Below are 107,756 nucleotides of genomic sequence, written 5' to 3'. Positions count from 1 at the left end.
CGCAGAAGGTGCAGAACTTGTCGCAGCCCTCCTGCACGGTGAGGAAGGCGGTGACGCCGGTCGGGTTGCGTTCCACTGGCAGGGCGTCGAATTTCTCGTCGGCGGCGAAGTCGGCCGCCAGCCGCTCACCGCGCTTTCGATGCGTGCGTGCGATCAGTTCGGGCAGTTGGTGATAGGCCTGCGGCCCGACGACCAGATCCACCGCCTGCTGGCGGATCATGATCTGCTCGCCCTCAGCCTGGGCCACGCAGCCGGCGACCACGACCGTCATCGACGCGCCGGCCTCGGCGCGGGCCTGCTTCATCTGCTTGATGTAGCCAAGCTCGGAATAGACCTTTTCGGTGGCCTTTTCCCGGATATGGCAGGTGTTCAGCACCACCAGATCGGCACCCTCAGGCTCGTCCGTCATCCCATAGCCCAGCGGCGCAAGGACGTCGGCCATGCGCTCGCTGTCATAGACGTTCATCTGACAGCCGTACGTCTTGATGTAGAGGCGCTTGGTTGGAGCGGACATGGCCGGGTTTATGGGGCTGTGGATAGGTTGGCGCAAGGCGCACAACAGCGCGCACGCTCGTCGTCACAACGTCGCAACCGAATCCGGAAATCGTCCAAGATCAGCCCAAAACCCCGCCAAGGCGGAGCGCGGCTGCCCTATTGGTCATCAAGGGGCATGCCGTAAAGCTCAAGGCGGTGATCCACCAGCTTGTAGCCGAGCTTGTGGGCGATCGCCTCTTGCAGGGCCTCGATTTCCTCATCCACAAACTCGACGACGCGGCCGGTCTTCATGTCGATCAGGTGATCGTGGTGGACCTCGGTCGCCTCTTCATAGCGCGAACGACCGTCGCGGAAATCATGGCGCGCGATGATGCCGGCCTCTTCGAACAGCCGCACGGTCCGGTAAACCGTGGCGATGGAAATGTGCGGATCGACCTCGTGGGAGCGGCGATAGAGTTCTTCCACATCGGGGTGGTCGTGGGCAGCCGACAACACCCGCGCGATCACGCGGCGTTGCTCGGTCATGCGCATGCCCTTCTCGATGCAGAGATTTTCAATGCGATCCACGAACGGGGCTCCTCGGACTTTCAGACGACCTAAGGATAGGGCTACAGCGCCGCGCGGCCAAGGTCGAGACGCATCACGAGCGCATCGGCCAAACCTTGTGGACCGCGATCATAGTACCCGCGCCGCAATCCCGCACGCGTGAACCCTGCAGTCTCGTAGAGGCCGATGGCCGCGAGATTGTCGTCGGCGACTTCAAGAAACATCGCTTCGGCGCCCGCAATGCGGGCCGCGCCGGCCGCCGCCTCGACCAGGCCGCGCGCCACGCCGCGGCGACGCGCGGCCGGCGACACCGCCAAGGTCAGGATTTCCGCCTCGCCAGCGATGGCCCGGCAAAGGATGAAGGCGACCGGCCCGGCGTCCTCGGCCACCAGGGCGAACGCCCCAGGGCTTCCCATCAGTTCGGCAATCTCCGCGGCCGACCACGGATGGTCAAAAGCCAGGGCGTGGACCTCGGCGAGCGCGCCAACCTCGTCGCCCCGGGCGCCGCGCAGCTTCACGCCTCGAGCGTCTTTCCGCCCGGCAGCTTGGCGTCCGGCGCGCGAAGATAGAGCGGGCGCGGAGGGACCGGCGATCGCAGCGCCGCCAGGCGCGCCACCGCCACCGGGTCGGTGACGTCGGCCTCGATGACCCGAACCCCTGGCCGAAACCCGGCCAGCAGGGCCGCGCCGGTGCCGATCAAGGTGTCGGGCGCGAATTCGGCCACGCGCGCCGCTGCGGTCTCGATCGGCAGGGCGTCCGGCGCACTGACCGGGGCGCCATCGGAGAAGGCCTGCAGATAGACTTGGCCGCGCTTGGCGTCGAGCACGGCGACAACGTTCCCACTCTCAGTGTCAGCCAAGGCTTCCAAGGCGCCGATCCCGACCGCCGGGATGGAAAGCGCGGAAGCCAGGCCCTTGGCGAAGGCCAATCCGACCCGCAAACCGGTGAACGACCCGGGGCCGACGGTGACGCCAATCCGCTCAAGCTTGTCGAAGCCCAGTCCAGCCTCGGCCATGGCCTCCTGGACCAACGGCGCGAGACGTTCCTGATGGCCACGGCTCATCGGCTCGACACGGCGCGCCAAGACCTGCTCGCCGTCCACCACCGCAACCGAGCAGGCGAACAGGCAGGTGTCGATGGCGAGCACGATCATCGCGTGTTCGCCGCTGATATTCGAGAAAACCCCACCCCTGGGGCGCCTAGAGCGTCTGCTCGACGCGCGTCACCTCGGGCACGTAGTGCTTGAGCATGTTCTCGACGCCGGCCTTCAACGTCGCCGACGACGACGGGCAGCCCGAGCAGGCGCCGCGCATATGCAGCCAGACCACCCCGGTGTCGGGCTCGAAGCGATTGAACAGGATATCGCCGCCGTCCTGCGCCACAGCGGGGCGGATGCGGGTGTCCAGTAATTCCTTGATCTCGGCGACCACCTGGGCGGTCTCGCCCTCATAGACCAGATCGTCGTGGCCGCCGGCCTCGCCGCCGCTTTCCTCGAACAGAGGCCGGCCCGACGTGAAGTGATCCATGATCGCCGCCAGGATCGGCGCCTTCAGGTGCGGCCAATCATGATGAGCGTCCTTGCCGACCGTCAGGAAGTCGGCCCCGAAGAACACCCGGGTGACGCCTTCGATATCGAACAGGTCGCTCGCAAGCGGCGAGACCTGAGCCTCTTCCATGGTCCGGAAGTCGCGCGAACCCTCAGCGAGGAGTTCGCGGCCGGGAAGGAACTTCAGAACCTCGGGGTTCGGCGTGACTTCAGTCTGGATGAACATGGATGTGATGTGGCGCTTTGCCGGCCAAATCGCAAGTTTCGCGATGTCGCTAGGCGAGGTCGGCGATCTCTTCATCGGTCAGATCGCCCGGCACGACGGTCACCGGCACCTTGCGACTCCCCCATTTGACCCCGTCCTTGGCGATGGAGGCGACCAACGGGCCGGGGCCCCTGCCCCCGACCGCGGCGGCCAACACCAGGATCTTGATCGACGGATCGGCGGAAATCACCTCGCGCAGGGCCGCGCGGGTGCTGTCGGCGTGCATAATGATGAATTCTGGCGGAGCGCCGGTTTCGGCCACCACATACTCGGCCATTTTCTGCAGGATCGCCTCGGCCTCCTCACGGGCCTGGCGCTCGATCTCGTCGCGCACGCCGCTCCAATGCTCGAACACCGCCGGCTCGATCACCCGCAACAGGGCCACGTGCCCCTGGGTCGAGCGCGCCCGGCGACAGGCGAACCGCAGGGCGGCCTGAAACTCTGGGCTGTCGTCGGCGATAACGAGGAACTTACGTGGGCTCATGGGATGACGGTGAGGTCTGACGGAAGCGAAGGCAACACTGAACCACCATGGTCATCCTCCGGGCTCGCGAAGCGAGATCCGGGGGACCCAATCGGCCTATCGAGTTCTGTAACTCAGCTTGGGTCCCCCGGATCGTCTTTCAGACGACCGGAGGATGACGATTGAACGTGGGTTTAGGCGCCCCAATACCCGACGATCTTGCGGACCTCGGCCAGCGTGGGCGCGGCGGCTTCACGGGCGCGCTCGGCGCCGGCGGCCAGCACCCGGTCGATCTCGGCCGGATCGGCCATCAAACGGCGCATCTCAGCGCCGACCGGGCCAAGCTTTTCGACCGCGAGATCGGCAAGCTTCGGCTTGAAGGCGCCAAAGCCCTGGCCGGCGAACTCGGTCAGCACTTCGGCTGAAGTGCGCCCTTCCAGCGCGGCGTAGATGCCGAGCAGGTTCAGGGCCTCCGGCCGCTCTTTCAGTTCATCGAGCGTCTCGGGCAGCGGCTCAGGGTCGGTCCTGGCCTTGCGGACCTTCTGGGAGATGGCGTCCGCGTCATCCAGCAGGTTGAGCCGCGAATTGTCCGACGGGTCGGACTTGCTCATCTTGGCCGAGCCGTCGCGCAGCGACATCACCCGCGCGCCGGGACCCTGGGTCATGGCGTCGGGCAATGGGAAGAAGCCCGGAACCTCGAAGTCGTGGTTGAACTTGGCCGCCACGTCGCGTGTCAGCTCAAGATGCTGGCGCTGGTCCTCGCCCACCGGAACCTGGGTCGCTTTGTAGAGCAGGATGTCGGCGGCCTGGAGCACCGGATAGGTGTAGAGGCCGACGCTCGAGCGCTCCTTGTGCTTGCCCGACTTCTCCTTGAACTGGGTCATCCGGTCGAGCCAGCCGAGGCGGGCGACGCAGTTGAAGATCCAGGCCAGTTCGGCGTGGGCGGTCACGGCGGACTGCGGGAAGATGGTGGCGACCTTCGGATCAAGGCCGGCGGCCAGATAGGCGGCGGCGATCTCGCGCACCTGGGAAGCCAGCAGCTTCGGGTCCTGCCACACGGTGATCGCGTGCATGTCGGCCACGAAGATGAAGGTCTCCACCTCGTGCTGCAGGCGGGCGAACTTCACCAGCGCGCCGAGATAGTTGCCAAGGTGCAGGGCGCCCGAAGGTTGGACGCCGGACAGCACGCGTTGCGGGCCCGTGTAGGCGGGGGGAGCTTGGTCGGTCATGATGATGTCAGGCTTTTGAAAAGAGGACGTGCAGGCGCGCGTCGGCGCAGCCGGTGGGCGGGATCAGGCGCTGCGCCATCGCCAAGTTTGCGTTCCGTAAGCCATGACCATTGCGAATAAGGCCTTCGCGGAAAAACGGCAAGCCCGTCAGAGGTCCGGCGAGACCGCGACATCGCCCGGACGGCGGCGAAGGGCCGCGCGGATTTCGGTGGGGGTGACACCCCTGAACCCGAGCAGCAGCACGCCATAGGCCAGCACGCCGAGCGCGCTGACCGACAGTACGGCGATCTCCTTGGCCCCCAGGCCGAGGAAGCGCAGGTCATGCAACGGGGCCTCGATGAAGGCTCGGTTGTGGGACGCAAAGGCCATCAGCAGTCCGAACGCCGTGCTGGCCGCAATGATGCGGGCGATCCGGTTCCAGGCCACCTTGGTGGGCGTGTAATCACCTCGCTTGGCGAGCAACAGAGACATCTGCAGGACGTTCAACCAGGCGGCCGCGCTGGTCGCCGCAGCGATGCCTTGGATGCCGATCACCTGGAACAGGGCCAGGCCAAGCACGATGTTCACCACCACCGAGATGATCCCGAAGCGCATCGGCGCGCGGGTGTCGGCGCGGGCGAAGAACGCCGGCTGCAGCACGCGGGTCAGCACGAAGGCCGGGACGCCCCAACCGTATTGCAGCAGGATCTGACCGGTCTGACGCGCGTCCTCCACGGTGAAGGCGCCGCGGGTGAATAGCCCGTCGATCAGGAAGAACGGCATGGCCGCCAGCGCCGCGCCGGCAGGCGCCGTCAGGGCCAGCGAGAAGATGATCGCCTGGTCGGTGGCGGCTTGAGCGTCGGCATGGTCCTTGGCCTGGATGGCGCTGGACAGCCGGGGCAGCAGGGCGACGCTCACCGCCACGCCAATCAGGCCGAGCGGCAGCTGGTATAGACGCGCGGCGACCTCGGTCCAGGCCCGCCCGCCGGGCACCTGGGAGGCCAGGATGCCGGAAATGAAGATGTTGATCTGCACGGCGCTGGCGGCGATCGCCCCGGGGATGGCCAGGGCGATCAGCGCCTTGATCTCAGGACTGAGCTTGGGAAGGCGGAGCATGATCTTCGCCCCGGCCCGCCGAGCGCCCCACCACAGCAGGCCGGCCTGCAGCACGCCGGCTATGGGAATGGCGACAGAGGCGGCGAAGGCGGCCCGGATGGGGTCAGTCTGCGGAATGACCGCAGCCAGCATGACCAGGTTGAGGATGGTCGGGAAAATGCCGGTGACGATGAACCGCCGGTGGGCGTTCAGGACGCCCGAGAGCAGCGCGCCAATCGCCATGCACGGCAGATAGGGCATGCTGATCTGGGTCAGCAGGATCGCCAGCTTGAACTTGGCCGGATCGGAAGCGTAGCCCGGATTGATGACGTACATCAGCCATGGCATGGCCAGCTGGGCGGCGATGGTCAGGCCGATCGTGGCCGCGGCCAGGGTCGCCAGGGCGTCAGAGGCGATGCGGTCGGCCTCCGCCTGCCCGTCCCCGACCAGGGTCTTGGTGTAGGCCGGGATGAAGGCCGAGGAAAACGCGCCCTCGGCGAAGATCCGGCGAAACAGGTTCGGGAAAGCCAGGGCGGTGTAGTAGGCGTCGGCCGCGATGGTGGCGCTGGCCCCGAGCCGGGCGGTGAGCACCAGATCCCGCGCCAGCCCCATGAACCGACTGATGAGCGTCAGGCCCGACAGCACCATGGAGGAGCGGATCAGGCCGCTCTTGGCGGGCGAGGATGCGGATGCGGTCACGCGGTTTGTGTGCGCTGAGCCCTAGGGCAGGGTCAAGAGCGACAAGAGCCCGCGCGCCCTATCGGGCGACGCTCGCTCTGGCCTTCTGCAGATTGGCCCGAGAGCGCGGCGGCGCGGCCTCGGCTTCGTTCAGCGAGGCCATCAGATCAGCCTTCAGCGCCGCCATCCGCTTGGCGTCGGTCAGCTTTCCCCCGTTCGGCTCAGTGACATAGAAGGCGTCGACAGCCCGCTCGCCATAGCCATCGATATGCGCCGACAGAATCGAGAGCCCGGCGTCCGATATATTGTTGGCCAGCGCCGCCAGCAGGCCTGGCCGGTCGCGACCCGACGCCTCCACCACCGTGGAGACTTCCGAGGCGTCGTTGTCGAGCATGACGGTGGGCGTGATCGAGAAGGCCGCGGCGCGACCAAAGTCCGTCACCCGGCGCGGTTCACCCTTGGTCGCCTCGCCCCGCCCAGCCGCTTCGAGGGCCTCGGCCAAACGGCTGAGCGTGCGTGGATTGTCCGCCCCATAGGCGGCGCCGGCGCCGTCCTGGACATAGAATACATCCAGCGCCTCGCCCTGGCCGGAGGTGAACACACGGGCCCCGACCACGTTGGCGCCGGCCGCTGTGATGGCGGTGACCAGATTGACGAACAATCGCTGGCGGTCGGGCGCGGCGACCACCACTTCCGAAGCGTTCAGGCCGCTGCGAATCTGGCCTTGGGCCGCCGCGCCCCCGGCCTGCTCGGCGCGCCGCGCCAGGGCCGCGTGGACAAGGATTTCCTCATCGGAGAACGAGGTGAAATAGGCGTCCTCCATGGTCTGGACCCAATCGACCGTCGTCGGGTCGGCGGCGATCAACCGCACCCGGGCGTCATAGGCCGCGTTCTCGTGATAGCGGCGGATGGCGGCGGCGGCGTCCGAGCCGCGGCCGCCGCGGAACACCGCTTCGGTCGCGCCGTAGAGCTCGCGCATCAGCTGGCCCTTCCAGCCGTTCCAGACCCCCGGCCCGACCGCGCGGATATCGGCGACGGTCAGCACCAGCAGCAGGCGCAGCCGCTCGGGCGTCTCCACGATGCGGGCGAAATCGACCACGGTGCGCGGGTCGGAGATGTCGCGCTTCTGGGCGTAGTCGATCTTCACCAGGTGATGCTCGACCAGCCAGGCCACCATCTCGATGCGCTTGCGGTCCAGGCCCAGGCGCTCGCAGGCCTGGCGGGCGGCGCGGGCGCCGGCCTTTTCCTGCCCGCCGACCCCGCCCTTGCCGGTGTCGTGCAGCAGCATCGCCAGGAACAGCGCCTCGCGGTCGTCGATCAGCGGCATGACCGCGGTCGACAGCGGATGGTCCTCGGCGAAGCGCCCGTTGGCGATGTCGGCGATCACCCCGATGGCCCGTAGGGTGTGCTCGTCCACCGTATAGGAGTGGTACATGTTGAACTGCATCTGAGCGACGATGCGGCCCCACTCGGGCACGAAGCGCCCCAGTACGTCGGCCTCGTTCATCATCGACAGGGTCCGCTGCGGATCGCGGCCGTGAGCGAGGATGTCCAGGAACACCTTGGCCGCCGCCGGGTCCCGCCGCACCTTCGAACCGATCAGGCCCGAACAGCGGCTGGCGGCGGTGAAGGCGTCGGGATGCAGGTCGAGGTCGCGCTGATCGGCCAGCCGAAACAGCCGCAGCATGTTGATCGGATCGGCCTCGAAAATCTCAGGCCCATCGATGTTCAAGCGCCCGCCTTCTTCGTGGAAGCCGGGGTCGAGTTTCTTGCGCTTGGTCTTGCCGTGGCCAGGAATGAGCCGCGAGAGCCCCTTCGGCTCCTGCTTGATCTGCTCGGCCTCGAGCTTGGCGGCGAACACGCGGGTCAGCGCGCCTACCTCCTTGGCGATCAGGAAGTAGCGCCGCATGAAACGCTCGACGGCCGGCGCGTCGCCGCGATCGCCATAGCCCATCCGGCGGGCGATCTCGGGCTGCAGGTCAAAGGTCAGGCGCTCTTCAGGCCGGCCGGTGGCGAAGTGCAGATGGCACCGCACCGCCCACAGGAAATCGAACGCCTTGATGAAGGCCGCGACCTCACGCCGGTTGAACATGTCGAGCTGGACGAAACCGTCCACCTGGCTGACCGGATGCAGATACTGGGCGATCCAGAACAGGGTGTTGAGGTCCCGCAGCCCGCCCTTGCCCTCTTTCACATTGGGCTCGACCATGTAGCGGCTGGCCCCTGCCCGCTCCTGGCGGACATCGCGCTCCTTCAGCTTGGCGGCGACGAACTGGGCGGCGGTGCCCTTCACCACCTCGGCGCGGAAGCGGCGGATCAGTTCGTCGGCCAGTTGCTTGTCGCCGGTGAGCTGACGCGCCTCCAGGATCGAGGTGCGGATAGTGTAGTCTTCGCGCGAAAGCTTGATGCACTCCTCGACCGTGCGCGAGGCGTGGCCAACTTTGAAGCCCAGGTCCCATAGGGCGTAGAGCATGTACTCAATCACGCTCTCGGTGTGGGCGGTCGGCTTGTAGGGGCGCAGGAACAGCAGATCGAGATCGGAGAACGGCGCCAGGGCGCCGCGCCCGTAGCCACCGACCGCCAGCAACGCCAGGCGCTCGCCTTCGGTGGGGTTGCGCGCCCGGAACACGTGGACCGTGGTGAAGTCGTAGAGGGCGGTGACCACCTCGTCGGTGACGCCCGACAGCAGTCGCGCGGTCTCGATGCCGCCAGCACCGTTTTCCAGCCGCTCCTTGGCGATCATCCGGCCACGGAACAGAGCCTGCTTCAGAATTTCCAGCGCGCGGCGGCGTTGCTCGGCCTCGTCGCCGACGGCGTCGAGGGCGGCGGCGGAAAGCTGGGCGCGCAGACGGACCCCGTCGACGACATATTCCAGGCGTGTGGGGCGAAGGCGTGGGGGCATGGCTTGGATATAGTCTCGGCGGCTTCGTCTGCCGAGGGCAAAGAAAAACACAGTTCAATACCTGTCGGTCGCGCACGGCGGCGAAATGACGCGGAATCGATCATCTGCCGGTAGGTCGTCGAGCTCCTTACCCATCCTTAACCGCGAAGGTTCAGGAGGACGTCGCAAGATGTTGATGCGTGAGTGTTGCGCGGTTGTGGAGCGAGTGATGACTGGGAACGGCTTGGACGGACGCCTGGAATTCATGCAGGTGACCGCGGAGACCCGCAAAACCCTGCGTTCGGCGCAACCGCTGATCTCAGAGAACCTGCCGGCCGCGCTCGATCACTTCTACGCCCAAGTCCGAAAGACCCCCGAGACGCGGACCCACTTCCGCGACGACGGCCACATCACCAAGGCCCACAACGCCCAGCTCCGCCATTGGCAGGGCATCGCGTCCGGCGAGTTCTCGGCCGACTACGCCAAGGCCGTCCAGACCATCGGCGGCATTCACGCCCGCATCGGACTGGAGCCGCGCTGGTACATCGGCGGCTACGCCCTGGTGCTGGAGCAACTGATCCGCTCGGTCATGACTGAGCGCTCGCCTGGCGTGTTCGGGGGCAAGGCGAAGAACGCCGAGACCGCCGACATCATCACCGCGCTCATCAAGGGCGCCATGCTCGACATGAGCCTGGTGCTCGACGCCTATTTCGAAGCCGCCGAAGCCGAGCGCCATAAGGCCGAGGCCGAACGCGCCGCCGCCGCCGCTGAACAGGCGCGCGTGGTCCAAACCCTGGCCCAAGCGCTTTCGGGCCTGGCGAAGGGCGACCTGACCGCGCGCATCGAGCGAGAACTGACCGGCGACTACGCCCAGCTCCGCGACGACTTCAACGGTGCGGTCGGCGAACTGCACGGCACAATCGCCGCGGTGGTGCGGGCGGTGTCCTCCATGACTTCCACGGTCGGCCAACTGAAGACGTCCGGCGACGACCTCGCGCGCCGCACCGAAAACCAAGCCGCCTCGCTGGAACAGACCGCCGCCGCCGTCGATGAGATCACCGTGACCGTCCGCCGCTCAGCTGAAACCGCGCGGCAAACCTCGGGCGCCGTCGCCGACGCCCGTCAGGAAGCCGAACAGAGCGCCCCCGTGGTCGAGGCCGCGATCGCCGCCATGGGCCAGATCGAAGGCTCCTCCAACAAGATCAGCCAGATCATCGGGGTGATCGACGAGATCGCCTTCCAGACCAACCTGCTGGCCCTGAACGCCGGGGTCGAGGCCGCCCGCGCTGGCGAAGCCGGCCGTGGCTTTGCGGTCGTCGCCTCCGAGGTCCGGGCCCTGGCCCAGCGCGCCGCGGACGCGGCCCGTGAGATCAAGGGTCTGATCACCGACTCCAGCAGCCAGGTCGCCCAAGGCGTCGAACTCGTGGGCCAGACCGGGCAGGCGCTGAACCGCATCGTCGGACGGGTTAGCGAAGTCCACGGGCTGGTCGGCGACATCTCCACCTCGACCCAGGAACAGGCCATCGGTCTTGGCCAGGTGAACACCGCGGTCAACGAAATGGACCGCGTCACCCAGCAGAACGCCGGCATGGTGCTGGAAACCGCCAACGCCGCGGCGGACCTCGCCCGCCAGGCCGAAACCCTCACCGACCTGATCGGTCGCTTCCGCTTGGCCGAGGGCGCCATCGCTCGGCGTCGGGCGGCTTAACGCCACCCCTAAAGATCGTCATGGCCGGCCTCTTGAGCCGGCCATCCATAGACTCCGCGGTCGGAGATCTATCTGGACGGTTCGTGTTTATGGATCACCGGGACAAGCCCGGTGATGACGATACGTGCGTAGATAACCGCTCAGACCCCGGCCTTCGCCATCAGGGCGGCCAACCGCTCCTGCCCCGTCCAGACCGCCGCCGCCCAGCCGCAGGCCTGGGCGGCTTGCACATTGGCGGCCTTGTCGTCGATGAAGAACAGCTCGCTGGGCGCAAAGCCGGTGCGCGCCTCGATCTCGCGATAGAACTCCAAGGCCGGCTTGGCGTGGCCGAGCGCGGCGGCGTAGTGGATCGCGTCGAAACGGTCCTTCAGCGCCATCTTGGTCCAGAGATAATCGGCGCGCTCGTGCTCCTGCACGGTCGCCAGGTGAAGTTCGATCCCGCGCGCACGAACCGCCGCCAACTGCTCCAGCAGGTCGTGATCGAGATGACCATCCTGCTCGAACCAGTAGTTGGCCAAGGCCTGGGAGGTGACGTGCGGGGCGATCTGCGCCAGCACCGGACCGAGCCGGTCGTGCAGGCGAGCGCGGCCATGAATTATGTCGCCGAAGTGCGGCGCGAAGAACGCGTCCTGAAGGGCCTGTGGCGAGAGCCCGAGGTCGGCTTCCATATTCGCCGACCAACCCTTCGGATCGGCGTGGGTGACGATCACCCCGTCGACATCGACCATCAGGGCCTTCAGGGCCTTCAGGGCCACTAGAGCATTTCCTTCAGGCGATAGAGCGCGGCCATCGCCTCGCGCGGGCTCATGCTGTCGGCGTCGAGCGCGCGCAGCGCCTCCTCGACCTGGCTTGACCCCTTGTGCTCGGGCTCGGCGACCGAGGCGGCGAACAGCGGCAGGCCGTCGAGATGGGCCGGCGCGCCGGCCTCCCGCTCCAGCCGGTCCAGCACCTCGCGGGCGCGCACCACCACGGCGGGCGGAACCCCGGCCAGCTTGGCCACCTGCACGCCGTAGGAGCGGTCGGCGGGGCCGGGCCCGGCCTCATGCAGGAAGATCAGGTCGCCGTTCCACTCCTTGGCCTTGAGCGACAGGTTGGCGACGTGGGCCAGCCGATCCTCGAGCACGGCGAGCTCGTGATAGTGGGTGGCGAACAGGCCCCGGCAGCGGTTCGTCTCGTGCAGCGCCTCGGCGCAGGCCCAGGCGATGGCCAGGCCGTCATAGGTCGCCGTGCCCCGCCCGATCTCATCGAGGATCACCAGCGAGCGCGGCGTCGCCTGGGTAAGGATGGCGGCGGTCTCGACCATTTCGGCCATGAAGGTCGAGCGACCCCGCGCCAGATCATCCCCCGCCCCAACGCGGCTGAACAGCCGGTCGACCACGCCGAGACGCAATGACTTGGCCGGGACATAGCAGCCGGCCTGGGCCAGCACCGCCAGCAGGGCGTTCTGACGCAGGAAGGTCGACTTACCGGCCATGTTCGGGCCAGTGACGATCGAGAGCCGCGCGCCGGCTACGCCCGCGCCATCGAGGCGGCAATCATTGGGGGTGAAGGGATCGCCGGCCCGCTTGACCGCGGCCTCGACCACCGGATGGCGCGCGGCCTGCGCTTCAAAGGCGGTGGAGCGGTCGATCACCGGCCGGCTGGCGCCCACATCGTCGGCCCATTCGGCCAGGCCGGCGGCGACGTCGAGGCGCGATGCGCCCTCGGCCGCGGCCTGGATCGCGGTCGCGACGCCAATCGCGGCCTCGCGCCAGGCTTCGAAGGTGGCGACCTCCATGGCCAGGGCCCGCTCGGCCGCCTGGGCGATGCGGGCGTCCAGCTCGGCCAGCTCCACGGTGGTGAAACGCACCTGATTGGCCAGGGTCTGGCGGTGGATGAAGGCGCCATTGAGCGGAGGCGTCATGAGCGGCTCGGCCGCCTTGGCGGAGGTCTCGACGAAATAACCCAGCACCGCATTGTGCTTGATCTTCAGCGCCACGCCGCTTTCAGCGACCAACCGGGCCTCGAGCTGCAGGATCACTTTGCGGCTGTCGTCACGCAGGGCGCGGGCCTGATCCAGCTCCGCACGGACGCCGGCGGCGACATAGCCGCCGTCACGAGCTTGGGCCGGCAGGTCCTGTCCCAAGCCCTCAGCCAACATGCGGCGGAACTCGGCCAGGCCGGGATCGCCGAGCGGGTGAAGCCCGGCCAGCGCGCCGGCGATCTCGCCCGGCGGCGGCGGATCGAGCGGCGCAGGATGGGAGAACAGCTGCGACAGAGTTTCGCCGCCAGCCAGGCCGTCGCGTAGGCAGCCGAGGTCGCGCGGACCGCCACGGCCCAGCGCCAGGCGCGACAAGGCGCGGGCCATGTCGCCCATGCCGCGCAAGGTTTCGCGCAGCTTCTGACGTAGCGGCCGGCGCTCGCAGAACCACTCCACCGCGTCGAGCCGCGCATTGATGGCGGCCGGATCGAGCAGCGGCCGCGCCAGTCGCGCCGACAGCAGCCGCGCGCCGGGCGCGGTGATGGTGCGGTCGATGGCGCCCAGCAGCGAGCCGTCACGCGAGCCCGAAGTGCTTTTCTCGATCTCCAGGCTGGAGCGGGTGGCGGGGTCGATCGACATCACGTCGGCCTCACCCGCCCGGCGCGGCGCCGTCAGGGCCGGCAGTCGCCCGGCCTGGGTGGTTTCCAGGTGCGCGGCGATCAGGCCCAGGGCCGAAATTTCAGCGCCGGTGAGTTCGCCGAAACCGTCGAGTGTCTCGACCCCGTAGAGCCGCTTCAGACGCGCCTCCGACGCCGAAGGCTCGGCCAGGGCCGAAGCCATGGGCTGGATCAATCCGCTGACGGTCTTGAAGGTCTCGGACAGGGTCTCGTCGGCGAACAGCCGGTCAGGCACCAGCGTCTCGGAGGGGCCAAGCGCGGCCAAGGCCGAGGCCAGGCCGTCGCGCGACAGCGCCATGCACTCGACCTCGCCAGTCGATAGCTCGACGGTGGCGACAGCGGCCGCGCCGGCCCGCACGGCCACGGCCGCCAGGCGGTTGGAGCCTCGGGCGTCCAGCAGGCCGTCTTCGGTCAGGGTGCCCGGCGTCACCACCCGGACGACGTCGCGACGCACCACCGACTTGTAACCGCGCTTCTTGGCCTCGGCCGGGTCTTCCATCTGCTCGCAGAGCGCGACCTTGAAGCCTGCGCGAACCAGCTTGGCCAGATAGGCTTCGGCCGCATGCACCGGCACGCCGCACATCGGGATCGGCGCCCCGCCGTGGTTGCCCCGCGCGGTCAGGGTGATGCTGAGCGCCGCCGCCGCCTTCTCGGCGTCCTCGAAGAACAGCTCGTAGAAATCTCCCATGCGGAAGAACACCAGCGCGTCGGGCTGGCGGGCCTTGGCCTCGAAAAACTGGGCCATGACCGGCGTGGCGCCGGCGGGATCGGGGAGCGTGGGAGACGGGGCGTTCATGAGTGGGCCGAAGCTAACGGCGCCCGCGCCCGGCGTCAGCCCCCATTGGAGCCGCAGCCCCTTGAACAGCGCCTTCCGGCGCCCAAGTATCGATTCAGGAGCGTCCGTTGCAGCACGTCATCTTCCCCGCCGGACCAGGCGACGCCGAGGATCTCGCGCGCGTGCACATCCAGTCGTGGCGAGAGACCTATCAAGGCCTGCTGCCGGACTCGTTCCTCAGCCGCATGACAGTCCCGGTCTATGCGCGCCGCTTCGCCGCCAGCCTGATCAGGCCAGGTGAAAAGGAAGCCACCCTGATCGCCGCCGACCGCTCAGGGCTGGTGGGCTACGCCGCAGGCGGCCCGTCCCGGTCCAAGCGGGCGGGCGAGGCCGAGGTCACCACGCTCTATGTGCTGCGCACCGCGCAGGGCTACGGACTGGGGCGGCGATTGCTGTGCGACATCGCCCGCGTCTTCGCGGCGAACGAAGCCACCTCGCTGATGCTCTCGGTCCTGCGTGACAACATCCCGGCCCGCGGGTTTTACGAACATCTGGGCGGCCAGGCCGAGGCCCCTCGGCGCGAGCCCGGCCCCGGCGGCGTCACCTACGAGGTCAGCTATCGCTGGCCCGACATCCGGGTGCTGACCAAGACCGCCTGACGCGGTCTCGCCTCTTCAGGGATTGAGCGTGCTGGCGATCAGGGCCCGGGCCATCCGTCGCATCACCCGCTCGGCGACCTCGCGCGACAGCCCCTGATCGTCCCGCAGGCGCCGCCATGCGTCGAAGCTGAGCGCCAGGTCGAGCGCCGAGGCCAGGTCCACATCGTCGGGCAACAGGCCATCGAGGTGGCCAAGCAGTAGGGCCCGCTGAGCGACGATGAACAACCGGTGGGTTTCCTGCAGTTCCGAAGACCGCGCCCGGTGCATGTCGGCGAAGGCCTTGGGCCGCGCCATTTCTTCGAAGATCTGCGCGCGGCGCCCGACCAGGAGATCGAGCCGCTCGGCCAGAGCACCGGTGACGGGCTCGGCCAGGATCGGGGCCAGCCGCTCGGCCATGGTCCTCTGGAGACCCCGGTAGAGGCCGTCGACGTCGCTGAACAGGCGAAAGACTGTCCGCACCCCGACGCCGGCCTTGGCCGCCACGGCTTCGGCGGAGGGCTGGGTCTCGCCCTCCTGCAACAGGTCGATCATCGCCTCAAGGATGCGGGCGCGACTGGCGACCGTGCGGGCGCGGCGGCCATCGACGGGCGGGGCGAGCGTTTCAGCGTCCAGGTGCGCGGTCATCGCCCTCTGGATAGCCCGTGGCGCAGGCCAACGCATGCGATTTGACGCGAGCCTCAATATAATGGCACTTATCATGCCAATATATTCCCTCGGAGGATGCGATGGCTGCCAATCGGACGCGGCGTTTAGCTTGGCTGGCGGGCGGGGCTTGCCTCGTGGCGATCCTCGGCGGGCTCTATCTGACGCGGGGCGAGATCGCCCTGGCCGTCACGACCCGCGTCGCCGACAAGGCGATGGCGACCAACCTGACGAAGGAACTGCCTGACGGGCTGCATGCCGTGGTCTGCGGCTCCGGATCACCGCTCGCCGACACGACCCGGGCGGGGCCGTGCCTGACGGTGGTCGCCGGGCGCCGGGTGTTCGTCGTCGACGCCGGCGAAGGATCGGCCGAGGTCCTCAACAGCGTCGGCCTGTCGCCCGGCCTGGTCGAGGCGGTGTTCCTGACCCACTTCCACTCCGACCACATCGACGGCCTGGGCGCCCTGGCGATGCAGCGGTGGGTGTCCGGCGCAGCGCTGGCGCCCCTTCCCCTCCATGGCCCACCCGGCGTGGAGAGCATCGCGGCGGGTTTCAACGAAGCTTATCGCCAGGATTCCACCTACCGTGTCGCCCATCATGGAGCCGAAACCGTTCCGCCAAGCGGCTTTGGCCTGACCGCGCAGCCGTTCGCCGAGCCCGGTCCTGATGGAAAAGTGGTCTTCGAAGACGGCGGGGTGAAGATCACCGCCTTCGCGGTCGACCACAGCCCGGTCCACCCGGCCGTAGGTTATCGCTTCGACTACAAGGGTCGCAGCCTCGTGGTCTCCGGCGACACGGCGAAGAACGCGGCGGTGGAGAAGAACGCGCGCGGCGCCGACCTGCTCGTGCATGAGGCGCTCTCGCCGCGGCTGGTCGCCATCCTGCGCGAGGCTGCGCAAAAGGCCGATCGGCCCAATGTCGCCAAGCTGATGGCCGACATCCCCGACTATCACGCGACTCCGCAGGACGCCGCGCGAACGGCGCAGACCGCAAAGGTCGGGGCGTTGATGCTGACGCACATGGTTCCGCCGCTGCGGATGCGGGCGCTAGAGGGACCGTTCCTCGGGAACGCCCGCCGCATCTTCGATGGGCCGCTTTGGGTGGCGCGCGACGGCGACGTGGTGTCCCTGCCGGCCGGCGGCAAAGACATCGACCTCAAGCGCTAGCGGCGCGACGAAGCGATCGCCGGCGCGTTAGGCGCCGGTGACGTCTTCCCAGAAGCGCTTGGCCTTGCCGATGAAGTTGGCCGACTTCGGATGCTGCTGTTCGCCGCAGATGTCGGAGAACTCGCGCATCAGCTCCTTTTGACGCGCGGTCAGCTTGGTCGGGGTCTCGACGAACAGTTCAACCACCAGGTCGCCACGTTCACGCGAGCGCAGAGAAGGCATGCCACGGCCCTTCAGGCGGACCGTACGGCCGGTCTGGGAGCCTTCCGGCACCTTGACCTCGATCTTGCAGTTTCCGTCGCAGTCATCGCCGCCCATCAGGCACGGCGCCTCGATGTCGCCGCCCAAGGCCGCGACCGCCATCGGCACCGGCACGGTGCAGAGCAGGTCCAGACCTTCGCGGTCGAAGAGGTCGTGCGGCCTCACCGACAGGAAAATGTAGAGGTCGCCACGCGGTCCGCCGCGCGCGCCAGCGTCGCCTTCGCCGGCCAGCCGGATCCGGGCTCCGTCGTCGACACCGGCCGGGATGCGGACCTGGAGCGTGCGCTCCTTCCGCAGTTGGCCGTGGCCGTGGCATTCCTGGCAGGGATCGAGCACCAGACGGCCCGAGCCGCCGCAGCGCGGGCAAGCCCGCTCGATCGAGAAGAACCCTTGGCTGGCCCGCACGCGGCCAGCGCCGCCGCAGCTTCCGCAGACCGTAGGGCTGGTTCCGGGCTTAGCGCCCGAACCATCGCAGCTTTCGCAGTTGATCGAGGCCGGGACCGTGATCTCCACCTCGGAGCCGGCATAGGCCTGCTCAAGGGTGATCTCGAGGTCATAACGCAGGTCCTGGCCACGGGCCGGTCCGCTGCGCTGGCGGCCGCGACCACCGAACATGTCGCCGAAGACGTCGCCGAACACCTCGCTGAAGATGTCGTTCACGTCGTGGAACTGGCCGTTGCCACCACCACCGCCGCCCGAACCGTTCACGCCCGCATGACCAAACCGGTCATAGGCGGCCCGCTTCTGGGGGTCGGAGAGGATCGAATAGGCCTCGTTGATTTCCTTGAACCGCCCCTCGGCTTCCTCGCAACCGCCATTGCGGTCGGGGTGATGCTCCATGGCCAGCTTTCGGAATGAAGCTTTCAGCGCGCCGTCGTCAGCGCTCCGCTCCACGCCGAGGATCTCGTAATAATCCCGCATGCTATGTTCAGGCGTTCAAAATTGATCTGAGTATTGAGGTGGGATGATCCCCGCCCAACCGCAAGGCTTGCGCCAGTCGAAGTCGAGCGGAGATTTCCATTTCGGTCGCGCCGCCCATGGCGGCCTTCTCGCAAGAGTTGCCAGAGACCGCCATCGGGCGAAACGTCACGCCGATTTCTTCTTGTCGTCGTCGTCGTCGCCGACTTCCTCGAACTCGGCGTCGACCACGTCATCGTCGGCGCCAGCCGTTTCCGGCTGGTCGTCGGTTCCGCCCTGCTGAGCGGCGTACATCGCCTCGCCGAGCTTCATCGAAGCCTGGATCAGCGTCTGGGTCTTGGCCGAGATCGCGTCGGAGTCTTCGCCTTCAAGAGCCGACTTCAGATCGGCCAAGCCGGTCTCGATGGCTTCCTTGTCGGCGCCAGCGACCTTGTCGCCGTGTTCGGCCAGGGCCTTCTCGGTCGAGTGGACGATGGCTTCGCCTTGGTTCTTGGCTTCAACCAGGGCCTTGCGCTTTTCGTCGTCGGCTTTGTTGGCCTCGGCTTCCTGCACCATCTTGTCGATGTCGGCGTCCGACAGACCGCCATTGGCCTGGATGCGGATCGACTGCTCCTTGGCCGTAGCCTTGTCGCGGGCCGACACGTTCACGATGCCGTTGGCGTCGATGTCGAAGGTGACCTCGACCTGCGGCACGCCGCGCGGAGCCGGCGGAATGCCGACCAGATCGAACTGACCCAGCATCTTGTTGTCGTGCGCCATCGGGCGTTCGCCTTGGAACACGCGGATGGTCACGGCCGACTGGTTGTCGTCAGCGGTCGAGAAGGTCTGCGAACGCTTGGTCGGGATGGTGGTGTTGCGTTCGATCAGCGGAGTGAACACCCCGCCCAGGGTCTCGATGCCGAGCGTCAGCGGCGTGACGTCGAGCAGCAGCACGTCCTTGACGTCGCCTTGCAGAACGCCGGCCTGCACCGCAGCGCCCAGCGCCACGACTTCGTCCGGGTTCACGCCCTTGTGGGGCTCACGACCGAAGAACTCCTTCACGGTGTCCACGACCTTGGGCATGCGGGTCATACCGCCGACCAGGATCACTTCGTCGATGTCGGACTTCTTCAGACCCGCATCCTTCAGCGCCTGCTCGCAGGGGCCGACGGTGCGCGCGATCAGGTCCTCCACCAGGGCTTCGAGCTTGGCGCGCGAAAGCTTGATATTGAGGTGCAGCGGACCCGAGGCGTTCATCGAGATGAAGGGCAGGTTCACTTCGTACTGGGGAACCGACGAGAGTTCCTTCTTGGCCTTCTCGCCTTCTTCCTTCAGTCGCTGAAGGGCCAGCTTGTCGTTCCGCAGATCGACGCTGGTCTCCTTCTTGAACTCATCGGCGAGGTACTCGACGATGCGCATGTCGAAGTCTTCACCGCCGAGGAAGGTGTCGCCGTTGGTCGCCTTCACCTCGAAGACGCCGTCGCCGATCTCCAGGATCGAGACGTCGAAGGTGCCGCCGCCCAGGTCGTAGACGACGATCTTCTTGCCGTCGTTCTTGTCCAGGCCGTAGGCGAGCGCCGCAGCGGTCGGCTCGTTGATGATGCGCAGGACTTCCAGGCCGGCGATCTTGCCGGCGTCCTTGGTCGCCTGACGCTGGGCGTCGTTGAAGTAGGCCGGAACCGTGATGACGGCCTTCTCGACCTTTTCGCCGAGATGCTGCTCAGCAGCTTCCTTCATCTTCTGCAGGATGAAGGCCGAGATCTGCTGGGGCGAATAGTCCTTGCCGTGGGCTTTCACCCAGGCGTCGCCGTTCGGACCCTTTACGATCTCGTAGGGCACCATGTGCCGATCCTTCTCGACCACCGGGTCGGAGAAGCTGCGGCCGATAAGGCGCTTGATGGCGAACAGGGTGTTGGACGGGTTGGTGACAGCCTGGCGCTTGGCCGGCTGGCCGACGAGGCGTTCGCCGTCGTCGAGGATGGCGACAACCGACGGCGTGGTCCGAACGCCTTCGGCGTTCTCGATCACTTTCGGCTGCTTGCCGTCCATGATGGCCACGCACGAATTGGTCGTGCCCAGGTCGATGCCGATGATCTTGCTCATATCGAGTCTTGCTCGCTCCTGAATGGCGGACGCCGGTTGAAGGGCCTTCGAGTGAAGCACCCCGTTTCTTATCGACGTCCCCGGTTCGAATAAGGGCTCGGCCGGTTAACCCACGGGGAAACCGGCGTCGAGTCGCGATATGGGATCACCTGCGGTCCCTGCAAGGGCGCAATGCCCCTATATCTTGCAGGGTCTTCACCCTAGACCTCCCGGCCAAGCTTCTAAAATCCTTGCATAAGCTTGGGTGTCATAGGGCGCAGCCCCACCCCCAGCAGCCAAGTAGGCGTGCTGAACGACCATCGCCTGCTGCTCGATATTGAGTTGCGAAAAATTTCGCCCATCGGCCAGATCGTAGGCATAGGCCGCCTGTCCGTCCCCCGCCTTCAGCTTGGCCAGGGGCAGAAACACCCCCGTCTGAGCCTGCCAGACATGGGTCAATTCGTGGATCAGCACCGAGCGCAGCCATAGCGGGGCGTCGGCGAAATCGGCCATAGCGGAGGTTGAGGGCCAGATGATCAGCCGCCCGTTTGGGACGAAAGGTCGCGGCCAGAAAGGCAGGCTGAAGAGCTTGACCCTGCTGGCGTCCAGCTCGTCGCCGAAGACATCGGCGCACGCCGCACGCTCTCCTGGCGTCAAGGACCGCCACCTCATGGGCGCCATGCGCGGATCGTGAGCAGAGTGGGCCATTGCGCCTATATGAGACCCGATGACCCTTTCGACGACCACAGGATTTCGACTGCTGCCCGGCCGCCTGTCGCCGCAGGCCCAGAGCGAGTTGTTGGCGCAGGTGCTGGCGCGGGTCGAACAAGCGCCCCTGGTCCATCAGGTGACGCCCGGCGGAAAGCCGATGAGCGTGGCCATGACCAGCCTTGGATCCCTGGGTTGGACCACCGACGCCGCCGGCTACCGCTATGAGCCGCGTCATCCGGTCACCGGCCAGGCGTGGCCCGACATTCCACAGGTCCTGCTCGACCTCTGGGCCGAGCTCGCCGATCCTGACGTTCCACCCGACGCCTGCCTGATCAATTTTTATAACGCCGAGGCCAAGATGGGCCTGCATCAGGACCGGGACGAGGCCGACCTCAAGTTTCCGGTGCTGTCGGTTTCACTGGGCGACACCGCCGTCTTCCGCATAGGCGGCGTCAAGCGGTCCGATCCCACCCGATCGATAAAGCTGGCGTCTGGCGACGTCTGCCTGCTGGCGGGCGAGGCGCGGCTATTCCACCACGGCGTCGATCGCATCCTGGCAGGATCCTCGCGGCTGCTCCCGAGCGGCGGCCGCATCAATCTGACCTTGCGCCGGGCGGCGCCGGCCACAGCCTAGCGAAACTCAGTAGGGCGGCTGTTCCGGCGGCGGGGTGAGGCCGTCGATCAGGTCGCCGACTCGGTCTTCATCGGCCGAGGGGACTGCGGGAGCTTTAGGTGCAGGCGTGACCGGCGGCGCGACGGGAACCGGCGTCACCGGCGCAAGCTCTTCGACCTTCTCCTCCGGCTTTTCCTCGACCTTCGGGGGCTCTGGCTCCAGTTCCGACGGCGTGAGCACTAGGTTGTCCAGCGGCTGGGCGTCAGTAGCCTGCAAGGCCGGGCCGCCGGTGGCGCTTTCGCCTGGCAACCGCGCCCGCTCCGGAGCGCCTCGAACGCCGAGCACGAACCCGCCGACAGCGCAGATGGCGAGGATGACGGCGACGACCCGCAGGACGCTTCGAGGCATGGTCCACATGCTGGCGAACCTAGTGTGGGTTTGGACAAACGAAAACTGGATTTCCACCGTCGCCGCTAGGCGTTTCCGAAAACACCTGCCCCAACGTCCGGCTTGGTAAACGCCTCTTAACCCTCGGGCGTCCAAACATGGGATTTGCAGAACTGGGGATCGGGCGATGGCGCGAGTGGCGCGGAAAACGGGTATTGAGCTGGGGCTGCACATTGCGAGCCTCGCCTGGACCCATCCGGCTACAGCGCGGCTGCGCGGCGGGATCATCGCGGCGGCCGGCATCGCCCTGGCTATAGCGCTTGCGACCTACAACGCCTCCGACCCCAGCCTGAACGCCGCCTCGGCGCTGTCGCCTTCCAACCTGCTCGGCGCACCCGGCGCAACCGCGGCCGATGTCGGCATCCAATCCCTGGGGCTCGCGGCAGGCGTCGCGGCCCTGCTGATGGTCGTGTTCGGCCTGGGCCGGGCGACCACGCCCCAGCCTGACCAGAACCGTAAGAAGCTGCGCATCCGCGCCCTGGTCGGAACGCTGGGCGTCCTGGCCCTGGCCGGCCTGCTGGCCGCGCCGCCCGCCCCGGCGGCTTGGCCGCTGGCCAAGGGGCTTGGCGGCTTCTGGGGCGACGGGGTGTTGCACGGCCTGGCCGGCGTCTTTTCCTACGCTCACATTCCGGGCGGCGGCATCTTCGCCGCGACCCTGCTGGCGATCGCTGCGGCGGCCGGCATCGGCTACGCCATCGGCGTGCGCCGCGCCGAACTGCAGGCCAGCATCGACTGGGTCAAGGCGACCTTGCGCCAACAGGCTTCCACCCCGGCGCCAGCGCCGGCCGCCAAACCTACCCGGGCCTCGGTCGCTCGCCGCGCCAAGGCCGCCGAAGCTGCGCCCGTCGCGGCTCGCGCTGCGCCCGAACCGGCGGCCTACGTCCCGCCCGCCGCCTTGGACGACGAGGACGAAAGCTCGCCCAGCGTGGCGATCAAGGCGCCCAAGCCGGCGCCTAAGGAATCCAGCCGCGAGCAGCGCGAGGCCCAGACCACCTTCGACTTCGTCAAGACCAGCGGCTTCGCCCTGCCCGAGCTGGCCATGCTGTCCAAGCCCAAGCCGCGCGCCTCGCAGTTCGACGAAGGCGCCCTGCGCCAGAACGCCCAGTTGCTGGAAAGCGTGCTGGCCGAGTTCGGCGTGCGCGGGAACATCGACCAGATCCGCCCCGGCCCCGTGGTCACCCTCTATGAGCTGGTGCCGGCCGCCGGCGTAAAATCCGCCCGGGTCGTGGCGCTGTCGGACGACATCGCACGCTCGATGTCGGTCGCCGCCTGCCGCGTCTCGGTGGTTCCGGGCCGTAACGCCATCGGTATCGAGCTGCCGAACGCCCGGCGCGAGACGGTCTATCTGCGCGACCTGCTGGCCAGTTCAGAATACGAGCGTTCCACCCAGGCCCTGCCCATGGCGCTGGGCGAAAACATCGGCGGCGAGCCCTATATCGCCGACCTGTCGAAGATGCCTCACCTGCTGATCGCCGGCACCACCGGCTCCGGCAAGTCGGTGGGCGTCAACGCCATGATCCTGTCGATCCTCTACCGCCTGCCGCCAGAGCAGTGCCGGTTCATCATGATCGACCCGAAAATGCTGGAACTGAGCGTCTATGACGGCATCCCGCACCTGCTGGCGCCGGTCGTCACCGACCCGAAGAAGGCCATCGTCGCGCTAAAGTGGACCGTCCGCGAGATGGAAGACCGCTACCGCCTGATGTCGAAGATCGGTGTACGGAACGTGGCCTCCTACAACGAGCGCGCCAAGGAGGCCGCCGCCAAGGGCGAGCACTTCGAGCGCACCGTCCAGACCGGTTTCGATGAAAGCGGCCGGCCGATCTATGAGAGCGAGCGTATCGATCCCAAGCCCATGCCCTATCTGGTCGTGGTGATCGACGAAGTGGCCGACCTGATGCTGGTGGCGGGCAAGGATGTCGAAGGCGCGGTGCAGCGTCTGGCCCAGATGGCGCGGGCGGCCGGCATCCATTTGGTCATGGCGACCCAGCGACCGTCCGTGGACGTCATCACCGGCACCATCAAAGCCAACTTCCCGACCCGGATCAGCTTCCAGGTCACCTCCAAGATCGACAGCCGCACCATCCTGGGCGAGCAGGGCGCCGAACAACTGCTGGGCCAGGGCGACATGCTCTACATGGCCGGCGGCGGCCGGATCACCCGCCTGCACGGCCCGTTCGTCTCCGACGAGGAAGTCGAGGCGGTGGCCAAGTTCCTGCGCACCCAGGGCGAGCCGCAATACCTCGAGGACGTCACCGCCGGCGGTGACGAGGACGGCGAAGACGGCGACTCGTTCGGCGACGAAGGCGGCGGTGGATCGGGCGATGATCTCTACGACCGCGCCGTGGCCGTCGTCACCCGCGACCGCAAGGCCTCGACCAGCTACGTCCAGCGGCGCCTGCAGGTCGGCTACAACCGCGCCGCCTCGCTGATCGAGCGGATGGAACAGGAAGGCGTGGTCAGCCCCGCCAACCACGCTGGCAAGCGCGAAGTCCTGGTCGGCGCCGCGCCTTAGGCGGCCGGCAAGTATCATGAAAATTCCTCTCCCTTGGGAGAGGTTAGGTGAGGAAGCGACGCGCAGCAGCGCATCGCTCCCGCAAACCTTACTCCGCCGCCGCTCGGGCGGCCAGGCGCTGGGTCAGCGCTTCGTATTGGCTCCAGAGTTCGGCCGGCATGCGGTCGCCAAACTTGGCGTAGGCGTCGGGGATCAGGGCGGCCTCCTCGGCCCAGACCTCGGCGTCGACCGAGAGCAGGGTTTCGAGCGCGGCGTCAGTGATCGACAGGCCCGAGAGATCCAGGGCCTCCTTGACCGGCAAGCGGCCGATCGGCGTATCGACCGCTTCAGCCTCGCCTTCCAGACGCTGGACAATCCACTTCAGGACCCGGCTGTTATCGCCGTAGCCCGGCCACAGGAACTTGCCGTCGGGGCCCTTGCGGAACCAGTTCACGAAATAGATGCGCGGCAGCTTGGAGGCGTCGGCCTGGGCCCCGACCTTCAGCCAGTGGCTGAAATAGTCGCCCATGTTGTAGCCGCAGAACGGCAGCATCGCGAACGGGTCGCGGCGCAGCTCGCCCACCTTGTTTTCCGCCGCCGCCGTACCTTCCGAGGCGACGTTGGAAGCCAGGAACACGCCGTGAGCCCAGTCGAAGGCCTCGGTCACCAACGGCACCGCGCTGGCGCGGCGGCCACCGAACAGGATGGCCGAGATCGGCACGCCGGCCGGATCGTCCCACTCGTCGGCGATCACCGGGCACTGGTCGGCTGGAACCGCGAAGCGCGCGTTCGGGTGAGCGGCCGGTTCGCCGGACTCCGGCGTCCAGGGACGGCCCTTCCAGTCGGTAAGACCTTCCGGCGGGGTGTCGGTGAGGCCTTCCCACCAGACGTCGCCATCAGCGGTCAGGGCCACATTGGTGAAGACCGTATTGGCGTGCAGGGCGTCGACCGCGTTCTTGTTGGTCGCGTTGCCCGTGCCCGGCGCCACGCCGAAGAACCCGGCTTCCGGGTTGATCGCATAGAGCCGGCCGTCGTCGCCGAAGCGCATCCAGCAGATGTCGTCGCCGACCGTTTCGGCCTTCCAGCCCGGGATGGTCGGTTGCAGCATCGCCATGTTGGTCTTGCCGCAGGCGCTGGGGAAGGCGGCGGCGACATAGCGAACCTGGCCAGCGGGCGAGGTCAGCTTGAGGATCAGCATGTGCTCGGCCAGCCAACCCTCGTCGCGGGCCATCACGGAGGCGATGCGCAGGGCGTAGCACTTCTTGCCGAGCAGAGCGTTGCCGCCATAGCCCGAGCCGTAGGACCAGATCTCGCGGTCCTCGGGGAAGTGCACGATGTACTTGATTTCGTTGCAGGGCCAGGCGACGTCGGCCTGACCGGCCTCGAGCGGCATGCCGACCGAGTGCAGCGCCGGGACGAAGAAGCCGTCCTCGCCCAGCATGTCGAGCGCGCCCTTGCCCATCCGGGTCATGACCCGCATCGAAATGGCGACATAGGCGCTGTCGGTGATCTCGACGCCGAGGGCGGAGATCTTCGAACCCAGCGGCCCCATGCAGAACGGCACCACATACATGGTGCGCCCGCGCATGGCGCCCTTGAAGAGCTGCTTCAGGTCGGCCCGCATCTCGTTGGGCTCGAGCCAGTTGTTGGTCGGACCGGCGTCGGCCGGGTCCTTTGAGCAGATGAAGGTCCGGCTCTCGACTCGCGCGACGTCGCGGGGATCGGACAGCGCCAGGAAGCTGTTGGGGCGCTTGGCGTCGTTCAGCGGGGTCAGGGTGCCCGCCTTGACCAGCTCGGCGGTCAGAGCATTCCACTCTTCGTCCGACCCATCGCACCAGTGAACCCGGTCTGGCTGAGTCAGCTCCGCGACTTCGCGTACCCAAGCCAGAAGGCCAGCATGTTTCGTCGGAGCCTCGTCGAGACCCGGAATGGCCATGCCCATCAGGCTGCGCCCCTTATGTTACCCACGCGATCATCGCCGGCCTCGGAGGTTCTCTGGGGAACCCGCCCGCCGTCCGGCGGCTCGGTGATATGTACGAAATTTGACGGGCACAAGCTTGGTGCGGCCCGATACCCCGATCCGGGGAAATGACACCGGTGACAATCCATCAACTCGCGCCTCACGATACCGTGGGTGAAAGCACCCGTCATAACCGGCGCCCATGCTCGCCTCCCGACGTGGCGGAACGCAAGCTGCGCCTTGGCCGTTCTTGCGCCCTATTGACGTCAAGCCTGCCCTATAGGCTGCTCGACCAAATTGGAGCACCGAATGACTCGACTGACCCGACGCGCCCTGGCGCTGGGCCTGGCCGCCCTTCCCCTGCCCGCCCTGGCCCAACGCGCGCCGATTGCGCCGCTGTCGGCGGCCGATCGTGCGTTGGTGGATCGCGCGGCGGCCTATCTCCAGGGTCTGACCGAGGCCAAGGGACGCTTCGTTCAGACAGATGCGCGCGGATCGACCACCCAGGGCACGCTCTATCTGAAGCGTCCCGGTAAGGCGCGGTTCGAGTATGACGCTCCGTCCAAGCTGCTGGTGGTCTCAGATGGCGGCAACGTCTCGATCGCCGATGGGCGCTTGAAGACATTCGAGGCCTATCCCCTGATGGCCACGCCGCTGTCGATCTTCCTCGCGCGCCAGATCCGGCTCGACAAGAATATCGTCATCAGCCGCGTCAACCGCATGGCGGACGGCTTCTCGATCACGGCCCGGGACGGAAAGAAGGAGGCCGAGGGTCAGATCACCCTAACCTTCTCCGACAATCCCCTGGCCCTGATCGGCTGGACGGTGACCGACGCCCAGGGCGGATCGACCCGCATCCGGCTGACCAGCCTGACCAAGACCACCGGCTTGGCCCCCTCCCTGTTCGTCCTGAAAGACCCGCGTCCGAAGAACGTGGGTCGCGCCAAATCGTGACACTTTCACAACACGCAATATCCCACGTGATTTCCGTTTGACTTTTTCTTCCGCTCAGTGTCATTAATACAACTACGGGGTTCGCGCGATCGCGAACCTTTCCGTGCCGGAACCTATCCCCTCCCGGCGGCGGCATGAGAGACACACTTTACGCCCGGGCTCTCCAGTGCCCGGGCGTTTCTTTTTGCCCAAACCCCCTTAAGTACGCGCCATGCGCCTTCGCCTCACCACCTGGAACGTCAACTCCGTCCGGCTGCGCGCCGAACAGGTCGCCCGCTTTGTCGATGAGCAGGCGCCCGATGTCCTGTGCCTGCAGGAGATCAAGTGCCAGGAGGCGGAGTTCCCGCGCGCGGCCTTCGAGGCCGTCGGCCTGCCGCACATCAAGATCGCCGGCCAAAAGGGCTGGCATGGAGTGGCGATCGCCTCGCGCTATCCGATCGAGGACGTCGCCCCGCTGAACGTCTGCCGGGAAGGTCACGCCCGCTGCGTGTCGGGCAAGATCGCCGGCGTCGAGGTGCAGAATTTCTATATCCCGGCAGGCGGCGACATTCCGGATCGCCAGGCCAACCCCAAGTTCGATCACAAGCTGGATTTCTACGAGCAGCTGACCGCCGACATGGCCCGCCGCGACCCCAAGGCGCCGCTGGCGATCGTCGGCGACCTGAACGTCGCGCCAGGCGAGTTCGACGTCTGGAGCCACAAGCAGATGTCGAAGATCGTCAGCCATACGCCGGCCGAACTCGAGGCCTTCGCCAACCTGATGGCCAGCGCCAGCTTCACCGACCTGCTGCGCGAAGCCATCCCCGACCCGCAGAAGCTGTTCTCGTGGTGGAGCTACCGCGCCGCCGACTTCCGCAAGTCGAACCGCGGCCTGCGCCTGGACCACATCCTGATCACGCCCGGCCTGCGCGAGGCGGCGTTCCGCACCGGCGCGGCCTGCGCCCGCGTGCATGACGACGTGCGTGAATGGGCCCGCCCCAGCGACCACGCCCCGGTCAGCGCCGACTTCGGCCTCTAGACCAGCCTCGGACGCGCCGTCTCGGACGCTCCTTGGAACCTGTCAGCCCTTGAAGTTCGCAGCCAGCACGCAGCTGGGCACGCCGTCGCGCGTCATCACCGTGGCCGGCTTTCCCGTCCCCGGCGCGAAATAGAACGTTCCTTTGGCCGTCGCGACCGTGAGCACCGAGGGGCCGCTGAACTGGCAGACCGGAATGAATTCGGTGCCGCCCTTTTCAGCGGCGATCACGCTGCAATCGACATGGCCATAGCGCCGCTCATAGCGGATGTCGTTCGTGGTGAAGCCCTGCTTGGCCTTGGCTCCTCGAGCCTCGTATTCCTGACGGGTGAGCACCGGGCACGGCTCGCCGACCAAGGTCTCGGGTCGCACCTCGGCGGTGGAAGCGGCCAGCAGGCCGGCGCGCTTCATGTAGGACGTGACCCCGACCGCGACGCCGCCGACGACAATCGCGCCCACCAGCATCAGGGGGAAGGTCCGGGCCAACCCCCACTTCTTCCTAGCCATCGATTTCCCCCCGTCGGCCGACGCCCTATGGCGCCAACCGGTAGCCCCCCGCCTCGGTCAGCAGCAAGCGCGCATTGCCGGGATCGGGCTCGATCTTCTGGCGCAGGCGATAGACGTGGGTTTCCAGGGTGTGAGTGGTGACGCCGGCGTTGTAGCCCCAGACTTCGGCCAGCAGCTCCTCGCGCGACACCGGCTTTTCGCCGGCCCGATAGAGGTACTTCAGGATGTTGGTCTCTTTTTCCGTCAGGCGGATCTTCTTCTGGTTGGCGTCCACCAGCATCTTCGCGGACGGCCGGAACTCGTAGGCGCCCAGGTGGAACACCGCGCCCTCAGATTGTTCGTGGCTGCGGAGCTGGGCGCGGATGCGGGCCAGCAACACCTGAAACTTGAAGGGCTTGGTCACATAGTCGTTCGCCCCGGCTTCCAGGCCGGAGATCTGATCGTCATCGGTGTCGGCGGCGGTCAGCATGATAATCGGCGCAACCACCCCTTGCGCACGCATCTGCCGGCAGGCCTCGCGGCCGTTCATGTCCGGCAGGTCCACATCGAGCAATATGAGGTCCGGGCGATGCTCGACGGCGGCCTTCACCCCGTCGCCGGCGGTCGCCGCCTCGATGGCCGAGAATTCCTCGGAAAGTTGGAGTTGTTCGGCGATTGCGCCGCGGAGTTCTTCGTTGTCGTCGACGACGAGCAAGGTCTTGCGTTGAGCCATGGACGGGAACATGCACCGTATTGGCCCCCGCCGCCAACCGCTGGAGACCCCTTAGGCCATGATGTTCACGGCGATGTCAGATGGAAGCTTCCACCTGAACGGCCGCGCGACCCGTTGCGCGCTTGGAAAAACCGGGGTCATCGACGCTGGACTGAAGCGCGAGGGCGACGGCAAGTCGCCGCTCGGCGCCTGGACAATTCGTCGCGTGCTCTATCGCCCCGACAAGGGCGAACGCCCGAAGACCCAGCTACCGACCCGCGCCCTGGAACGCGATGACGGTTGGTGTGACGCGCCCGGCGACCCGGCCTACAACCGCGCCGTCAAACTGCCCCACCCGGCCAGCGCCGAGCACATGTGGCGCGAGGATGACGTCTACGATCTGGTCTGCATCCTGGCCCACAACGACGATCCGCCGGTCAGCCCGCTAGGCTCGGCGATCTTCCTGCACCTGGCGAAACCCGACTACTCGCCGACCGAGGGCTGCATCGCCCTGTCACGGCCCGACATGCTGGAACTGCTGTCCTTGGCCCAGATTGGCGACGCGGTGGAGATCAAGCAGGTTTAGCCCCCTCAGTCAGCTTCGCTGACAGCTCCCCCAGCGGGGGAGCATCTAGGGAACAAGATCCTCCCCCGCTGGGGGAGGTGGATCGGTGCGAAGCGCCGAGACGGAGGGGGCTTATCGCGCGCCGAACAGCGCCGAGCCGACCCGAACGCTGGTCGCACCGAAGCGGATCGCGGTTTCAAAGTCGTCGCTCATGCCCATGGAGAGCTTTTCCACGCCATTTCGCGCAGCGATCTTGGCCAGCAACGCGAAGTGCGGGCCCGGAGGCTCCACCGCCGGCGGGATGCACATCAAGCCCTCGACATTGAGGCCGTAGGTCTGGCGGCAGGCGGCGATGAAGGCGTCGGCTTCGCTGGGGATCACCCCGGCCTTCTGCTCTTCCTCCCCGGTGTTGACCTGCACATAGAGACGCGGCGCCTTGCCCTGCTTCTGAATCTCTTCAGCCAGCACGCCCGCCAGCTTCTCCCGATCCAGGGTCTCGATGACGTCGAAAAAGGCCACAGCCTCGCGGGCCTTGTTGGTTTGCAGCGGGCCGATAAGGCGAAGTTCGATCTCGCTGCGACGCTCGCTCCAACGCTCCATCGCCTCCTGAACGCGATTTTCGCCGAACACCGCCTGGCCGGCGGCTAGGATCGGCTCAACCCTCTCCCAGGTCTGTTGCTTGGAGACAGCGACCAGGGTCACATCGGCGCGGGTGCGGCCAGACGCCTTCGCCGCCCGGGCGATCCGGTCTAGGACATCGGTGAGGGCGGGAGAGACGGTCATTTCGGCGAACTTCTGGACAGTGGCGCGGACGGCGCAAGCCTTAGGGCGACAGGCGGCGCGGCGAAAGCCCCCGTTGCCGCCGCTGCTGTTCTTCACCGATCCCGAACGCACCCCCGATATCGAAGATGCGGCGCGGCGCCTGCCCCGAGGATCGGCCATCGTCTATCGCAGCTTTGGGGCGGCGGACGCCGAGACGCGGGCGCGCGGCCTGGTTGCTATCGCCCGCCGACGCGGCCTGCTGCTGCTGATCGGCGCCGACGCGGCGCTGGCGGCCAAGGTAGGGGCCGACGGCGTCCACCTGCCCGAACGCCTGGCGCATAGGGCCCGTCTCCTGAAGCGCCCCGGCTGGATCGTCACGGCGGCGGCTCATAGCGCTTTGGCGGCGCGGCGCGGCCTGGCGTGCGGCGCGGACGCCGTGGTGGTGTCGGCGATCTTTGCGTCAAACAGTCCGTCAGCAGGCCCGCCCATCGGCCCTCTTCGGCTGGCGCAGCTCGTGCGGACGACTGGTGGAGCAGTCTACGGCCTGGGCGGGATCAATAGCAAAACATCCCGCCGGCTGATGCCTGCGGGCCTGGTCGGTCTGGCGGCTGTCGAAGCCCTTAGAATTTGAAGGCGGTCTCGAGACGAACGCGCGGAGCGGAGTCCTGCGGTTCAGTCTTCTTGTAGGCCGGAGCCTCTTTCTCGCCCAGCGCCACCGCGCCGCCGACCCGGAGGCTTGGCGTGACGCGGAAATAGGCCCCAGCCTGGACGTCGTTCAGTTGCGTGTCGCGCTCGCCCCGTTGATCCAGGTTGAGCGAAACCCCCCAGCGCCCCTTGCCAGCGCCCCACTTCAACGACTTCGTCCCTTGCGAGGATGTCATCGTCGAGGATTCGCTACGCACGGTGAAGTCGGTGGTCTTCTTCGCGGTCTGGGCATGCGCCGTCGAAGCGCCGCTCACGAGGAGCGCCGCGCCGATCAACGAAATGACCAACTGCTTGGACATAACCACCTATATGGCCCCTTAGCCCCGGTACGCCAGTTGAGGCGCGACCGTTGCGCCGATTAAAGTCCGCTCGGCCCCCAGGTCAACCGACTCCAGACGCCCAGCGTGGCCATGACCGACATATGGTCGGCGCCTGTGGCGGCTGGGACACGCGATTCCTGTTTGGCGCTTGCACAGGCATTGTTATAGAGGGCGCGGCTGCGGGGGGCTGCGCCGCGGCGCGGACCGACGCGGGATAACGACTAGGAGCCGATATATGCCGTTTGTGCGCGGTGAGATTAAGCGTGGCGTGACGACCGGAGTGCTGGTGCTAAGCCTCGCGGCGCTGGCGGCCTGCTCGAGCGGCGGTAGCGCTCGAACCTTCCAGACCCAAGAGTCTGGTGGCGGCTTCAGCCTGTTTGGCGGCGGCAAGAAGAGCAGCTCTACCAACGCTGGGCAGCCGGCGATCGGCGTGAACGGCTATCTGTGGCGTGCGACGCTGGACACCTTGTCCTTCATGCCGCTGGCCTCGGCCGACCCCTATGGCGGCGTGATCATCACCGACTGGTTCGTGAACCCCGACCAACCGAACGAGCGGTTCAAGGCAACCGTCTACATCTTGGATTCGCGCCTGCGCGCTGATGGCCTGAACGTGGCCGTCTTCAAACAGGTCAAGGACGCCCAGGGCAATTGGACCGACGCGGCCTCGGCCGGTCAGACCGAGACCGACCTGGAAAACGCGATCCTTACCAAGGCTCGGCAGCTTCGCCTGTCCAACATCGGCTAAGGCCTCAAAGGGGCGCATTCGGGGACTCCAGTCAGGATGCGCTCTCCCCCTGGGGTCAGCGCAACGTCGGCGCTGACCGACACCTAACTGAAGTTCGAAGAACGCCTCATGGCCCGCTACAATCCGAAAGAAACTGAACCCAAGTGGCGCAAGGCCTGGGCGGACACCGAGGTGTTCCGCGCCGGCCCGCCGACGCCGGGCGTTCCGAAGTACTATGCGTTGGAGATGTTCCCCTATCCGTCGGGGCGTCTGCACATGGGCCATGTGCGCAACTACTCGCTCGGCGACGTCGTGGCCCGCTACAAGCGCGCCCGCGGCTTCAACGTCCTGCACCCGATGGGTTGGGACGCCTTTGGCCTGCCCGCCGAGAACGCGGCGATGGAGCGCGGCGTCGATCCGCGCGGCTGGACCTACGAAAACATCGCCAAGATGCGGGCCGAGCTGAAAGAGCTGGGCCTGTCGATCGACTGGTCGCGCGAATTCGCCACCTGTGACCCGGCCTATTACGGCAAGCAGCAGGACTGGTTCCTGGACTTGTGGAAGCGCGGCCTGGTCTACCGCAAGGAAAGCATCGTCAACTGGGACCCCATCGATCAGACCGTCCTGGCCAACGAACAAGTGGTCGATGGTCGCGGCTGGCGCTCGGGCGCCCCGGTCGAGAAGCGCAAGCTGAACCAGTGGTTCCTGCGCATCACCGACTATGCCGGCGAACTGACCGATAGCCTCAAGACCCTGGATCGCTGGCCCGACAAGGTGCGGCTGATGCAAGAGAACTGGATCGGGCGCTCCAAGGGCCTGAAGTTCTCCTTCGGCTGGGCCTCGGAAGCTCCCAAGGGCTTTGAGAGCGGACTGGAGGTCTACACCACCCGTCCCGACACCCTGTACGGCGCAAGTTTCGTAGGCATCGCGCCTGAGCACCCTCTGGCCGAGCAACTGGCCGCCGATCCCAAGGTCGCGGCCTTCATCGCCGAGTGCCGCAAGGGCGGCGCGTCAGAAGCCGAGATCGAGACCGCCGAGAAGATCGGCTTCGACACCGGCCTGACCGTGGCTCACCCGTTCGACCCCAGTTGGCGTCTGCCGGTCTGGATCGCGAACTTCATCCTGTTGGACTACGGCACAGGCGCGGTCTTCGGCTGCCCGGCGCACGACCAGCGCGACCTGGACTTCGCCCGCAAATACGACCTGCCCGTTAAGGCCGTGGTCCTGCCGCCCGGTGAAGATCCTGCCAGCTTCCAGGTGGGCGGCGAGGCGTACACCGGTCCCGGCGTAGCCTTCAATTCCGACTTCCTGAACGGGCTGGACGTCGAGGCGGCCAAGGCCGCGGCGATCGCCCGCATCGAGGAACAAGGCCAAGGCAAGGGCGCGACCGTCTTCCGCCTGCGCGACTGGGGCGTGGCCCGCCAGCGCGGCTGGGGCTGCCCGATCCCGGTGGTCCATTGCGCCAAGTGCGGCGTGATCCCGGTTCCAAAGGACCAACTGCCGATCGTCCTGCCCGACGACATGGACTTCTCCAAGCCGGGCAACGCTTTGGCGCGGCACCCGACCTGGAAGGACACCACCTGCCCTGACTGCGGCGGCGCAGCGACGCGCGAAACTGACACGCTGGACACCTTCGTGGACAGCTCCTGGTACTTCGCCCGCTTCACCGACACCGAAAGCGCCGCACCGATCGACAAGGCCGCCGCCGACTATTGGATGCCGGTCGACCAGTATGTGGGCGGCATCGAGCACGCGGTCCTGCACCTGCTCTACGCCCGCTTCGTGACCAAAGCGCTGGCCGATGAGGGCATGCTGTCGGTGCGCGAACCCTTCGCCGGCCTGTTCACCCAGGGCATGGTGACCCACGAAACCTATCGCCGCCAGAACGGCGAATGGGTCGAGCCGCGCGCCGTCGAGTTCGAAACCGAAGCCGGCTCCCGCCGCGCCAAGATCGCCGAAACCGGCGAGCCGATCGTGATCGGCGACGTCGAGAAGATGTCGAAGTCGAAGAAGAACACCGTCACGCCGGACGAAATCTTCGACGTCTATGGCGTCGACGCCGCGCGCCTGTTCGTGCTGTCCGACAGCCCACCGGAGCGCGACACCCAATGGTCGGCGTCCGGCGTCGAGGGCGCCTGGCGCTTCGTCAATCGGGTCTGGAACGAGTTTGACAGCCAGCCGGCCGGCCCGGCCCCCGCCCCTGTCGCCGATCCCAAGGCCGACGAGCTGCGGGCCTTCACACACCGCACGATCAAGGGCCTGACCGAGGCGGTCGAGAGCTTCCGCTTCAATTCCGGCATCGCGCGGATGTACGAATTCCTGAATAAACTCAAGGAATTCCCCGCCGAGGGTGCGACCCCTGCGGTGCTGGGCGCACGCCATGAAGCGCTGTCGGCCTTCGCTCGGCTGATCTCGCCCTTCACGCCCCACCTGGCCGAAGAGGCTTGGGCCCGCATCGGCGGGGAAGGGATGGTGGTGTCCGCGCCCTGGCCGGAATTCGATCCTGCCCTGACCCAGGACGCGGTCCGGATTCTGCCGGTTCAGGTCAACGGCAAGCGGCGCGGCGAGATTTCTGTCGCCGCCGGCGCGGAACCAGCCGATGTTGAGAAGCTGGTGCTGAACGATCCGGAAATCGCCCGGCGCCTGGAAGGTCTCTCGATCAAGAAGGTGATCGTGGTGAAGGATCGGATCGTCAACATCGTGGCTGGGTGAGCAGACAATGAACCGCGTCATCATCTCCGCCGCCCTGGCGGCCACGGCCCTCGGCCTGTCAGCCTGTGGGTTCACGCCGCTCTATGCGACGCCCGGCGTCTCGACGCAGCTGACGGCCGTGCAGGTCGTGACTCCGCCCGGCCGCACCGGGCAGTTGATCCGCGAGCACCTCGACGACGCCCTTGCCCGCAACAAGGGCGTGACGCCCCGCTACAAGATGGAGTTGGTGCTCTCGGAAACCCGCTACCCGCGCGGCGTGCGGGTCGACAACGTCGCCACCCGCTACGAGTACGTCCTGACCGCGAATTACACGGTCACCGCCCTGCCCTCGGGCACGCCGGTCAAGGTCGGCACGACCCGCGTCGAGGTCACCTATGACAGCGCCGACCAACCCTACGCCTCGATCTCGGCCCAGCAGGACGCCCAAGACCGCGCCGCCGCCGAGGCGGCCAGGAAGATCCAGCTCGAGCTAGCCGCCTGGCTGGCGACCAGCGGGAAATCCTAGGAATTTCAAGGCCGTGATCCTCGCCAAACGGCCGGACATCGAACGCTTTCTGGCCAAGCCGGAAGGTGTTCGCGTTGTGCTTATCTATGGCCGCGACACCGGGGTCGTGAAGGATCGAGGCGCGCAGCTCGCCTCCAAGATCGTCCCCAATCTCGACGACCCCTTCGATGTCGCCCTGCTGACCGATGGCGACCTGGATGGCGACGGGGCGCGGCTCGAAGGCGAGCTGGCGGCTCAGTCACTGATGGGCGGCCGCCGACTAGTGCGTCTGCGCTTCGCGACCGAGAAGGCCAGCCTGGACAAGCAGGTGGCCGAGACCCTGGTCGCCCACGCCAGCGGCAAGCTCAATCCCGACGCCTTCTTCATCATCGAGGCCGGCAATCTTGGCCGCGACTCCGCCATCCGCAAGGCCGCCGAGAAGGCGCCAGAGGCGGCGGCCATCCCCTGCTACGAGGACGAGCCGGGCGACGTGGCCCGTCTGGTGCGCGAACTGTTGGCCAAGGATAGCGTCGGCCTCGACGCCCAGGCTCTGCAGCTATTCGTCGGACGCCTGCCCAAGGAGCGCGGCGTCGCCCGCCAGGAGATCGAGCGACTGGCGCTCTATCTCGAGCCTGGGAGCGGCCGCACCGCCGCGGCCAAGGACCTGGACGACTTCCTTGGCGTCGAGCCGGAAGCCTCGCTGTTCGACGCGGCGGCCGACGCCTTCAGCGGCAAGCTCGCCGACGCCCAGGCTGCGCTGCGCCGCGCCGCCGCCGAGGGCGAGGCCGGGCCCGCCGCCGTCCGAGCGATCAGCATGTATCTGGCCAAACTGCGCCGAACCCTGACTCTGGCCAAGAACGGCGCTGGCCTGCAGGAAGCCGCCAAGGCCTCCGGGGTGTTTTGGAAACAGGAGCGCGAGTTTCTGCGGCAAGCGCGGAGCTGGTCACTGGACGACCTCGACAAACTGCAGCCTGAAGTGCTCGCCGCCGACAAGGCCTGCAAGACTGCCGGCTCGCCCGACAGCCTGATCGCCGAGCGGCTGGCCCTGACCATCGCCGGCCGCGCCAGGCGCCTGGGCCTCTAAAACGGCCTTCTCAAAATCGGCTCTCAGCAGCTCAGAGATATACGGTGTCGTATCTCTGTATGTTTGTTTCGTCAGAAGCCGGATTTTGATTTTCAGTCCTTATAAATCAAGGACTTAGATATCAGCCTCGCGCGGTCAGTTTGCGGCACAGCTCGTCGAGCTGTTCGAGCGTCGCATATTTGATCTTCAGCTCACCGACGCCGCCGCGATCGACCACTTCGACATCGAGACCGAGCACGTCCGAGAGGTCGGCCTCCAGCGCCTGGGTGTCGGTGTCCTTCACCGGCTTTCGCTTGGCGGCGGACTGGGGCCGAGCGGCCGACGGCGTGTTGCGAGCGAGGTTCTCGGCGTCGCGGACCGACAAGCCTTTGGCGATGATGATCTCGGCCAGGGCGGCTGGATCGTCGGCGGTGAGGATGGCGCGGGCGTGACCGGCCGAGAGCCGGCCCTCAAGCACATGCTGGCGAACCGCCTCGGGCAGGTTCATCAGGCGCAGGGTGTTGGCCACGTGGCTGCGGCTCTTGCCGACGCTGTCGGCCACCTCTTCCTGGGTGCGGCGGAACTTCTCGATCAGCTGCTGGTAGGCGCTGGCCTCTTCGATGGGGTTGAGATTGGCGCGCTGAACATTCTCGATGACGGCGATTTCCAGCACCTGGACATCGTCCAGCTCGCGGACCAGCACCGGCATGACCCGCAGGCCCGCCTTCTGGCTGGCCCGCCAGCGGCGTTCACCAGCGACGATCTCCCACTCGCCCGGGAGCCCCGGCGCGGGCCGCACCAGGATCGGCTGCAGGATACCCTTCTCGCGGATCGACGCGGCCAGTTCATCGACCTCGGTCTCGGAGAACACCCAGCGGGGCTGGTCGGCGTTCCGGTGGATCAGCTCGATCGGGATCTCACGAACGCCAGAGATCTCACTCGCGGACGCCCCGGCGACGACCTTGGCCTCGTCGGCGTCGCCCAACAGAGCGGCCATACCCCGGCCCAAACCCCGCTTCTCAACCATCATGTTTCCTTAGGCCGCGGCCTTGGCGCGGCGGTCGCGCTCTCTCAGCACGACCTCCCGAGCGAGCTTCAGATAGGCTTGGGAGCCCGTGCATTTCAGATCGTAAACTAGAACCGGCTTGCCGTAGGACGGCGCCTCTGACACCCGCACATTGCGCGGAATGACGGTGCTGTAGACGATGTCGCCGAAGTGGCCGCGGACGTCCCGGGCCACCTGCTCCGACAAGCTGTTGCGCCGGTCGTACATGGTCAGAACGATGCCCTGGATCTCAAGGCCTGGATTGAGGCTGCCGCGCACCAGGTCCACGGTCCGCATCAGCTGGGTCAGGCCTTCCAGGGCGAAGAACTCGCACTGCAGGGGCACAAGCACCGCGTCGGCGGCGGCCATGGCGTTGACCGTCAGCAGGTTCAGCGACGGCGGGCAATCGATCAGGACGTAGGTGTACTCGCCGGCCGCGCGGATTGGCTCAAGGGCGTCGCGCAGCTTGAAGGAGCGTCGCGCCTGCTGGCCCAGCTCCAACTCAACGCCCGACAGATCCGGGTCGGCGGCGATTAGGTCGAGGCCCGGCAGGGCGGTCTTGACGACCGCCGAGGTCATCGGCTGCTCGCCCATCAAAACGTCGTACAGGGTGACCTTGCGCAGGGCGCGGCCGATGCCAAGGCCAGTCGAGGCGTTGCCCTGGGGATCGGAATCGATCAGCAGCACCTTCTCACCAACAGCGGCGAGCGCGGTGCCCAGATTGATGGCCGTGGTGGTCTTGCCGACGCCGCCCTTCTGGTTGGCGACGACCAAGACACGTAGCTTACGGTTTGCGGCCACGGCCGAGCCTCCTTACACGCACAATCTTGCCTCTGGAGTCGCTCAAGCTGGGTAGCACGGCGGCGTCGAAGTCCCAATTGCTAGCGGCGTCCTCAAGTTCGGACGCTACATCTTGTCCCTTAAGGAAGAGCGCGGTCGCTCCACGCTTCAAGTAGGGCTGGGCATACCCCATCAGTCGCGTGAGGGGCGCGCAAGCCCGGGCAGTGACGATATCCACAGTCAGGGACAAATCTTCCGCACGAGAATTATGAACTGTCGCCGGAAGCTTCAGCCCATCGACCACCTCGGTCAGGAACCGGCAGCGTTTCGTCAGACTATCGACAAGGTGGACGTGGAAGCCGGGGCGGTCTTTCGCGAGGATCGCCAACACGATGCCAGGCAATCCTGCGCCGGTTCCGAGATCGGCCCAGGTGAGAGCGTCCGGGGCTAACGGCAGGATTTGAGCTGAATCCCAGGCGTGTCGCGACCAGAAAACGTCGAGCGTCGCCGGCCCCACGAGGTTCATCTTGGCGTTCCACTCGATCAGGTATGACCGGTAGCGCTCCAGATCGGCGATGGCTTCCGGCCCGGCCCCCGTGATCGCAGCGAAGGCGGCGGCGTCGGCCACCAGAACGGGGTCTGCAACTTCTGACACAGGCGGGAACTCAGGCAATGGCTGGGGCTCAGGCGGCGTGGCGACGAACGTGGGCGAGCAGAGCGGTCAAGGCGCCCGGGGTCACGCCCTCGATGCGGGCGGCTTGGCCGAGGGTCAGCGGGCGAACGGTGATTAGCTTTTCGCGGACCTCGTTGGAGAGCCCCCCCACCCCGGCATAGTCGAGATCGGCCGGTAGCCGCAGGTTTTCATCGCGGCGGAAGGCGGCTGCGTCGGCGGCCTGGCGGTCCAGATAGCCGGCATAGGACGCGTCGATCTCGATCTGCTCGCGGATCTCCGGCGCCCACTCGGCCAGCTCGGGCCATAGGGCCGAGAGGTCATCGAACCCGATGGTCGGATAGGCCAGGAGCTGCGTGAGGTCGCGGACAACGCCATCGGCCTTCACCGGGAGCCCCGCCTTCTGGGCGACGGCGGGCGTCAGGGTCAGGGCGGCGGCGCGAGCGCGGGCCTGGGCGAGCAAGTCAGACTTTGCACGGAACGCTGTTTCACGTGAAACACCGACCACGCCCAAGGCCATACCGCGCTCGGTCAGACGCTGGTCCGCATTGTCAGCCCGCAGCGACAACCGGAACTCGGCCCGGCTGGTGAACATCCGATAGGGCTCGGTGACGCCACAGGTGACGAGGTCATCGATCAGCACGCCGATATAGGCTTCATCACGACCGAAAGCGGCGGCTTCCAGTCCAGAGGCCGCTCGCGCCGCGTTCAGGCCGGCGACGAGGCCTTGAGCGCCCGCCTCCTCATATCCCGTGGTGCCGTTGATCTGCCCGGCCAGATATAGGCCCGGAACGCGCTTGACCTCCAGGGTGGGGTAGAGCTCGCGGGGATCCACGTAGTCGTATTCGATGGCGTAGCCGTAGCGCTTCACCTGGACGTTCTCGAGACCCGGAATTGTCCGCAGGAACAGATCCTGAGTTTCCTCAGAGACCGAGGTCGAGATCCCGTTTGGATAGACCGTGGTGTCGTCCAGGCCTTCCGGCTCCAGGAAGATTTGGTGGCTGTCCTTGTCGCCGAACCGAACGACCTTATCCTCGATCGAGGGGCAATAGCGCGGGCCCCGGCCGTTGATCCGGCCGCCATAGACGGCGGACTCGGTCAGGCGATCGGCGATGATCTGGTGCGTGGCGGCGTTGGTGTAGGTGACCCCGCACTCGATCTGCGGCGTGGTGATCTTGTCAGTCAGGAACGAGAACGGGACCGGCTCGGCGTCAGCCGCCTGCATCTCAAGGCCGTCCCAGGCGATGGTCGAGCCGTCCAGACGTGCGGGGGTTCCGGTCTTCAGCCGCCCCATCGATAGGCCAGAAGCATAGAGGCGGTCCGAAAGGCCGATGGCCGGCGCATCGCCCACCCGGCCGGCCGGGATGCGCTTCTCGCCCTGATGAATGATACCTTTGAGGAATGTGCCCGTCGTCAGGACCACCCTGCCCGCTCGGTACTCGTTTCCCGTGGCGCCGACCACGCCCTGAACCACGCCGTCCACGACGATTAGGTCCTCGACCGCTTCGGCCAGAATGCTGAGGTTCGGCGTTGCGGCGAGCTCGGCCTGCATCGCTTCACGATAGAGTTTGCGGTCGATCTGCGAGCGGGGGCCGCGAACGGCCGCGCCCTTGGAACGGTTCAGCATGCGGAACTGGATGCCGGCGACGTCGGCTAACCTGCCCATCAAGCCGTCCAGGGCGTCGATTTCGCGAACCAGATGCCCCTTGCCGAGGCCGCCGATGGCTGGATTGCAGCTCATCTCGCCGATGGTTTCGACCTTATGTGTGAGCAGCAGGGTCTTGGCCCCAAAGCGCGCGGAAGCCGCCGCGGCTTCGCAGCCGGCGTGCCCACCCCCGATGATGATGACGTCCCAGGCGCTCAAGCTTGTCGTCTCCACGAAAGACGCCCCCGGCGAGGCGGGGGCGGTCTGAAGCTATAGGGCAAGACGGCCTGGGTTTCACGTGGGATTCGGCCGCGGGTCGCACGTTGGTGTTTCACGTGAAACACGGCCGCTTGGTTCGGAGGTTGGACGAGCGTTGCGTAGCGCCAGCCACCCCTCTCCCACTGGGAGAGGTTAGGTGAGGGTCTTGCTCCCCACCGACAAAACCCGGCAAGCCGGAACGCCGCTGCGCGGCCCCCTCACCCAAACTCCTCCCGAGGGAGAGGGCTTATGGGCCTACTTGCCGATGCAGAAGCTGGAGAACACGCGGTCGAGTACGTCTTCGGGGTCGATGCGGCCGGTGATGCGGTCGAGCGCGCGGCCCGCGAGGCGGACGTCTTCGGCGGCCAGTTCGAGATCGTCTTCCAGAACCAGGGCCCGCTGCAGGCGCTCCAGGGCCTCAGCCAGCAGTTCGCGGTGACGCAGCCTGGTGGCGGTTGGCAGCTCGGCCCCGGCTAGAGCGGCCACAACCCGCGTCTCCAGGGCATGTTCGAGGGCGGCGATATCGCCGGGGGACTTGGCGCTCAGCCTAAGGGCCTCGACGCCAAACGCGCGCGCCTCGACGACGGCGTGGCCGGTTTCGGCGCCCGGCGGCAGGTCGGCCTTGTTGATCACGCAGAGGTCGTGCGGATGAAGTTCTGGCGCCGTCGCAGCTGCGTCGCTGGCGCCGTCCACCACCCAGATCCGAAGGTCGGCTTCCCCGGCCCAAGCCCGCGCGCGGCGAACACCCTCGGCTTCGATCTCGTCGTGGGTTTCGCGCAGTCCGGCGGTGTCGGCGAGCAAGGCTTTGTAGCCACTGAAGCGCATCGGCACTTCGATGATATCACGCGTGGTCCCAGGCGTGGCAGTGACGATCGCCGCCTCACGACCGGCCAGTGCGTTCAGGATCGTGCTCTTGCCGGCGTTGGGCGCGCCGATCAGGGCGATGCGGAAGCCTTCACGCACCTGCTCGCCGCGTTTCACGTGGACTAGGGCATGCTCGATGTCGGCGATCAGGTCGGTCAACACCGGCCGAGCGCGGGCCGCCACGTCTGCGGGCACCTCTTCGTCGGCGAAGTCCACTGCGGCCTCGAACATCGCCAAGGCTTCGATCAGGGCGTCACGCCAGCGGCTCTGGGCGTGCCCCAGCGCGCCACCAAGCTGATCGAGCGCCTGGCGGCGTTGAGCCTCGGTTTCGGCCTCTATGAGGTCGGCCACGCCTTCGGCCTGAGCCAGATCCAGCTTGCCGTTTTCAAACGCCCGCCGCGTGAACTCGCCCGGATCGGCCAAGCGAAGTCCGAGCGCCGATAGCGCCTCAAGCACGCCGGCGACGACCGCCGGGCCACCGTGAAGGTGGAGCTCAGCGCAGTCCTCGCCGGTGTAGCTCTTGGGTCCGGTGAACCACAGGATCAGGGCCTGGTCGATCGCCGCGCCGTCCTGACCCCGCAGGGTTCGCAAGGTTGCCAGACGTGGCCGCGGCAAACGACCGGCCAGGGCGGCGACCGCTCTCCCCGTCGCCGGCCCGGACAGGCGCACGACGGCGACCGCCGAACGCCCGGGGGCGGTGGCCGGCGCGAAGATAGTATCGGTCATTTGTTGCGGTTTGCGCCCATGCCAGCATCAACGGCGGCGGACATCAGGTTGCGGAACTGCTCCTGCGCCCCCGCCCCGAACGCCGCCCAGTTCTTCATCAACTCGTCAGGCGAGACCATCGCCATATTTGCGGTCATGCGTTTCTGCATCTCTTCGACCAGCTTGTCGTTAAGAGCGCTAACGTCTGGCAGACCGAGAAACGAACGGGCTTCCTGGGGCGAGCAGTCGATTTCGATCGTCATCTTCATCTGATTACCTCCAAGCGCCACATCGGCTCTGACCACATTGTTATGAGCGCAGCCGGGCCCCACAAGCTAGTAGCCGCGTGAAGGCCTTTTTTAGTGAAACGGGAGACGCCAATGGGCGAGACGATCACCATCAAGACCGAAGACGGCCAATTCGCCGCCTATGTCGCGCGACCCGAAAAAGTCCCCGGCCGAAGCCAGACCCCCGCTGTAGTGGTCATTCAGGAAATCTTCGGGGTCAACGCGGTGATGCGCGATACCTGCGACGAGTTGGCCGCCGCCGGCTTCCTGGCGGTCTGTCCCGACCTGTTCTGGCGGATCGAGCCGGGCATCGACATCACCGACCAATCCGAGGCCGAGTGGAAGAAGGCGTTCGAGCTCTACAACGCCTTCGACGTCGAGGCGGGGGTCAAGGACATCGCCGCGACCATCGACCAAGTCCGAGCCATGGGCGAGGTGAACGGCAAGGTTGGAGCCGTCGGGTTCTGCCTGGGCGGGCTTCTCGCCTTCCTGACCGCGACCCGCACCGACAGCGACGCCAGCGTCGCCTATTACGGCGTCGGCATCGAGAAGAACCTGATCGAGAGCGAGAAGCAGGCGCACCCGCTGCTGATGCACATCGCTGAGGAAGACCAGTTCGTGCCGAAGGAGGCCCAGGCGCTTATCCTGGCCACCCTGAAGAACCATCCGCAGATCGAAATCCACACCTATCCCGGCCGCGACCACGCCTTCGCGCGCAAGGGCGGCGAGCACTATGATGAGGCTGACGCCAAGCTGGCCGGCGGCCGGACCCTGGCCTTCTTCCAACAGCACCTGGAGGCTTGATGAAAGCAGTTCAATTCACAACGACCGGAGGGCCTGAGGTCCTCGAGGTCGTCGACATCCCCGCCCCCGTCGCGGGGCCCGGCCAGGTGCTGGTTCGCCAGCAGGCCATCGGGATCAACTTCATCGACACCTATCATCGCTCGGGCCTCTATCCGGTGAAGCTGCCGTCGCGGCTCGGCATGGAAGGCGCGGGCATTGTCGAGGCAGTCGGGGACGGCGTGACCCGGTTCAAGATTGGCGACCTGATCGCCTACGCCTCGGGGCCGTTGGGCGCCTATGCCGAGCTCCACACGGTCGTCGCTGAGCGGGCGGTCCGCCTGCCGGACGGCGTTGATGCGGCGACCGGCGCGGCCGCCATGCTGAAAGGCATGACCGCCGAGTTCCTGTTGCGCCGCTGCTATCCGGTGAAGGCCGGCGAGACGATCCTGGTCCACGCCGCCGCCGGTGGGGTGGGCTCGATCCTGGTCCAATGGGCCAAGCATCTGGGCGCCAAGGTGATCGCGACGGCCGGGTCCGAGGATAAGGCGGCGCGCGCCAGGAGCCTGGGGGCCGACCACGTCATCCTCTATCGCGATGAGGACGTCGCCGCCGAGGTGCGGAAGATCACGGGCGGCAAGGGTGTGCCGGTCGCCTACGACTCGGTCGGCGCGGCGACCTTCGAGGGTACGCTGGGCAGCCTGGCGCGGCGCGGACTGTTCGTCAGTTTTGGCAACGCCTCCGGCCCCGTGCCGCCGTTTGCACCTTCGAGACTCCAGATGGCCGGGTCGCTGTTCTTCACCCGTCCGACCATGGGCGACTATCAGGCCACGACCGCCGAGTTGGATGAAAGCGCCGCGGCCTTGTTCGAGGTGATCAAGTCCGGGGCCGTGAAGATCGACATCGGCCAGACCTTCCCGCTTGCCGAGACCCGTAGGGCGCATGAGGCGCTGGAAGGCCGCGAAACGGTCGGGGCGAGTTTGCTGATTCCGTAATTCCCCTCTCCCTCGGGAGAGGATGGGTGAGGTGGCGGCGTAGCCGCTCTGCCGACTCACCGCATCAAAGGGGGAACGCTGATCCCTCACCTAACCTCTCCCCAACGGGGAGAGGAGCTAGGCCGCGTTCCACGTGAAACGTATCTAAAATCAACACCTTGACCCAAAGCAAAGGGGCCCGCGTCGCCGCGAGCCCCCTTTTTGTGTCCGCTAAGGCTGGAGGCCCTAGGTATTCATCGACTGGAAGAAGTCGTCGTTGTTCTTGGACGACCGCAGCTTGTCGAGCAGGAACTCGATCGCGTCCTGGGCGCCCATCGGGGTGATGATGCGGCGCAGGATGAAGGACTTCTGCAGGTGTTCCTTCGGGGTGATGAGGTCTTCCTTCCGGGTGCCCGACTTGATGACGTCGACGGCGGGGTAGATCCGCTTGTCGGCGACCTTGCGGTCCAGAATGATTTCCGAGTTACCCGTACCCTTGAACTCTTCGAAGATGACTTCGTCCATCCGGCTGCCGGTGTCGATCAGGGCGGTGGCGATGATGGTGAGCGAGCCGCCCTCCTCGATGTTCCGCGCCGCACCGAAGAAGCGCTTCGGGCGCTGCAGGGCGTTGGCGTCGACACCGCCGGTCAGCACCTTGCCCGAGGACGGCACGACAGTGTTGTAGGCGCGGCCCAGACGGGTCACCGAGTCCAGCAGGATGACCACGTCGCGCTTGTGCTCGACCAGGCGCTTGGCCTTCTCGATGACCATCTCGGCGACCTGCACGTGGCGAGTGGCGGGCTCGTCGAAGGTGGAGGACACGACTTCACCGCGGACGGTGCGGCGCATGTCGGTCACTTCTTCGGGGCGTTCATCAATCAGCAGGACGATCAGATAGCACTCGGGGTGATTGGTCTCGATCGACTTGGCGATGTTCTGCAACATCACCGTCTTACCAACCCGCGGCGGGGCGGTGATCAGGCAACGTTGGCCCTTGCCGAGTGGAGCGACGATGTCGATGACCCGGCCGGTGCGGTCCTTCAGGGTCGGATCGTCGATTTCCATCTTCAGCCGCTCGTCCGGATAGAGCGGGGTCAGGTTGTCGAACAGGACCTTGTGGCGGACGTTCTCAGGGTTCTCGAAGTTGATCTGCTCGACGCTGACCAGGGCGAAATAGCGCTCGCCTTCGCGCGGGGCGCGGATGGCGCCGTCGACGGTGTCGCCGGTGCGCAGGCCGAACTTACGAATCTGCGAGGGGCTGACATAGATGTCATCGGGGCCGGACAGGTAGTTGGCTTCCGGGCTGCGAAGATAGCCGAAGCCGTCCTGGACCACTTCCAGGGTGCCGGAACCGGAGATGGCGATGCCTTCCTCGGCCAGAGCCTTGAGGATCGCGAACATCATATCCTGCTTGCGCATGGAGTTGGCGTTCTCGATCTCCAGCGTCTCGGCGAAGGAGAGCAGGTCGGCGGGCGACTTGTCCTTCAACTCCTGGAGCGACATCCGGGTCAGGCCCATGGCGGCGATGGCCGCGGCGACCTCGGAGGGTTCGTCGTCTTCGTCAGCCTCGGCGCCGGCGTCGAGCTGGGCGGTCTCCAGGACGACTTCCTGGGTTTCGGCGGCTTCGACGGCCGCATCTTCGGCGGGGACGTCGGTGGGGGTGTCTTCAGTCATGAAATTACTCTGAGATAGGCTCCGTCGGCCGAGCGGTTCTCGGGCGCGGAGAGAATCGTTGGAGGCGTTTTGAGACGCCGGATTTGTTTCGAGGGCCGGGCCGCAGCTGCTGGTTAAGCGCGCGGCGCACGGAAAAAGGCGGGGCGTATCTACGAAAATCGTCGACACGTAGGGAGACCGGAACCACATGCGCGGGCTCCGGTCAAGCGTGGCCGCTCCAGATCGTGCTGGGGCCTAGCCGACAGATAGGCTCAGTGCTGACCGAATTGAAGGGTCACGGCGAGCACCGCGATGATCGCGGCGATGAACGGCAGTTCGTTGGTGGCGCGCCAGAACTTCGCGGACTTCGGGCGCTGCCCGGCCAGGAACTTCTTGTACGAGCCGGCGAGAAAGCCGTGCCAGCCAGAGATGAACAGCACCGCCGCCAACTTCACGATCATCCACGGCTGCGCCAAGAAGCCCCAGCCCTCTTTCGCCGAATAGACGTGCCAGAACACCAGGCTCACCCCGAGGATCCACACGATGATCATCGACGGATTGATGATTATTTTCAGCAGCTTGCGTTCCCAGACCAGGAACTTCTCGTCAAATTCGCTGCCGGGAGGGGCCGTCTCGGTGTGGTAGGCGTAGAGGCGGGGCAGGTACATCATCCCCGACATCCAGGCGATCACCGCGATGATGTGCAGGCCTCTGAGCAGATCGTAGTTCACGCTGCGGCTCCCCTCGCCTCGTTTCGACAGGCGCATTTGCCATAGGTTTCAGGGCAACGCCACGCGCCGTGTGGGGCCACATCGCTATTGCGCGCCAGGGCTTGGGTGGTGGCCCGGGTCAAGGCGCGGATAAAGGCCGGGTCCGTGCTGGGGGTCGGGGCGCGAAGATAAGGCGCGCAACCCACCTGCCCAGCAAGCTCAGCATATTCGTGATCGAGCTCGACCAGGGTCTCAACATGTTCGGACACAAAGGCGATCGGGCTAATCAACACGCCCTTGCCCTCAGCGGCGGCGCGGCGGATCTCATCGTCCGTTGACGGACCGATCCACTTCAATCGCCCCACCCGGCTCTGATAGCAGACGTTCCAATCGGCGAGTTCAGGCAACCGCATGGCGACAGCCTGAGCGGTGGCCTGGATCTGGGCCTGGTAGGGATCACCGCCCTCGATCACCTTTTCAGGCAGGCCGTGGGCGGAAAACAGCAGCCGCACGTTGGCTGGGCTACCGGCGGCTTCCCAGGTCTCTCGGATCAGCTTGGCGTGAGCATCAGTCAGGCCGGGCTCGGTCGGATAGCAGCAGACCGTGCGGGTACGGCCAGGCCCCCGATAGGCCTGCGCCCAATCCTTCAAGGAAGAGGCCGTCGTGGTGGTCGAAAACTGCGGATAAAGCGGCAGCAGGACGATTTCGTCGGGTGCGAAGGCCGCAACCTCCTTGGCTGTCTCGGCCGCGAAGGGCTTCCAATAGCGCATCGCGACAAAGACCCGCGCTTCCTGGGATGGATTGGCCTCGTTGAGTGAGGCTTCCAAGGCGCGGGCCTGCTTCAACGTCTCGGGCAGCAACGGTGAGCCGCCACCCATGATCGCGTAGTTCGCCTTGGCCATCTCGGCGCGGCGCGAGGAGATGAACTTGGCCAGCGGGATCCGGGCGATCGCCGGCAGGGTGATGATCGCCGGATCCTTGAACAGGTTTTCGAGGAACGGACGCACCGCGTCGGGACCGTCAGGGCCGCCGAGGTTAAACAGAACGACGGCGAGCTTGCTCACTTGCCGGTCACCCGTCGGATGGTGCGCTCGATATGCTCGATCGGGGTGTCAGGCATGACGCCGTGGCCGAGATTGAAGATGTAGGGACCGCTGTTCCACTGCTCGATCAAGGCATCAACCCTGGCGTCCAGCGCCGGCCCGCCGGCGCGAAGCAACAGGTTGTCGAGGGCCCCCTGGATGGTCTTTCCACCAGCCTGGATCTTCTGACCGAGCGCCGCAGAGGCCTGGGTGTCCAAGGCCACCGCATTGACCGGCACCTTCGCAGCATAGTTCTCGACCAGGGCGCCGGCTCCGCGTGGGAAGCCGATGAACGGGGTGTCAACGCCAGCGGCCCGGACCTTCTCGATGATCGCGGCATGCGGCTTGATGACGATGCGCTCGAAGACATCCTCGGCCAGGCCTTCAGCCCAGCTCTCGAAAAGCTTCAGCACCTGGGCGCCGGACTTCGCCTGCATCACCAGATAGCGAGCGGTCGACTCCACCAGCACCTCGATCAAGCGATCGAGCTTTTCGGGGTTCTGATAGGCGTAGGTCCGGGCGCCGGAGCGATCCGACCCCCTGCCCTCGATCATATAGGTCGCCACGGTCCAGGGAGCGCCAGCAAAGCCGATCAGGGCGCGATCAGGTTCCAACTCCGCCCGGACCCGAGAAAGGGTCTCACCGATGGCCGACAGCCGCCCAGTCGAGGCTTCGATCTGGTCGGCCATTGATTCAATCGACGGCAGTTCCCCAAGCCGGGGACCCTCGCCGGCCTCGAACCAGACTTCCTGGCCGAGCGCACGCGGGATCAGCAGGATGTCGGCGAACACGATGGCTGCATCCAGCGGGAACCGCCGCATCGGCTGCATCGTGGCCTCGGCCGCCATCTCGGGATTGTGGCAGAACGCGATGAAGTCCGGCGCCCGGGTGCGAAGCTCACGGTACTCGGGGAGCGACCTCCCAGCCTGACGCATGAACCAGACCGGCGGCCTATCCAGGGTTTCACCGGCGAGCGCCCTCAAGAGGCGCGGTTTTGAACCTTCTGACATGAGCGCCGTTAAACCGGCTTAAGGCCCCAGGCTCAAGCCCATGGGCGCCGCCCGCCTGTCTTCTTCCTAATAAGAATTTAGATATTGGATGTTGAGGAAGAGGTAGGGCCGTGGACATACGGGGACAACTTTCGCTGGCCATACCGCCGCAACCCCTTATCAACAAGGCGATTGGTGGTTAACGCGCCCTCCGCGCACAACCCTGTGGATTGCGGGGACAACGACCCTAGCCCTGATGGCGTTTACGTTTCGTTAGTAGGTTAACGGGGAGTTAACTTTGACGAACAGGGGTCATTCGCGGCCCGGTCGCCAACACCCCTGTTCATAGTATCTTAACCATCGTTCCAGTGGACGAGCTGGCGGCAAACTCCCGACTTCCTCCCGCCCGTGCACAGGGCCCCGGCCACGGCGCCGGCTATTCCACAAAGCAGTCCTCCTTCGTTAAGAAGGTATCGACTCTTTCGTCCCCAGTTTTCCCGCCCAGATTCCGCATTTCGTCCTTGCAGCCCCAAGAGGCCCATGACCTCGACCCCTCGCGTCGCGACCTACTTCCACGTCCACCTGGTGTCGGACTCGACCGGCGAGACGCTGAACGCCATGGCGCGCGCCGTTTGCGCCCGGTTCGAGAACGTCCTGCCGATCGAACATATCTATGCGCTGGTGCGCTCGCCCCGGCAGCTCGAGCGGGCCTTGACCGATATCGAGGAAGCGCCCGGCGTGGTCATTCACACCATTGTCGACGATCAATTGCGGACCGCGCTGGAAGAAGGCGTACGGCGGCTGGATATGCCCTGCATCGCCGCGCTCGATCCCTTGGTCTCGTCGCTGCAGCGCTATCTTGGCGCCTCGATCAGCCGCCGGGTGGGCGTGCAGCACGCGCTGGACAACGACTATTTCAACCGAATGGACGCCCTGAACTACGCCATCGGCCACGACGACGGCCAAGGCGGGCAGGATCTGGAGCAGGCCGACGTGGTCCTGGTCGGGGTGTCGCGAACCTCGAAGACGCCGACCTGCATCTATCTGGCTCATCGCGGCGTGCGAGCGGCCAATGTGCCGCTGGTGCCGACGCGGCCGCCGCCGGAAAAGCTGTTCGAGCTGAAGAACACCTTGGTGGTTGGGCTGACGATTTCCCCAGACCGGCTGATCCAGATCCGGCGAAACCGGTTGCTCAGCCTCAAGGAAGACCGGGAATCCACCTATATCGACATCGAAGCGGTACGCGAGGAGACGGTGAAGGCTCGCCGGCTCTATGAGCGCCAAGGCTGGCCGGTGATCGACGTCACCCGCCGAAGTGTCGAAGAAACCGCCGCAGCGGTGATGAACTTGCTGCACGGCGGCCACGGACAGGTGGAGGTGCTGGGTTGAGCACGCAGATTATCCTGGCGTCCAAGAGCGCCGCACGGCGCGCCGTGCTGACCGGCGCGGGCGTACCTTTTGAAGTGTCGGTGGCCGGCGTCGACGAGGACGCGGTGAAAAACGCCATGCTGGCTGAAGGCGCGAGCCCCCGCGATGTCGCGGACGCCCTGGCCGAACTGAAAGCCATCAAGGTCTCGCGCTCCAAGCCGGGCTTCGTGATCGGATCCGACCAGACCCTAGAGTTCGAGGGCAAGCTCTACGACAAGGCCGAGACGGTGGACGGCGCAGCCGAGCGGTTGAGGACCATGCGGGGCAAGCCGCACAAGCTGCATTCGGCGGTGGTGGTGGCCAAGGACGGAGCGCCGATCTGGCGCGAGATTGTCTCGGCGACTCTGACCATGCGCGATTTCTCAGACGAGTTTCTCGCCAGTTATCTTGAGCTTGAGGGCGAAGAAGCTCTTGGGTCGGTGGGTTGCTACCGGCTCGAAGGCCCTGGGGCGCAGTTGTTCTCGAAGATCGAGGGCGACTACTTCGCTATCCTGGGCTTGCCCCTGATGGGTTTGCTAGACCTGTTCCGCCGCCACGGCGTGTTGGCGGCATGAGCATTTCCGGCGCGACCCGGGTGGCCGGCGTGGTCGGCCGGCCGATCAGCCATTCCATGAGCCCGATCTTGCACAACGCCTGGCTGGCGGCGGCGGGCATGGACGGGGTCTATGTGCCCTTTTCGGTCCAGCCGGGGCGGTTCACCGCCTTTGTCGATTCCCTGCGCGGAGGAACAGTGTCGGGGTTGAACGTCACCTTGCCTTTCAAGGGCGAGGCCTTGGCCTTGGCCGACGAGGCGACATTCAGAGCGCGGACGGCGGACGCCGCCAATGTGCTGGTGTTTCGCGAAGACGGCACGATCCTGGCCGACAACACCGACGGGCTGGGCATGCTTAGAGCCTTTGCCGAGCAGGCTCCGGGGTTTGATCCCAAGGCCGGCCCGGTGGTGATCCTCGGCGCGGGCGGCGGATCGCGCGGCGCCGCGGCGGCGTTTGTCGAGGCCGGGTGCCGTGATGTGCGGATCGTCAATCGGACGCTGACCAAGGCCCAGGATATCGCCGAACCCCTGGGGGCCGCCGCCTTTGCCCTGAATGAGGCCGCCAAGGCGTTCGATGGTGCAGTCGCCGTGGTGAACGCCACTTCCGCCGGCCTATCTGGATCGCCAGCCCTGGACCTGCCCCTGGAGGCGACGCCGCCAAGCGCAGTGATCATGGACATGGTCTACAAGCCGCTGAAGACCCCGCTCTTGGCGCAGGCCGAGGGGTTGGGCCGGCAAACGGTCGATGGCTTGGCCATGTTGATCGGCCAGGCAGTTCCTTCATTTGAAGCCTTCTATGGCCAAACGCCGCCGGAAAGCGTCGATGTACGCGCGCTGGCGCTCAAAGCTCTGGGACTCTGAAATGTTGATCATCGGACTGACCGGCTCCATCGGCATGGGCAAGTCGACGACCGCGGCGATGTTCCGCGATGCGGGCGTACCGGTTTACGACGCCGACGCCGCCGTGGCCGATCTCTATCAAGTGGGCGGGGCGGCCGTGGCCCCGTTGGAGGCGGCGTTTCCCGGCGTGACCAAGGAGGGCGCAGTCGACCGCGAGGCCCTGCGGACGCGGGTCCTGGGCGACGATGAGGCGATGGGGCGCCTGAACAAGATCGTTCACCCCCTGGTCGGCGCTGACCGGGTGCAGTTTTTCAAGGCCGCGGAAGAAGCCGGCGCCGACATGGTCGTTCTGGACATCCCTCTGATCTACGAGACCGGCGGTGATGCGAACATGGACGCGGTTGTGGTGGTCTCGGCCCCCGAAAGCCAGCAGCGCGAGCGGGTGCTGGCCCGGCCCGGCATGACGGCCGATCGCCTGGACGCCATTCTAGCGCGGCAGATGCATGACAGCGAAAAACGGGCGCGGGCCCATTTCGTAGTCGATACCGGTCGCGGTCTGGAGCCGGCGCGCGAGCAAGTGACGGAGATCATCGCCACCATGCGTGATCCACAGCGTAGGCCGCCGCGACGTCTCGCCTCCCTTGATGGCCAGGCCAAATAAGGCGATCTAGACCGTATGGCGCGTGAGATCGTTCTCGACACGGAAACCACGGGCTTCGAGCCGCAGATGGGCCACAAGCTGGTCGAACTCGCGTGCCTGGAGATCGAGGATTATCTGCCCACGGGGCGGAGTTTCCACGTCTATATCGATCCCGAGCGCGACATGCCGCCCGAAGCCGAAAAAGTCCACGGCCTGTCGGCGGCGTTCCTACGGGGCAAGCCCAAGTTTCGCGACAAGGAGATCCATCAGGATTTCCTCGACTTCGTGGGTGACGCGCCGATCATTGCTCACAACGCCACCTTCGACCGCACCTTCGTGAACTACGAGTTGCAGGGCCTTGGCCTCACGCCGCTGCACGAAGATCGCTGGATCGACACCCTGGCGATCGCCCGGAAGAAGTTTCCGGGGATGCACAACTCGCTCGATGCGCTGTGCAAGCGGTTCAAGATTTCGCTGAGCGACCGGGAAAAGCACGGCGCCTTGATCGACGCCCGGCTGCTGGCCGGGGTTTATCTGGAGCTGAAGGGCGGCCGCGCCCTGACGCTGGAATTGACCACTCACGCAATGGCCGCCCAGGCCGTCGCGGTCGCCAAGGCGGGATCCTATGGCGCCCGTCCTCGCCCCCTGCCCTTCCGCTCGACCGACGCCGAACGCGAGCTGCACGCCAGCTTCATCCGCAATGTCGTGAAGAGCGACGAGCTTTGGAAAAAGCACGGGCTCTGACGGTTCTCAGATCCAGCGCTTGTCGGCGGTGAAATCGACGGTCAGCCAATAGCCTGGGCTCGCGCCGCCCATGGCCGCGGCGATCTCGGCGCGGATCGCGTCCAATCGATCAAAGTTGGTCTCGGTGTCGCCGGAGGGCGCGACCAGGCCGATCTCGATGAATTGTTGGCGACCCGATTTCACGACATGGGAGTCATAGTCCACGAAGCCATGTCGCTCGGCGACCTCCTTAGCCAGTTGGCTGATCTTCTCGTCCAGGTCGCTCGGTGTGATCATCAGGATGTCGCGGCCGGCCTTCCAGATCGTCATCAGCGGGAACGGGAACAGGCACAGGGCGATGATCAGCAAGATCAGGGGGTCGGCATAGGGTGCCAAGCGCGCAGCTCCTGTCTGGGTGAGCAGACCGCCGACCATGAAGCTGAAACATAGGCCGGCGCTGAGCACCCCGCCCATGAGCCAGGATCGGGCGTCGACATCGAGCATCTGCGAGCCGAGATGACGGGCTGAACGGCGGATATAGGCGAAGAAGATGAAGTTGATGACGCTGCTGACGCCGGCATAGATCGCGCCGATGCCGAACTGAAGTTCCCGGCCGCCGACGATCAGGCCGTTGAGACCGTCGATGAAGGCGTAAATGCAGGCGAAGGCCAGGATCAGGCCGTTCAGCAGGGCGAGCATCGGCTCTAAATGCCAGTAGCCATACTGGAAGCGGTCATCGTCGCCCCGCGAGATCAGTCGCACGGTCAGCAGGGCGACACCGGTCATGGCCGCGTCGATGAGATCGTAGAACCCGTCGAACATCACCGACTTGGAGCTGATCCACAGCCCGAACCCGATGCTGGTCACAGCCAGGATGATGGTGACCGTCATCGAGGTCAGCAGCAGGCGCTGTTCTTTGGCCGAGGAGTGCAGCGTCACGTCCGACTTGCGCAGGATCGACCGGCGCATCCTTTGCTGACGGAGCCGGACAGGCGCTTGCAGTCCGGAGGCTTTCAACCTCGGCTAGATGAGCCCATCTGGCGCACGGCGCCTAGAGGGGACCGCCGGCCTGCTGCAGCGGGATCTAAGAACCGTGGCCGTAAGCCCAGCGGCGGTCGGCGAAATCGAACGACCAGCTATCGCCCACCATCAGATTGGCCCCGAGGGCGAGGTCCGGGAAATCCGGAACCAGGGCCTTGGACCGGGACATATCCACCGCCACCACGGCGACGTCATGGAAGTCACGGCCGCAGAACGAGAGCTTGCTGGCGACATAGAGGCTGACCGGCATGCCGATGGACGTGACGTCGGCGCCTGGCGGCAGCTTGCGAACGAAGCGGAACACCTCGGGGTGGGCGGCGATGAAGGCGGCGTCGCCGACGGTAGTGCTCGCCCCGGTGTCCCAGGCCGCCTTGACGTGTACTCCGGGAAGATCGACCGGGACGCGGATCATTCGGGTCGTGACTTCGAACGGCTCCTCGCAGGAACGGCTGGAGGCCGGCCAGCCGCGCCGCAATTCGTTGCGCCGGAAGTCGAAGGTGAACGCGCCCAATCTCTGGAAGTACTCCAGACCGATGATGCTGTGGTCGAACGGGCTGTCGGCGACGGCCGCGGGAACGTCCTGGAGCTTGAACTGGCCAAAGCTCAAGGCGCCAAGCCGAACCTCGCGGGTTGGAAGCGGCAGCCCATTGGCGCCCATCACCCCGCCGACGCCCTGGGCTGGATAGGCTTCGAACTCGGGCCGGGGCCGCAGGCCGACGCCGTAGGACCCAGTGTCGAGCTGGCAGAGTTCGAGCACCTGGTCGACCATGCAGTCGACGAAGAAGCGGTTGTCGTGGCGCGAAAAGGCCGCGACCTGCTGGGCCATGGCGCTGGCGGGTATCGACAGCAGGGCGGTGGCCAGGATCGCGGCGGCGCGGCGCGTGAAACTCATCGGCCAAGCCTGGGCTCGATTGATGGCACGAGTTTGTCGCCAGCCAAGGGCGTCAGGCTTGCTTCTCACGTCGGCGGGGCTCGGCGTCTCGGGCTCGGCTGTTGCGGACGGCGTCATCGAAAACTGCGGCGGCCGCGTCATTGGGAGCGCTCTCGAGGATCGGCTCCCGCGGAGTGGCCCGCCGCCGGTCAGCCATGTCGAGGACGTGAAGAGCGTGCTCGCCCTCCTGGCCGAAGAGACTGCGAAGCCGCAGGTCGAGCTGGGGCGAGGAACTGTTGATCCCCGCCGTTCGCAGGGCTTCATGCACCGCCCAGGTATAGGCTGCGCGCAGCGACGAAGGGTGGCGCGAGGATTCCAGGGTCGGCCAAACGATAAGCTCGAAGTCCAGGCCATCCCCGCTGAAGTTGGTCAGCCAGACTTGCGTCTTGCGGTCCGGGCGATCGGGGGCGGTGAACGGCAAGGCGTGAGCGGCGGCCATCACCACGTCGCGCACGACGGCCTTGTCGGCCTCCTCAGCGACCGAGAAAGCCACGTGGATCCGTCCAGATTGATCGTTGTAGGTCCAGTTGATCACCTGACTCTGCATGAACTTGGAGTTCGGAATGACCACGTTGAGGTCGTCGTTGGTTCGCATACGGGTCGCCCGTGGGCCGATCTCGACAACCTCGCCGCGCAGGCCGCTTTCCAGCTCGATGAAGTCACCGACCTGGATCGCGGGGTCGAAGATCAGCACCAAGCCTGAGACGAATTCCTTCACGACACCCTGCAGACCAAGGCCTGCCCCGACCCCGATGGCGCCCGCAAACACCGTGAAGGAGTTGAGATCGACGCCCAAGGTCGCGAGGCCGGCGACCAGCCCCGCCACCATCAGGGCGTAACCGACAACCTTTTCGAAGATATAGATCAGCGGCGACCCGGCCTTGGCGTGGCGACGCAGGCGTTCGAACCCCTTTTGCATGAGCTGGACCAGCAGGTAGGTCGCGCCGACGATGGCGATGGCGGCCACAACCCGCCCGCTGATGGCGATCAAGGCGCCGGACCCCAGCCAATCGCGGAGGGCCTCGAGGGGACTGGCTTTGCTCATGGGCGCCCTCCCGGGGGTCTCGCTCGATCCTTGGGAGCCTATGAATGCGCGGATGCAGCCAAGTTGCCCATTCGGGGAAACCCTAGGTCGCCCCGGCGGCTACGGGCGCTGAAGCGCCAGGTAGATGCTGTCGCACCAGGTCTCGCCGATCAGGAAGGTGCGTTCGGCCCGGCCGGTCTCGATGAAGCCTAGCCGGCGCAGGACCGCGAGGGACCCCGCGTTTCGGGGGTCGACATCGGCTATGAGCTGGGGGACCCGATAGTTGGCGAAGGCGCTGGCGATCACCGCCTCCAGAGCCTCGCGGGCGAGGCCGCGTCCCCAGTAGTCCGGATGCAGGATAAAGCCGATTTCAGGCAGTTGGTAGAAGCCGGCCTTGCCGATCACCACGCCCTGATGCTCGACGACGAAGTCGTGGCTGGTTTCCGGCGCGGCGCTGATCATGTCCCGCAGCCAGGCGTGGGTGGTCCCTAGGTCTTTGTGGGCCGGTGTTGACCAGAAGCGCATCGCTTCAGCATCGCTGAGGACAGCGTGCAGTGCGGCCAGATCGTCCTCCCGTGCGGGGCGGAGCCGAAGGCGCGAAGTTTGCAGCTCGGTCATTGAAGATCACCGAGTCTTTGAAAAGAAAGAGAAAAACATCGCCCTCCCCGCCCAGCCGCCGGCCGGACAGGGAGGATGAGGAAGGCTTAGGCGTTGCCGACCGTCTCGCCGCCCATGCCTTGGGCCTTGCGCGCAGCATAGACGCCGCCGAAGTCGATCGGGTCCAGCATGAAGGGCGGATAGCCGCCGTCAGCGGTGACGCCAGCGATGATTTGGCGAGCGAAGGGGAACATGAAGCGCGGGCATTCGACCAGCAGGACGGGCTCCAGCTCTTCCTGGCTGACGCCGGTGATCTGGAAGACGCCGCCGTAGAGCAGCTCGACGTGGAAGACCGGGCCGTCATCGCGCGTGGCGCGGGCCGAGAGCTTCAGGTCGACTTCGAAGAGGCCGTCTTCACGGCCGCGGGCGTTCATTTCGACGCCCATCTCGATTTGCGGCTGGGTGGTGTTCTGGGCGCGCAGGGTTTCCGGCGCACGGGGATTCTCGAAGGACAGGTCGCGGACGAACTGGGCCAGGATGCGGATGCCGGGTTCGGGCGCATCCGCTCCGTTGGTCTCGGGGCCGGCGGCGTCGGTATCGGTCATATTGAGGAAAATCCGGTTGATTGGACGCTCATTCACGTCCTGTTGTGGCGCGGGCTGCTAACATGTGGCCTAAGCCGTGGCAACGTCGCCCCCTGACGAGGGCGTGTCGCTGCCCTATATTGAATGTTCAACGTCCAGCGAGCCCCAAGAAGTTGCAAGTCCTAGAACTGATCATTTTCGCCGGCTTGGCCGGGGTCGTGCTTTACCAGCTCTACGCGGTGCTGGGTCGGCGCGTGGGACGGCAGCCCGAGGACACGCCCGCTGCTGACGCCGTTACTAGCGGTGCGCGCCAAGCGCCGGCGCTGGATCCGGCCGACGACGGCGTGGGCCTGACCGGCCTGCCGGCGATCAAGCATCATGACCCGTCCTTCGACCTGTCGCGGTTCCTCGGAGGCTCCAAGAGCGCCTACGAGATGGTGGTTCGCGCCTTCGCCGCCGGCGATCGCGAGACGCTGAAGAACCTGCTCGCCCCGCCGGTGATGGCCTCGTTCGAGTCCGTCCTGGCTGATCGCGAGGCGCGGGGCGTCACCGAAAGCGTGGAATTCCTGCATCCGCCGCGCGCCGACCTGGAGCGCGCGGACCTGCATGATGACGTCGCCCGGATCACTGTGCGCTTCCTGGCCGAGTTCCGCAGCCGCACCAAGGGCCCTGAAGGCGAGGCCGTCGACGACAAGCGCACCGCCGAGCTTTGGACCTTCGAGCGCAGCTTGAAGAGCCGTGACCCGAACTGGATTCTCGTCCACGTGGACGCCGCCGAAGCCTAGAAGGGCCGGCTCGCCGTTTTCCCGCCCCGAACGGGAGGCTAGAAAACACCTGAAATCCCGGCCATGCCGGGACCTCTGATTCAATCCCGGGGGCGATCTTGGTTTCTCGACGCATGACGCAGGGGCTTGGCGGCCATCTGGGCAAGCTGAAGCTCGTTCCGGCCCTGATGCTGACGCTGGCCCTCGCGGCCTGCGTGACGCCTAAGGCGGTGCCGCCGCCCACGCCTCGTCCCCAGCCGCCACGCCCGGCGCCGAGCCAGCCGAGCCCGACGCCGGCGCGTCCAGAGACCTTCGCCGAATTGCCGGGCTGGGCGCAGGACGATCATGCGGCCGGTTACGAGGCCTTCCGCACCACCTGCGGAGTCTCCCGCGATCCGGCCATGGGTGAGATCTGCCGCCGGGCCCGGGCCATTGGGCCCCTGGATGGCCCCCGCGCCCGAGCGTTTTTCGAAGAAAGCTTCCGGCCTGAACTGCTGGTCGGCGAGGGCGTGCTCACCGCCTACTTCTCTCCGGAGTATGAAGCTCGCGACCGACCCAGCACTGAATTTTCAGCTCCAGTGCGGGGCAAGCCCGCCGACCTGGTGGGATCGGGCATACCTGGCAAGGACGCGCTGCGCCGCACACCGGACGGCAAGACGGGTCCCTATCCCGACCGCGCGGCTATCGAGTCCACGTCGCCGGGCCAAGCCCTGGCCTGGATGCGGCCTGAGGACTTGTTCTTCTTGCAGATCCAGGGATCGGGGGTCCTGACCTATCCGAACGGGCGCCGCACCAAGGCGGTGTTCGCCGCGACCAATGGCCGGACCTTTGTCGGCATCGCCAATCCGATGCGTGATCGCGGGCTGCTGCCGGCCAACAATACGTCGGGCGACGCCATTCGCGGATGGCTGGCTGACAATCGCGGCCCCCGCGCCGACGAGGTGATGCGGCTCAATCCCCGCTACGTGTTCTTCACCCTGGCGCCGGACGACGGCCGGCAACCGGTTGGCGCGGCGGGTATTCCCCTGCCCCCGGGCCGGGCCATCGCGATCGACACTGGCCGCAACAGTCTAGGCGAGGTTTTCTTCATCGATGGCGTCGCCCCTACCCTTTCGGGCGCATTCCCGACCTATCGCCGGACGGTGATGGCCCTGGACATGGGCGGGGCGATCAAGGGGCCGGTGCGCGCCGACCTCTATATGGGCCATGGTCCTAGCGCCGGCGCTGAGGCTGGACGGGTGCGTCATACCCTGCGGATGCACCGCCTGGTCCCGAAGGTCGGCCCGAACCGGTGAAGCGGCCCATCCGGCCTGAGGAGCAGAAGCTCTGGTCGATGGTCGCAGCCACCGTCCACCGCAAGCCGGGCCGCAAGGCGCCGCCGCCTGAACCCGTGATCACCCCAGCGCCGGCCGCCAAGCTTCAGGCCAAGACCCCCGGCCCGCCGCCGGTTCCGGTCTGGGACGGCGCGCCCTTTACGGTCGGAGAGCTGGTCAAAGGCCCGCCACGCGCCGGCTCTCCCCTGCTCCGCAACAGCGGCGAGCGAGACATTGAGCCGCGCCGGAAGCATCGGATCGCCAAGGAGCGCGATCCGATCGGCGCCCGCATCGACCTGCACGGCCTGGACCAGGAACGCGCCCAGGCCGCGCTCGAGGCCTTTGTGCTGCGGGCATGGGATGACGGCTATCGAGCGGTTCTAGTGATCACCGGCAAGGGTGCTCGCGGTGGCGGGGTGCTGCGCAAGCGGGCTCCGGAGTGGCTGGCCTCCCCGGCCCTGCGCGGCGTCGTCGCCGGGGTTTCGGAGGCGCACCAAAGGCACGGCGGCGAGGGCGCGCTCTATGTGGCGCTGAAGTTAAAGCCGCACAGCTAAGGTCAAATTATCGTTTGGCCCTGGCAAGTTAGGCTCCGGCACCCGACATAGGGCGCAAACAACCAAAAGGAAACGTGTCTTGAAGTTGCCTAAAGTCGCCGCCGTCCTTGGCCTATCGCTCGTGATGGGCCTATCGCTCGCGTCCGAAGCGGACGCCCGTCGCGGTGGAAGCTTCGGCAGCCGGGGCGCACGCACCTATAGCGCGCCGCCGCCCACCAAGACCGCTCCCACCCAGACCGCTCCGGTCGAACGTTCGATGACCTCGCCCCAGGCCGCTCAGCCTGGCGCGGCCAATGCGGCGCGTCCGCAAACGGCCAATCCGATGAACGCTCCCAAGCGCGGCGGCATCCTCGGCAACCGGCTCTTCCAGGGCCTGATGGTCGGCGGTCTGATCGGCATGCTGCTGGGTCATGGCTTCGGCGCGGGCCTGGCCGGCGCCCTAGGCGGCATCCTGCAGATCGCCCTGCTGGCTCTCGCCGGCATGCTGATCTTCAAGTTCTTCGCTAATCGCCGTCGTCCGGCGACCGCGGCGGCGGCTGGCCCGATGGCCGCGGCCGGCAACACCAGCTTCCGCTCGCCCTTCGACGTCCAGCAACCTGCCTCTGGGGGCTATGCGCCCGCCGCTGCGCCCTATGCCGGCGAAGATTTCGGCGTGCAGACCGCCGACCGTGAGGTCTTCGAGCGCATGCTGCGCGAAGTCCAGGAAGCGTTCGGTCGCGAGGACTATGCCGCGATCCGCGAGCGCAGCACCCCTGAGATCATGAGCTATCTGGCGGAGGAACTCAGCCAGAACGCCACGCGCGGGGTGCGCAACCAGGTCAGCGACGTTCAGATGCTGGAAGGTGATGTGGCCGAGGCTTGGCGCGAAGGCGACGTCGAGTACGCGACCGCCGCCCTGCGTTATTCCAGCCGCGACTGGATGGTCGACCGCGAAAGCGGCGCTGTCGTCGAGGGCGATCCGAACGCCGTCACCGAGACGACCGAGCTCTGGACCTTCGTCCGCAATCCCGGCCAAGCCTGGAAGTTGTCGGCGATCCAAGAGGCTTGAGGCGAACCCTCGCCTCGTGATGGCCGGGCTTTGTCCCGGCCATCTACTATTCGCGCTCGGTCGGGGATGACGAGCGCTTGCGCAGGGCGGTCATCGCCAAATCTGCGCGGCCTTGGCGATTTCAGGCTGGCTGACGCGAGCGCTCAGTTGCTCGCCCTCGATCATGCAGGCGGCGGTGGCCCGACCGGCGGTTGTTCCGGTGATCACACAGACCGCGTCACGTGCGAACGCCGCCGCCATCAGACGCTGCTTGGCGTCGTCGGCGCTTGAGGTGCGCACTACGCGCGGGTCCAGAACCTGAAGCTCCACCCAGGTACTGGGTGACGGCTCAAGGGCGACGCACAGTCGCCCTCCGTCGATGACGTAGAGCACCGGCCCCCTGATCTGCGCGCCCACAGCCGGCGCCTCACCGCGGCATACGGACGTCGTGGCTTGAGCTTCGGTCGCCACCAGGGCGACGCCGAGCATAAGGCCAAGAGCGATCAGGATGCGCTTTGAGCGGGACACGTGGAGCCTTTCTGGTCCTCATCCGTAAAGCGCTGGGGGCCGCTCTTTGTTCCTTGATCTTGATGCTGGCCTTATGCGCCGCGCCGTCTTCCGTATCGAACTCTTACGCGCCGCTCGCCATGCTGGCGGGGATGGCCAAGCCAAGCGCTGGCCAGCGTTTCCTCGATAGAGGCGATCATGTCGCAAGAGACTTTCCACTCCAGCATCAGCCTGTCCCAATTGCTTGCCGAGGCCGGCGTACGCCCGGTCAGCAATATCCGCGTCACTGGCCCCGGCAGCCTGTCGGCGCTGCTATGGCTCTGCCGGCGTGGCTATGAGCGGGTCGGCTGCTTGCAGGCGGGTCGCCGGTCGCCCGCTGACGACGCCGAGGCGCTGCTTGTGGCGCATACCGCAACCAGCGCCTGGTTGGCTGATCTGCTGGACCGCGGGCCGCATGTTCGCGAGGGCGGGGTGATGATCGTCCAACTGCCCATGCGCCAGCCGCCAATGACGGGGTGGTGGAGGCGGTGTTCCGCGCTCACGGCTTCAATGTGGTTCGCCGTTTGTCCGGGGCGCATCGCAGCGTACTCGTCGCGCGACGAGCGGCCGCTGGCGACCTGCGCGAGGCGGCCTGATCATGGACCTTTCGTACCGCACTTATACGAGCCCGATCTCGGCCTGGCGCACGCCGCGCCGGCACGAACGCCTGACGCTTGGCGTCGCCTGCTCGCTGAACTGGGGCCCGCTGCGCGATCTGATCGGCCGGTACCGTCGACGGCGTCCCGAGGTCGATCTGGTGATCGAGGATCTCGACGAAACCTCGATGGCCGATCGCATTCCTGGCCGGCGCGTGGATATCGCTGTGGCGTTGCACGACGCCGGCGCGCCGGGCTGGCGCTCGACGCCGCTGTGGAGCGAGCCTTTGATGGCCTTCATGGCCGAAGGTCATCCGCTGGCGGCCTGCAACAGCGTCCCATCGGCGGCGCTGCGAGAGACCCCGATCCTGATGGCCGGGAATGGGGCCGGTGACAGGGCGCTGCAACGCGCGATCATCGGGGCGCTCGGCGGCCCGCCGAACTTTCTTCACTACGCAGTGCAGCGGGACAATCTGATCGATCTGACCGCGCTGGGATTCGGGGTGACGATCGCTGGGGGCTCGGCTCTGGGCGCCTTCTATCCGGGGGTCTGCGCCCGCCCCCTGGAGAGCGAGAGCGCCTGGCTGTCCTACTGCGCATATTGGTCCGCAGAGAACGAGCGGCCGGCGCTGAGGCGGTTCCTGGACGCCGCCCGGGGCGTGGAGATCATTGGTGCATGAGCGCCAAGCGCCCGGTTGGCGGCGCGAGGCCCGCGCGACCTTTGGGGTAATCTCGGGATCGCGGCGATGGTGCTGATCCTGCTGGGGGCGGTGGCGATCGCTAGGCAGGCCGAGAGCCAGGATCTGCCGGCCGCGACCACCGCGCGCGATGGGAGCGCTTAGGCTCGCTGGCCGTTATGCCTGGGCAATTCGGAGGACGTCCCCATGAGCAAGCCGGTTACAGTCAGTATTCCGCACGAACTCGGCCGGGCGGAGGCGCGCAAGCGGATCGAGGACGGGATCAGTCGCATGGGCCATCAGTTCGATGGGGTGAAGCTGACCAAGGCGTGGGACGGCGACCGCTTGAGCTTCTCGGCCAAGGTCGTGGGCCAGGCCGTAGCTGGCCGCCTGGACGTCATGGAGGAAGCCGTTCGCATGGAGGTCGATCTGCCGCCGTTCTTCGCCATGATCGCCGACAAGGTGAAGGGCCGGCTCAAGAAGGAAGGCCAGCTTATGTTGGAGAAGAAATAGATCCTATCAGTCGCGGCATGCGACGGGTGATCTCCACAGCCCAGATCATGTAGAGGGCCAGCCCCACCTCGCCCAGGATGTCATCGACGTCTCCGGCCACGCCGGGGTCCTCCGGCAGCATCGGTCCCTGGATCAGGGCGAGCATCAGGTTGGTGGCGACGTGCGCGCCGATCGCGAATTCCAGCCCGCCAAGCCGTAGCGCCGCCCAGGCGAACGCGGCTCCCGCCAGGGCCCGGGCGGCCAGGGCGGTCGGATCGAACTCCAAGTGAAAGAGGGCGAAGACGACGGCGTTGACGGCGATGATCACCCAGGTGCGCTTTGTCAGGGCCGCGGTCTGCTGAAGCAGGTAGCCGCGAAACACGACCTCTTCGGCAGTGGCCGCCACGAATAGGCCGACCAGTACGGCGGCGACATAGGCGAGCTTGAGGCCCATGGAGTAGGTCGGGTCGAAGATCGGATATTCGAACTGGCCGTCGAGGATCACCACGTCGACGGTCATGACAACCCCGACGCCGATCATGGTCAGGGCTGCGCCCCACAACACCAGATTCCAGCGGAACTCAGGCGCGGCGGTCAGCCAGCTCTTCAGCGGGCGGGCGAAGACATAGTGCGCGGCCAGCATAATCCCGAAGGCCAGCCCGCCCAGGCCCGCCCCGAGCTGAAGCACGTAGATCGCCGAGCGTTGAAGCTTTGGATCAGCCGTCACCGCGAAGATGTCGCCATTGGTCGACAGCGCAATGGTCACGGCGATGACGATGCTAAGCACGAAGAACACGATCGGGGCCGCCAGCGCCATGGCGGCGATGCGCCCCCAGCGGCGGTCGCGCTCGGTAATGGCCTGCAGAAAGGGAAATTCAGCGATCACGGCGAAACGATCTGTGGGCCAGGGAGCGGAGCCAGGGCGGCCTTGGCATTTAGCCGTATCCGGTCGACGGACGCAGGAAATCCTCGCCGAAGACCTGCAAATATGTCGCGCCGACAACCCATTAAGGCTGTCGCGACCCGAAATTCCCGTATAGGGCGATTTCATCCTTGACCCGCGCGCGACGTCGGCCCGTTGTTGGGGCGATGCAAGGGCTGGGCGACCTCAATTTACGGGCGCGGTTGGCGCCGGAAGTCCCCACTTGGGTGACCGAGTGGGTGTGCGCTGGCGTCTGCGTCGCCTTGGCGGGCCTGCTGCGTCTGGCCGTCGATCTGCTGATCCCTGCCCCGGCGCCGTTCGTCTTCCTGTTCCCGGCGGTGCTACTCGCCACCCTGGCGGCCGGCTGGCGGTCTGGGGTGATCGCCCTCTCGCTGCTCTTGGTGGGCGTCTGGTACATGGTGCTGTCGCCTGCGCGTTTGGCGCCGTTGGACGCCTCGGAAAGCGCGTCGCTTGTGCTCAACGGGCTCAGCGGCCTGATGGTGGTGGCGGTGGCTCAGGGTTTCCGCACCGCCTATGGCGCGGCCGGGGCCGAGCGCGCCGCCAAGCTGGAAATTCGCGACCTGCTGCTGCGGGAATTGAACCATCGGGTGAAGAACAATTTCCAGATGGTCGCCAGCCTGCTGGACATGCAACGCCGGCGCGCGACTGACCCGGGCTCGCAACAGGCCTTGGCGGACGCCCTGCGGCGGGTGCACTCGATGGCGCAGGCCCACGCCTATCTCTACTCGCCGAGCGACGCCTCCGATCAGATCGACCTCGGAGCCTATCTCGGGGACCTATGCGAGAACCTGTCCGACAGCCTGCTGCTGAGCGGGCAGGTGCGGCTCGATTGCTGGCTGACCCCCTGCATGGTGTCGCGCGATCGGGCGGTTGCGGTGGGGCTGGTAGTCAACGAGCTGGTCACCAACGCCGCCAAGCATGCTTTCCCAAGCGAACGGAACGGCACGATCCTGGTCAAGCTGAAGCAGATCGAGATCGGCTGCGAACTGACGATCGCCGACGACGGCGTGGGCTTGCCGCCCCCGGGCGAGATCAAGACCAGCGGTTTGGGCCGCAAGTTGGTGGAAAGCTTCGCCCGCCAGTCTGGCGGCATACTGACCATTGGCGGCCCGCCAGGCGCCTCGCACGTGCTGGTGCTTCCCCACTAGAACCTTTGCGTGGGTTCTTCGTTGGTAGGTCAGACAGTGGAGCTTTCCTCGATGACCCTGACCCGCGCGGTCACGCCGATGCCAGATTTCGTGAAGGTCGCCCTCAACGAGCGAAGCTTGAACGCCGCCTATGAAGCCCGCCCCCCGTTTCAGCGCAACGACTACCTGACCTGGATCCTCCGTGCCCGGAAGGAAGACACGCGGCGCAAGCGCCTGGCCCAGATGCTGGACGAGCTGGAAGACGGCGACGTCTATATGAAGATGACCTGGAAGCCGTCGGCGGCGGACGCTCGATAGCTTAGGCGGAGGGCCGCGAGGCTTTCTCCGCGAGGCCGGAGGTTCCCTCGCGAGCTTCGAGCTTGGCGGCGACGTTGTCGAGGCTGACGCCGGCGCGGGTCAGCAGGACCAGCCAGTGATAGATCAGGTCGGCGCTCTCCGCGGCCAGGCCGTCCTGGTCCCCCTGGGCGGCGGCGATCACCGCTTCGACGGCTTCCTCGCCGAACTTCTTGGCGGCGCGCTCGACCCCCTCGGACAGAAGCTTGGCGGTGTAGGAGCTGGACGGATCGGCGCCCTTGCGGGCCTCAATGGTGGCGGCCAGGCGCTCGAGCGTCTCGGTAAAGCGGGTCATGCGAGTTCCCGGACCGGAATACCGGCCTGCGCCATAGCCCGCTTGGCTTCGGCTACGGAGACCTCGCCGAAGTGGAAGATCGAGGCGGCCAGGACAGCGTCGGCGCCGCCCTTGGTCACGGCTTCGACCATGTGCTGGGCGTTGCCGGCGCCCCCGGAAGCGATGACGGGCACGTTCACCGCGCTGGTCACGGCCTTGAGCAGCTCGAGATCGTAGCCGTTCTTGGCCCCGTCGCGGTCCATTGAGGTCAGCAGGATTTCGCCCGCCCCGCGCTTCACGGCGTTGACGGCGTATTCCACGACATCAAGGCCGGTGTCGGTGCGGCCGCCATATGTGAAGACCCGCCAGCCGTCGTTGCGGCCGGCCCCGCCCGCGACGGTCGCGCCGTGCTTGGCGTCGATGGCCACGACCACGGCCTGGGAGCCGAACGCGTCGGCGCAGGCGCTGATCAGGTCGGGGTTCTCGACGGCGGCGGTATTGACCGAAATCTTGTCGGCGCCGGCCAGCAGCAGCCGTCGGGCGTCTTCGACCTGGCGGATGCCGCCGCCGACGCTGAGCGGCATGAAGCAGACGTCGGCTGTGCGGGCGATGACGTCGAGGATCGCCCCGCGCCGCTCGTGGCTGGCGGTGATGTCCAGGAACATCAGCTCGTCGGCGCCGGCGGCGTCATAGGCGGTGGCTTGCTCGACCGGATCGCCGGCGTCGCGCAGCGAGACGAAATTGACGCCCTTCACCACGCGGCCGTCCTTGACGTCCAGGCAGGGAATGACGCGAACCCGCAGCATCAGGCGGCGACCTTCAGGGCTTCTTCCGGCGAGATCGCGCCGTTGTAGAGCGCGCGGCCGAGCACGGCCCCGGCGATCGGCACGCCCTTGCGCGCCTTCAGCTTGACGATGTCGTCGACGGTGGCCAGGCCGCCGGCGGCGATCACCGGAATGGCAACGGCGTCGGCGATGGCGCCGAAAGCATCGACATTGAAGCCCATGACGGTGCCGTCGCGATCGATGTCGGTGATGATGAGGGCGCCGACCCCGGCGTCTTCGAAACGCTTGGCCACGGTGACGGCGTCGAGGTCGGAACTTTCGGTCCAGCCTTGGGTCGCGACCTTGCCGGCGCGGACGTCAACGGAGACGGCGATCTGCTCGGGCCACAGCTTGGCGGCCTGCTTGACGATCTCGGGCTCGGTCACCGCGACGGTGCCGAGGATCACGCGGCTGACGCCGGCCTCGATCCAGCGCTCGATGTCCTTCAGGCTGCGGATGCCGCCGCCCAGTTGGACGGGGATCGACACAGCCTGGAGAATGGCCTCGACGGCCTGCTCATTGATGGCCTTGCCCTGGACGGCGCCGTTCAGGTCGACCACGTGCACCCAGTGGAAGCCGGACTCCACGAAGCTGGCGGCCTGGGCGGCGGGCGAGGTGTTGAACACCGTTGCGGTGCTGAGATCGCCATGCAGGACGCGCACGCATTGGCCGTCCTTGAGATCGATGGCCGGGTAAAGGATCACGGTCGCCACTCCAGAAACCGCGCCAGGAGGGCAAGCCCGGCGCTCTGCGACTTTTCAGGGTGAAATTGTACGCCCGCTACATTGCCCTTGGCGACCGCGGCGGGGAACTTTCCGCCATGGTCGACATAGGCCGCCACATCGCTTTCGTCCGTCGGGTAGAAGGCGAAGGAGTGGGTGAAGTACATGGGAGCCTCGCCGATCTCGCTGACCAGCGGCGGACCGCTGAGCGAGATCAGGTTGTTCCAACCCATATGCGGGATCTTGGCGGCCGGGTCGGCGGGTTCGACGCGACGGACGTCGCCCTCGATCCAGCCGAGGCCGGGGGTCTCGCCGAACTCCAGGCCGCGGGAGGCCAGGAGCTGCATGCCGACGCAGACGCCGAGGAACGGGCGACCCTTGGCCTGCACCGCCTGCGTCATGCCTTCGATCAAGCCAGGACGTTCGCCCAGCGCCTTCATGCAGGCCGCGAAGGCCCCCACGCCAGGCAGCATGACGCGATCGGCGGCGGCCACGACCTCAGGATCGCTGGTGACGACGATGTTTGCGCGGCCATCGGCGGCGCGGACGAGGGCCTTTTCGGCCGAGCGAAGGTTGCCCGACCCGTAGTCGATCAGGGCGACGCTCTGCATGGACTTCAAACCCTCTTCATTGTCGCGCGCTCGGACGCAAAACCGGTGGCCACTTTTGCTGAGCGCGCTTTACAGCACGCCCTTGGTCGACGGAGCGTGACCGTGGGTCTTGGGGTCGAGTTCAATGGCGGTGCGCAGGGCGCGGGCAAGCGCCTTGAAGCCGCTTTCGGCGATGTGGTGGCTATTGTCGCCGTAGAGGGTTTCCAAGTGTACGCAGGCGCCCAGGTTCATGGCGAAGGCGTGGTGGAATTCCTTGAACAGCTCGGTATCGAAATCGCCGATCTTCGGGGTCTTGAAGGCGACGTTCCAGATCAAATAGGGGCGATTGGAGAGGTCGATGGCGCAGCGCGCCAGCGTTTCGTCCATCGGAATATAGGCGTGGCCGAAGCGGCGGATGCCCTTGAAGCCGTCCAGCGCCTTGTGGATCGCCTGACCGATGACAATGCCGGTGTCTTCCACGGTGTGGTGGAAGTCGATGTGCAGGTCGCCCTTGGTGCGGACCTTCAGGTCGATGCCGCCGTGGCGTGCGAAGGCGTCCAGCATATGATCGAAGAAGCCGATGCCGGTCTCGACATCGGACACGCCAGAGCCGTCCAGATCCACGCTGACCGTGATCTGGGTCTCTTTAGTGTTGCGGCTGACTTCCGCCGTTCGCGACATTTCCAAACGTCCTTTGGGCCTTAGAGTCCTTTGGTAGCCGCCAGGTCTTTCAGATTGACCAACGGGCGCGGACCATAGTGCGAGATCACCTCGGACGCCGCGAGGGATCCGAGCTGGCCGCAGACATTGAGCGGCCGGCCGGTCGCGAGGCCGAACATGAACCCGGCTGCGTATTGGTCGCCTGCGCCGGTCGTGTCCACGACTTTCTCGACCGGATAGGCCGGAACGGCGAAGGTTTCCCCGCCAGCGGCGACGACGGACCCCTGCGCGCCTTTGGTGACGGCGGCGATCTTGACCTTGGAGCACAGCGCCGCGACGGCGGCGTCGAAGTCCGTGGTCTGGAAAAGGGAGGTCACCTCGGTGTCGTTGGCGAACACCAGATCGACCTGGGTCTCCAGGAAGCCGAGCAGCGCCTCGCGGTGGCGATCGACCACGAAACCGTCGGACAGGGTGATGGCGATCATCCGGCCCGATGCGCGGGCCAGGCCCGCCGCCTTGGCGAAAGCCTTGCGGGCCGCTTCGGCGTCGAACAGATAGCCTTCGAGATAGACGATCTTCGCCGCCTCGATGACGGCCGGATCGATGTCTTCGGAGGTGAACTCGGTCGAGGCGCCCAGGAAGGTGGACATGGTCCGCTCGCCGTCGGGCGTCACATTGATCATCGAGACCGCGGTGGCCTTGCCGTTCAGCAGGGGCGGGGTGTCGAAGTGGGCGCCGATGGCGCGCATGTCATGGGTGAAGACCTTGCCCAGTTGGTCGCCGGCGACCTTGCCGAGGAAGGCGGCCTTGCCGCCGAATGAGGCGATCCCGGCGATGGTGTTGCCGGCCGAACCGCCCGAGGCTTCGACGCCAGGCGCCATGGCGGCGTAGATCGCGGCGCTGCGGGTCTCGTCGACCAGCATCATGGATCCTTTGTCCATGGCTTGCTGCACCAGGAATTCGTCAGTCGCCGGGGCGATCACGTCAACGATGGCGTTGCCGATGGCGGCGACGTCGTAGAGCTCAGTCATGCGGGAGGGTCGGCTTTCGCGAGAATTGGCCTCGGGTCCTACAAGGAAAGCGCTGACAGGGAAAGGGTCGGGGCGGTCGCAGCAACCCTCCTAGCGCCCAGGTGTTGATGTCGGGCAGTTCGGAGAAGCGACCATGGGTATTTTCAAGAACGACAAGGCCAAGGCGGCGGCGAGTAGCGCTGGGTCGAGTGGCGCCGCCGCTGACTCCGCGGTTGAGGGCCGTCCACACGGCGACCAGGGCAGCGATGGGCCGCACTCACGGCCGATCGAGCCGCTTGGCGAGAACGAAAAGCACGATCAGCTCGCCGAGAAGGAAAAGAATGCCGAGGATCGGCAGGAAGCCCTGCTGGACGAAGGTCTGGAAGAGAGCTTCCCCAGCAGTGACCCGGTCAGCGTTAAGCGGATCACCTGACGGCCGCGTTTCCGGAAGCCGCGTTGCGGTTGTCCGGGGCTGAGGCTGTGCGGTCTTAGCCGCCGGTGATTGCGAGCAGGGCGAAGGGTCCGAAGATCACGACCACGGCGATCGCCAGGATGACATCTCGCACAACGCCCTCTGCGCGGCTGCGGGTCTTTATTTCAATCGATTGAGGATAGGTGCAGGTCACGGGGAGGCTCCTACAGCGTGTGAACGCCTAGGATATGGGCCTTCTGGGCCTGTACTGACAAACGAGCTTAGGGCGCTCCAGTTGACTGCAGATCAATTGGACGCGCCAAGCCGTCGGCCTGGGCCTGTTCCAGCAGCCAGGACCTGAACCGGCGGATGTTCGGCTGGTCGGCTTTCTCGGGCAGAGAGAGGATCCGCTGACTGAACGGGCTGGGAACCGTCAGATTGAAGGGTTGCACCAGGCGGCCATTGGCGAGGTCGTCCATCACCATGGCGTGGTGGGCGAGGGCCACGCCCCGATCGGACAGCGCCGCCTCCACCGCCAGATAGGTGTTCGAGAACCTGGGGCCGGGGCGGGGATCGACCTTGTCGGCGCCGGCCGCCGCCAGCCAGTCAGCCCATTCCGGTTCGTCCGACAGCATCAGCACGTCGTGCAGCAGGGTGACACGGGCCAGATCGTTCGGCTGGTCGAACGGCCCGAACTTTTCCAGAAGTCCGGGGCTACAGACCGGGGTCATAATGGTGTCGAACAGGTGGGTGACGTGCAGGCCTGGATAGGGGCCTCGACCCAGCCGGATCGCCACGTCGACGTTGTCGCGGGCCAAGTCCTTTGGGGTGTCTGAGGCCGAGACCAGGATCTGGACCTCGGGATAGCGCCGCTGGAAGTCGTGCAGACGCGGCACCAGCCAGCGCGCCGCCAGCGAGTGGATCACCGTCACCACCAGCGGGGCGTCACGGCGCGAGCGAACCGTGTCCACCGCCGACTGCAGGGTGGAGAGCCCCTGCTGGACGCCGATGGCGAGTTGGGCGCCGGCCTCGGTCAACCGCACCGCGCGGTTGAAGCGGTCGAACAGTCGGACCTCGAGCTCAGCTTCAAGTCCCTTGATGTGGCGCGAGACCGCGCCGGGCGTGATGGCCAGTTCGTCGGCGGCCTGCAGGAAGCTGCCGTGCCGGGCGCAGGCTTCGAACACCCGCAAGGCGTTGAGCGGCAGCCGTCCGTTCACGACGCCACGAACATCGACTTTGACGGGCAGAGATCGGAGATCTCGCATTCCTCACATTTAGGACGCCTGGCCGTGCAGATGTAGCGGCCGTGTAGAATGAGCCAATGATGGGCGCGGGTCAGGTAGGGCTCCGGAACGATCGCCATCAGGTCGGCCTCGACTTGATCGGGGGTCTTGGCCGAGGACAGCTTCAGCCGGTGGGCGAGCCGAAAGACGTGGGTGTCGACGGCGATGGCCGGTTCGATCCCCAGTTCGTTCAGCACCACGCTGGCGGTCTTGCGGCCGACGCCCGGCAGCGCCATCAGGTCCTCGCGGTTCAGCGGAACCTCGCCGCCGTGCTGCTCGACGATGATCTTGGCCGCGGCGATCACGTTCTTGGCCTTGGTGCGGAAGAGGCCGATGGACGAAATGTAGGGGATCAGACCTTCCTCGCCCAAGGCCAGCATTTCTTCGGGCGTATCGGCCACCGCGAACAGCTTGGCGGTCGCCTTGTTCACCCCGACATCGGTGGCCTGGGCCGAGAGCGCGACGGCGACGACCAGGGTGTAGGGGCTGTGGTAGTTCAGCTCGGTGCGGGGATCGTCGCTGAGCGACAGGAAGCGGTGGAACAGTTCCTCGACCCGGGCCTTTTCGGCGGGGCTGACGCGCTTCTTTGTAACGGGCTTGGCCATGTCGGCGCGACCATCGCCCGCGTCGCGCGGCTCGCCAAGAGCTTGAGGCTTTGCACGGCGGTTTTCCCGACTAAACTCCCCAGCACGATGGATGGCCTCGTCTACATGGACGCCGTGATCACCCCCAACCGCTCGCTGTCCCAGCGAGGGTTCGTGGTGCTGATCTGCGTGGTCACCTTCTTCAATTGCGCGGCGGCTGCGGTTTTCCTGGCGATGGGCGCGACCCTGGTGCCGCTGTTCCTCGGGCTGGACCTCCTGGCGATCATAGCTGCATTCCTTGCCAGCTACGCCGCCGCCAAGCGGATCGAGCGGGTTATGGTCACTTCCCGCGAGGTGCGCGTCGTCTACGAAACCCCAAAGTCCCGTGAAGTGATCTGGGAAAGCCCGACCGCCTTCACCCGCGTCGCGCGCGAAATCGACGAGGACGATGTAGTTGTCGGCGTCCGCCTAGCCCTGTCAGGCCGCCACGCCCACGTGGCCGCCGCCCTGAGCCCCGCCGAACGCGCCGACTTCGCTCACGCCCTGGAACGCGCGATCTATGACGCCCGGCGCGGGAGGGTTTAGCTGATAGGGCGAACGCCAAGCATCCACGCGCGGGCGGCGTCCAGCACCTCGTCCATCACCTCGGCGTCCTTGCGGGCCGTCTTGGCGGGGACGTGGAAGGCGTGGTCGGCCGCCTCGAGCAGCTTCAGGGTGGCGAGCTCGCCAAGATGACCGACCGTCGCTTGCAGCAGGTCGATTTGGGCGAACTCGTCGCGCGAACCCTGCAGGAAGAGCTGCGGGATTTTGATCTTACTGAGGTGCTCGGCGCGCTCGATCCCAGGCTTGGCGGGCGGGTGCAAGGGGAAGGCGAAGAAGATCAGGCCGCGCACGCGGGGCAGGGCCTCGGCCGCCTGGGCTTGCGACGTCATGCGTCCGCCGAACGATCTGCCGCCGGCGAACAGCGGCAGGTCGGGGGCCAGGCGCGCGGCCTGGGCGACGGCGGCGCGGACGGCTTCGTGCGCTACGGCCGGCGTGTCGGGCCGTTTCGATCCGCGCTCCATATAGGGGAAGTTGTAGCGCAGGGTCGCGACGCGGCGCTGGGCCAGTCCTTCGGCGATCGCGGTCATTGATTTGTGCGTCATGCCGGCCCCTGCGCCATGGGCCAGCACCAGGACCGCCGCCGCATCTCCCGGCTTCATCCAGAGGCCGGAAACGGCGCGATCTTCGCCGAGATCGATGACGACGGGCGCGGGCGTCATTTGCCGGCCTTCAGCTCCAGGCCTTTCACGATCATGAGCTTGGCGAGGTTCGCGCCAGGGATCACGAAGTTGAGTGTCTCGGCGCCGACATCCAGCAGGAATTTCGGCTCCAGGGCCTTGCCGAGGTACTGCTCGAAGGTGGCGCCGCCGACCTTTGTTTCGCCGGTGATGGCGTCGAACTCGACCACCGCTTCCTTGTCGCCGCGCCGATAGCGGAAGGCGTGGACCGGGCGGTAGTAGAGATCGACGGCCTCGACCCGCACCAGCTCCTCGGTCACGCGGTCGGCGTCGATCTTGCCGATCGCCGAGGCGATGACATCGCGCACCACCATCGAGGCCTTGGCCTCCGGCGGCACGATGACCATGCCCTCGGCCGTGGCGGCCGCGAGGGCGTCGGCGTTCGTCTCGATGGCGTCGTGCTGCAGATAGTTGGCCAGGGCAGGGGAGGCCTGCTTGTTCAGGCCGTCGATGAAGGTTTCGCGGCGGGTTTCCTCGCGGCAGGCCTCGAGCCCGACGATCTGGATCTGGTTGCTGCTGGCCGGCAGGACGGCTTCACCGATGGTCACTTCGCGGACTTCGGGCGGCACTTTCACCATGTAGGTGCGGGTGCGCTCATAGGCGGTGGCGGTCGAGACGGTGACGCGCCAGAACGGTTGCAGCCGTCGCTCGCGATAAACGACGGCGAACTCGTCGTCCTTGGGCTGGGCGAACAGGCCGGTCACGCGGGCCAGGGCGCCGAACGCCTCCAGCCGCTTGGACCAGGCGCGGCCCTCGGCATGCTCCAGGCTGAAGCGATCGGTCATCCGGAAGATGCGCTCTTCGGCGAGTTCGACCTGCATGTGGGGCTCCCCAGCAGTTGCCGGGGAATTCATCGACGTTTGCGGGGGCGAGGCAAGCGGTGATTGCGGGGTGGGGTGGCGCTCGCCGGGGTTAGGCGACCCACTCCCCGTTCGTCATCCCCGGGCTTGTCCCGGGGATCCATACGCGCCGAAGGTCCCAGACAACTCTCTGCAAGCCGGCGTTTATGGGTGGCCGGCACAAGAGGCCGGCCATGACGATCGGACGGGGGGCCGCCGCGTCCTACAGAATGAACCGGCTCAGGTCGGTGTTCTGGGCTAGGTCGCCGACACGGGCCTTCACATAAGCGGCGTCGACGGCGAAGGTTTCGCCCGAGCGGTCGGAGGCGGTGTAGCTGACTTCCTCCAGCACCTTTTCCAGCACGGTCTGAAGGCGACGCGCCCCGATGTTCTCGACCGAGTTGTTCACGGTGACGGCGGCGTCGGCGACCGCGTCGATGGCGTCCTCGGTGAAGGTGAGGGTGACGCCCTCGGTCAGCAGCAGGGCCTGGTGCTGACGGATCAGGTTGGCTTCCGGCTCGGTCAGGATGCGGCGGAAGTCGTCGCGGGTCAGGGCCTTCAGCTCGACTCGGATGGGCAGCCGGGCTTGCATTTCGGGAAGCAGATCAGAAGGCTTGGCGACGTGGAACGCGCCCGAGGCGATGAACAGGATGTGGTCGGTCTTCACCGGTCCGTACTTGGTCGAGACGGTGGTGCCTTCGATCAGCGGCAGTAGGTCGCGCTGCACCCCTTCGCGGCTGACGTCGGCCCCGCCCGAGCGTTCGCGGCTGGTCGCCACCTTGTCGATCTCGTCCAGGAAGACGATGCCCTGGTTCTCGGCCAGTTCCAGCGCCTCCTGGGTCAGGGCCTCTTGGTCCAGCAGCTTGTCGCTTTCCTCGGCGATCAGCGGCGCCCAGGCGCCGGTGACGGTGGTCTTGTGGGTCTTGGTCCGGCCGCCGAAGGCCTTGCCCATCATCTCGCCCAGATTGAGCATGCCCATCTGCGCGCCCGGCTGACCGGGAATGTCGAAGGTCGGCATGCCGCCGCCGGTGTCGGCCAGGGTCAGCTCGACTTCCTTGTCGTCGAGTTCGCCGGCCCGCAGCTTCTTGCGGAAGCTCTCACGGGCGGCGGTGGAGCCGGGGCCGGTGAGGGCGTCCAGCAGCCGTTCCTCGGCGCCGGCCTCGGCGCGGGCGCGGACGGCGGCCCGGCGCTTGTCGCGGACCATGGCCATGGCGCTTTCCACCAGGTCGCGGACGATCTGGTCGACGTCGCGGCCGACATAGCCGACCTCGGTGAACTTGGTGGCCTCGACCTTCAGGAACGGGGCGTGGGCGAGCTTGGCCAGTCGCCGGGCGATCTCGGTCTTGCCGACGCCGGTCGGGCCGATCAGCAGGATATTCTTGGGCGTGACCTCGTCGCGCAGATCGGCGGGCACGCGCCGGCGGCGCCAGCGATTGCGCAGGGCGACGGCGACGGCCTTCTTGGCCTCGGGGTGGCCGACAATGAAGCGGTCGAGTTCGGAGACGATTTCGCGGGGGGAAAATTCAGTCATGTCGGAGGCTAGATAATTACGACTTGGCCTGGGCGACAGGGAGAATCTGATCGAAGACCAGTCTCCAGCCCTCAGCGCGGCTCTGCCAAATGCGGACATAGTGGCCGCGGGCGGGCTTCTCGCCCTGCGTCCAGGCCGCGTCGCCATAGGTCCAGGCAAGGTCGCCGGCGCTCGAGGCGCCTCCGCCCAGGGTCGAGAACTGGATCTGCGGGGCGCGGCTGGACAGCTCGACAAGTACGGCCGCCTGCGTGGTGGCGGGCGCCGCCGGCGATCCGGCCACCCGGGCGTCAGGGCTGAGCGCCGCCAGATAGGCGCCCTTGGCGTCGGAGGCGGCGCCGGCGGCCAAGGCCGCCTCGGCGGCGCGAACCTCGCTCATCGCTTGGTCGGCGGTGGCGGAAGGGCCGCTCGAAGCAGGTAGATAGGTTGGTTGGGAGCCCTGGGGCGGGGCTTTGCCGTGGGCGCTGGCCGCGCCCCCGTCGTAGAGCCACTTCCAGCCACCGTCCGGCTGCTTGGCCCAGACGGTGAAGTACCAGCCGCTTTCTCGGCCGTCATAGGTGGCCGGGCCGGTGGTGAAACCGAGGTCGCCGGAGCGGGCGATCCCCGCCCACAGCGGCCACCAGACCAACGGCGGGCCCTTCTGGTCGGGCCGTTGGGCGTAGAGGTCGTGGGCCTTGACGGGACCCGGGGCGAACACGATCGCGTCGGGCGCTGAGTGCTTCAGGAACGAGGCCTTGATCCCCATCGCCAGGCCGTCGGCGGCGAAGGCCCGCTCGGCCGCCACCACCGCAGCCGGATCGCCCGTCATTGTCGCCGTAGCCGCCATCGCCGGCGTGGCGATGAGCAGCAGGGCGAGGCTGAGGCTAGAGGCTCTCAACCGTAAGCTCTCCGTTGGTGTAGACGCAGATCCGGGCCGCGATGCCCATCGCCTTGCGCGCTACCTCTTCGGCCGACAGCGTGGAGTCGGTCAGCGCCAGGGCTGCGGCCAGGGCGTAGTTGCCGCCTGAGCCTATGGCCGCGACGCCGGTTTCTGGCTCCAGCACGTCGCCGACCCCGGTGACGGTGAAGATCGAGTCCTTGTCGGCGACCAGCAGCATGGCTTCCAGCTTGCGGAGATAGCGGTCGGTCCGCCAATCCTTGGCGAGATCGACGCAGGCCCGCGCCAACTGGTCGGGATACTGCTCCAGCTTGGCCTCCAGCCGCTCGATCAGGGTGAAGGCGTCGGCTGTTGCGCCGGCGAAGCCCGCCAGGACCTTGCCGCTTGCCAAGGTGCGGACCTTTCGGGCGTTGCCCTTGACCACGGTTTGGCCCATCGAGACCTGACCGTCGCCGGCGATCACGGTCTTGCCGTCCTTGCGTACCGCCAGGATCGTGGTTCCGTGCCAATCTGGAAAGTTCGAGGCTGTCATCATGCTGCGGATGTGGCCAGCGGTCCCGGTGAGGTCAAGCGTGATGCGCTTAAGTTAGGACATGCGGGCGGCGAGCAGGAACCGGCCTGCGCCGAGAATGGACGAGGCGACGATGAGCTTCACCGACGACGAAGTCGAGCGCTATGCCCGCCAATTGGTGCTGCGCGAGGTCGGCGGCCAGGGTCAGCAGCGGCTGAAGGCGGCCAGCGTGCTGATCGTCGGCGCCGGCGGTCTCGGCGCGCCGGCCGCGCTCTATCTGGCGGCGGCCGGGGTTGGGCGGATCGTGCTGGCCGATCCGGACGTGGTCGACACCTCCAACCTGCAGCGGCAGATCATTTTTCGTAACACCGACGTCGGCGCCAAGAAGGTCGAGGCTGCCGCCGCGCACCTGCGGGCGCTGAACCCCCACGTGCATGTCGATTGCGCGCCGGTGCATCTGGAAGCCTGCAACGCTGGGCCCCTGGTCGCCGGGGTCGATCTGGTGCTGGACGGAACCGACGATTTCGCCACCCGCTTTGCGGTCAACGCCGCCTGCGTGGCCCACGAGCGGACCTTGGTGTCGGGCGCCATCGGCCGCTGGACCGGCCAGGTCGGGGTGTTCCGAGGCAGGCCCTGCTACCGCTGCCTGGTGCCGGAGATCCCGCCGGACGCCGAGACCTGCTCCACCGTCGGCGTGGTTGGGGCGATCGCCGGGGTGATCGGCTCGATGATGGCGCTGGAGGCGATCAAGCTGATCGCCGGGGCCGGCGAGCCGCTGGCCGGACGCCTGCTGATCTACGACGCCTTGGCGGCCGAAACCCGGACGGTGAGGATCGGGGCTGATCCCGAGTGCGAGGTTTGCGGGACGGCGAGGGCGTAGATCGCCGCTGCGCGGCGCCCCTCACCTAACCTCTCCCGGGGGAGAGGAATTTTCAGCGCTATCTCCTCTCCCTTTGGGGAGAGGTCGGGTGAGGGGGCTGCTGAGCTTCAGCCCTACAGCATCGACACCAAAACCCGGTCCGGCGGCCGGTGGCCGTCCATCCAGGTCTTGAGGTTGATGATCACCTTCTCGCCCATGTCGATCCGCGCCTCGACCGTAGCCGAGCCCAGGTGGGGCAGGAGGACGGCGTTGGGCAGCTTGAGCAGCTTGGGATTGATCGCTGGTTCGAACTCGAACACGTCCAGGCCCGCGCCGGCGATGCCGCCCGCCGCCAGCAGGTCGGCCAGCGATCCCTCGTCGATGATCCCGCCGCGGGCGGTGTTGACGACGATGGCGTGGGGTTGGAGCAGCTTCAGGCGGCGCGCTGACAAAAGGTGATAGGTCGCCGGGGTGTGCGGGCAGTTGACCGAGATGATGTCCATCCGGGCCAGCATCTGGTCGAGACTCTCCCAGTAGGTGGCCTCAAGCTCGTCGGAGATGACGTGGCTGACCGGCTTGCGGTTGTGATAGTGGATCTGCATGCCGAAGGCCTTGGCGCGGCGCGCCACGGCCTGGCCGATCCGCCCCATGCCGATGATCCCCAGCCGCTTGCCGTTCACGCGGCGGCCGTTCATCCAGGTCGGGGTCCAGCCGGTGAAGTCCCCGGCCTGGACGACGTTGGCGCCCTCCACGATCCGGCGGGAAACCGCCATGATCAGAGCCATGGTGAGGTCGGCGGTGTCCTCGGTCAGCACGCCGGGCGTGTTGGTCACCGCGATGCCGCGTTCGGTTGCGGCGGCCACGTCGATGTGATCGATGCCCATGCCGAAGTTGGCGATCAGCTTCAGGCGCTCGCCGGCCGCCGCGATCAGGTCGGCGTCGATGTGGTCGGTGATGGTCGGGACGAGGGCGTCAGCGCGGCTGACCGCGTCCAGCAAGGCCTCGCGGCTCATGGGCGCGTCATCGAGATTGAGTTCGGTGTCGAACAGCTCACGCATCCGGGTCTCCACCTGGTCGGGGAGTTTGCGTGTGACGATGATTTTCGGCTTGCGGGCGGCCATGGCGTTTTGAAAGGAATCTTTAACTGCGCGCGGCGCGCTTTGCGTTGTGATCAGGAACCTCTAGCAAAGCCACCATGGACGGCCAAGGCGAGCCTAAACTGAACTATTCCGTGAAAACCTCGACGCTCAATTTTTTGACGATGCTGCTGGCCCTGGCTGTTTGCGCGCCAGCGGCTCACGCAGAACCGCGCCTGACGCCCTCGGGCCAGCCGGTGCCGCGCTATATCTCGTTGAAATTCGACAAGGTCTACGCACGCGCTGGGCCGAGCGAGGACCACAAGCTGCTGTGGGTCTATCACGTGAAGGGCTTGCCGGTTCAGGTGGTGGCCGAGAACAGTGAGTGGCGGCGGATTTGCGATCCCGATGGCGGCATGGCCTGGGTGCACAAGCGTCTGACCAGCGGCGAGAACACGGTGCTGCGCAAGAAGCCCACGCCGCTGGCGCTGCACAAGAAGCCCAAAGCCGAGGCGGCGATCATCGCCTATCTGAACCCGAGGTCGATGGCGGCGTTGATCAAGTGCGAAGACGGCTGGTGCCGAGTGCGCGCCGACAAGGTCACCGGCTGGGCGCCGGCGGCCGAATTGTGGGGAACTTCGGACGCGGTGCAGTGCAAGGTCGCCGTCCGGACCCCTGCTCGGGGCCGTTGAGCAGAAGGTCCGGCTCTGCTACGGCCTGAATCTAATGATTCCAATGGCCCCGGTTTCCCCAGGGTCGCTGTCAAGAAAGCCGAGCATGAGCCAGGGCGTGAAGGCCAAGGACCACTACAATCTCGAAGAGCTGCTGGCCTGCGGCAGAGGCGAGATGTTCGGCCCGGGCAACGCACAGCTGCCCGCCCCGCCAATGCTGCTGTTCGACCGCATCATCACCATCAACGATGACGGCGGCGCGCACGGCAAGGGCTATATCGAGGCCGAGTTCGACATCAATCCGGACCTCTGGTTCTTCAATTGCCACTTCATCGGCGACCCCGTGATGCCCGGCAGCCTGGGGCTCGACGCCCTGTGGCAGCTAGTCGGCTTCTATCTGGGCTGGATCGGCGGCAAGGGCCGCGGTCGCGCCCTGGGTTGCGGCGAAGTGAAGTTCGCTGGCGAAGTGACGCCCGACATCAAGAAGGTGACCTACAAGGTCGACATGAAGCGGGTGATCAACCGCCGCCTCGTCATGGGTATCGGCGACGGGGTGTTGGAAGCCGACGGCAACCCCATCTATCACACGCAAGACCTTCGGGTCGGTCTTTACCAGCGCTAAGCCGCCGCCAAGTCGAGGAGACAGCATGCGCCGCGTCGTCGTCACCGGAATCGGTATCGTATCGTCCATCGGAAACAATGCGGACGAGGTGCTCGCCTCGCTGCGCGAGGCTAAATCCGGCATCACCTTCACGCCGGAATACGCCGAGCTCGGCTTCCGCTCGCAGGTTCACGCCGCACCGACCGTCGAATGGGAAACCATGGTCGACCGCCGCGCGGCGCGTTTCCTCGCCCAGGGCACGGCCTTTGGCCACATCGCCATGGAGCAGGCGATCGCCGACGCGGGTCTGGACGAGAGCCAGGTCTCCAACGAGCGCACCGGCCTGATCGTCGGCTCCGGTGGTCCGTCCACCAAGTCGATCATCGAGGCGGCTCAGACCGCCAAGGAGCGCGGTCCAAAGCGGGTCGGTCCGTTCGCGGTGCCCAAGGCGATGAGCTCGGGCGCTTCGGCGACCCTGGCCACCTGGTTCAAGATCAAGGGCCTGAACTTCTCGATTTCCTCGGCTTGCGCCACCTCCACCCACTGCATCGGCTCGGGCTACGAGCAGATCCTGATGGGCAAGCAGGACGTGGTGTTCGCCGGCGGAACCGAGGAGCTGGACTGGACGCTGAGCGTGCTGTTCGACGCCATGGGCGCGATGAGCTCGAACTTCAACGACAAGCCCTCGACCGCCAGCCGGGCCTATGACGCGGCCCGCGATGGCTTCGTGATCGCCGGCGGCGCCGGGATCGTGGTGCTGGAAGAGTACGAGCACGCCAAGGCGCGCGGCGCCAAGATCTATGGCGAGATCGTCGGCTACGCCGCCAATTCGGACGGCTTCGACATGGTCGCCCCCTCCGGTGAGGGCGCTGTGCGCTGCATGCGCATGGCGATGGCGGACCTCGGCGGTCGCAAGATCGACTATCTGAATCCGCACGGCACCTCGACGCCGGTCGGCGACAGCAAGGAAATGGGCGCGGTGCGCGAGGTGTTCGGCGCCAATGCACCGCTGATCTCGTCGACCAAGTCGCTGACCGGCCACAGCCTCGGCGCGGCCGGCGCCCAGGAGGCGATCTACAGCCTGCTGATGCTCAACAACGGCTTCGCCGCAAAGAGCGCTCACATCGAGAACCTCGATCCAGAGTTCGCCGACCTGCCGATCCTGCTCGAGCGCAAGGACGTTCAGCTCGAGACGGTGATGTCGAACTCGTTCGGGTTCGGCGGCACCAATGGCTGCCTGGTGATGGCCCGGGTCTGACCCCGGGCCGACCCTCAAAGATATTAGGAGACGCGTATGGCCAAGGATGGCTGGGATCTGCCCACGGGCGATCTGATGAAGGGCAAGAAGGGCGTCATCATCGGCGTCGCCAATCATGACTCCATCGCCTGGGGCATCGCCTCGCAACTCGCCGCCCAGGGCGCCGAGATGGCCTTCTTCCACCTGCCGGGCATGGAGCGGCGCGTGCAGCCGCTGGCCGAAAGCATCGGCGTGACCACCGTGGTTCCGGTCGATGTGACCCAGGACGACCAGATGGACGCGGCTTTCGCGGCGATCGAGAAGGCGTTCGGGACCATCGACTTCTTCGTCCACGCCATCGCCTATGCGCCGCGCGACCAGATCAAGGGCTCGTTCGTCGACAACGCGACGCGGGAAGGCTTCCTGCAGGCGATGGACATTTCGGCCTACAGCTTCGTCGACTGCGCCCGCCGCGCCGAGAAGCTGATGCCGAACGGCGGCTCGATGATCTGCCTGACCTATATGGGCTCCGAGCGCGCGATCCCGAACTACAACACCATGGGCGTGGCCAAGGCCGCGCTGGAAGCGGCGACCCGCTATGTCGCCCGCGACCTCGGTCCCAAGAACATCCGCGTGAACGCCCTGTCGCCCGGCGCCATGCGCACGCTGTCGCTGGCCGGTATTTCCGGCGGCAAGGGCATGCTGTCCAAGGGCCGTGACCTGTCGGCCATGAAGCAGGACACCTCGATGGAAGGCGTCGCCGGCGCCGCCCTCTGGCTGCTGTCGGACCTGGGCCGCTCGACCACGGGCGAACTGATCCACGTGGACGCCGGCTTCCACATGATGGGCTTCAGCGACGACGAAGAAGGTTAGGCCGCTAGGGCCTAGCGACATCCCAAAGCTTCGTCATCCTCCGGTCGTCGGCAAGACGATCCGGGGGACCCGAGCTGAACTGCCGACTTTGATACGCCGCTTGGGTCCCCCGGATCTCGCTTCGCGATCCCGGAGGATGACGATTGGTGTGGTTACGCGTTCGCGCCGCCGTCGACTGTGAAACCTGCGCCATTGGCGAAGCGGCCCTCCGGGCTGGCGAGCCAGGCGACCATGCCGGCGATCTCTTCTGGCTTGCCGTATTCCTGGATTGGCATGCGCGCGCGCTGGTGATCGGCGCCGTCGCCGTCAGCCGGATTCATATCGGTGTTGGTCGAGCCGGGATGGACCAGGTTCACCGTCACGCCGCGCGGCCCCAGATCGTGCGCCAGTCCCTTGGTGAAGCTTAGCAGCGCTGACTTGGTCATCGCATAGAGGGTGATCCCCGCCATCGGCACCCGTTCGGCGAGGTTGCTGCCGATATTGATGATCCGTCCGCCGCGCGGCAGGTGAACGGCGGCGGCCTGGGACGCCAGGATCACACCGCGCACGTTGACGGCCAGCAGTTGGTCGATGTCCTCCAGCGTCCAGCCCTCGACCGGTCCCACCCCCCGCGCGATCCCGGCGTTGTTGACCAGGATGTCGAGGCCGCCCAGTTCGGCGGCGGCCTTGTCCACCGCCGCCTTGATCGCGGCTGGATCGGCGCTGCTGGCGGCGATGGCCAGGCCCTTGCGGCCCAGGGCCTCGATCTGCCGGACCACCGCCTGGGCCTTGTCGGCCGAGCGCTCATAGGTGATCGCCACGTCAGCGCCGTCGCGCGCCAGCCGCAGGGCTATGGCCGCGCCTATGCCGCGGCTGCCGCCGGTGACCAGGGCGCGTTTTCCAGTGAGGTCGGACACGTTCGTCTCCATATCTGTATCGTTCGATACATAATGGGTGCGCCGCTTGTCGGTTGTCGTCAATCGATTTATATATCAGTCGATACAAAAAGGATGGCGACCATGGTCGAGCGCGGACGACCTCGCAGTTTTGATCGGGACGCGGCGCTGGACAGCGCCATGGAAGTCTTCTGGACCAAGGGCTTTGAGGCCGCCTCGCTCAGCGACCTGACCGCCGCCATGGGGATCGGTTCCCCCAGCCTCTATGCTGCCTTTGGCTCCAAGGAGGGCTTGTTTCGCGAGGCGGTCGAGCTCTATGGCCGGACCGAAGGCCCGCAGCTTTGGGACGGCGTGGAAGCCGCCCCGACCGCGCGCGAGGCCATCGAAGGATTTCTGTTGGCCACGGCCGCGGCGTTCACCCGCCCGGGCAAGCCGCGCGGATGCCTGGTCACCCTCTCAGCGGTCAATCTGACTGGGGCCAGCCCAAGTGTCTGCGAGGCCATGCGCAAGGAGCGTGGACAAGGCCAGCGCGGCCTGGAGGCGAGGTTGCGGCGCGCGATGGCCGAGGGCGAGTTGCCCGCCGGCCTGGACGCCGGCGCGGTCGCCGCCTTCTACCTGACCGTCCAGCAGGGGATGTCGATCCAGGCACGCGACGGGGCGACCCGGGACATCCTGGAGAAGGTCGCCAGGGGAGCCATGGCGGCGTGGGAGCCGCTGACGGCGGCCTAGGATCCGTAGGCCCGCATGAATCGGTGGGCTGCTTCGCCGGCGATCCGGTCGATCTCAGCGTCATTGAGACACCGGCCCTGACCCAGCAGGTGGGCGAGTTGGTGCGAGCCGATCACCATGCCAGCGAAGAACTCGGCGCCCAGGGCCGGATCATCGACGGCCAGCCGACCGGCGGCGGTTTCCATCCGCAGGAAGTCGGCCAGGCGGCGGCGAGACGTCGCCGGTCCGGCTTCATAGAAGGCGCGGGCCACATCGGCTTGATCCACGGCGCTTTCGACGGCCATCCGCAGCATCGAGGTTCCTCGGGGCTGCATCACCATGGCGAGCATGGTGCGGGCGAAGGCCGTCAAGGCTTCCTCGGGATGTTCCATCGCCTCCGGCACCAACAGAGGAGCGGTGATCTCCTCCACCCGGCGCTCGACGATGGCGTGGATCAGCTCGGCCTTGGAGCCGAAGTGGTTGTAGATGGTCTGTTTCGAGACCGCGGCGCGGCGAGCGATCCCCTCCATGGAGGCGGCCAGGCCACGCTCGCCGAATACCTCGCGAGCGGCGTCGAGAATGGCCTCGGTCTTGGCGACGTCGATCTGTCCGGCGACCCTGGGCATCAGTGACCTCCACCGCCGCCAGGCGCTGGCGGGGTCTTGACCGGCGTGGCCAGCAAGCCGAGCACCGAGGCCACGGCGCAGCCGGCGGCCAGGAAGAAGAAGCCGTCGCCGAACGCCAGGATCGAGGCTTGGCGATGCAAGGCCATGCCGAGGAACTTATGGGCCGCGCCCTCAGGGTCCATCAGGCCTTTGGTCTCCATCATGGAGGCCAGGCCGCTCAGCATCTCTTGGGCCTCGAGGCTGGAGACGTTGACGGCGGCCGACAGCTCGGAAAGGTGAACGGCGGTCTGGTTGGTCAGCACGGTGGTCAGGACCGCCAAGCCGACGGCGCCGCCGACGTTGCGGACCAGATTCACCAGGCCCGATGCATCCTTCATCATCGAAGGGGGCAGGGTGGAGACGCTGAGCTGCTGGGCCGCGATCATGGCGATCATCACCCCGACGCCGCGCACCGCCTGCAGGGTGGCGAACTCCCAGAAGCCCCAATCGGCGGTGACCCTAACGCCCAGCCCGACCCCGTAGGCGGCCAGGCCAAAGCCGACCACCAGCGGGATGCGTGGATCCACGGCGCGGATGAAACGGCCGGCGACCGGCGCCGTCATGAACATCACCAGGCCGGAGACCAGCATGGTCGTCCCGACCTCAGCCGCCGAGTACTGGCGGATCTGGCCAAGGAACAGCGGCAGGATGAAGGTCCCGCCGAACAGGCTCATCCCGGCCACGGCGTTCATGACGAAGCCGATGGTGAAGTTTCGATCGGTGAACGGTTTCAGCGAGACGATCGGCTGTCGATAGGTGAGCTGTCGCCAGATGAAGACGACGCCGGTGATTGAAGCTGTGACGGTCAGCCAGAGGATCAGGTCGTCGTCGAACCAGCCTTCCTTGGCGCCTTCCTCGATGACGTACTGCATCGAGAGCAGGAAGACGGTCATGGTCGCCAGACCAAACCAGTCAATGCCTTTGGCCAGGCTCGGGTCGCCCTTGTCGAAGTCGCCGTAGCGGCCGACTAGGAACATCACCAACAGGCCGGGCGGCACGTTGATGAAGAACAGCCAATGCCAGCTCAGGGACTCCGTCAGGTGTCCGCCCAGGGTCGGGCCGATGGTGGGGGCCAGGGTGACGATCAGGCCGACGACGACGTTCGCCGTCACCCGCTTTTCGGGCGGGAACACGGTCATGGCGGTGGCGAACACCGCCGGGATCATGGCGCCGGCTGCCAGGCCCTGCAGGGCCCGGGTGAAGATCATCATCTCGATGCTGGTCGAGAGGCCGGTGGCGATGGAGGTGACAATGAAGGCCCCGGCGGCGAACACATAGACCGGCCGCGTCCCCCACATTTTGGTCAGGTAGGCGGTCAGCGGAATGATGACCACCTCGGCCAGCAGGTAGATGGTCTGAACCCAGCTGATCTCATCGGCGCTGGCGCCGACCCCGGCCTGGATCTGGCTAAGCGAGGAGGCGACGATCTGGATGTCGAGGATGGCCATGAACTGGCCGACCACCATCCCGCCGAAGCCGAGGAAGATCTTGACCCAATCGACCTCGCCGGACGCGGTCACGTGACCGCCCGGAGGCGCCGGCTGGACGGGGCGCTCTAGCGCGGCTTCGGTCATGGCCTAAGGCTCCTTAGGCTCGGTTCAGCGCGAGACGCCCTCGCGGGCGTATTCCTTGGCCGGTTGGACTTCGGCGAAGCTCGGGCCGGTGTTGGTGCGCACGTCGACCTTCACCTCGACCGAGAGGCCGGGTCGCAGGGCGCCGGCCAGGGGCGAGGCGGGGTCGACCTTGATCTTCACGGGCAGGCGCTGGGCGATCTTGGTGAAGTTGCCGACCGCGTTCTCGACCGGGATCAGCGCGAACTCCGAGCCGGTGGCGGGCGCGAAGCTGTCGACGTGGCCCTTGATCTCCTGCTTGCCGAAGGCGTCGGCATGGATGGTCACCGGTTGGCCGACGCGCAGGCGGGCCACCTGGGTTTCCTTGAAGTTGGCGATCACATAGGCCTCGCCGAGCGGCACGACGCTCATCAGGGCCGAGCCTGGGCGCACATATTGGCCCGGACGGACGGCGCGGGCGCCGACCACGCCGGCGACCGGCGACTTGATCTCAGCGCGTTCGAGGTCGATGCGGGCCTTGTCGACGGCCGCATGAGCGGCCTGGGCCTGCGCCTGGGTTTGGGCGCGGGTCGAGCCGAGGCTGTCGGCGGTACGGCGCTCGGCCTCCAGGGTGGCGCGGGCCTGGGCGACGCTGGCCGTGGCTTGGCTCGCCGCCGCATGGGCGGTCTGGGCGCGTTGGGGCGAGACCCAGCCCTGATTGGCCAGCGCGCCATAACGATTGAGTTCAGCTTGGGCGAGCTGGGATTCGGCGCGCGCGGCGTCCACCCCGGCCGCCTTCTGGGCGATCATGGCCTGTTCCAGCCGGGCCTTGTCGTCGACACCACGAACGGCGGCGTCCAGCGCCGCGGCGTTGGCTTCGGCCTGGGCGAGCGTGGCGCGCAGCTGCGAGGTGTCCAGCCGCACCAGGACCTGGCCAGCGGCGACGCTGGCGTTGTCGGCGACCAGCACCTCGGCGACATAGCCGTCGACCTGCGGCGCGACCGAGACCTTGTCGGCCTGGATGAAGGCGTTGTCGGTGGCTTCGAAGCGCTGCTTGTTGATCCACCACGCGCCGCCGCCGACCACCAGAGCGGCTGCAACGACGCCCCCGACTGCGAGGGGCATGAATTTCTTGGGCAATATCGCCATGGACGGGGCTCGAAAACCTGAAAAGTGGACGATCAAGTCCAAACTAGATCGCAAGTAGGCGCGCATCGGTTAAGGCGCAATGGATAAATGGACGCAATCGTCCAAAAATCATCTGCGGCGAATTTCCGAAACCGGGGGTGACGCGCGCCCGCTTTCGTCGGCATATCCCCCCATGCTTCAGACCTTCGATGCGGATGTGATCATCGCCGGCGCCGGCATGGCGGGCGCCACCCTTGCTCTGGCCTTGAAGAGCGCCGGCCTAGAGCCGTTGCTGATCGATCCGATCGTGTTCGACGCCCAACTCGCGCCGACCTTTGATGGGCGCTCCTCAGCCATCGCCTTCGCCTCGTTCCGACAATGGCGGACCTTGGGCCTAGCGGACGACATCGAACCCCACGCCCAGCGGATCGAACAGATCCTGGTGACCGACGGCAAGTCGCCCGGCGCGGCGGCGGGCAAGCCGTCCTCGTTTTATCTGCGCTTCGATTCCGCCGAGATCGCCGAGCGCTCCGAGGGCGAACCGCTGGGCTACATGCTTGAGAACCGTCGCTCGCGCGTGGCTCTGGCTGCGGCCGTCGGACGGGCTGGGATCAAGGTGCTGGCGCCGGCGCGGGTGGCGGGCGTCACCTTCGACGCCCAGGCTGCGAGAGTGACCCTGGACGACGGCCAGGTTCTGAGCGCCCCGCTGGTGGTGGGCGCGGAGGGCCGCGGCTCGGTGGTGCGGCGCGAGGCCGGTATCGGCGCGACCGGCTGGGACTACCCACAGACGGGCGTGGTCGCGACAGTTCGGCTGGAGCGTGATCACGAGGGCGTCGCCCACGAGTATTTCCTGCCCGGCGGCCCGTTCGCCATCCTACCCCTCACCGAGAACCGGGCGAGCCTGGTCTGGACCGAGAGTCGGGCCAAGGCGGCGGCGCTGAAGAGCGCGCGTCCGGAAGTCTTCCATGCCCACCTGCAACGCCGGTTCGGCGAGTTCCTGGGGACCGCCAGCCTGGACGGGCCGGTCTTCACCTATCCGTTGTCACTGCAACTGGCCGACCGCTTGGTGGCGCCGCGCGCAGTGCTGCTCGGCGACGCCGCTCACGGCATCCACCCGATCGCGGGACAGGGCTTGAACCTCGGCCTGAAGGGCGCTGCGGCCCTGGCCCAGGTGCTGGTCGAAGCCGCGCGACTTGGCGAGGACATCGGCTCGGAATTGGTGCTGGAGCGCTACGCACGCTGGCGGAGCTTCGACACCGTCATGCTGGCGGCGGCCACCGACGTCTTCACGCGGCTGTTCTCGAACAACAACCCGGTGCTGCGCCTGGCGCGCGGTGTCGGCATGTCGGCGGTGAACCGCATCGGTCCGGCCCGGCGGTTCTTCATGGAAGACGCCGGCGGGGCGACTGGCGACCTGCCAAGACTGCTGCGCGGCGAGGCGCTGTAGCGGGCCTAGTCCAGCGCGCGGGCTTCTTCGGGCAGCATGATCGGCACCCCGTCGCGGATCGGATAGGCGAGCTTGGCGCCGTTGCTGACCAGTTCACCGGCCACGCGGTCATAGGTCAGCGGCCCGTGGGTCACGGGACAGACCAGGACCTCCAGCAGGCGCGGATCGACCTCGGCGGAGAGGGAAAGCGGGACGGCGGGCTCGGTGCTCATGGCGCCTGTCTACTGGATCGAGTGGGGTTCGTCATCGTCACCTTCAAGGCTGTCGATTTCGAGCAGGGCGGTCAGGGCGTCGCAGCGGTCGGCCATGGTCGGCGCCTCAAGCAAGGCCTGCTTCTCGGCCGGCTCGAACGGCAGGCCCATCGACAGGCTAGTGATCAGGCTCTCCAGCGGCGCGGACTCGGCGGTCTCCCAGTCGATGTCCAGTTCGCGGCGGTTCAGATAGCGCTTCAGGGCGCCGGCGAACCGGCGGCGGTCGAAGGCCGGTATCTCGGAGGCCTCGACGCTCAGGTCGTCGGCGAAGGGCAGGAAATTGGCCCGGACCTGGCGATAGGGCGAAGCCACCGACAGTTCCTCGCCCACGATGAACCGGCAGACGCCCGTCAGGGTGATCAGGTAGCGGCCGTCCGAGGTTTCGGAAAAGCTGGTGATCCGCCCGCAGCAGCCGACGCCGGCCAGGTTCGGCCGCGAACGATCGCCGCCAGAACGGGTCTGCACCATTCCGATCATCCGGTCGCCGGCCATGACATCGTCGATCATGTTCAGGTAGCGGGGCTCGAATATCTGCAGCGGCAGCTCGCCAGTCGGCAGCAGCAAGGCCCCGTCCAGCGGAAACACGGGGATGACCTGCGGCAAGTCCGAGGCTCGTCGAAAGACCGCAGCCGGCATCGCGCGCTCCTTACGAAAACAGGATGGAGGACAAGCGTCGTCGGCCTGCCCGGGTGACATCCGAGCCCGCGCCCGCGGCCTCGAAGATAGTGATCAATTGCTTACGGGCCGCCTCGTCGTTCCAGGTGCGGTCCCGCTCGATGATCTTCAGCAGGTGGTCGGCGGCCTCGTCCCAGGCGCCGCGTGCGGCCAGGGCCTTGGCGATCTCGAAGCGGGCCTCGTGGTCGTTGTCGTCCTTGGCCAGGCGCTGTTCGAATTCGCCGGTTTCTTCCGGCGCCTCGTCGGCCAGGGCCAGGGCGGCGCGAACGCTGTCGAGGTCGGCGTCCTTGGCGCCGGGCGGGGCCATGTCGGCCACCTCGCGGGCGCGTTCGGCGTCACCGCCGTTCAGGTAGCAGCGCGCGAGGCCGCCGAGCGCCTTCACATTGTCGGGCTCGCCCTGCAGCACCTCGGCATAGGCCTGGGCCGCGCCGCCGATGTCGCCGAGATCGAGGGATTCCTTGGCCTGGGCCAGGAGTTCGTCGGTGGCGTTGGCCGGGGCCTGGCCGGCCATGCGGTCGACGAACTGCTTCACCTGGCTGTCGGGCAGGGCGCCCATGAAGCCATCGACCGGACGGCCGCCGACAAAGGCGAACACCGCCGGGATCGACTGCACGCGCAGCTGGCCGGCGAATTGCGGGTTCTGGTCGATGTCGATCTTGACCAGCTTGACCTTGCCCTTGGCGGCCAGGACAGCCTTTTCGATCGACGGGCCGAGCTGACGGCACGGGCCACACCAGGGCGCCCAGAAGTCGACGATGACCGGCGTGTCCTTCGAGGTCTCGATGACGTCGGCCAGGAAGCTGGCGTCGGTGCCGTCCTTGATCAGGTCGGCGGGGCCGGCGGCGGCGGTGGACTGGGTTTCGCCGATCAGGCTCATGGTCTCGTTCCCAAAGGGGTCAATTCGGGCGTAACGCGCCCGGGCGCTAAAATGGTCCCTTACTGGCGCGGCTTCAACGGCGCTCCGTCACGATCAGGCCGCTTCCACGACCGCCATGGCCGCAAAATCGACCACCAGCGGGGTGATCCCAAGGGCCTGGAAGAACTTTGCGAAGCCTGCCTGCGAGACGCCGGTGGTGGCGGTGTTGACCAGGGGGTGGAAGTTCACCCGGTCGGCGGCGGCCAGTCGGTGGTCCAGCACGAACGTCACGTCGCGGCCCACGCCGTTGATCATGGCGAAGGCGGTGACCGAGCCTGGCGTGACGCCGAGCGCCTGCTCCATCAACTCCGCCGACCCAAACGACAGCCTGGCCGAGCCGATGACCGTGTGCAGGCGCTTCAGGTCGATCTGGGTGTCGTCCTTGGCCGAGATCAGCCACAGCCGGCCCTTGGCGTCCTTCAGGAACAGGTTCTTGGTGTGGGCGCCGGGAATGCCATGCTTGATGTCCTCGCCCTCGCCGACCCGGAACACCGCCGGGTGGTCGGTGGTCGCGTGGTCGATTGCGTGAGCGTCGAAGAAGGCGATCAGGTCGGGGCGGGTCTTCATGGCCGTTGATTAGCCCAACTGGCCGGTCCTCGTCTCCCCGCTAGCGGAGCGGTTGGACGGCGTTTAGAGCAGACGTAACAAACAAGCTGGAGGAGCCCATGGAGCTCGAGTGCTATCCCACCGCCGAGCGGCCGCCGGAGATCGTGCCGGGGCGCCCGCAGCGCGCCTGGATGGACCGTTTCGCCGAACGTCACCCCTATCGCTGTCTGCCGCTGAGCATGGCCAACACCACGGGGTGGGAAATCCTCTGCCCCATGGCGTTCACCGCCGAGTGGAATGGCGGGCTGATGCAGAGCGACATCACCCTGACGCCGGACCGCCCCAACCCGGACTTCCATAATTTCGTGAAGTCGCACTTCAGCCACGGGGTGCTGACCTTCCACCCCGGCTATCTGTTCAAGACCCCGCCCGGATGGTCCATGATCGCCCAAGGTCCGCCCAACCACATCAAGGACGGCGTTCAGCCGTTGGCGGGCTTGGTCGAGACCGATTGGCTGCCCTTCCCCTTCACGATGAACTGGATGTTCACCCGGCCGGGCAAGGTGCGCTTCGAAAAGAACGAGCCATTTTGTTTTATTACGCTGACCCAGGACCGTCAGCTGGCCGACTTCCAGCCGGTCATTCGGGGCATGGATCGCAATCCCGAACTGCGCGACCAGTATGACACCTGGGAGAAACATCGCAGTGAATTCAACAAGCGAATCTTCCGTTTGGACCCCGAGGCGACCCGCGAAGCGTGGCAGCGCTACTACTTCCGAGGGGAGTTCCCGGAGGAGACCGGAGAGGCCCCGAAGGACCACGTGAACAAGCGCCGATTAAAGACTCCACGATTTGGTGGATGAGGGTGTTGCCAAGTCGCGGACCCTCTGCCATAAGCCCGCTCTCGATTTTCGGCGGCCAAAACATCCGGTCGTTGAGGAGCGCGGGCGTAGCTCAGTGGTAGAGCACAACCTTGCCAAGGTTGGGGTCGAGAGTTCGAATCTCTTCGCCCGCTCCAATTTCCGTCAGGAAATTGAAGCGATTAAAGCGGTCCTTCGGGACCGCTTTTTGCTTCCGGCCCCAAGTGAGGGTTTCGGGGAAGCAAGAAGGAAGCACGCGGAAGCGCAGTTCAGCGCGTTCCGGCGAGCTACCTCGGAGCTTTGGTAGAGAAGCGCCTTTCGTTGCCTCTGTGATGCGATTCTGGACCCCTCTGGGGCCTTCGGCAACCCGTCGGCTCTATTGCTCCCAGTAGCTGCGCATCTCGTCCACGGCGCTAATCTCAACGTCATGGTCAGCAGGCCTTGTCCCGCATCCGTAGCGACCTCAATGCGGAGCCGCGCCTTGGTCCTCGCGCCGTCCGTCCGGGGCCTGGCGCGCGGCACGGGGATTTCTCGATATCTTCTCAGTCCCGGTTGGAACTTAGCGAGAAGAAACAGTGACGCCCGATCATAGGTACATCGTCATTCGGCCGCATATCAGCGAATTCCCCGTGCCGATGGCTGTAAAGAAGGGGGACCGGGTTTGGGTTGGCGAGCTATATGCCGGTCCCGAAGGCTGGCTTGACTGGTATCTCTGTTCGGCTCCGGGGCAGGAGCCGGGTTTCGTGCCAGAGCAAATCCTTGATCGCCATCCAGATGGCTTCGGCACGATGCTGGAGGATTTCACCAACCGCGAGCTCAATGTCGTAGAAGGCGAAGAACTGCGAGGCGAGCGTCAGCTGAACGGTTGGCTATGGGCCGCCCGCATCCCTGACGGCGAAACAGGGTGGGTGCCTCTCGACAACATTCGCGTTGACCGCCCGGACTTGCGGTCGCGGAAATCCTGAAGCTGAAACTCTTCCCCGGCGCCTGGACTCTCCGGCGTGGCGCTCCGTGACCCCGGCGCAGCTTCCGAGGCCGCGCGCTAGGCTGCCTTGCGTCGTGTTGATCTCTTTTCGACCCGAAGTCCCTTCAGGTCGCGTAGCCAGAGCTGGCCGCACGCAGCGGATATGTCGCGCCCTTGTGTGTCGCGAACGACCACGGGGACGTCGGCGCGCGCAAGCTCCCTTCGGAATCTCGCCAGGCTATGGTCGGGCGTGCGGTCGAGGGAGATGCCCTCAACGGGGTTCCAGCGCATCAGATTCACCCTCGCCCTTTGGCCGACCATCATCCGGGCGAGCCGTCTTGCGTCGGCCTGCGTATCGTTGATCCCGGGTAGGACCAGATAGACGAAGGTTACGATGCGGTTGTGCCGCTTCGCCCAAGACAGGGCTCGGGCGACGACGTCGCCGATGTCATGCTTGCGCGCGCCGGGGATCAGGCGGTCCCGGATGTCCTGCGTCGTGGCATGCAGGGATATGGTCAGGTTTACGCCCAGGTGTTCTTCGCGCAGCCGGGCCAGCGCGCTGGGAATGCCGATCGTCGAGATCGTGATGCCCGTGGTGGGAAAATCGCAGCCGCGCCGGTCCCGCAGGATGCGGATCGCCTTCATGACCTGCTCATAGTTGTTGAGCGGTTCGCCGATGCCCATGAAGACGATGCGTCTGACCTTCGGGCCGAGTTGCACGACCTGTTCGACGATCTCGGCGGCCAGGAGGTTTCGCATCAGACCGGCCTGACCGGAGGCGCAGAACTGACAGGCAAAGGCGCACCCGACCTGCGAGGAGACGCAGGCCGTATGTCCATCGCGACGCCGGATCAGGACGCTCTCGACCGCATAGCCGTCGGGCAGCCCGAAAAGTACCTTCTGCGATTGGCTGCCGCGATCTTGCGTGAGGCGCTTCAGCCCCCGCAACCGCAGGCCTGAGGCGTCCGCCCAGATTCGTAGGGAGCGAGGCAGATCAGCGTGAGGCGAGAAGAGCGCCCGATAGGATAGGCCGCCGTGGTCGCCTGAGTTCAGGGCGTCGAAGTCGGTCGCCGTGAGATCGAGGGCGAGGCGGGCAGGCGAGATCGGCGAAGCCGGCCGGGACGGCTCGGGATGGTCAGACATTTTCGCGTTCCAGGGCAGCAAGCGCCGTCGCACCGATCGGCGGCGGGCTATTTATAACCAACGCGCCGGTTATAAATCAATCCGGAGAGAATTCCTAAGCGGCGGCGAGCGCTTAGTCGAAAGCGTGGCCGGGATAGAGGAGCGTGAGAAGATCCCGGGTGCGGGTCGTCATATAGGCGGACAGATCGCCCTGCGGCTCGACGAGCCATTGCATGCAGGAGCCCTGGATGACCGTCTGCACCAGACTGGCGGCTCTGGCGGGATCGTGCGGACTGGCCGGCAACCGCCGCTCGATAGCCTGCACGACCAGTCGATTGCGTTCCGCGGCCAGGTCGTGAAGTGTCGGCTCGGAGAGATCGGCCAATAGAAGAATCAGATAGCGTTCCGTTCCCCCACCGCCGCCCATCCCGGCGATCAGATCCTTCAACATCGACCACAAAGGGTCGAGGCCGGGCTCAGGCGACAGTTCTGCAAAATAGTTGCGTACCGCCTGGGTCATTCGCTCCATGACCTTGCGGTGCAGGGTCGCCTTGTCCGTAAAGCGCTGGATGAGGGCGGCTCGCGACAGGCCGACAGCGACCGCGACATCCGTCAGGGTGAACGAGGCCGGGCCCTTATCCAGGATGACCTGGAGGGCTGTGTCGAGCACGATTTCATCGCTTTGGCGTTTGGGGCGCGGCATGGGGCGGTCTCGTTATGGCGGCGGTCGGATGCGGCGTCGTTCCAAACCTTACGGCTGATCGCCTTGTCACCCGGTGTTTCCGGTTGCCGAGCACATATCAGCAACAGACCACTCTTTGGTAACCTGCGAGAAGGTTATGAGCTGCCTGAGCGCCAAGCCGCGAGTTCATCCGCCCCAGAGGAATGCGGTCGGCACGTCGTAGCGTTGCTGGCCGATCGTCACCGTCACGGTGTCCTCGCCGGTCATGGTCGAGCGCGCGCCAGGATCCCGCGTCTGGCCCTGAGCGTCGAAGCTGAGGGTGCGGCCCTTGCCTTCATCCAACAACAGGGTGACGTCGGCGCTGCGGTCGGCGCGGCGCACGACGCCGGCCTTGCACTGGCCAGAGGACGGCAGGCCGGGACCCCGACACCCGATCGACGCTACGGCGTTGAACGCCGTGCCCGGCAAGCGGGCGTCTTCGGCCTCCGCCACCTGGGGCGCGCGGCGGGGGACGGAGATCAGGGCGACGCCGTCCACTTGGCCGAGCGATTTCCCGCCGAGGGCGGCGATCGCGGCCTGATCGGAAGCCGGGCAGCCCACGAGGTCAGCGCTGTCGTCCAGATAGTCGACCGTGGCGGCCGTTTCGCCGATGCGGCGGCACGGAGCGCCCGCGGCCGGATAGCCGTCGCCCACTACGCGAAGCGTGGCGGGCCAGACGAAGGGCGCCGTCGAGATGAGCGCCGTGGGGCTGGTCTGTTCAGGCTGACTGCAGGCGGCCAGGCTCAGGGCGGCGACCGAACCGAGCAGCAGGGCGGCGGGTTTGGAAAACATCATGGCGGGCTCTCTCCTGAGCGCGAAGCGCGGCTGGTGACGATAGAGTAGGAACCGGCTTCGCCCCAGTGGGCGGCGACGCCATGCCCCCGGGACTCGCTTACAAGCGGGGCCTTAAGGTCATAACTCGCAAAATAGCTGCGGATTTTCGGCCTGCTACTTTTAGGCGCGCGCGTTGCGTTGGCGTTGCATCCGCCTGACCCGGCGCGCTATAAGTCCGGGTGATGACCCTGGCTTTCGCCCTTTCCGGACCGACGATCGCGCGCTGCGCTGCGCGTCCGGCCGCCTGTGCGTCGAAAACCACGATGATGATTATTACCCCCACCATAGGGACGGGGCGAACTCGCGCGACTTAAGACACCGCCGACGGATCGCAAGATCAGGAACCCCGCTCCCGAACAGGTAGCGGGGTTTTTTTGTGCGCGCCGTCGGTCCTCAATTCCAAGAAGGACCTGACCACCATGCTCTCAGCCGAACTCCATTCCGATCCCGCCCGAGCGCGCGACGCCGCGCGACGCTTCGCCGACGCGCTCGCCGCCGAGGCGCTGCTCGACCAAACCGCGCGCCTGGAGGCCACTCTGGCGGCCGACGGCGGGCTGGAGGCCCTGTTCGCGCTGGAGCAGGCCCTGGACCTGGCTTGGCCGTGTCCTGCGCCCACCTGCGAGCTGATCTGGGCCACCCAGGCCGCGGACGAGGTGCTACGCCTGCGGGCCTTCGACGAGGCCGGGCGGTTGCTGCTGGCGCGGGCCTATTGCGCGAAGGAGGCTAAACATGGCTGACGGTGTCTGTTCGCCGCCGGCTCCAGCCCGGCGCACGTTTCTGATCGAGGCGCAGGCGGGCGCCGATGTCGTGTTGCGGGTGCTCGGTCCGTTCGCCGTGCAGGACGTGGATATCCTGACGATGGAGGCCTCGCGGGACCTGGGACGGATCTCGATCCGCATTGAGGCCGGCGGACTGGCCGAAGCGGCGGCGCAGGGTTTGGCAGATCGCCTGCGCGCCATGCCGGCGGTCACGGGCGTCGGGCTGGGCTGGCGGGCCGGGGCCTGAGGCGTCCTGTCGCACTTTGCGCGGAATAGGTAATTTTATTTACCCTGACTTCTTAGAAGCCCGGCGAAGTCGTATCTCTTCCGGGCTGGTTATAGTGTTTAAAGTATTGACGTGCTTGGTCGCAGAACACGACCACAGGCTTGTACTTGTCGCAGCGATGGTCTGCTTTGGAGGCTGCTTCACAGCCTTCAAGCTCTACTCCAGGATGCGAGATGCGTCTTCACGCGGAATGCGAATGGCCTGGGTGCTGTTGACCGGCCTGGTCGCTGGCTGCTCGATCTGGGCGACCCACTTCATCGCCATGCTGGCCTACACGACGGGGTTGAGGGTCGGATTCCTTCCGACCGGGACCTTGGCTTCGCTGTTGATCGCCGCGGTCTTCATGGCAGGCGCCTTCGGCGCGGCGGCCAGCGTGCGCGGGGCGGCGGGCAAGATCGCCGGCGGCGTGCTGACCGGGATCGGCGTCAGCGCCATGCACTACATCGGCATGTCGGCCTATGTGACCGAAGGCGTGATGAGCTGGGACCTTGGACTTGTCGCGGTCTCGATGTCCCTGGGCTTCGCTGGGGGCGTCGGCGCGCTGTTCGTCGCGGACCAGGCTCGCACCCTGCCTCGGCAACTGCTCGGCGGCCTGGTGCTGACGCTCGCCATCTGCTCGGTGCATTTCATCGGCATGGGCGCGATCACCATCACGCCTGATCCCTCGGTGGACGTGCCGGCCCAACTGCTGTCCTCGGTGATGATGACGGTGTCCGTCGCCTTGATCGTCAGCCTGATTATTCTGGGCGGCCTCGGCGCTGTGCTGATCGAGGGCGGGGTCAACGCCCAGTCGCTGGCGCGCACGCGGCGGCTGGCCGACGCGGCCTATGAGGGCATCGTCGTCACCCGCGCCGACCGCATCCAGGACGCCAACGCCGCCTTCTGCGCCCTGGCCGGCGCCAGCGTAGCCGACCTGGTAGGGCTGCGCCTGGCCTCCGATATCCTGACCTTCGACGCGGTCGAGGGCGGGGTGCTGGACGGGCGCCGCGAGGGACGTCTGCGGCCGCGTGACGGCAGCTCAGAAATTCCGATCGAGGCCTTTGGGCGGGTGATCGAGGCCGGCGGCGACCAGGGCGACCTGATGGTGCTGGCGATCCGCGATCTGCGTGAGCGGCGCTCGGCCGAGGAGAAGATCCGCTATCTCGCCGAGCACGACGGCCTGACCGGCCTGGCCAATCGCAATGTCATGCAGACGCGGCTGAACCAGGCGATCGGGCAGGTCAGCACCGCCGACGAGCAATTGGCGGTGATCTGCATCGACCTGGACCACTTCAAGGAAGCCAACGACCTGCATGGCCACCTGGCCGGTGACGCGATCCTGACCGAGATCGCCCGGCGGCTGCAGCGGGCGGTGGTCGCACCCTCGTTCGCGGCGCGTTTGGGCGGCGACGAGTTCGTCGTGGTGCAGATCGGCGGCGGCCCGCAGCCCACGGCCTCGGCCGAACTGTCGGCCACCTTGCTGGAAATCCTCGCCCAGCCTGTGAGCTACGCCGATCAGGATCTGCCGGTCGGCGCCAGCCTGGGCATCAGCCTTTATCCCGACGACGGCACGACCGGCGAGGGCCTGTTGGCTGCCGCCGACATGGCGCTGTACCGGGCCAAGGAGGGCGGCCGCGGCGCCTACTGCTTCTTCAAGCGCGAGATGGACGAGAACATCCGCGAGCGCCGCACACTGGCGCGTGAGCTGCGCACGGCCATCGCGGCCGAGGAACTGGTTCTGCACTATCAGCCGCTGGCCCGCGCCGAGGATGGCGAGGTTTGCGGGTTCGAGGCGCTGGTGCGTTGGAACCACCCGACCCGAGGCATGGTGGCGCCGCTCGACTTTATTCCGATCGCCGAGGAGAGCGGGTTGATCCTGCCGCTCGGCGAATGGGTGCTGCGCCGGGCCTGCGCCGACGCCGCCAACTGGGACAAGCCGCTGCGCATCGCTGTGAACCTGTCGCCGGTGCAACTGCACCAGACGACCCTGGCCGCCACGGTGCACGAGATCTTGCTGGAGACCGGCCTGGCCCCGCGCCGGCTGGAGCTGGAGGTCACCGAAAGCGCGCTGTTCAAGGACTATCAGCGGGCGCTCGACAACCTGCGCCGCCTGAAGGCCCTCGGCGTGCGTATCGCCATGGACGACTTCGGCACCGGCTTCTCGTCGCTATCGACCCTGCAGTCGTTCCCGTTCGACAAGATCAAGATCGACAAGAGCTTCGTGGAGAACATCCATCGGCATGATCGCGCGACCGCCATCGTGCGGGCGGTGCTGAGCCTGGGTCGCAGCCTTGAGATCCCGGTGACCGCCGAGGGTGTCGAGACCGCCGAGCAGCTAGAGTTCCTGCGCAGCGAGGCCTGCACCGAGGTTCAAGGCTATGCGATTGGCCGCCCCGCGCCGCTGCACACGCTGAGCGACTGGACGGACGAGATCATCGAGCCGGTTCGCAAGGTCGACGTCGCCTAGGCGCGCGCCCGGTCAAGTCTCCTCTCCCAAGGGAGAGGAGAAGAGAAGGTTAGGGCGTAGGCCGAACGATCCGCGGGCCGAGGTTCTCGATCACAGCGCGGGCGTCGAAGGCGCGGGGATTGTCGGTTGGCTTGGCGCCGCGCGACATCACGATCTCGGCGCTGGCCTCGTACTTGTCGACGGTGCGGACATCCATCCGGTCGCCCCAGAACGGGCTGCCCCAATAGGGATCCCAGCTGCGCCAGCCAAAGCCGCCGCCGTAGTAGCGCCAGGAGGGCGCCCAGAATCCGTAGCTGGGTCCGTACCAGGGGCTGTAGAGCGGGTCGCGTTCGATATAGGTGCGGCGGTCGCGCTCGACATTGCGGTCGGCGATCTCGAACCAGTCATAGCCTTCCTGCACTGTCAGCTCGGCGGCGCGGAACAGCAGGAAACCCTCGACCGTCTCGCGCGAGGTCAGGCTGTTGCCGGCGAAGGTCACCCGGAAGCGGTTGGGTTCGATCCGCTGTTCGGAGTAGCCGCCCGAAGTGGCTTGGCCCGGAATGTTCGGTTGATAGGGCGTGGCGGTCGCGCAGGCGCTGAGCAGGCCGGCGAGGGCGAGGCTGGCGGCGATGGCGGCGAATTTTCGTGACATGGCGGTTTTGACCCGAAAGTCCTCGTCCCTCGAGGAAAGGCGACACTTGTGACGTAACACGTAGGCCTAATTATGGTTGCGCTTGTTCGCCTTCGCCAGGGTCCTCAAGCCTTTGTCGCCATCAACATTGCGGCGCTGAGCAACAGCAGGCCGACGCAGATGGAGAAGCCCTTGCGGAATTGGGGTTCGCTCATCCGCGAGGCGATCGCCGCGCCGCCGATCCCGTAGGCGCTCATGGCCAGGATATCTAGCGTCAGGGTGGCGCAGGCGAAGGCCGCCAATTGGGCCGGCAGCGGCCGGTTGGGATCGAGGAATGGCGGCAGGACAGCGGTGAAAAACAGGATCGCCTTCGGATTGGCGATCTGCACGGTGAAGCCGTCGAGAAACGCCGACTTGCCGAGCTTGAAAGCGCCATGGCCCGGCTCGGCGTCCTTCTGGAAGGCGCCCCGCAACGACTTGATCCCCAGCCAGGCGATATAGGCCGCGCCGCCATAGGCCAGCAGGTGGAAGAATTGCGGAAAGGCCAAGATCAGGGCGCCGAGGCCTAGGGCCGCCGCGCCGAACCACACCAGGGTGGCGCAGTTCATGCCGAGCACGCCGATCAGCGCCGCGCCCTTTCCGCGCTGCGCGCCCGTGGCGATCGAGAACAGGTTCGCTGGGCCGGGTGTCACGGCCATCACCGCCATGACCCCAATGAAGGCGGCGTAGCGGGCGGGATCGATCGGCAGGTCCATCGGGTTCGGGGGCTCGGCAGGGAGGGAAGCGTAGAAATGCTGACGCCGCCCTGAGGTAATCCCCATTGCCTCGCTCGGAAAGCTCTGTGAACTGCCAAGCCGATCTGGAGGGACGATGGGTCCGGAATTTTGGCTATTCGCCGCCGTGGGCTTTGCGGCCCAACTCGTCGATGGGGCGCTGGGCATGGCCTATGGCGTGGTCTCGACCACGGTGCTGCTGGCCAACGGCGTGCCGCCGGCGACGGCGTCGGCCAGCGTACACGCGGCCAAGGTGTTCACCGGCGCGGCCTCGGCGGTCTCGCATATCGCCCATCGCAACGTCGATTGGCGGCTGTTGGTGCTGCTCGCCGCCGGTGGCATGCTCGGCGGCGTGGTTGGCACCTACCTGCTGACCTCGGTGGATGGCGAGCAGATCAAGCCCTTCGTGGTGGCTTGGCTGGGCCTGATGGGCCTGGTGATCCTCTACCGCGCCTGGAAGGGCGCGCGGCCCAAGCCGTTCTCCTGGAAGGGGCCGTTCCCGCTCGGCTTGGTCGGCGGCTTCTTCGACGCGGTTGGCGGCGGCGGCTGGGGGCCGGTGGTGACCTCGACCCTGCTGGGATCTGGCGCTGACCCGCGCAAGGCGATCGGCACCACCAACGCGGCCGAGGCCTTCGTGGCGGCCGCCGTCTCGGCGGCGTTCCTGGCGGCCCTGGTGTCGGGCCATTGGGAAACCGACGACCTCGCCCAGCACCTGTGGTCGGTGCTGGGTCTGATCGCGGGCGGCGTGGTCGCTGCGCCCCTGGCTGGATGGATGACCAAGGTGCTGCCGATCCGGGCCTTGACCTGGATCGTCGGCCTGGTGGTGACCGGCCTGGCCATCTGGCAAGCGGTGGTTTTGTTCGGCTAGGCGCCGACGACGGCCAAGGTCCACACGATCCGGCCCAGCGCGCCGAACAGCAGGATGGCGGTGGCGGCGAGTTGGATCATGAAGCCGGCTTCGCGCTTCTTCGGGTCGGCTACATAGCCTAGCGCGTAGATGATCCGTCCGACGATCCAGACGAGGCCCAGGCCGGCGGCGAACAGGTCGTTCCAGTAGATGGCGAACAGCCACAGGCCGGCCAGGAAGATCGGCAGCCATTCCAAGGTGTTGTAGTGGACGCGGATGTGCCGCTCGAGGATCGGATCCCCGGTCATGGCGGGCGCGGCGACGCCGCTCTTGGCGCGGGCCTGACCGACCCGGACGCCCATCCAGATATAGACGAGAAGCGCGGCGATGGTGACCAACGCCACATAGCTGTGTGGTTGCATGAATTTCCCCCTCAAACGCCCGGCGGTAATGCCGCCGTTGGCGGCGAGCTTGGCATGTGTTGGAGGTTTTGGGGAACTCCTACAGCGGTGCGAGGCGTTCTACTGCGGTCCACGGAACACTGGAGACCCGCCATGCAGGTCGAATCCGAAGCGATCCGCGAGATCAACTACGACGCTGAACGCGCCAAATTGTTCGTCACGTTCAACGACGGCGACCTCTACGTCTATGTGGGCGTCCCCGGTGAGGTGCACCGGAGTTTCCTGGACGCGGACTCCAAAGGCAGGTTCTTCGCCTACGAAATCCGCGACCAGTATCCGTACAACAAGGTGGACGGCTAAGCCGTCCTACTTCATTCGCTGATCGCGCTTGGCGGCGACGCGCAGCCGCAGGGCGTTGAGCTTGATGAAGCCGGCGGCGTCGCGGTGGTCGTAGGCGACCTTGCCTTCCTCGAAGGTGACTAGATCCTGGTCGTACAGCGAGTAGGGGCTGGTGCGGCCGATGATCGAGACGTTGCCCTTGTAGAGCTTCACCCGGACCTGGCCGGTGACCATGGCCTGGCTGTGGTCGATGGCGGCCTGCAGCATCTCGCGCTCAGGCGCGAACCAGAAGCCGTTATAGACCAGCGATGCGTACTTCGGCATCAGCTCGTCCTTCAGGTGCATCGAGCCGCGGTCCAGCGTGATGGACTCGATACCGCGGTGAGCGGCCAGCAGGATGGTCCCGCCGGGGGTCTCGTAGACGCCGCGCGACTTCATGCCGACGAAGCGGTTCTCGACCAGGTCCAGGCGGCCGACGCCGTTGTCGTGGCCCAGCTGGTTCAGCTTGGTCAGCAGGGTGGCGGGGCTCATCTTCACGCCGTCGATGGCGACCGGGTCGCCCTTCTCGAAGTCCAGGGTGAAGATGGTCGGCTGATCGGGGGCGTCCTCGGGCGCGATCGTGCGCATGTGGACGAACTCCGGGGCCTCGACCGCCGGGTCCTCCAGCACCTTACCTTCGGACGAGGAGTGCAGCAGGTTGGCGTCGACGCTGAACGGGGCCTCGCCGCGCTTGTCCTTGGCGATCGGGATCTGGTGTTTCTCGGCGAAGTCGAGCAGGTGTTCGCGGGACTTGAAGTCCCACTCGCGCCAGGGGGCGATCACGTGGATGTCGGGCTCCAGGGCGTAGTAGCCGAGCTCGAAGCGGACCTGGTCGTTGCCCTTGCCGGTCGCCCCGTGGCTGACCGCGTCGGCGCCGGTGGCCCGGGCGATCTCGATCTGCTTCTTGGCGATCAGCGGCCGGGCGATCGAGGTGCCGAGCAGGTACTGGCCCTCATAGACCGTGTTGGCGCGGAACATCGGGAACACGAAGTCGCGCACGAACTCCTCGCGCACGTCCTCGATGAAGATGTTCTCCGGCTTCACGCCGGCCGCCAGCGCCTTGGCCCGCGCCGGCTCGATCTCTTCGCCCTGACCCAGGTCGGCGGTGAAGGTCACCACCTCTGCCCCATACTCCGTCTGGAGCCACTTCAGGATGATCGAGGTGTCCAGACCGCCCGAATAGGCCAGGACGACTTTCTTGATCGGGGGCGTGGCCATCGGCGGCGTCTTTCGAAAGCGGTGGGAGGAGATTGTCGAGCGCCTTTAAGGGCGCCGACGCGACGGATTCAAGACTTCAGGGCGCCTTCGGCCTGAAGTGTCGCCATCGCGCCCTTTAGCCACTGCAGGTGCAGCATGGCGATCACAGCGGCCAGCGTAGCGCGCAGGCCAAAGAAGATCACGTCGTAGGCCAACTGGGTCTGGTGGCGATGTCCCCAAAGCAGGGCCATCCCGATCAGGAAGGCGACGACGATCGGCAGCGGCAGGGCGACATTGCGCGACAGCCGCCCGCCCATCATTGGAACCCGGGTGTCGGGCTCCATGCGCATCCAGGCGGTCCGCGTGGCCGAGGCCATGATCGAGAGCGACAGGATCCAGAGGACGTCGGCGGCTATGCTGAGAATGGTCATCTAGACGGTTACCTGCGTGCCCAGCTCCACGACTCGGCCTGGGGGGATCTTGTAGAAGTCGGTGGGGTTGGCGGCGTTCTTCATCAGGAAGATGAAAATCTTGTCCTGCCAGAGCGGCATGCCCGATTGCGCCGACGGCACGATGGAGCGCCTTCCTAAGAAGAAGCTGGTGGCCATGATGTCGAACTTCAGCCCGAGCTTGCGGCAAAGGCCCAGGCCCTTGGGAATGTTCGGGCTCTCCATGAAGCCGTACGAGATGTAGACGATTTTGAAGTCGTCATTGACCGGCTCGATGCGGATGCGGTCGTTCTCGCGCACCCGCGGGGTCTCGGCGGTCAGCACCGTCAGGATGATGTTCTTCTCGTGCAGCACCTTGTTGTGCTTGAGATTATGCATCAACGCGACCGGGGCCATGGTCGGGTCGGAGGTCAGGAAGATCGCGGTGCCAGGCGCCCGGTGCGGGGCGCGGGCCTTGAGGATTTCCGACAGTTCGACCAGGGGCACGGAGTCGCGCCGGGTCTTGTCCGACAGGATCTGGGCGCCGCGCGTCCAGGTCCACATGATCAGCACCAGCATCGCGCCCATCACCAGCGGCAGCCAGGCGCCGTCCGGGATCTTCAGCAGGTTCGAGCCGATGAACACCAGGTCGAGCGATCCGAAGGCGGTGGCGGCCAGCGCGGCCTGCCAGGTCGGGCGCTTCCACATGTACTTGATGATGACGAAGAACAGCAGGGTGTCGACGAACATCGCGCCGGTGACGGCGATGCCATAGGCCGCGGCCAGGGCCGAGGAGTTCTGGAAGGTGAACAGCAGCACCAGCACCCCGACCATCAGATAGGTGTTCACCTGCGGCACGAAGATCTGGCCGGCCTGGGTCTCGGAGGTCCGGCGGATGTCGATGCGCGGCAGCAGACCGAGCTGCACGGCCTGCTGGGTCATCGAGAAGGCGCCGGTGATGACCGCCTGGCTGGCGATGACGGTGGCGACCGTGGCCAGCACCAGCACCGGCCAATAGGCCAGCTCCGGAACCATCGCCCAGAACGGGTTGAAGCGCGCCTCGGGGTGGGCGAGCACATTGGAGCCCTGGCCCAGATAGCTGATGGCGAGGCAGGGCAGGGCGAAGAACAGCCAGGAGGCCTGGATCGGCTTCTTACCGAAGTGACCCATGTCAGCGTAGAGCGCTTCGGCCCCGGTGACCGCGAGGAAGACGCTGCCGAGGATCACGAAGCCGACCAGGCCGTCGTTCAGCAGGAAGCGCACGCCGAACCAGGGGTTCAACGCCCGCAGGATCGACCAGTCATCGGCGATGTGAAGGGCGCCAAGGCCGCCGAGGGTCAGGAACCAGGCGGCCATGATCGGGCCGAACAGCGCGGCCATCCGGTGGGTGCCGCGCGCCTGGACCATGAACAGCGCCACCAGCACGCCGGCCGCGATCGGGACGAGGTAGGGCTGGATGCCTTCCCCGACGCCCGGCGCTTCCTTGAGCCCCTCGACCGCCGAGAGCACGGAAATCGCCGGGGTGATGATGCCGTCGCCGTAAAACAGCGCCGCGCCGATCACGCCGAGGAAAAAGACCGTCGTCGAGCGCTTGGGCAGGTGACGCTGGGCCAGGGCCATCAAGGCCAGAGTGCCGCCCTCGCCCTTGTTGTCGGCCCGCATCAGGAAGACGACGTACTTGATAGTGACGATCAGGATCAGCGCCCAGATCACCAGCGAGACGACCCCGAGCACAGCCAATTCGCTGGTTCCGCCGGAGCGCGAATGGTGCAGGGCTTCCTTCATCGCATAGAGCGGGCTGGTGCCGATATCGCCGAAGACGACACCAATCGCCCCCAGTGCGAGCGCGCGGAAGCTCTCTTGTTTGTGGGCGGAGTGAGACTCCTCCGTCGCCTCCTGGGCGACGCCGGCTGTTTCAGCCATTCAAAGTCTCCGGGAACATGCGGACAGACGCTCCCCTAGGCGGCCCAAGTGCCGCAGCGGCGGGCGCGATACACCCAATCCGACAACCGTACAATCGTGACGTCGCCACGTCACGCTGACGCTGAGCACAGAATGACATCTGCGGGCCGGGCGGCTTGACCTTCAGCAGGCTTTGTCCACCTTCGGCGCAGGTTGCGAACCAAGGGGCTGGAATGGACCGAAAGTTGGCGTTGGTGACGGGGGCCTCGGCCGGGATCGGCGCAGCCTTCGCCCGCATCTACGCCAGCCATGGCTACGATATCGCCCTGACCGCCCGGCGGACCGATCGCTTGGAGAAGCTGGCCGAGGAAATTCGCCTGCGCCACGGGGTCGAGACCCTGACCATCGCCGCGGACCTGGCTGAGCCGGAAAGCCCCGGCGCCATCCTCGATCACCTCACCGCGCACGGGCGCGTGGTCGACGCGCTCGTCAACAATGCCGGCTACGGCGTGCCCGGCGGCTTCCTGGAGTCTCCTTGGACAACCCATGCGGCGTTTCTGCAGGTGATGCTGACCGCGCCAAGCGAGCTGGCTCATCGGGTGCTTCCCGGGATGGCGGCGCGCAAGTTCGGCCGGATCGTCAATGTCGCGTCATTGGCGGGCCTGATTCCGGGGTCCCCCGGCGCGACCCTCTACGGGGCGACCAAGAGCTATATGGTGAAGTTCTCCCAGAGCCTGCACCTGGAGAACCAGGGAACCGGGGTCCATGTCAGCGCCCTGGCGCCGGGCTTCACCTATTCGGAATTCCACGACGTCAACGACACCCGCGAGCAGATCAGCCGCAGCGCTCCGGAATGGATGTGGCTGGGGGCCGACGAGGTCGCCGCCGCCGGCTATGAGGCGGCCGAGGCCAATCGTCCGATCTGCGTGCCCGGAGCGCCGAACAAGGCCATCGCCGCGGCGGTCAAGTTGATCCCCGACGAGTGGGCCTTGGCGCTGATGGCCTCGCAGGGGCCGCGGTTCCGGGGAAAGGTCTGACGGTGACCTATTTCGCGTAGGGCGCGGCGGCTTCGCGCAGGATGACGCCGGCCGTCGACTCCGCGATCCCGGCCAGGATGAACTGCACCGCCAGGGCGCAAAGGATCAGGCCCAGGACCCGCACCACGATGGTCAGGCCGATGCGGCCGAGCAGACGGGTGATGATCGGGGTCGCCCAGAAGCAGAGCATGGTGGCCAGGGCCAGGGCGGCGATGACCGCCACGCCGACGGCGGCGCCGGCCACGCCGAACCGTTTGGCCTCGCTGGCGTAGATGACCACGGTGGAGATCGCGCCGGGCCCGATCAACAAAGGCATGGCGAACGGCACGATCATCCGCTCGAACCGGCGGCGTGCATTGGCGCGGCCTTCGAGCGGCGGCCCGGTCTCGTCGGCGGCGTTGGCGAAGGTGGCGGTGAAGTCGTCGCGGGCCATTTCCAGGCCCAGCAGGAACAGGATCACCCCGCCGGCGATACGGAAAGCGGGCAGCGAAATCCCGAAGAAGGCCAGCAGCGACAGGCCCGAGAAGTAGAAGAAGGTCAGGAAGCCGAGGACGAACAGCGCGATATAGACCGCGATCAGCCGGCTATCCTTGCTCTTCACACCGTTGGTGGCGGCGGCGAACAGCGGGACGTTGCCGATCGGGTCGATCAGGGCGAACAGCGCGACGAAGAAGTTGACGGCGAAGTCCCACTGGCTCATTCAGCGGTCTTAGCCCAATTCGAAGCGCCCGCCGACCTCTCGCGAGAGGGCGCCCGCGCGCCTGCCTGAAAGGATTTCGCCATGGCCCTTGCCCCCGCCGCCGTGCTGGCCGAT

At 66.5% G+C, this 107,756-nt stretch carries 115 protein-coding genes, 1 tRNA gene and 1 pseudogene; 46 read left to right on the top strand and 71 right to left on the bottom strand.

The features are described 5' to 3' along the window. From Q8M13_RS12620 to Q8M13_RS12580, 9 genes and pseudogenes are all read right to left on the bottom strand, one after another. A pseudogene (locus Q8M13_RS12620) lies at positions 1 to 514 on the bottom strand (tRNA (N6-isopentenyl adenosine(37)-C2)-methylthiotransferase MiaB); the annotation flags it as partial. 137 nt (positions 515 to 651) lie between these two features. Continuing rightward, a complete protein-coding gene (locus Q8M13_RS12615; RefSeq protein WP_305300299.1) occupies positions 652 to 1,062 on the bottom strand; it encodes a Fur family transcriptional regulator in 411 nt (136 codons plus the stop codon). A 41-nt stretch (positions 1,063 to 1,103) separates the two neighbouring features. Continuing rightward, positions 1,104 to 1,559 (bottom strand): ribosomal protein S18-alanine N-acetyltransferase, encoded by a 456-nt coding sequence (rimI, locus tag Q8M13_RS12610; protein ID WP_305300298.1) that lies wholly within the window; start codon positions 1,557 to 1,559, stop codon positions 1,104 to 1,106. Beyond that, complete coding sequence (gene tsaB / locus Q8M13_RS12605) at positions 1,556 to 2,191, bottom strand: tRNA (adenosine(37)-N6)-threonylcarbamoyltransferase complex dimerization subunit type 1 TsaB (protein WP_305300303.1); 636 nt, start codon at positions 2,189 to 2,191, stop codon at positions 1,556 to 1,558. The genes rimI and tsaB overlap by 4 nt, the downstream gene beginning before the upstream one ends. A gap of 49 nt (positions 2,192 to 2,240) precedes the next feature. Further along, positions 2,241 to 2,813, bottom strand: a complete 573-nt coding sequence (locus Q8M13_RS12600; protein ID WP_305300297.1) for a NifU family protein — start codon at positions 2,811 to 2,813, stop codon at positions 2,241 to 2,243. 49 nt (positions 2,814 to 2,862) lie between these two features. Beyond that, positions 2,863 to 3,336, bottom strand: coding sequence for a universal stress protein (locus Q8M13_RS12595; RefSeq protein WP_305300296.1), 474 nt, complete (start codon positions 3,334 to 3,336; stop codon positions 2,863 to 2,865). A 173-nt stretch (positions 3,337 to 3,509) separates the two neighbouring features. Further along, entirely contained in the window at positions 3,510 to 4,544 is a 1,035-nt protein-coding gene (gene trpS, locus Q8M13_RS12590; RefSeq protein ID WP_305300295.1) for a tryptophan--tRNA ligase, read from the bottom strand. A gap of 147 nt (positions 4,545 to 4,691) precedes the next feature. Continuing rightward, complete coding sequence (murJ, locus tag Q8M13_RS12585) at positions 4,692 to 6,317, bottom strand: murein biosynthesis integral membrane protein MurJ (protein WP_305300294.1); 1,626 nt, start codon at positions 6,315 to 6,317, stop codon at positions 4,692 to 4,694. 58 nt (positions 6,318 to 6,375) lie between these two features. After that, positions 6,376 to 9,198 carry a [protein-PII] uridylyltransferase gene (locus Q8M13_RS12580; protein WP_305300293.1) on the bottom strand — a complete coding sequence of 941 codons (2,823 nt, stop codon included), beginning with the start codon at positions 9,196 to 9,198 and terminating at the stop codon, positions 6,376 to 6,378. Between the two features lie 208 nt (positions 9,199 to 9,406). Between Q8M13_RS12580 and Q8M13_RS12575 the strand changes: the two genes are divergently transcribed. Then, a complete protein-coding gene (locus Q8M13_RS12575) occupies positions 9,407 to 10,885 on the top strand; it encodes a globin-coupled sensor protein (protein WP_305300292.1) in 1,479 nt (492 codons plus the stop codon). Between the two features lie 140 nt (positions 10,886 to 11,025). On the opposite strand, the gene Q8M13_RS12570 is transcribed toward Q8M13_RS12575, so the two are convergent. Both Q8M13_RS12570 and mutS read right to left on the bottom strand, forming a co-directional pair. Continuing rightward, positions 11,026 to 11,640, bottom strand: a complete 615-nt coding sequence (locus Q8M13_RS12570; protein WP_305300291.1) for an HAD family hydrolase — start codon at positions 11,638 to 11,640, stop codon at positions 11,026 to 11,028. Beyond that, positions 11,640 to 14,318, bottom strand: coding sequence for a DNA mismatch repair protein MutS (mutS, locus tag Q8M13_RS12565; protein WP_305300290.1), 2,679 nt, complete (start codon positions 14,316 to 14,318; stop codon positions 11,640 to 11,642). Before mutS ends, Q8M13_RS12570 begins: the two co-directional genes overlap by 1 nt. A 107-nt stretch (positions 14,319 to 14,425) precedes the next feature. Between mutS and Q8M13_RS12560 the strand changes: the two genes are divergently transcribed. After that, on the top strand, positions 14,426 to 14,956 hold the full coding sequence (locus Q8M13_RS12560) for a GNAT family N-acetyltransferase (RefSeq protein WP_305300289.1): 531 nt from the start codon (positions 14,426 to 14,428) through the stop codon (positions 14,954 to 14,956). A gap of 15 nt (positions 14,957 to 14,971) precedes the next feature. Here Q8M13_RS12560 and Q8M13_RS12555 read toward each other — a convergent pair whose 3' ends face one another. Next, a complete protein-coding gene (locus Q8M13_RS12555) occupies positions 14,972 to 15,580 on the bottom strand; it encodes a TetR/AcrR family transcriptional regulator (RefSeq protein WP_305300288.1) in 609 nt (202 codons plus the stop codon). A 101-nt stretch (positions 15,581 to 15,681) separates the two neighbouring features. On the opposite strand from Q8M13_RS12555, the gene Q8M13_RS12550 reads away from it, so the two are divergent. Next, positions 15,682 to 16,764: an MBL fold metallo-hydrolase gene (locus tag Q8M13_RS12550; protein WP_305300287.1), complete on the top strand. Its 1,083-nt coding sequence runs from the start codon at positions 15,682 to 15,684 to the stop codon at positions 16,762 to 16,764. 27 nt (positions 16,765 to 16,791) lie between these two features. On the opposite strand, the gene dnaJ is transcribed toward Q8M13_RS12550, so the two are convergent. The 3 genes from dnaJ to Q8M13_RS12535 all read right to left on the bottom strand — a co-directional run bounded on the left by dnaJ (position 16,792) and on the right by Q8M13_RS12535 (position 20,685). Beyond that, positions 16,792 to 17,946, bottom strand: coding sequence for a molecular chaperone DnaJ (gene dnaJ, locus Q8M13_RS12545; RefSeq protein ID WP_305300286.1), 1,155 nt, complete (start codon positions 17,944 to 17,946; stop codon positions 16,792 to 16,794). Between the two features lie 165 nt (positions 17,947 to 18,111). Then, positions 18,112 to 20,025 (bottom strand): molecular chaperone DnaK, encoded by a 1,914-nt coding sequence (dnaK, locus tag Q8M13_RS12540; RefSeq protein ID WP_305300285.1) that lies wholly within the window; start codon positions 20,023 to 20,025, stop codon positions 18,112 to 18,114. Positions 20,026 to 20,220: 195 nt separating this feature from the next. After that, positions 20,221 to 20,685: a hypothetical protein gene (locus Q8M13_RS12535; RefSeq protein ID WP_305300284.1), complete on the bottom strand. Its 465-nt coding sequence runs from the start codon at positions 20,683 to 20,685 to the stop codon at positions 20,221 to 20,223. Positions 20,686 to 20,731: 46 nt separating this feature from the next. Between Q8M13_RS12535 and Q8M13_RS12530 the strand changes: the two genes are divergently transcribed. Next, positions 20,732 to 21,349, top strand: coding sequence for an alpha-ketoglutarate-dependent dioxygenase AlkB (locus Q8M13_RS12530; protein ID WP_305300283.1), 618 nt, complete (start codon positions 20,732 to 20,734; stop codon positions 21,347 to 21,349). Between the two features lie 6 nt (positions 21,350 to 21,355). On the opposite strand, the gene Q8M13_RS12525 is transcribed toward Q8M13_RS12530, so the two are convergent. Continuing rightward, on the bottom strand, positions 21,356 to 21,736 hold the full coding sequence (locus Q8M13_RS12525) for a hypothetical protein (RefSeq protein ID WP_305300282.1): 381 nt from the start codon (positions 21,734 to 21,736) through the stop codon (positions 21,356 to 21,358). 166 nt (positions 21,737 to 21,902) lie between these two features. On the opposite strand from Q8M13_RS12525, the gene Q8M13_RS12520 reads away from it, so the two are divergent. Then, positions 21,903 to 24,290: a DNA translocase FtsK gene (locus Q8M13_RS12520; RefSeq protein ID WP_305300281.1), complete on the top strand. Its 2,388-nt coding sequence runs from the start codon at positions 21,903 to 21,905 to the stop codon at positions 24,288 to 24,290. Between the two features lie 88 nt (positions 24,291 to 24,378). Here the strand turns inward: Q8M13_RS12520 and Q8M13_RS12515 are convergent, their stop codons facing one another. Then, on the bottom strand, positions 24,379 to 26,211 hold the full coding sequence (locus tag Q8M13_RS12515) for a phosphoenolpyruvate carboxykinase (GTP) (RefSeq protein ID WP_305300280.1): 1,833 nt from the start codon (positions 26,209 to 26,211) through the stop codon (positions 24,379 to 24,381). Between the two features lie 327 nt (positions 26,212 to 26,538). Here Q8M13_RS12515 and Q8M13_RS12510 point away from each other — a divergent pair, with 327 nt between their 5' ends. Together Q8M13_RS12510 and xth are read left to right on the top strand one after the other, a co-directional pair. After that, the gene (locus Q8M13_RS12510) at positions 26,539 to 27,183 is read left to right on the top strand and encodes an outer-membrane lipoprotein carrier protein LolA (RefSeq protein WP_305300279.1); all 645 of its coding nucleotides are present in this window, start codon (positions 26,539 to 26,541) and stop codon (positions 27,181 to 27,183) included. 211 nt (positions 27,184 to 27,394) lie between these two features. After that, on the top strand, positions 27,395 to 28,201 hold the full coding sequence (gene xth / locus Q8M13_RS12505) for an exodeoxyribonuclease III (RefSeq protein WP_305300278.1): 807 nt from the start codon (positions 27,395 to 27,397) through the stop codon (positions 28,199 to 28,201). A 42-nt stretch (positions 28,202 to 28,243) separates the two neighbouring features. Here the strand turns inward: xth and Q8M13_RS12500 are convergent, their stop codons facing one another. Then, positions 28,244 to 28,705: a hypothetical protein gene (locus Q8M13_RS12500; protein ID WP_305300277.1), complete on the bottom strand. Its 462-nt coding sequence runs from the start codon at positions 28,703 to 28,705 to the stop codon at positions 28,244 to 28,246. A gap of 25 nt (positions 28,706 to 28,730) precedes the next feature. Continuing rightward, a complete protein-coding gene (locus tag Q8M13_RS12495) occupies positions 28,731 to 29,417 on the bottom strand; it encodes a response regulator transcription factor (protein ID WP_305300302.1) in 687 nt (228 codons plus the stop codon). Positions 29,418 to 29,475: 58 nt separating this feature from the next. On the opposite strand from Q8M13_RS12495, the gene Q8M13_RS12490 reads away from it, so the two are divergent. After that, positions 29,476 to 29,982, top strand: coding sequence for a L,D-transpeptidase (locus Q8M13_RS12490; RefSeq protein ID WP_305300276.1), 507 nt, complete (start codon positions 29,476 to 29,478; stop codon positions 29,980 to 29,982). A gap of 111 nt (positions 29,983 to 30,093) precedes the next feature. Here the strand turns inward: Q8M13_RS12490 and Q8M13_RS12485 are convergent, their stop codons facing one another. Continuing rightward, a complete protein-coding gene (locus tag Q8M13_RS12485) occupies positions 30,094 to 30,744 on the bottom strand; it encodes a YggS family pyridoxal phosphate-dependent enzyme (RefSeq protein WP_305300275.1) in 651 nt (216 codons plus the stop codon). 73 nt (positions 30,745 to 30,817) lie between these two features. Here Q8M13_RS12485 and Q8M13_RS12480 point away from each other — a divergent pair, with 73 nt between their 5' ends. After that, entirely contained in the window at positions 30,818 to 31,354 is a 537-nt protein-coding gene (locus Q8M13_RS12480) for a thiamine phosphate synthase (protein ID WP_305300274.1), read from the top strand. Here the strand turns inward: Q8M13_RS12480 and Q8M13_RS12475 are convergent. Further along, on the bottom strand, positions 31,344 to 31,727 hold the full coding sequence (locus Q8M13_RS12475) for an NtrZ family periplasmic regulatory protein (protein ID WP_305300273.1): 384 nt from the start codon (positions 31,725 to 31,727) through the stop codon (positions 31,344 to 31,346). The two genes, Q8M13_RS12480 and Q8M13_RS12475, sit on opposite strands and share 11 nt — an antisense overlap. 256 nt (positions 31,728 to 31,983) lie before the next feature. Here Q8M13_RS12475 and Q8M13_RS12470 point away from each other — a divergent pair, with 256 nt between their 5' ends. From Q8M13_RS12470 to holA, 4 genes are all read left to right on the top strand, one after another. Beyond that, entirely contained in the window at positions 31,984 to 32,493 is a 510-nt protein-coding gene (locus tag Q8M13_RS12470; protein ID WP_305300272.1) for a DUF3576 domain-containing protein, read from the top strand. A 108-nt stretch (positions 32,494 to 32,601) separates the two neighbouring features. Continuing rightward, the gene (leuS, locus tag Q8M13_RS12465) at positions 32,602 to 35,184 is read left to right on the top strand and encodes a leucine--tRNA ligase (RefSeq protein ID WP_305300271.1); all 2,583 of its coding nucleotides are present in this window, start codon (positions 32,602 to 32,604) and stop codon (positions 35,182 to 35,184) included. A gap of 7 nt (positions 35,185 to 35,191) precedes the next feature. Further along, on the top strand, positions 35,192 to 35,689 hold the full coding sequence (gene lptE, locus Q8M13_RS12460) for an LPS assembly lipoprotein LptE (RefSeq protein ID WP_305300270.1): 498 nt from the start codon (positions 35,192 to 35,194) through the stop codon (positions 35,687 to 35,689). 13 nt (positions 35,690 to 35,702) lie between these two features. Beyond that, positions 35,703 to 36,752, top strand: a complete 1,050-nt coding sequence (gene holA, locus Q8M13_RS12455; protein WP_305300269.1) for a DNA polymerase III subunit delta — start codon at positions 35,703 to 35,705, stop codon at positions 36,750 to 36,752. 121 nt (positions 36,753 to 36,873) lie between these two features. Here the strand turns inward: holA and Q8M13_RS12450 are convergent, their stop codons facing one another. The 6 genes from Q8M13_RS12450 to Q8M13_RS12425 all read right to left on the bottom strand — a co-directional run bounded on the left by Q8M13_RS12450 (position 36,874) and on the right by Q8M13_RS12425 (position 42,967). After that, positions 36,874 to 37,761, bottom strand: coding sequence for a ParB/RepB/Spo0J family partition protein (locus Q8M13_RS12450; RefSeq protein WP_305300268.1), 888 nt, complete (start codon positions 37,759 to 37,761; stop codon positions 36,874 to 36,876). Positions 37,762 to 37,767: 6 nt separating this feature from the next. Then, positions 37,768 to 38,577, bottom strand: a complete 810-nt coding sequence (locus Q8M13_RS12445) for a ParA family protein (RefSeq protein WP_305300267.1) — start codon at positions 38,575 to 38,577, stop codon at positions 37,768 to 37,770. Continuing rightward, positions 38,561 to 39,211, bottom strand: coding sequence for a 16S rRNA (guanine(527)-N(7))-methyltransferase RsmG (rsmG, locus tag Q8M13_RS12440; RefSeq protein ID WP_305300266.1), 651 nt, complete (start codon positions 39,209 to 39,211; stop codon positions 38,561 to 38,563). The genes Q8M13_RS12445 and rsmG overlap by 17 nt, the downstream gene beginning before the upstream one ends. Before the next feature lie 28 nt (positions 39,212 to 39,239). Next, positions 39,240 to 41,090, bottom strand: coding sequence for a tRNA uridine-5-carboxymethylaminomethyl(34) synthesis enzyme MnmG (gene mnmG / locus Q8M13_RS12435; protein ID WP_305300265.1), 1,851 nt, complete (start codon positions 41,088 to 41,090; stop codon positions 39,240 to 39,242). 294 nt (positions 41,091 to 41,384) lie between these two features. Further along, a complete protein-coding gene (mnmE, locus tag Q8M13_RS12430) occupies positions 41,385 to 42,719 on the bottom strand; it encodes a tRNA uridine-5-carboxymethylaminomethyl(34) synthesis GTPase MnmE (RefSeq protein ID WP_305300264.1) in 1,335 nt (444 codons plus the stop codon). After that, complete coding sequence (locus Q8M13_RS12425) at positions 42,716 to 42,967, bottom strand: DUF6489 family protein (protein ID WP_305300263.1); 252 nt, start codon at positions 42,965 to 42,967, stop codon at positions 42,716 to 42,718. The genes mnmE and Q8M13_RS12425 overlap by 4 nt, the downstream gene beginning before the upstream one ends. 111 nt (positions 42,968 to 43,078) lie before the next feature. Here Q8M13_RS12425 and Q8M13_RS12420 point away from each other — a divergent pair, with 111 nt between their 5' ends. Together Q8M13_RS12420 and Q8M13_RS12415 are read left to right on the top strand one after the other, a co-directional pair. Then, entirely contained in the window at positions 43,079 to 43,789 is a 711-nt protein-coding gene (locus tag Q8M13_RS12420; RefSeq protein ID WP_305300262.1) for a dienelactone hydrolase family protein, read from the top strand. After that, positions 43,789 to 44,760, top strand: coding sequence for a quinone oxidoreductase (locus Q8M13_RS12415; protein WP_305300261.1), 972 nt, complete (start codon positions 43,789 to 43,791; stop codon positions 44,758 to 44,760). Before Q8M13_RS12420 ends, Q8M13_RS12415 begins: the two co-directional genes overlap by 1 nt. Before the next feature lie 225 nt (positions 44,761 to 44,985). Here Q8M13_RS12415 and rho read toward each other — a convergent pair whose 3' ends face one another. The 4 genes from rho to hemE all read right to left on the bottom strand — a co-directional run bounded on the left by rho (position 44,986) and on the right by hemE (position 49,194). Next, entirely contained in the window at positions 44,986 to 46,413 is a 1,428-nt protein-coding gene (gene rho / locus Q8M13_RS12410) for a transcription termination factor Rho (protein WP_305300260.1), read from the bottom strand. A 251-nt stretch (positions 46,414 to 46,664) separates the two neighbouring features. Next, positions 46,665 to 47,123 carry a CopD family protein gene (locus tag Q8M13_RS12405; RefSeq protein WP_305300259.1) on the bottom strand — a complete coding sequence of 153 codons (459 nt, stop codon included), beginning with the start codon at positions 47,121 to 47,123 and terminating at the stop codon, positions 46,665 to 46,667. Next, positions 47,120 to 48,166, bottom strand: coding sequence for a ferrochelatase (hemH, locus tag Q8M13_RS12400; RefSeq protein WP_305300258.1), 1,047 nt, complete (start codon positions 48,164 to 48,166; stop codon positions 47,120 to 47,122). The genes Q8M13_RS12405 and hemH overlap by 4 nt, the downstream gene beginning before the upstream one ends. Further along, positions 48,163 to 49,194 (bottom strand): uroporphyrinogen decarboxylase, encoded by a 1,032-nt coding sequence (gene hemE / locus Q8M13_RS12395; protein ID WP_305300257.1) that lies wholly within the window; start codon positions 49,192 to 49,194, stop codon positions 48,163 to 48,165. Before hemE ends, hemH begins: the two co-directional genes overlap by 4 nt. Positions 49,195 to 49,713: 519 nt before the next feature. Here hemE and Q8M13_RS12390 point away from each other — a divergent pair. The 5 genes from Q8M13_RS12390 to dnaQ are packed head-to-tail and all read left to right on the top strand — an operon-like array spanning position 49,714 to position 53,357. Further along, positions 49,714 to 50,562, top strand: a complete 849-nt coding sequence (locus Q8M13_RS12390; protein WP_305300256.1) for a pyruvate, water dikinase regulatory protein — start codon at positions 49,714 to 49,716, stop codon at positions 50,560 to 50,562. Continuing rightward, the gene (locus Q8M13_RS12385) at positions 50,559 to 51,155 is read left to right on the top strand and encodes a nucleoside triphosphate pyrophosphatase (protein ID WP_305300255.1); all 597 of its coding nucleotides are present in this window, start codon (positions 50,559 to 50,561) and stop codon (positions 51,153 to 51,155) included. Before Q8M13_RS12390 ends, Q8M13_RS12385 begins: the two co-directional genes overlap by 4 nt. Then, complete coding sequence (gene aroE / locus Q8M13_RS12380; RefSeq protein ID WP_305300254.1) at positions 51,152 to 51,994, top strand: shikimate dehydrogenase; 843 nt, start codon at positions 51,152 to 51,154, stop codon at positions 51,992 to 51,994. Before Q8M13_RS12385 ends, aroE begins: the two co-directional genes overlap by 4 nt. Position 51,995: 1 nt before the next feature. Further along, the gene (gene coaE / locus Q8M13_RS12375) at positions 51,996 to 52,634 is read left to right on the top strand and encodes a dephospho-CoA kinase (RefSeq protein ID WP_305300253.1); all 639 of its coding nucleotides are present in this window, start codon (positions 51,996 to 51,998) and stop codon (positions 52,632 to 52,634) included. Between the two features lie 15 nt (positions 52,635 to 52,649). Beyond that, a complete protein-coding gene (dnaQ, locus tag Q8M13_RS12370; protein ID WP_305300252.1) occupies positions 52,650 to 53,357 on the top strand; it encodes a DNA polymerase III subunit epsilon in 708 nt (235 codons plus the stop codon). A gap of 6 nt (positions 53,358 to 53,363) precedes the next feature. On the opposite strand, the gene Q8M13_RS12365 is transcribed toward dnaQ, so the two are convergent. The 5 genes from Q8M13_RS12365 to secB all read right to left on the bottom strand — a co-directional run bounded on the left by Q8M13_RS12365 (position 53,364) and on the right by secB (position 57,534). After that, a complete protein-coding gene (locus Q8M13_RS12365; protein ID WP_305300251.1) occupies positions 53,364 to 54,305 on the bottom strand; it encodes a cation diffusion facilitator family transporter in 942 nt (313 codons plus the stop codon). 115 nt (positions 54,306 to 54,420) lie between these two features. Then, a complete protein-coding gene (locus Q8M13_RS12360) occupies positions 54,421 to 55,269 on the bottom strand; it encodes an aspartyl protease family protein (RefSeq protein ID WP_305300250.1) in 849 nt (282 codons plus the stop codon). Between the two features lie 52 nt (positions 55,270 to 55,321). Continuing rightward, on the bottom strand, positions 55,322 to 56,353 hold the full coding sequence (locus Q8M13_RS12355; protein ID WP_305300249.1) for a mechanosensitive ion channel family protein: 1,032 nt from the start codon (positions 56,351 to 56,353) through the stop codon (positions 55,322 to 55,324). 99 nt (positions 56,354 to 56,452) lie between these two features. Next, complete coding sequence (locus Q8M13_RS12350) at positions 56,453 to 56,950, bottom strand: GNAT family N-acetyltransferase (RefSeq protein ID WP_305300248.1); 498 nt, start codon at positions 56,948 to 56,950, stop codon at positions 56,453 to 56,455. 86 nt (positions 56,951 to 57,036) lie between these two features. Beyond that, positions 57,037 to 57,534: a protein-export chaperone SecB gene (gene secB, locus Q8M13_RS12345; protein WP_305300247.1), complete on the bottom strand. Its 498-nt coding sequence runs from the start codon at positions 57,532 to 57,534 to the stop codon at positions 57,037 to 57,039. Between the two features lie 152 nt (positions 57,535 to 57,686). On the opposite strand from secB, the gene timA reads away from it, so the two are divergent. The 4 genes from timA (at position 57,687) to Q8M13_RS12325 (ending at position 61,192) form a co-directional block, all read left to right on the top strand. Further along, a complete protein-coding gene (timA, locus tag Q8M13_RS12340; RefSeq protein ID WP_305300246.1) occupies positions 57,687 to 58,298 on the top strand; it encodes a TIM44-related membrane protein TimA in 612 nt (203 codons plus the stop codon). A gap of 98 nt (positions 58,299 to 58,396) precedes the next feature. Next, positions 58,397 to 59,572: an MltA domain-containing protein gene (locus Q8M13_RS12335; protein WP_305300245.1), complete on the top strand. Its 1,176-nt coding sequence runs from the start codon at positions 58,397 to 58,399 to the stop codon at positions 59,570 to 59,572. Beyond that, a complete protein-coding gene (locus tag Q8M13_RS12330) occupies positions 59,569 to 60,144 on the top strand; it encodes a Smr/MutS family protein (RefSeq protein WP_305300244.1) in 576 nt (191 codons plus the stop codon). Before Q8M13_RS12335 ends, Q8M13_RS12330 begins: the two co-directional genes overlap by 4 nt. A 79-nt stretch (positions 60,145 to 60,223) precedes the next feature. After that, positions 60,224 to 61,192, top strand: a complete 969-nt coding sequence (locus Q8M13_RS12325) for a Tim44 domain-containing protein (protein ID WP_305300243.1) — start codon at positions 60,224 to 60,226, stop codon at positions 61,190 to 61,192. Between the two features lie 90 nt (positions 61,193 to 61,282). On the opposite strand, the gene Q8M13_RS12320 is transcribed toward Q8M13_RS12325, so the two are convergent. Continuing rightward, positions 61,283 to 61,699 carry a hypothetical protein gene (locus tag Q8M13_RS12320; RefSeq protein ID WP_305300242.1) on the bottom strand — a complete coding sequence of 139 codons (417 nt, stop codon included), beginning with the start codon at positions 61,697 to 61,699 and terminating at the stop codon, positions 61,283 to 61,285. A gap of 616 nt (positions 61,700 to 62,315) precedes the next feature. Between Q8M13_RS12320 and Q8M13_RS12315 the strand changes: the two genes are divergently transcribed. Together Q8M13_RS12315 and Q8M13_RS12310 are read left to right on the top strand one after the other, a co-directional pair. Further along, the gene (locus tag Q8M13_RS12315) at positions 62,316 to 62,993 is read left to right on the top strand and encodes a LysR family substrate-binding domain-containing protein (RefSeq protein WP_305300241.1); all 678 of its coding nucleotides are present in this window, start codon (positions 62,316 to 62,318) and stop codon (positions 62,991 to 62,993) included. A 204-nt stretch (positions 62,994 to 63,197) separates the two neighbouring features. Beyond that, complete coding sequence (locus Q8M13_RS12310) at positions 63,198 to 63,503, top strand: polyhydroxyalkanoic acid system family protein (protein ID WP_305300240.1); 306 nt, start codon at positions 63,198 to 63,200, stop codon at positions 63,501 to 63,503. On the opposite strand, the gene Q8M13_RS12305 is transcribed toward Q8M13_RS12310, so the two are convergent. Further along, positions 63,484 to 64,368, bottom strand: a complete 885-nt coding sequence (locus tag Q8M13_RS12305) for a CPBP family intramembrane glutamic endopeptidase (RefSeq protein ID WP_305300239.1) — start codon at positions 64,366 to 64,368, stop codon at positions 63,484 to 63,486. The two genes, Q8M13_RS12310 and Q8M13_RS12305, sit on opposite strands and share 20 nt — an antisense overlap. A gap of 167 nt (positions 64,369 to 64,535) precedes the next feature. On the opposite strand from Q8M13_RS12305, the gene Q8M13_RS12300 reads away from it, so the two are divergent. Then, complete coding sequence (locus Q8M13_RS12300; RefSeq protein WP_305300238.1) at positions 64,536 to 65,573, top strand: sensor histidine kinase; 1,038 nt, start codon at positions 64,536 to 64,538, stop codon at positions 65,571 to 65,573. Positions 65,574 to 65,624: 51 nt separating this feature from the next. Then, the gene (locus tag Q8M13_RS12295) at positions 65,625 to 65,870 is read left to right on the top strand and encodes a YdeI/OmpD-associated family protein (RefSeq protein ID WP_305300237.1); all 246 of its coding nucleotides are present in this window, start codon (positions 65,625 to 65,627) and stop codon (positions 65,868 to 65,870) included. Between the two features lies 1 nt (position 65,871). Here Q8M13_RS12295 and Q8M13_RS12290 read toward each other — a convergent pair whose 3' ends face one another. From Q8M13_RS12290 to Q8M13_RS12265, 6 genes are all read right to left on the bottom strand, one after another. Further along, positions 65,872 to 66,201 carry a phosphoribosyl-ATP diphosphatase gene (locus tag Q8M13_RS12290; protein WP_305300236.1) on the bottom strand — a complete coding sequence of 110 codons (330 nt, stop codon included), beginning with the start codon at positions 66,199 to 66,201 and terminating at the stop codon, positions 65,872 to 65,874. Further along, positions 66,198 to 66,986 carry an imidazole glycerol phosphate synthase subunit HisF gene (gene hisF, locus Q8M13_RS12285; RefSeq protein ID WP_305300235.1) on the bottom strand — a complete coding sequence of 263 codons (789 nt, stop codon included), beginning with the start codon at positions 66,984 to 66,986 and terminating at the stop codon, positions 66,198 to 66,200. Before hisF ends, Q8M13_RS12290 begins: the two co-directional genes overlap by 4 nt. Continuing rightward, complete coding sequence (gene hisA, locus Q8M13_RS12280) at positions 66,986 to 67,708, bottom strand: 1-(5-phosphoribosyl)-5-[(5-phosphoribosylamino)methylideneamino]imidazole-4-carboxamide isomerase (RefSeq protein ID WP_305300234.1); 723 nt, start codon at positions 67,706 to 67,708, stop codon at positions 66,986 to 66,988. The genes hisF and hisA overlap by 1 nt, the downstream gene beginning before the upstream one ends. Continuing rightward, complete coding sequence (hisH, locus tag Q8M13_RS12275) at positions 67,705 to 68,337, bottom strand: imidazole glycerol phosphate synthase subunit HisH (RefSeq protein WP_305300233.1); 633 nt, start codon at positions 68,335 to 68,337, stop codon at positions 67,705 to 67,707. Before hisH ends, hisA begins: the two co-directional genes overlap by 4 nt. Before the next feature lie 69 nt (positions 68,338 to 68,406). Further along, positions 68,407 to 68,997, bottom strand: a complete 591-nt coding sequence (gene hisB, locus Q8M13_RS12270; protein WP_305300232.1) for an imidazoleglycerol-phosphate dehydratase HisB — start codon at positions 68,995 to 68,997, stop codon at positions 68,407 to 68,409. A gap of 20 nt (positions 68,998 to 69,017) precedes the next feature. Beyond that, entirely contained in the window at positions 69,018 to 70,007 is a 990-nt protein-coding gene (locus tag Q8M13_RS12265; RefSeq protein WP_305300231.1) for an adenosine kinase, read from the bottom strand. A gap of 133 nt (positions 70,008 to 70,140) precedes the next feature. Between Q8M13_RS12265 and Q8M13_RS12260 the strand changes: the two genes are divergently transcribed. After that, positions 70,141 to 70,419, top strand: coding sequence for a hypothetical protein (locus tag Q8M13_RS12260; protein WP_305300230.1), 279 nt, complete (start codon positions 70,141 to 70,143; stop codon positions 70,417 to 70,419). Positions 70,420 to 70,474: 55 nt separating this feature from the next. Here the strand turns inward: Q8M13_RS12260 and Q8M13_RS12255 are convergent, their stop codons facing one another. The 3 genes from Q8M13_RS12255 to nth all read right to left on the bottom strand — a co-directional run bounded on the left by Q8M13_RS12255 (position 70,475) and on the right by nth (position 72,286). After that, on the bottom strand, positions 70,475 to 70,612 hold the full coding sequence (locus Q8M13_RS12255; RefSeq protein WP_305300229.1) for a hypothetical protein: 138 nt from the start codon (positions 70,610 to 70,612) through the stop codon (positions 70,475 to 70,477). Positions 70,613 to 70,679: 67 nt separating this feature from the next. Continuing rightward, entirely contained in the window at positions 70,680 to 71,663 is a 984-nt protein-coding gene (gene gcvA / locus Q8M13_RS12250) for a transcriptional regulator GcvA (RefSeq protein ID WP_305300228.1), read from the bottom strand. After that, the gene (nth, locus tag Q8M13_RS12245; protein WP_305300227.1) at positions 71,612 to 72,286 is read right to left on the bottom strand and encodes an endonuclease III; all 675 of its coding nucleotides are present in this window, start codon (positions 72,284 to 72,286) and stop codon (positions 71,612 to 71,614) included. The genes gcvA and nth overlap by 52 nt, the downstream gene beginning before the upstream one ends. A gap of 105 nt (positions 72,287 to 72,391) precedes the next feature. Between nth and Q8M13_RS12240 the strand changes: the two genes are divergently transcribed. Next, complete coding sequence (locus Q8M13_RS12240) at positions 72,392 to 72,850, top strand: DUF2244 domain-containing protein (RefSeq protein WP_305300226.1); 459 nt, start codon at positions 72,392 to 72,394, stop codon at positions 72,848 to 72,850. Here Q8M13_RS12240 and Q8M13_RS12235 read toward each other — a convergent pair. The 5 genes from Q8M13_RS12235 to hslV form a co-directional block, all read right to left on the bottom strand. Continuing rightward, positions 72,847 to 73,527 carry an alpha/beta family hydrolase gene (locus Q8M13_RS12235; protein ID WP_305300225.1) on the bottom strand — a complete coding sequence of 227 codons (681 nt, stop codon included), beginning with the start codon at positions 73,525 to 73,527 and terminating at the stop codon, positions 72,847 to 72,849. The genes Q8M13_RS12240 and Q8M13_RS12235 overlap by 4 nt on opposite strands. Further along, the gene (locus tag Q8M13_RS12230; RefSeq protein WP_305300224.1) at positions 73,524 to 74,366 is read right to left on the bottom strand and encodes a hypothetical protein; all 843 of its coding nucleotides are present in this window, start codon (positions 74,364 to 74,366) and stop codon (positions 73,524 to 73,526) included. The genes Q8M13_RS12235 and Q8M13_RS12230 overlap by 4 nt, the downstream gene beginning before the upstream one ends. Before the next feature lie 241 nt (positions 74,367 to 74,607). Then, positions 74,608 to 75,915, bottom strand: a complete 1,308-nt coding sequence (gene hslU, locus Q8M13_RS12225) for an ATP-dependent protease ATPase subunit HslU (RefSeq protein ID WP_305300223.1) — start codon at positions 75,913 to 75,915, stop codon at positions 74,608 to 74,610. Positions 75,916 to 75,931: 16 nt separating this feature from the next. After that, entirely contained in the window at positions 75,932 to 76,789 is an 858-nt protein-coding gene (locus Q8M13_RS12220) for a DUF4440 domain-containing protein (RefSeq protein WP_305300222.1), read from the bottom strand. Continuing rightward, entirely contained in the window at positions 76,776 to 77,324 is a 549-nt protein-coding gene (gene hslV / locus Q8M13_RS12215) for an ATP-dependent protease subunit HslV (RefSeq protein WP_370870044.1), read from the bottom strand. The genes Q8M13_RS12220 and hslV overlap by 14 nt, the downstream gene beginning before the upstream one ends. A gap of 109 nt (positions 77,325 to 77,433) precedes the next feature. Here hslV and Q8M13_RS12210 point away from each other — a divergent pair, with 109 nt between their 5' ends. Further along, entirely contained in the window at positions 77,434 to 78,180 is a 747-nt protein-coding gene (locus Q8M13_RS12210) for a molybdopterin-synthase adenylyltransferase MoeB (RefSeq protein ID WP_305300221.1), read from the top strand. A 113-nt stretch (positions 78,181 to 78,293) separates the two neighbouring features. On the opposite strand, the gene Q8M13_RS12205 is transcribed toward Q8M13_RS12210, so the two are convergent. Further along, positions 78,294 to 79,280, bottom strand: coding sequence for a D-glycerate dehydrogenase (locus Q8M13_RS12205; RefSeq protein WP_305300220.1), 987 nt, complete (start codon positions 79,278 to 79,280; stop codon positions 78,294 to 78,296). Between the two features lie 74 nt (positions 79,281 to 79,354). Between Q8M13_RS12205 and Q8M13_RS12200 the strand changes: the two genes are divergently transcribed. The 4 genes from Q8M13_RS12200 to Q8M13_RS12185 all read left to right on the top strand — a co-directional run bounded on the left by Q8M13_RS12200 (position 79,355) and on the right by Q8M13_RS12185 (position 82,617). Beyond that, positions 79,355 to 79,927 carry an SH3 domain-containing protein gene (locus tag Q8M13_RS12200; RefSeq protein ID WP_305300219.1) on the top strand — a complete coding sequence of 191 codons (573 nt, stop codon included), beginning with the start codon at positions 79,355 to 79,357 and terminating at the stop codon, positions 79,925 to 79,927. 85 nt (positions 79,928 to 80,012) lie between these two features. Beyond that, the gene (gene fabA / locus Q8M13_RS12195) at positions 80,013 to 80,528 is read left to right on the top strand and encodes a 3-hydroxyacyl-[acyl-carrier-protein] dehydratase FabA (RefSeq protein WP_305300218.1); all 516 of its coding nucleotides are present in this window, start codon (positions 80,013 to 80,015) and stop codon (positions 80,526 to 80,528) included. Between the two features lie 25 nt (positions 80,529 to 80,553). Beyond that, a complete protein-coding gene (gene fabB, locus Q8M13_RS12190) occupies positions 80,554 to 81,765 on the top strand; it encodes a beta-ketoacyl-ACP synthase I (protein WP_305300217.1) in 1,212 nt (403 codons plus the stop codon). Positions 81,766 to 81,801: 36 nt separating this feature from the next. Next, entirely contained in the window at positions 81,802 to 82,617 is an 816-nt protein-coding gene (locus Q8M13_RS12185) for an enoyl-ACP reductase (protein ID WP_305300216.1), read from the top strand. Between the two features lie 152 nt (positions 82,618 to 82,769). On the opposite strand, the gene Q8M13_RS12180 is transcribed toward Q8M13_RS12185, so the two are convergent. Next, positions 82,770 to 83,513, bottom strand: a complete 744-nt coding sequence (locus Q8M13_RS12180; protein WP_305300215.1) for a 3-oxoacyl-ACP reductase family protein — start codon at positions 83,511 to 83,513, stop codon at positions 82,770 to 82,772. Positions 83,514 to 83,615: 102 nt separating this feature from the next. Here Q8M13_RS12180 and Q8M13_RS12175 point away from each other — a divergent pair, with 102 nt between their 5' ends. Further along, positions 83,616 to 84,221, top strand: coding sequence for a TetR/AcrR family transcriptional regulator (locus tag Q8M13_RS12175; protein WP_305300214.1), 606 nt, complete (start codon positions 83,616 to 83,618; stop codon positions 84,219 to 84,221). Here the strand turns inward: Q8M13_RS12175 and Q8M13_RS12170 are convergent. From Q8M13_RS12170 to Q8M13_RS12160, 3 genes are read right to left on the bottom strand one after another with little or no spacing between them, the layout of a single operon-like run. After that, positions 84,218 to 84,826 carry a TetR/AcrR family transcriptional regulator gene (locus Q8M13_RS12170; protein WP_305300213.1) on the bottom strand — a complete coding sequence of 203 codons (609 nt, stop codon included), beginning with the start codon at positions 84,824 to 84,826 and terminating at the stop codon, positions 84,218 to 84,220. The two genes, Q8M13_RS12175 and Q8M13_RS12170, sit on opposite strands and share 4 nt — an antisense overlap. Then, complete coding sequence (locus Q8M13_RS12165; RefSeq protein WP_305300212.1) at positions 84,826 to 86,439, bottom strand: DHA2 family efflux MFS transporter permease subunit; 1,614 nt, start codon at positions 86,437 to 86,439, stop codon at positions 84,826 to 84,828. Before Q8M13_RS12165 ends, Q8M13_RS12170 begins: the two co-directional genes overlap by 1 nt. A gap of 24 nt (positions 86,440 to 86,463) precedes the next feature. Beyond that, entirely contained in the window at positions 86,464 to 87,564 is a 1,101-nt protein-coding gene (locus Q8M13_RS12160) for an HlyD family secretion protein (protein ID WP_305300211.1), read from the bottom strand. A gap of 172 nt (positions 87,565 to 87,736) precedes the next feature. Between Q8M13_RS12160 and Q8M13_RS12155 the strand changes: the two genes are divergently transcribed. Further along, a complete protein-coding gene (locus Q8M13_RS12155) occupies positions 87,737 to 88,990 on the top strand; it encodes a UbiH/UbiF/VisC/COQ6 family ubiquinone biosynthesis hydroxylase (RefSeq protein ID WP_305300210.1) in 1,254 nt (417 codons plus the stop codon). A gap of 5 nt (positions 88,991 to 88,995) precedes the next feature. Here the strand turns inward: Q8M13_RS12155 and Q8M13_RS12150 are convergent, their stop codons facing one another. The 4 genes from Q8M13_RS12150 to Q8M13_RS12135 all read right to left on the bottom strand — a co-directional run bounded on the left by Q8M13_RS12150 (position 88,996) and on the right by Q8M13_RS12135 (position 91,399). Next, positions 88,996 to 89,202 carry a Trm112 family protein gene (locus tag Q8M13_RS12150; RefSeq protein WP_305300209.1) on the bottom strand — a complete coding sequence of 69 codons (207 nt, stop codon included), beginning with the start codon at positions 89,200 to 89,202 and terminating at the stop codon, positions 88,996 to 88,998. 9 nt (positions 89,203 to 89,211) lie between these two features. Next, positions 89,212 to 89,877 (bottom strand): LON peptidase substrate-binding domain-containing protein, encoded by a 666-nt coding sequence (locus Q8M13_RS12145; RefSeq protein ID WP_305300208.1) that lies wholly within the window; start codon positions 89,875 to 89,877, stop codon positions 89,212 to 89,214. A 10-nt stretch (positions 89,878 to 89,887) separates the two neighbouring features. Then, complete coding sequence (locus Q8M13_RS12140; protein ID WP_305300207.1) at positions 89,888 to 90,793, bottom strand: co-chaperone YbbN; 906 nt, start codon at positions 90,791 to 90,793, stop codon at positions 89,888 to 89,890. Positions 90,794 to 90,886: 93 nt separating this feature from the next. Then, positions 90,887 to 91,399 (bottom strand): prolyl-tRNA synthetase associated domain-containing protein, encoded by a 513-nt coding sequence (locus tag Q8M13_RS12135; protein ID WP_305300206.1) that lies wholly within the window; start codon positions 91,397 to 91,399, stop codon positions 90,887 to 90,889. 98 nt (positions 91,400 to 91,497) lie between these two features. On the opposite strand from Q8M13_RS12135, the gene Q8M13_RS12130 reads away from it, so the two are divergent. From Q8M13_RS12130 to Q8M13_RS12120, 3 genes are all read left to right on the top strand, one after another. Beyond that, positions 91,498 to 92,241, top strand: coding sequence for a DUF6065 family protein (locus tag Q8M13_RS12130; protein WP_305300205.1), 744 nt, complete (start codon positions 91,498 to 91,500; stop codon positions 92,239 to 92,241). An 80-nt stretch (positions 92,242 to 92,321) separates the two neighbouring features. Further along, positions 92,322 to 92,396 (top strand) — tRNA-Gly (locus tag Q8M13_RS12125). Between the two features lie 417 nt (positions 92,397 to 92,813). Next, complete coding sequence (locus tag Q8M13_RS12120) at positions 92,814 to 93,203, top strand: hypothetical protein (RefSeq protein WP_305300204.1); 390 nt, start codon at positions 92,814 to 92,816, stop codon at positions 93,201 to 93,203. 77 nt (positions 93,204 to 93,280) lie between these two features. Here the strand turns inward: Q8M13_RS12120 and rlmN are convergent, their stop codons facing one another. The 3 genes from rlmN to Q8M13_RS12105 all read right to left on the bottom strand — a co-directional run bounded on the left by rlmN (position 93,281) and on the right by Q8M13_RS12105 (position 95,840). Next, positions 93,281 to 94,345 (bottom strand): 23S rRNA (adenine(2503)-C(2))-methyltransferase RlmN, encoded by a 1,065-nt coding sequence (gene rlmN, locus Q8M13_RS12115; protein WP_305300203.1) that lies wholly within the window; start codon positions 94,343 to 94,345, stop codon positions 93,281 to 93,283. Between the two features lie 112 nt (positions 94,346 to 94,457). Next, positions 94,458 to 95,027, bottom strand: a complete 570-nt coding sequence (locus tag Q8M13_RS12110; RefSeq protein ID WP_305300202.1) for a TetR/AcrR family transcriptional regulator — start codon at positions 95,025 to 95,027, stop codon at positions 94,458 to 94,460. A gap of 165 nt (positions 95,028 to 95,192) precedes the next feature. Further along, entirely contained in the window at positions 95,193 to 95,840 is a 648-nt protein-coding gene (locus Q8M13_RS12105; protein WP_305300201.1) for a hypothetical protein, read from the bottom strand. A gap of 458 nt (positions 95,841 to 96,298) precedes the next feature. Here Q8M13_RS12105 and Q8M13_RS12100 point away from each other — a divergent pair, with 458 nt between their 5' ends. From Q8M13_RS12100 to Q8M13_RS12090, 3 genes are all read left to right on the top strand, one after another. Beyond that, positions 96,299 to 96,616: a hypothetical protein gene (locus tag Q8M13_RS12100; protein WP_305300200.1), complete on the top strand. Its 318-nt coding sequence runs from the start codon at positions 96,299 to 96,301 to the stop codon at positions 96,614 to 96,616. Beyond that, on the top strand, positions 96,609 to 96,884 hold the full coding sequence (locus Q8M13_RS12095) for a hypothetical protein (RefSeq protein ID WP_305300199.1): 276 nt from the start codon (positions 96,609 to 96,611) through the stop codon (positions 96,882 to 96,884). The genes Q8M13_RS12100 and Q8M13_RS12095 overlap by 8 nt, the downstream gene beginning before the upstream one ends. Positions 96,885 to 96,957: 73 nt before the next feature. Then, positions 96,958 to 99,369: an EAL domain-containing protein gene (locus tag Q8M13_RS12090; protein WP_305300300.1), complete on the top strand. Its 2,412-nt coding sequence runs from the start codon at positions 96,958 to 96,960 to the stop codon at positions 99,367 to 99,369. A 49-nt stretch (positions 99,370 to 99,418) separates the two neighbouring features. Here the strand turns inward: Q8M13_RS12090 and Q8M13_RS12085 are convergent, their stop codons facing one another. Both Q8M13_RS12085 and Q8M13_RS12080 read right to left on the bottom strand, forming a co-directional pair. Continuing rightward, positions 99,419 to 100,000 carry a hypothetical protein gene (locus tag Q8M13_RS12085; protein ID WP_305300198.1) on the bottom strand — a complete coding sequence of 194 codons (582 nt, stop codon included), beginning with the start codon at positions 99,998 to 100,000 and terminating at the stop codon, positions 99,419 to 99,421. A 104-nt stretch (positions 100,001 to 100,104) separates the two neighbouring features. Beyond that, complete coding sequence (locus tag Q8M13_RS12080; RefSeq protein WP_305300197.1) at positions 100,105 to 100,734, bottom strand: LysE family translocator; 630 nt, start codon at positions 100,732 to 100,734, stop codon at positions 100,105 to 100,107. Between the two features lie 115 nt (positions 100,735 to 100,849). Here Q8M13_RS12080 and Q8M13_RS12075 point away from each other — a divergent pair, with 115 nt between their 5' ends. Next, a complete protein-coding gene (locus tag Q8M13_RS12075; RefSeq protein ID WP_305300196.1) occupies positions 100,850 to 101,620 on the top strand; it encodes a sulfite exporter TauE/SafE family protein in 771 nt (256 codons plus the stop codon). On the opposite strand, the gene Q8M13_RS12070 is transcribed toward Q8M13_RS12075, so the two are convergent. Next, positions 101,617 to 102,021: an MAPEG family protein gene (locus Q8M13_RS12070; protein ID WP_305300195.1), complete on the bottom strand. Its 405-nt coding sequence runs from the start codon at positions 102,019 to 102,021 to the stop codon at positions 101,617 to 101,619. The two genes, Q8M13_RS12075 and Q8M13_RS12070, sit on opposite strands and share 4 nt — an antisense overlap. Positions 102,022 to 102,153: 132 nt before the next feature. On the opposite strand from Q8M13_RS12070, the gene Q8M13_RS12065 reads away from it, so the two are divergent. After that, positions 102,154 to 102,360 (top strand): KTSC domain-containing protein, encoded by a 207-nt coding sequence (locus tag Q8M13_RS12065; RefSeq protein WP_305300194.1) that lies wholly within the window; start codon positions 102,154 to 102,156, stop codon positions 102,358 to 102,360. Positions 102,361 to 102,366: 6 nt separating this feature from the next. On the opposite strand, the gene Q8M13_RS12060 is transcribed toward Q8M13_RS12065, so the two are convergent. From Q8M13_RS12060 to Q8M13_RS12050, 3 genes are all read right to left on the bottom strand, one after another. Beyond that, complete coding sequence (locus Q8M13_RS12060; protein ID WP_305300193.1) at positions 102,367 to 103,596, bottom strand: argininosuccinate synthase; 1,230 nt, start codon at positions 103,594 to 103,596, stop codon at positions 102,367 to 102,369. 68 nt (positions 103,597 to 103,664) lie between these two features. Then, positions 103,665 to 104,006, bottom strand: a complete 342-nt coding sequence (locus Q8M13_RS12055; protein ID WP_305300192.1) for a hypothetical protein — start codon at positions 104,004 to 104,006, stop codon at positions 103,665 to 103,667. Then, a complete protein-coding gene (locus Q8M13_RS12050) occupies positions 104,007 to 105,926 on the bottom strand; it encodes a potassium transporter Kup (RefSeq protein WP_305300191.1) in 1,920 nt (639 codons plus the stop codon). Between the two features lie 212 nt (positions 105,927 to 106,138). Between Q8M13_RS12050 and Q8M13_RS12045 the strand changes: the two genes are divergently transcribed. Beyond that, positions 106,139 to 106,942 carry an SDR family oxidoreductase gene (locus Q8M13_RS12045; RefSeq protein WP_305300190.1) on the top strand — a complete coding sequence of 268 codons (804 nt, stop codon included), beginning with the start codon at positions 106,139 to 106,141 and terminating at the stop codon, positions 106,940 to 106,942. 7 nt (positions 106,943 to 106,949) lie between these two features. Here the strand turns inward: Q8M13_RS12045 and Q8M13_RS12040 are convergent, their stop codons facing one another. Then, a complete protein-coding gene (locus tag Q8M13_RS12040; RefSeq protein ID WP_305300189.1) occupies positions 106,950 to 107,642 on the bottom strand; it encodes a MarC family protein in 693 nt (230 codons plus the stop codon). Positions 107,643 to 107,756: the final 114 nt, after the last annotated feature.

Source organism: Phenylobacterium sp., from assembly GCF_030681155.1.
Lineage (GTDB): Bacteria > Pseudomonadota > Alphaproteobacteria > Caulobacterales > Caulobacteraceae > Phenylobacterium.
Note: the sequence above shows the minus strand (reverse complement) of the source record. Positions and strands in the feature narration are given on the sequence as shown.

What these genes read in the sequence shown, in the direction of transcription:
- Q8M13_RS12600 (WP_305300297.1), bottom strand. Translation starts at nt 2,813, where the DNA reads ATGTTCATCCAGACTGAAGTCACGCCGAACCCCGAGGTTCTGAAGTTC.
- Q8M13_RS12595 (WP_305300296.1), bottom strand. Translation starts at nt 3,336, where the DNA reads ATGAGCCCACGTAAGTTCCTCGTTATCGCCGACGACAGCCCAGAGTTT.
- trpS (WP_305300295.1), bottom strand. Translation starts at nt 4,544, where the DNA reads ATGACCGACCAAGCTCCCCCCGCCTACACGGGCCCGCAACGCGTGCTG.
- Q8M13_RS12580 (WP_305300293.1), bottom strand. Translation starts at nt 9,198, where the DNA reads ATGCCCCCACGCCTTCGCCCCACACGCCTGGAATATGTCGTCGACGGG.
- Q8M13_RS12575 (WP_305300292.1), top strand. Translation starts at nt 9,407, where the DNA reads ATGACTGGGAACGGCTTGGACGGACGCCTGGAATTCATGCAGGTGACC.
- mutS (WP_305300290.1), bottom strand. Translation starts at nt 14,318, where the DNA reads ATGAACGCCCCGTCTCCCACGCTCCCCGATCCCGCCGGCGCCACGCCG.
- Q8M13_RS12555 (WP_305300288.1), bottom strand. Translation starts at nt 15,580, where the DNA reads ATGACCGCGCACCTGGACGCTGAAACGCTCGCCCCGCCCGTCGATGGC.
- Q8M13_RS12550 (WP_305300287.1), top strand. Translation starts at nt 15,682, where the DNA reads ATGGCTGCCAATCGGACGCGGCGTTTAGCTTGGCTGGCGGGCGGGGCT.
- dnaJ (WP_305300286.1), bottom strand. Translation starts at nt 17,946, where the DNA reads ATGCGGGATTATTACGAGATCCTCGGCGTGGAGCGGAGCGCTGACGAC.
- dnaK (WP_305300285.1), bottom strand. Translation starts at nt 20,025, where the DNA reads ATGAGCAAGATCATCGGCATCGACCTGGGCACGACCAATTCGTGCGTG.
- Q8M13_RS12535 (WP_305300284.1), bottom strand. Translation starts at nt 20,685, where the DNA reads ATGGCGCCCATGAGGTGGCGGTCCTTGACGCCAGGAGAGCGTGCGGCG.
- Q8M13_RS12530 (WP_305300283.1), top strand. Translation starts at nt 20,732, where the DNA reads ATGACCCTTTCGACGACCACAGGATTTCGACTGCTGCCCGGCCGCCTG.
- Q8M13_RS12525 (WP_305300282.1), bottom strand. Translation starts at nt 21,736, where the DNA reads ATGCCTCGAAGCGTCCTGCGGGTCGTCGCCGTCATCCTCGCCATCTGC.
- Q8M13_RS12520 (WP_305300281.1), top strand. Translation starts at nt 21,903, where the DNA reads ATGGCGCGAGTGGCGCGGAAAACGGGTATTGAGCTGGGGCTGCACATT.
- Q8M13_RS12515 (WP_305300280.1), bottom strand. Translation starts at nt 26,211, where the DNA reads ATGGGCATGGCCATTCCGGGTCTCGACGAGGCTCCGACGAAACATGCT.
- Q8M13_RS12510 (WP_305300279.1), top strand. Translation starts at nt 26,539, where the DNA reads ATGACTCGACTGACCCGACGCGCCCTGGCGCTGGGCCTGGCCGCCCTT.
- xth (WP_305300278.1), top strand. Translation starts at nt 27,395, where the DNA reads ATGCGCCTTCGCCTCACCACCTGGAACGTCAACTCCGTCCGGCTGCGC.
- Q8M13_RS12500 (WP_305300277.1), bottom strand. Translation starts at nt 28,705, where the DNA reads ATGGCTAGGAAGAAGTGGGGGTTGGCCCGGACCTTCCCCCTGATGCTG.
- Q8M13_RS12495 (WP_305300302.1), bottom strand. Translation starts at nt 29,417, where the DNA reads ATGGCTCAACGCAAGACCTTGCTCGTCGTCGACGACAACGAAGAACTC.
- Q8M13_RS12490 (WP_305300276.1), top strand. Translation starts at nt 29,476, where the DNA reads ATGATGTTCACGGCGATGTCAGATGGAAGCTTCCACCTGAACGGCCGC.
- Q8M13_RS12485 (WP_305300275.1), bottom strand. Translation starts at nt 30,744, where the DNA reads ATGACCGTCTCTCCCGCCCTCACCGATGTCCTAGACCGGATCGCCCGG.
- Q8M13_RS12475 (WP_305300273.1), bottom strand. Translation starts at nt 31,727, where the DNA reads ATGTCCAAGCAGTTGGTCATTTCGTTGATCGGCGCGGCGCTCCTCGTG.
- Q8M13_RS12470 (WP_305300272.1), top strand. Translation starts at nt 31,984, where the DNA reads ATGCCGTTTGTGCGCGGTGAGATTAAGCGTGGCGTGACGACCGGAGTG.
- leuS (WP_305300271.1), top strand. Translation starts at nt 32,602, where the DNA reads ATGGCCCGCTACAATCCGAAAGAAACTGAACCCAAGTGGCGCAAGGCC.
- lptE (WP_305300270.1), top strand. Translation starts at nt 35,192, where the DNA reads ATGAACCGCGTCATCATCTCCGCCGCCCTGGCGGCCACGGCCCTCGGC.
- Q8M13_RS12450 (WP_305300268.1), bottom strand. Translation starts at nt 37,761, where the DNA reads ATGATGGTTGAGAAGCGGGGTTTGGGCCGGGGTATGGCCGCTCTGTTG.
- mnmE (WP_305300264.1), bottom strand. Translation starts at nt 42,719, where the DNA reads ATGACCGATACTATCTTCGCGCCGGCCACCGCCCCCGGGCGTTCGGCG.
- Q8M13_RS12425 (WP_305300263.1), bottom strand. Translation starts at nt 42,967, where the DNA reads ATGAAGATGACGATCGAAATCGACTGCTCGCCCCAGGAAGCCCGTTCG.
- Q8M13_RS12420 (WP_305300262.1), top strand. Translation starts at nt 43,079, where the DNA reads ATGGGCGAGACGATCACCATCAAGACCGAAGACGGCCAATTCGCCGCC.
- Q8M13_RS12415 (WP_305300261.1), top strand. Translation starts at nt 43,789, where the DNA reads ATGAAAGCAGTTCAATTCACAACGACCGGAGGGCCTGAGGTCCTCGAG.
- rho (WP_305300260.1), bottom strand. Translation starts at nt 46,413, where the DNA reads ATGACTGAAGACACCCCCACCGACGTCCCCGCCGAAGATGCGGCCGTC.
- hemE (WP_305300257.1), bottom strand. Translation starts at nt 49,194, where the DNA reads ATGTCAGAAGGTTCAAAACCGCGCCTCTTGAGGGCGCTCGCCGGTGAA.
- Q8M13_RS12390 (WP_305300256.1), top strand. Translation starts at nt 49,714, where the DNA reads ATGACCTCGACCCCTCGCGTCGCGACCTACTTCCACGTCCACCTGGTG.
- aroE (WP_305300254.1), top strand. Translation starts at nt 51,152, where the DNA reads ATGAGCATTTCCGGCGCGACCCGGGTGGCCGGCGTGGTCGGCCGGCCG.
- coaE (WP_305300253.1), top strand. Translation starts at nt 51,996, where the DNA reads ATGTTGATCATCGGACTGACCGGCTCCATCGGCATGGGCAAGTCGACG.
- dnaQ (WP_305300252.1), top strand. Translation starts at nt 52,650, where the DNA reads ATGGCGCGTGAGATCGTTCTCGACACGGAAACCACGGGCTTCGAGCCG.
- Q8M13_RS12365 (WP_305300251.1), bottom strand. Translation starts at nt 54,305, where the DNA reads ATGCGCCGGTCGATCCTGCGCAAGTCGGACGTGACGCTGCACTCCTCG.
- Q8M13_RS12360 (WP_305300250.1), bottom strand. Translation starts at nt 55,269, where the DNA reads ATGAGTTTCACGCGCCGCGCCGCCGCGATCCTGGCCACCGCCCTGCTG.
- Q8M13_RS12355 (WP_305300249.1), bottom strand. Translation starts at nt 56,353, where the DNA reads ATGAGCAAAGCCAGTCCCCTCGAGGCCCTCCGCGATTGGCTGGGGTCC.
- Q8M13_RS12350 (WP_305300248.1), bottom strand. Translation starts at nt 56,950, where the DNA reads ATGACCGAGCTGCAAACTTCGCGCCTTCGGCTCCGCCCCGCACGGGAG.
- secB (WP_305300247.1), bottom strand. Translation starts at nt 57,534, where the DNA reads ATGACCGATACCGACGCCGCCGGCCCCGAGACCAACGGAGCGGATGCG.
- Q8M13_RS12315 (WP_305300241.1), top strand. Translation starts at nt 62,316, where the DNA reads ATGGACCTTTCGTACCGCACTTATACGAGCCCGATCTCGGCCTGGCGC.
- Q8M13_RS12310 (WP_305300240.1), top strand. Translation starts at nt 63,198, where the DNA reads ATGAGCAAGCCGGTTACAGTCAGTATTCCGCACGAACTCGGCCGGGCG.
- Q8M13_RS12295 (WP_305300237.1), top strand. Translation starts at nt 65,625, where the DNA reads ATGACCCTGACCCGCGCGGTCACGCCGATGCCAGATTTCGTGAAGGTC.
- Q8M13_RS12290 (WP_305300236.1), bottom strand. Translation starts at nt 66,201, where the DNA reads ATGACCCGCTTTACCGAGACGCTCGAGCGCCTGGCCGCCACCATTGAG.
- hisF (WP_305300235.1), bottom strand. Translation starts at nt 66,986, where the DNA reads ATGCTGCGGGTTCGCGTCATTCCCTGCCTGGACGTCAAGGACGGCCGC.
- hisH (WP_305300233.1), bottom strand. Translation starts at nt 68,337, where the DNA reads ATGCAGAGCGTCGCCCTGATCGACTACGGGTCGGGCAACCTTCGCTCG.
- hisB (WP_305300232.1), bottom strand. Translation starts at nt 68,997, where the DNA reads ATGTCGCGAACGGCGGAAGTCAGCCGCAACACTAAAGAGACCCAGATC.
- Q8M13_RS12265 (WP_305300231.1), bottom strand. Translation starts at nt 70,007, where the DNA reads ATGACTGAGCTCTACGACGTCGCCGCCATCGGCAACGCCATCGTTGAC.
- Q8M13_RS12260 (WP_305300230.1), top strand. Translation starts at nt 70,141, where the DNA reads ATGGGTATTTTCAAGAACGACAAGGCCAAGGCGGCGGCGAGTAGCGCT.
- gcvA (WP_305300228.1), bottom strand. Translation starts at nt 71,663, where the DNA reads ATGCGAGATCTCCGATCTCTGCCCGTCAAAGTCGATGTTCGTGGCGTC.
- nth (WP_305300227.1), bottom strand. Translation starts at nt 72,286, where the DNA reads ATGGCCAAGCCCGTTACAAAGAAGCGCGTCAGCCCCGCCGAAAAGGCC.
- Q8M13_RS12240 (WP_305300226.1), top strand. Translation starts at nt 72,392, where the DNA reads ATGGACGCCGTGATCACCCCCAACCGCTCGCTGTCCCAGCGAGGGTTC.
- Q8M13_RS12235 (WP_305300225.1), bottom strand. Translation starts at nt 73,527, where the DNA reads ATGACGCCCGCGCCCGTCGTCATCGATCTCGGCGAAGATCGCGCCGTT.
- Q8M13_RS12230 (WP_305300224.1), bottom strand. Translation starts at nt 74,366, where the DNA reads ATGCAGGTCGAACTCGCCGAAGAGCGCATCTTCCGGATGACCGATCGC.
- hslU (WP_305300223.1), bottom strand. Translation starts at nt 75,915, where the DNA reads ATGACTGAATTTTCCCCCCGCGAAATCGTCTCCGAACTCGACCGCTTC.
- hslV (WP_370870044.1), bottom strand. Translation starts at nt 77,324, where the DNA reads ATGATGACAGCCTCGAACTTTCCAGATTGGCACGGAACCACGATCCTG.
- Q8M13_RS12210 (WP_305300221.1), top strand. Translation starts at nt 77,434, where the DNA reads ATGAGCTTCACCGACGACGAAGTCGAGCGCTATGCCCGCCAATTGGTG.
- Q8M13_RS12205 (WP_305300220.1), bottom strand. Translation starts at nt 79,280, where the DNA reads ATGGCCGCCCGCAAGCCGAAAATCATCGTCACACGCAAACTCCCCGAC.
- Q8M13_RS12200 (WP_305300219.1), top strand. Translation starts at nt 79,355, where the DNA reads ATGGACGGCCAAGGCGAGCCTAAACTGAACTATTCCGTGAAAACCTCG.
- fabA (WP_305300218.1), top strand. Translation starts at nt 80,013, where the DNA reads ATGAGCCAGGGCGTGAAGGCCAAGGACCACTACAATCTCGAAGAGCTG.
- fabB (WP_305300217.1), top strand. Translation starts at nt 80,554, where the DNA reads ATGCGCCGCGTCGTCGTCACCGGAATCGGTATCGTATCGTCCATCGGA.
- Q8M13_RS12185 (WP_305300216.1), top strand. Translation starts at nt 81,802, where the DNA reads ATGGCCAAGGATGGCTGGGATCTGCCCACGGGCGATCTGATGAAGGGC.
- Q8M13_RS12175 (WP_305300214.1), top strand. Translation starts at nt 83,616, where the DNA reads ATGGTCGAGCGCGGACGACCTCGCAGTTTTGATCGGGACGCGGCGCTG.
- Q8M13_RS12170 (WP_305300213.1), bottom strand. Translation starts at nt 84,826, where the DNA reads ATGCCCAGGGTCGCCGGACAGATCGACGTCGCCAAGACCGAGGCCATT.
- Q8M13_RS12165 (WP_305300212.1), bottom strand. Translation starts at nt 86,439, where the DNA reads ATGACCGAAGCCGCGCTAGAGCGCCCCGTCCAGCCGGCGCCTCCGGGC.
- Q8M13_RS12160 (WP_305300211.1), bottom strand. Translation starts at nt 87,564, where the DNA reads ATGGCGATATTGCCCAAGAAATTCATGCCCCTCGCAGTCGGGGGCGTC.
- Q8M13_RS12155 (WP_305300210.1), top strand. Translation starts at nt 87,737, where the DNA reads ATGCTTCAGACCTTCGATGCGGATGTGATCATCGCCGGCGCCGGCATG.
- Q8M13_RS12150 (WP_305300209.1), bottom strand. Translation starts at nt 89,202, where the DNA reads ATGAGCACCGAGCCCGCCGTCCCGCTTTCCCTCTCCGCCGAGGTCGAT.
- Q8M13_RS12145 (WP_305300208.1), bottom strand. Translation starts at nt 89,877, where the DNA reads ATGCCGGCTGCGGTCTTTCGACGAGCCTCGGACTTGCCGCAGGTCATC.
- Q8M13_RS12140 (WP_305300207.1), bottom strand. Translation starts at nt 90,793, where the DNA reads ATGAGCCTGATCGGCGAAACCCAGTCCACCGCCGCCGCCGGCCCCGCC.
- Q8M13_RS12135 (WP_305300206.1), bottom strand. Translation starts at nt 91,399, where the DNA reads ATGAAGACCCGCCCCGACCTGATCGCCTTCTTCGACGCTCACGCAATC.
- Q8M13_RS12130 (WP_305300205.1), top strand. Translation starts at nt 91,498, where the DNA reads ATGGAGCTCGAGTGCTATCCCACCGCCGAGCGGCCGCCGGAGATCGTG.
- rlmN (WP_305300203.1), bottom strand. Translation starts at nt 94,345, where the DNA reads ATGTCTGACCATCCCGAGCCGTCCCGGCCGGCTTCGCCGATCTCGCCT.
- Q8M13_RS12110 (WP_305300202.1), bottom strand. Translation starts at nt 95,027, where the DNA reads ATGCCGCGCCCCAAACGCCAAAGCGATGAAATCGTGCTCGACACAGCC.
- Q8M13_RS12105 (WP_305300201.1), bottom strand. Translation starts at nt 95,840, where the DNA reads ATGATGTTTTCCAAACCCGCCGCCCTGCTGCTCGGTTCGGTCGCCGCC.
- Q8M13_RS12100 (WP_305300200.1), top strand. Translation starts at nt 96,299, where the DNA reads ATGCTCTCAGCCGAACTCCATTCCGATCCCGCCCGAGCGCGCGACGCC.
- Q8M13_RS12095 (WP_305300199.1), top strand. Translation starts at nt 96,609, where the DNA reads ATGGCTGACGGTGTCTGTTCGCCGCCGGCTCCAGCCCGGCGCACGTTT.
- Q8M13_RS12085 (WP_305300198.1), bottom strand. Translation starts at nt 100,000, where the DNA reads ATGTCACGAAAATTCGCCGCCATCGCCGCCAGCCTCGCCCTCGCCGGC.
- Q8M13_RS12080 (WP_305300197.1), bottom strand. Translation starts at nt 100,734, where the DNA reads ATGGACCTGCCGATCGATCCCGCCCGCTACGCCGCCTTCATTGGGGTC.
- Q8M13_RS12075 (WP_305300196.1), top strand. Translation starts at nt 100,850, where the DNA reads ATGGGTCCGGAATTTTGGCTATTCGCCGCCGTGGGCTTTGCGGCCCAA.
- Q8M13_RS12070 (WP_305300195.1), bottom strand. Translation starts at nt 102,021, where the DNA reads ATGCAACCACACAGCTATGTGGCGTTGGTCACCATCGCCGCGCTTCTC.
- Q8M13_RS12065 (WP_305300194.1), top strand. Translation starts at nt 102,154, where the DNA reads ATGCAGGTCGAATCCGAAGCGATCCGCGAGATCAACTACGACGCTGAA.
- Q8M13_RS12060 (WP_305300193.1), bottom strand. Translation starts at nt 103,596, where the DNA reads ATGGCCACGCCCCCGATCAAGAAAGTCGTCCTGGCCTATTCGGGCGGT.
- Q8M13_RS12055 (WP_305300192.1), bottom strand. Translation starts at nt 104,006, where the DNA reads ATGACCATTCTCAGCATAGCCGCCGACGTCCTCTGGATCCTGTCGCTC.
- Q8M13_RS12050 (WP_305300191.1), bottom strand. Translation starts at nt 105,926, where the DNA reads ATGGCTGAAACAGCCGGCGTCGCCCAGGAGGCGACGGAGGAGTCTCAC.
- Q8M13_RS12045 (WP_305300190.1), top strand. Translation starts at nt 106,139, where the DNA reads ATGGACCGAAAGTTGGCGTTGGTGACGGGGGCCTCGGCCGGGATCGGC.
- Q8M13_RS12040 (WP_305300189.1), bottom strand. Translation starts at nt 107,642, where the DNA reads ATGAGCCAGTGGGACTTCGCCGTCAACTTCTTCGTCGCGCTGTTCGCC.